This is a genomic window from Pseudomonas sp. PME37.24/025 (assembly GCF_055556615.1).
Window position 1 is genome coordinate 57,672 of sequence record NZ_JBVHNK010000005.1, and the last position, 115,343, is coordinate 173,014.

General features: G+C 58.9%; 94 protein-coding genes and 4 pseudogenes (2 of these 98 cut by a window edge). 63 read left to right on the plus strand and 35 right to left on the minus strand.

Annotated features, from left to right (window positions below; genetic code table 11):
- The 10 genes from ACZ3HH_RS10710 to ACZ3HH_RS10755 all read left to right on the plus strand — a co-directional run.
- Positions 1–793, plus strand: the 3' portion of a protein-coding gene (locus tag ACZ3HH_RS10710) for an ABC transporter substrate-binding protein (RefSeq protein ID WP_465804424.1). 518 nt of this gene lie to the left of the window's left edge; 793 of the gene's 1,311 nt are visible here — the last part of the coding sequence; its start codon lies beyond the left edge, outside the window; the stop codon is at positions 791–793.
- 205 nt (positions 794–998) lie between these two features.
- Complete coding sequence (locus tag ACZ3HH_RS10715) at positions 999–1,898, plus strand: carbohydrate ABC transporter permease (RefSeq protein WP_465804823.1); 900 nt, start codon at positions 999–1,001, stop codon at positions 1,896–1,898.
- A gap of 10 nt (positions 1,899–1,908) precedes the next feature.
- Positions 1,909–2,739: a carbohydrate ABC transporter permease gene (locus ACZ3HH_RS10720; RefSeq protein ID WP_465804425.1), complete on the plus strand. Its 831-nt coding sequence runs from the start codon at positions 1,909–1,911 to the stop codon at positions 2,737–2,739.
- A 168-nt stretch (positions 2,740–2,907) separates the two neighbouring features.
- The gene (locus ACZ3HH_RS10725) at positions 2,908–4,011 is read left to right on the plus strand and encodes an ABC transporter ATP-binding protein (RefSeq protein WP_465804427.1); all 1,104 of its coding nucleotides are present in this window, start codon (positions 2,908–2,910) and stop codon (positions 4,009–4,011) included.
- 14 nt (positions 4,012–4,025) lie between these two features.
- Positions 4,026–5,498: a mannitol dehydrogenase family protein gene (locus ACZ3HH_RS10730; protein ID WP_465804429.1), complete on the plus strand. Its 1,473-nt coding sequence runs from the start codon at positions 4,026–4,028 to the stop codon at positions 5,496–5,498.
- A gap of 184 nt (positions 5,499–5,682) precedes the next feature.
- A complete protein-coding gene (gene xylB, locus ACZ3HH_RS10735; protein ID WP_465804430.1) occupies positions 5,683–7,179 on the plus strand; it encodes a xylulokinase in 1,497 nt (498 codons plus the stop codon).
- A gap of 13 nt (positions 7,180–7,192) precedes the next feature.
- Positions 7,193–8,131: a carbohydrate kinase family protein gene (locus ACZ3HH_RS10740; protein WP_465804432.1), complete on the plus strand. Its 939-nt coding sequence runs from the start codon at positions 7,193–7,195 to the stop codon at positions 8,129–8,131.
- A gap of 535 nt (positions 8,132–8,666) precedes the next feature.
- Positions 8,667–9,398 (plus strand): hypothetical protein, encoded by a 732-nt coding sequence (locus ACZ3HH_RS10745; RefSeq protein WP_465804433.1) that lies wholly within the window; start codon positions 8,667–8,669, stop codon positions 9,396–9,398.
- 339 nt (positions 9,399–9,737) lie between these two features.
- Complete coding sequence (locus ACZ3HH_RS10750) at positions 9,738–10,004, plus strand: DUF2790 domain-containing protein (RefSeq protein WP_465804434.1); 267 nt, start codon at positions 9,738–9,740, stop codon at positions 10,002–10,004.
- A gap of 90 nt (positions 10,005–10,094) precedes the next feature.
- Entirely contained in the window at positions 10,095–10,493 is a 399-nt protein-coding gene (locus ACZ3HH_RS10755) for a hypothetical protein (protein ID WP_465804436.1), read from the plus strand.
- On the opposite strand, the gene ACZ3HH_RS10760 is transcribed toward ACZ3HH_RS10755, so the two are convergent.
- Complete coding sequence (locus ACZ3HH_RS10760) at positions 10,490–10,759, minus strand: DUF1652 domain-containing protein (RefSeq protein ID WP_048393539.1); 270 nt, start codon at positions 10,757–10,759, stop codon at positions 10,490–10,492. The two genes, ACZ3HH_RS10755 and ACZ3HH_RS10760, sit on opposite strands and share 4 nt — an antisense overlap.
- A gap of 391 nt (positions 10,760–11,150) precedes the next feature.
- Here ACZ3HH_RS10760 and eco point away from each other — a divergent pair, with 391 nt between their 5' ends.
- Positions 11,151–11,633 (plus strand): serine protease inhibitor ecotin, encoded by a 483-nt coding sequence (gene eco, locus ACZ3HH_RS10765; protein WP_465804438.1) that lies wholly within the window; start codon positions 11,151–11,153, stop codon positions 11,631–11,633.
- A 30-nt stretch (positions 11,634–11,663) separates the two neighbouring features.
- Positions 11,664–11,969 (plus strand): NIPSNAP family protein, encoded by a 306-nt coding sequence (locus tag ACZ3HH_RS10770; protein ID WP_367371632.1) that lies wholly within the window; start codon positions 11,664–11,666, stop codon positions 11,967–11,969.
- 37 nt (positions 11,970–12,006) lie between these two features.
- On the opposite strand, the pseudogene ilvA reads toward ACZ3HH_RS10770, so the two are convergent.
- Positions 12,007–13,002: pseudogene (gene ilvA, locus ACZ3HH_RS10775) on the minus strand (threonine ammonia-lyase, biosynthetic); the annotation flags it as partial.
- A gap of 247 nt (positions 13,003–13,249) precedes the next feature.
- On the opposite strand from ilvA, the gene ACZ3HH_RS10780 reads away from it, so the two are divergent.
- Entirely contained in the window at positions 13,250–13,585 is a 336-nt protein-coding gene (locus ACZ3HH_RS10780; protein ID WP_465804440.1) for a DUF2834 domain-containing protein, read from the plus strand.
- A gap of 164 nt (positions 13,586–13,749) precedes the next feature.
- Here the strand turns inward: ACZ3HH_RS10780 and ACZ3HH_RS10785 are convergent, their stop codons facing one another.
- Positions 13,750–14,901, minus strand: a complete 1,152-nt coding sequence (locus tag ACZ3HH_RS10785; protein ID WP_465804441.1) for a PQQ-dependent sugar dehydrogenase — start codon at positions 14,899–14,901, stop codon at positions 13,750–13,752.
- Between the two features lie 51 nt (positions 14,902–14,952).
- On the minus strand, positions 14,953–15,312 hold the full coding sequence (locus ACZ3HH_RS10790; protein ID WP_465804443.1) for a hypothetical protein: 360 nt from the start codon (positions 15,310–15,312) through the stop codon (positions 14,953–14,955).
- Positions 15,313–15,522: 210 nt separating this feature from the next.
- Between ACZ3HH_RS10790 and ku the strand changes: the two genes are divergently transcribed.
- Positions 15,523–16,383, plus strand: a complete 861-nt coding sequence (gene ku, locus ACZ3HH_RS10795) for a non-homologous end joining protein Ku (RefSeq protein WP_465804445.1) — start codon at positions 15,523–15,525, stop codon at positions 16,381–16,383.
- Positions 16,384–16,544: 161 nt separating this feature from the next.
- On the opposite strand, the gene lpxO is transcribed toward ku, so the two are convergent.
- Positions 16,545–17,444, minus strand: a complete 900-nt coding sequence (lpxO, locus tag ACZ3HH_RS10800) for a lipid A hydroxylase LpxO (protein WP_465804446.1) — start codon at positions 17,442–17,444, stop codon at positions 16,545–16,547.
- Positions 17,445–17,816: 372 nt separating this feature from the next.
- Between lpxO and ACZ3HH_RS10805 the strand changes: the two genes are divergently transcribed.
- Positions 17,817–18,020, plus strand: coding sequence for a hypothetical protein (locus ACZ3HH_RS10805; protein WP_465804448.1), 204 nt, complete (start codon positions 17,817–17,819; stop codon positions 18,018–18,020).
- Between the two features lie 428 nt (positions 18,021–18,448).
- Here ACZ3HH_RS10805 and ACZ3HH_RS10810 read toward each other — a convergent pair whose 3' ends face one another.
- On the minus strand, positions 18,449–18,742 hold the full coding sequence (locus ACZ3HH_RS10810; RefSeq protein ID WP_465804450.1) for an excalibur calcium-binding domain-containing protein: 294 nt from the start codon (positions 18,740–18,742) through the stop codon (positions 18,449–18,451).
- A gap of 766 nt (positions 18,743–19,508) precedes the next feature.
- Between ACZ3HH_RS10810 and ACZ3HH_RS10815 the strand changes: the two genes are divergently transcribed.
- Complete coding sequence (locus ACZ3HH_RS10815; RefSeq protein WP_081501323.1) at positions 19,509–21,098, plus strand: ABC-F family ATPase; 1,590 nt, start codon at positions 19,509–19,511, stop codon at positions 21,096–21,098.
- Here ACZ3HH_RS10815 and ACZ3HH_RS10820 read toward each other — a convergent pair.
- Positions 21,080–21,322 carry a hypothetical protein gene (locus ACZ3HH_RS10820; protein WP_465804452.1) on the minus strand — a complete coding sequence of 81 codons (243 nt, stop codon included), beginning with the start codon at positions 21,320–21,322 and terminating at the stop codon, positions 21,080–21,082. The genes ACZ3HH_RS10815 and ACZ3HH_RS10820 overlap by 19 nt on opposite strands.
- A gap of 75 nt (positions 21,323–21,397) precedes the next feature.
- Here ACZ3HH_RS10820 and ACZ3HH_RS10825 point away from each other — a divergent pair, with 75 nt between their 5' ends.
- The gene (locus ACZ3HH_RS10825; protein ID WP_465804454.1) at positions 21,398–22,585 is read left to right on the plus strand and encodes an MFS transporter; all 1,188 of its coding nucleotides are present in this window, start codon (positions 21,398–21,400) and stop codon (positions 22,583–22,585) included.
- Positions 22,586–22,610: 25 nt separating this feature from the next.
- Here ACZ3HH_RS10825 and ACZ3HH_RS10830 read toward each other — a convergent pair whose 3' ends face one another.
- Both ACZ3HH_RS10830 and ACZ3HH_RS10835 read right to left on the minus strand, forming a co-directional pair.
- Positions 22,611–23,648 carry an alpha/beta hydrolase family protein gene (locus ACZ3HH_RS10830; protein WP_465804456.1) on the minus strand — a complete coding sequence of 346 codons (1,038 nt, stop codon included), beginning with the start codon at positions 23,646–23,648 and terminating at the stop codon, positions 22,611–22,613.
- Positions 23,649–23,817: 169 nt separating this feature from the next.
- On the minus strand, positions 23,818–24,429 hold the full coding sequence (locus tag ACZ3HH_RS10835) for an FMN-dependent NADH-azoreductase (RefSeq protein ID WP_367371643.1): 612 nt from the start codon (positions 24,427–24,429) through the stop codon (positions 23,818–23,820).
- Positions 24,430–24,559: 130 nt separating this feature from the next.
- Here ACZ3HH_RS10835 and ACZ3HH_RS10840 point away from each other — a divergent pair, with 130 nt between their 5' ends.
- Together ACZ3HH_RS10840 and ACZ3HH_RS10845 are read left to right on the plus strand one after the other, a co-directional pair.
- The gene (locus ACZ3HH_RS10840; RefSeq protein ID WP_465804458.1) at positions 24,560–25,468 is read left to right on the plus strand and encodes a LysR substrate-binding domain-containing protein; all 909 of its coding nucleotides are present in this window, start codon (positions 24,560–24,562) and stop codon (positions 25,466–25,468) included.
- Positions 25,465–25,824 (plus strand): MmcQ/YjbR family DNA-binding protein, encoded by a 360-nt coding sequence (locus ACZ3HH_RS10845; protein ID WP_465804460.1) that lies wholly within the window; start codon positions 25,465–25,467, stop codon positions 25,822–25,824. The genes ACZ3HH_RS10840 and ACZ3HH_RS10845 overlap by 4 nt, the downstream gene beginning before the upstream one ends.
- A gap of 6 nt (positions 25,825–25,830) precedes the next feature.
- Here ACZ3HH_RS10845 and ACZ3HH_RS10850 read toward each other — a convergent pair whose 3' ends face one another.
- A complete protein-coding gene (locus ACZ3HH_RS10850; RefSeq protein WP_465804462.1) occupies positions 25,831–26,262 on the minus strand; it encodes a DUF1294 domain-containing protein in 432 nt (143 codons plus the stop codon).
- Complete coding sequence (locus ACZ3HH_RS10855) at positions 26,259–27,089, minus strand: undecaprenyl-diphosphate phosphatase (protein ID WP_123359582.1); 831 nt, start codon at positions 27,087–27,089, stop codon at positions 26,259–26,261. Before ACZ3HH_RS10855 ends, ACZ3HH_RS10850 begins: the two co-directional genes overlap by 4 nt.
- A 383-nt stretch (positions 27,090–27,472) precedes the next feature.
- On the opposite strand from ACZ3HH_RS10855, the pseudogene ACZ3HH_RS10860 reads away from it, so the two are divergent.
- The 10 genes and pseudogenes from ACZ3HH_RS10860 to ACZ3HH_RS10905 all read left to right on the plus strand — a co-directional run.
- Positions 27,473–28,111 (plus strand): annotated as a pseudogene (locus ACZ3HH_RS10860) (cache domain-containing protein); the annotation flags it as partial.
- Positions 28,112–28,441: 330 nt separating this feature from the next.
- Positions 28,442–29,017: pseudogene (locus ACZ3HH_RS10865) on the plus strand (methyl-accepting chemotaxis protein); the annotation flags it as partial.
- A 212-nt stretch (positions 29,018–29,229) separates the two neighbouring features.
- Entirely contained in the window at positions 29,230–29,793 is a 564-nt protein-coding gene (pnuC, locus tag ACZ3HH_RS10870; protein ID WP_465804464.1) for a nicotinamide riboside transporter PnuC, read from the plus strand.
- On the plus strand, positions 29,790–30,314 hold the full coding sequence (locus tag ACZ3HH_RS10875; protein ID WP_465804825.1) for an AAA family ATPase: 525 nt from the start codon (positions 29,790–29,792) through the stop codon (positions 30,312–30,314). The genes pnuC and ACZ3HH_RS10875 overlap by 4 nt, the downstream gene beginning before the upstream one ends.
- Before the next feature lie 432 nt (positions 30,315–30,746).
- Positions 30,747–31,193, plus strand: coding sequence for a hypothetical protein (locus ACZ3HH_RS10880; protein ID WP_465804466.1), 447 nt, complete (start codon positions 30,747–30,749; stop codon positions 31,191–31,193).
- A 1-nt stretch (position 31,194) separates the two neighbouring features.
- On the plus strand, positions 31,195–31,785 hold the full coding sequence (locus tag ACZ3HH_RS10885; protein ID WP_465804468.1) for an adhesin: 591 nt from the start codon (positions 31,195–31,197) through the stop codon (positions 31,783–31,785).
- A 64-nt stretch (positions 31,786–31,849) separates the two neighbouring features.
- Positions 31,850–32,809: a heme utilization protein gene (locus tag ACZ3HH_RS10890; protein ID WP_465804469.1), complete on the plus strand. Its 960-nt coding sequence runs from the start codon at positions 31,850–31,852 to the stop codon at positions 32,807–32,809.
- A 67-nt stretch (positions 32,810–32,876) separates the two neighbouring features.
- Positions 32,877–33,557: a C39 family peptidase gene (locus tag ACZ3HH_RS10895; RefSeq protein WP_465804471.1), complete on the plus strand. Its 681-nt coding sequence runs from the start codon at positions 32,877–32,879 to the stop codon at positions 33,555–33,557.
- A gap of 46 nt (positions 33,558–33,603) precedes the next feature.
- Complete coding sequence (locus ACZ3HH_RS10900; protein WP_465804473.1) at positions 33,604–34,350, plus strand: hypothetical protein; 747 nt, start codon at positions 33,604–33,606, stop codon at positions 34,348–34,350.
- A 45-nt stretch (positions 34,351–34,395) separates the two neighbouring features.
- Positions 34,396–35,703 carry a hypothetical protein gene (locus tag ACZ3HH_RS10905; RefSeq protein ID WP_465804475.1) on the plus strand — a complete coding sequence of 436 codons (1,308 nt, stop codon included), beginning with the start codon at positions 34,396–34,398 and terminating at the stop codon, positions 35,701–35,703.
- A gap of 199 nt (positions 35,704–35,902) precedes the next feature.
- Here ACZ3HH_RS10905 and ACZ3HH_RS10910 read toward each other — a convergent pair whose 3' ends face one another.
- On the minus strand, positions 35,903–37,228 hold the full coding sequence (locus tag ACZ3HH_RS10910; RefSeq protein WP_465804477.1) for a sigma-54 dependent transcriptional regulator: 1,326 nt from the start codon (positions 37,226–37,228) through the stop codon (positions 35,903–35,905).
- Between the two features lie 342 nt (positions 37,229–37,570).
- Between ACZ3HH_RS10910 and ACZ3HH_RS10915 the strand changes: the two genes are divergently transcribed.
- From ACZ3HH_RS10915 to nhaB, 3 genes are all read left to right on the plus strand, one after another.
- On the plus strand, positions 37,571–37,837 hold the full coding sequence (locus ACZ3HH_RS10915; RefSeq protein ID WP_465804479.1) for a hypothetical protein: 267 nt from the start codon (positions 37,571–37,573) through the stop codon (positions 37,835–37,837).
- Between the two features lie 283 nt (positions 37,838–38,120).
- Positions 38,121–39,410 (plus strand): NHL repeat-containing protein, encoded by a 1,290-nt coding sequence (locus ACZ3HH_RS10920; protein WP_465804481.1) that lies wholly within the window; start codon positions 38,121–38,123, stop codon positions 39,408–39,410.
- Between the two features lie 78 nt (positions 39,411–39,488).
- Positions 39,489–40,991, plus strand: coding sequence for a sodium/proton antiporter NhaB (nhaB, locus tag ACZ3HH_RS10925; protein WP_465804482.1), 1,503 nt, complete (start codon positions 39,489–39,491; stop codon positions 40,989–40,991).
- Positions 40,992–41,108: 117 nt separating this feature from the next.
- Here the strand turns inward: nhaB and ACZ3HH_RS10930 are convergent, their stop codons facing one another.
- From ACZ3HH_RS10930 to gnd, 3 genes are read right to left on the minus strand one after another with little or no spacing between them, the layout of a single operon-like run.
- Complete coding sequence (locus ACZ3HH_RS10930) at positions 41,109–41,930, minus strand: HAD family hydrolase (RefSeq protein WP_465804484.1); 822 nt, start codon at positions 41,928–41,930, stop codon at positions 41,109–41,111.
- A complete protein-coding gene (zwf, locus tag ACZ3HH_RS10935; RefSeq protein ID WP_465804485.1) occupies positions 41,923–43,449 on the minus strand; it encodes a glucose-6-phosphate dehydrogenase in 1,527 nt (508 codons plus the stop codon). The genes ACZ3HH_RS10930 and zwf overlap by 8 nt, the downstream gene beginning before the upstream one ends.
- A complete protein-coding gene (gnd, locus tag ACZ3HH_RS10940) occupies positions 43,446–44,426 on the minus strand; it encodes a phosphogluconate dehydrogenase (NAD(+)-dependent, decarboxylating) (protein WP_465804487.1) in 981 nt (326 codons plus the stop codon). Before gnd ends, zwf begins: the two co-directional genes overlap by 4 nt.
- A 272-nt stretch (positions 44,427–44,698) precedes the next feature.
- Between gnd and ACZ3HH_RS10945 the strand changes: the two genes are divergently transcribed.
- Both ACZ3HH_RS10945 and ACZ3HH_RS10950 read left to right on the plus strand, forming a co-directional pair.
- Positions 44,699–44,881 carry a DUF6026 family protein gene (locus ACZ3HH_RS10945; protein WP_123359599.1) on the plus strand — a complete coding sequence of 61 codons (183 nt, stop codon included), beginning with the start codon at positions 44,699–44,701 and terminating at the stop codon, positions 44,879–44,881.
- A 198-nt stretch (positions 44,882–45,079) separates the two neighbouring features.
- Positions 45,080–46,825: a phosphoethanolamine transferase CptA gene (locus tag ACZ3HH_RS10950; protein ID WP_465804489.1), complete on the plus strand. Its 1,746-nt coding sequence runs from the start codon at positions 45,080–45,082 to the stop codon at positions 46,823–46,825.
- Between the two features lie 182 nt (positions 46,826–47,007).
- Here ACZ3HH_RS10950 and ACZ3HH_RS10955 read toward each other — a convergent pair whose 3' ends face one another.
- The 5 genes from ACZ3HH_RS10955 to ACZ3HH_RS10975 all read right to left on the minus strand — a co-directional run bounded on the left by ACZ3HH_RS10955 (position 47,008) and on the right by ACZ3HH_RS10975 (position 50,685).
- Positions 47,008–47,499, minus strand: a complete 492-nt coding sequence (locus ACZ3HH_RS10955; protein WP_454186222.1) for a GNAT family N-acetyltransferase — start codon at positions 47,497–47,499, stop codon at positions 47,008–47,010.
- A gap of 116 nt (positions 47,500–47,615) precedes the next feature.
- Complete coding sequence (locus ACZ3HH_RS10960) at positions 47,616–48,197, minus strand: DinB family protein (protein ID WP_465804491.1); 582 nt, start codon at positions 48,195–48,197, stop codon at positions 47,616–47,618.
- Between the two features lie 18 nt (positions 48,198–48,215).
- A complete protein-coding gene (gene zapE, locus ACZ3HH_RS10965) occupies positions 48,216–49,334 on the minus strand; it encodes a cell division protein ZapE (protein WP_465804493.1) in 1,119 nt (372 codons plus the stop codon).
- A 240-nt stretch (positions 49,335–49,574) separates the two neighbouring features.
- Positions 49,575–49,916: a nuclear transport factor 2 family protein gene (locus ACZ3HH_RS10970; protein ID WP_030130317.1), complete on the minus strand. Its 342-nt coding sequence runs from the start codon at positions 49,914–49,916 to the stop codon at positions 49,575–49,577.
- Between the two features lie 52 nt (positions 49,917–49,968).
- Complete coding sequence (locus tag ACZ3HH_RS10975; protein ID WP_465804495.1) at positions 49,969–50,685, minus strand: helix-turn-helix transcriptional regulator; 717 nt, start codon at positions 50,683–50,685, stop codon at positions 49,969–49,971.
- A 233-nt stretch (positions 50,686–50,918) separates the two neighbouring features.
- Between ACZ3HH_RS10975 and ACZ3HH_RS10980 the strand changes: the two genes are divergently transcribed.
- Entirely contained in the window at positions 50,919–51,392 is a 474-nt protein-coding gene (locus tag ACZ3HH_RS10980) for an LEA/WHy family protein (protein WP_465804497.1), read from the plus strand.
- Between the two features lie 3 nt (positions 51,393–51,395).
- Here ACZ3HH_RS10980 and ACZ3HH_RS10985 read toward each other — a convergent pair whose 3' ends face one another.
- Positions 51,396–52,973 (minus strand): alkaline phosphatase D family protein, encoded by a 1,578-nt coding sequence (locus ACZ3HH_RS10985; protein ID WP_465804498.1) that lies wholly within the window; start codon positions 52,971–52,973, stop codon positions 51,396–51,398.
- 104 nt (positions 52,974–53,077) lie between these two features.
- Here ACZ3HH_RS10985 and ACZ3HH_RS10990 point away from each other — a divergent pair, with 104 nt between their 5' ends.
- Positions 53,078–53,623, plus strand: coding sequence for a GNAT family N-acetyltransferase (locus tag ACZ3HH_RS10990; protein WP_465804500.1), 546 nt, complete (start codon positions 53,078–53,080; stop codon positions 53,621–53,623).
- Positions 53,624–53,636: 13 nt separating this feature from the next.
- On the opposite strand, the gene ACZ3HH_RS10995 is transcribed toward ACZ3HH_RS10990, so the two are convergent.
- On the minus strand, positions 53,637–54,560 hold the full coding sequence (locus tag ACZ3HH_RS10995) for a carbon-nitrogen hydrolase family protein (protein ID WP_465804502.1): 924 nt from the start codon (positions 54,558–54,560) through the stop codon (positions 53,637–53,639).
- A gap of 85 nt (positions 54,561–54,645) precedes the next feature.
- Between ACZ3HH_RS10995 and ACZ3HH_RS11000 the strand changes: the two genes are divergently transcribed.
- A complete protein-coding gene (locus ACZ3HH_RS11000; protein WP_465804504.1) occupies positions 54,646–55,560 on the plus strand; it encodes a LysR family transcriptional regulator in 915 nt (304 codons plus the stop codon).
- Between the two features lie 54 nt (positions 55,561–55,614).
- Here ACZ3HH_RS11000 and ACZ3HH_RS11005 read toward each other — a convergent pair whose 3' ends face one another.
- Entirely contained in the window at positions 55,615–55,866 is a 252-nt protein-coding gene (locus ACZ3HH_RS11005) for a hypothetical protein (protein WP_007897387.1), read from the minus strand.
- Positions 55,867–56,031: 165 nt separating this feature from the next.
- Between ACZ3HH_RS11005 and ACZ3HH_RS11010 the strand changes: the two genes are divergently transcribed.
- A complete protein-coding gene (locus tag ACZ3HH_RS11010; RefSeq protein WP_465804506.1) occupies positions 56,032–56,349 on the plus strand; it encodes an ElaB/YgaM/YqjD family protein in 318 nt (105 codons plus the stop codon).
- A 188-nt stretch (positions 56,350–56,537) separates the two neighbouring features.
- Here ACZ3HH_RS11010 and ACZ3HH_RS11015 read toward each other — a convergent pair whose 3' ends face one another.
- Positions 56,538–57,578 carry an Ldh family oxidoreductase gene (locus ACZ3HH_RS11015; RefSeq protein WP_465804508.1) on the minus strand — a complete coding sequence of 347 codons (1,041 nt, stop codon included), beginning with the start codon at positions 57,576–57,578 and terminating at the stop codon, positions 56,538–56,540.
- A 261-nt stretch (positions 57,579–57,839) separates the two neighbouring features.
- Between ACZ3HH_RS11015 and ACZ3HH_RS11020 the strand changes: the two are divergent.
- Positions 57,840–62,666 (plus strand): annotated as a pseudogene (locus tag ACZ3HH_RS11020) (dermonecrotic toxin domain-containing protein).
- Between the two features lie 221 nt (positions 62,667–62,887).
- Positions 62,888–63,889 carry a FecR family protein gene (locus ACZ3HH_RS11025; protein WP_465804509.1) on the plus strand — a complete coding sequence of 334 codons (1,002 nt, stop codon included), beginning with the start codon at positions 62,888–62,890 and terminating at the stop codon, positions 63,887–63,889.
- A gap of 55 nt (positions 63,890–63,944) precedes the next feature.
- Here ACZ3HH_RS11025 and pvdQ read toward each other — a convergent pair whose 3' ends face one another.
- Positions 63,945–66,290, minus strand: a complete 2,346-nt coding sequence (gene pvdQ / locus ACZ3HH_RS11030) for a bifunctional acylase PvdQ (RefSeq protein ID WP_465804511.1) — start codon at positions 66,288–66,290, stop codon at positions 63,945–63,947.
- Positions 66,291–66,514: 224 nt separating this feature from the next.
- On the opposite strand from pvdQ, the gene ACZ3HH_RS11035 reads away from it, so the two are divergent.
- On the plus strand, positions 66,515–66,916 hold the full coding sequence (locus ACZ3HH_RS11035; RefSeq protein ID WP_465804513.1) for a fe2+ zn2+ uptake regulation protein: 402 nt from the start codon (positions 66,515–66,517) through the stop codon (positions 66,914–66,916).
- Here ACZ3HH_RS11035 and ACZ3HH_RS11040 read toward each other — a convergent pair.
- Complete coding sequence (locus ACZ3HH_RS11040; RefSeq protein ID WP_007901365.1) at positions 66,906–67,094, minus strand: hypothetical protein; 189 nt, start codon at positions 67,092–67,094, stop codon at positions 66,906–66,908. The genes ACZ3HH_RS11035 and ACZ3HH_RS11040 overlap by 11 nt on opposite strands.
- A 589-nt stretch (positions 67,095–67,683) precedes the next feature.
- On the opposite strand from ACZ3HH_RS11040, the gene ACZ3HH_RS11045 reads away from it, so the two are divergent.
- The 5 genes from ACZ3HH_RS11045 (at position 67,684) to ACZ3HH_RS11065 (ending at position 74,773) form a co-directional block, all read left to right on the plus strand.
- Complete coding sequence (locus ACZ3HH_RS11045; RefSeq protein ID WP_465804514.1) at positions 67,684–68,925, plus strand: MFS transporter; 1,242 nt, start codon at positions 67,684–67,686, stop codon at positions 68,923–68,925.
- A gap of 22 nt (positions 68,926–68,947) precedes the next feature.
- Positions 68,948–70,078: a LuxE/PaaK family acyltransferase gene (locus ACZ3HH_RS11050; protein ID WP_465804516.1), complete on the plus strand. Its 1,131-nt coding sequence runs from the start codon at positions 68,948–68,950 to the stop codon at positions 70,076–70,078.
- A 1-nt stretch (position 70,079) separates the two neighbouring features.
- Positions 70,080–72,482: an acyl-CoA reductase gene (locus tag ACZ3HH_RS11055; protein WP_465804518.1), complete on the plus strand. Its 2,403-nt coding sequence runs from the start codon at positions 70,080–70,082 to the stop codon at positions 72,480–72,482.
- 66 nt (positions 72,483–72,548) lie between these two features.
- A complete protein-coding gene (locus ACZ3HH_RS11060; RefSeq protein ID WP_465804520.1) occupies positions 72,549–73,838 on the plus strand; it encodes a phenylacetate--CoA ligase family protein in 1,290 nt (429 codons plus the stop codon).
- Positions 73,838–74,773, plus strand: a complete 936-nt coding sequence (locus tag ACZ3HH_RS11065) for a GNAT family N-acetyltransferase (protein WP_465804522.1) — start codon at positions 73,838–73,840, stop codon at positions 74,771–74,773. Before ACZ3HH_RS11060 ends, ACZ3HH_RS11065 begins: the two co-directional genes overlap by 1 nt.
- On the opposite strand, the gene ACZ3HH_RS11070 is transcribed toward ACZ3HH_RS11065, so the two are convergent.
- Entirely contained in the window at positions 74,762–75,688 is a 927-nt protein-coding gene (locus ACZ3HH_RS11070; protein WP_465804523.1) for a LysR family transcriptional regulator, read from the minus strand. The genes ACZ3HH_RS11065 and ACZ3HH_RS11070 overlap by 12 nt on opposite strands.
- 119 nt (positions 75,689–75,807) lie before the next feature.
- Between ACZ3HH_RS11070 and ACZ3HH_RS11075 the strand changes: the two genes are divergently transcribed.
- From ACZ3HH_RS11075 to ACZ3HH_RS11140, 14 genes are all read left to right on the plus strand, one after another.
- A complete protein-coding gene (locus ACZ3HH_RS11075) occupies positions 75,808–76,803 on the plus strand; it encodes an aldo/keto reductase (protein ID WP_465804525.1) in 996 nt (331 codons plus the stop codon).
- A gap of 165 nt (positions 76,804–76,968) precedes the next feature.
- Entirely contained in the window at positions 76,969–77,415 is a 447-nt protein-coding gene (locus tag ACZ3HH_RS11080) for a DUF411 domain-containing protein (RefSeq protein ID WP_465804527.1), read from the plus strand.
- The gene (locus ACZ3HH_RS11085) at positions 77,415–77,849 is read left to right on the plus strand and encodes a YqaA family protein (protein ID WP_465804528.1); all 435 of its coding nucleotides are present in this window, start codon (positions 77,415–77,417) and stop codon (positions 77,847–77,849) included. The genes ACZ3HH_RS11080 and ACZ3HH_RS11085 overlap by 1 nt, the downstream gene beginning before the upstream one ends.
- A 147-nt stretch (positions 77,850–77,996) precedes the next feature.
- Positions 77,997–79,049 (plus strand): alpha/beta fold hydrolase, encoded by a 1,053-nt coding sequence (locus ACZ3HH_RS11090; protein WP_465804530.1) that lies wholly within the window; start codon positions 77,997–77,999, stop codon positions 79,047–79,049.
- 10 nt (positions 79,050–79,059) lie between these two features.
- Positions 79,060–80,007, plus strand: a complete 948-nt coding sequence (locus tag ACZ3HH_RS11095) for a D-2-hydroxyacid dehydrogenase family protein (RefSeq protein WP_465804531.1) — start codon at positions 79,060–79,062, stop codon at positions 80,005–80,007.
- 596 nt (positions 80,008–80,603) lie between these two features.
- Positions 80,604–82,190 carry a glycogen synthase GlgA gene (glgA, locus tag ACZ3HH_RS11100; RefSeq protein ID WP_465804533.1) on the plus strand — a complete coding sequence of 529 codons (1,587 nt, stop codon included), beginning with the start codon at positions 80,604–80,606 and terminating at the stop codon, positions 82,188–82,190.
- A gap of 13 nt (positions 82,191–82,203) precedes the next feature.
- Positions 82,204–84,000, plus strand: a complete 1,797-nt coding sequence (gene treZ / locus ACZ3HH_RS11105) for a malto-oligosyltrehalose trehalohydrolase (RefSeq protein ID WP_465804535.1) — start codon at positions 82,204–82,206, stop codon at positions 83,998–84,000.
- The gene (gene malQ, locus ACZ3HH_RS11110) at positions 83,997–86,075 is read left to right on the plus strand and encodes a 4-alpha-glucanotransferase (RefSeq protein ID WP_465804537.1); all 2,079 of its coding nucleotides are present in this window, start codon (positions 83,997–83,999) and stop codon (positions 86,073–86,075) included. The genes treZ and malQ overlap by 4 nt, the downstream gene beginning before the upstream one ends.
- Positions 86,072–88,870, plus strand: a complete 2,799-nt coding sequence (locus ACZ3HH_RS11115) for a malto-oligosyltrehalose synthase (RefSeq protein WP_465804539.1) — start codon at positions 86,072–86,074, stop codon at positions 88,868–88,870. The genes malQ and ACZ3HH_RS11115 overlap by 4 nt, the downstream gene beginning before the upstream one ends.
- A gap of 21 nt (positions 88,871–88,891) precedes the next feature.
- Complete coding sequence (locus ACZ3HH_RS11120; protein ID WP_367371691.1) at positions 88,892–89,242, plus strand: DUF2934 domain-containing protein; 351 nt, start codon at positions 88,892–88,894, stop codon at positions 89,240–89,242.
- A 177-nt stretch (positions 89,243–89,419) separates the two neighbouring features.
- Positions 89,420–91,579, plus strand: coding sequence for a glycogen debranching protein GlgX (gene glgX / locus ACZ3HH_RS11125; RefSeq protein WP_465804541.1), 2,160 nt, complete (start codon positions 89,420–89,422; stop codon positions 91,577–91,579).
- A 496-nt stretch (positions 91,580–92,075) separates the two neighbouring features.
- Positions 92,076–92,834 carry a PIG-L deacetylase family protein gene (locus ACZ3HH_RS11130; RefSeq protein ID WP_465804543.1) on the plus strand — a complete coding sequence of 253 codons (759 nt, stop codon included), beginning with the start codon at positions 92,076–92,078 and terminating at the stop codon, positions 92,832–92,834.
- Between the two features lie 234 nt (positions 92,835–93,068).
- The gene (locus tag ACZ3HH_RS11135; protein ID WP_465804545.1) at positions 93,069–93,908 is read left to right on the plus strand and encodes an endonuclease/exonuclease/phosphatase family protein; all 840 of its coding nucleotides are present in this window, start codon (positions 93,069–93,071) and stop codon (positions 93,906–93,908) included.
- Positions 93,909–94,296: 388 nt separating this feature from the next.
- Positions 94,297–95,364: an autotransporter domain-containing protein gene (locus ACZ3HH_RS11140; protein ID WP_465804547.1), complete on the plus strand. Its 1,068-nt coding sequence runs from the start codon at positions 94,297–94,299 to the stop codon at positions 95,362–95,364.
- Positions 95,365–95,495: 131 nt separating this feature from the next.
- Here ACZ3HH_RS11140 and glgB read toward each other — a convergent pair whose 3' ends face one another.
- The 3 genes from glgB to ACZ3HH_RS11155 all read right to left on the minus strand — a co-directional run bounded on the left by glgB (position 95,496) and on the right by ACZ3HH_RS11155 (position 103,278).
- On the minus strand, positions 95,496–97,727 hold the full coding sequence (gene glgB / locus ACZ3HH_RS11145; RefSeq protein ID WP_465804549.1) for a 1,4-alpha-glucan branching protein GlgB: 2,232 nt from the start codon (positions 97,725–97,727) through the stop codon (positions 95,496–95,498).
- 2 nt (positions 97,728–97,729) lie between these two features.
- Positions 97,730–101,071 carry a maltose alpha-D-glucosyltransferase gene (gene treS, locus ACZ3HH_RS11150; protein WP_465804551.1) on the minus strand — a complete coding sequence of 1,114 codons (3,342 nt, stop codon included), beginning with the start codon at positions 101,069–101,071 and terminating at the stop codon, positions 97,730–97,732.
- A 209-nt stretch (positions 101,072–101,280) separates the two neighbouring features.
- A complete protein-coding gene (locus ACZ3HH_RS11155; protein WP_465804553.1) occupies positions 101,281–103,278 on the minus strand; it encodes an alpha-1,4-glucan--maltose-1-phosphate maltosyltransferase in 1,998 nt (665 codons plus the stop codon).
- Positions 103,279–103,554: 276 nt separating this feature from the next.
- Here ACZ3HH_RS11155 and ACZ3HH_RS11160 point away from each other — a divergent pair, with 276 nt between their 5' ends.
- The 3 genes from ACZ3HH_RS11160 (at position 103,555) to mapR (ending at position 107,010) form a co-directional block, all read left to right on the plus strand.
- Positions 103,555–103,788 carry a DUF3203 family protein gene (locus ACZ3HH_RS11160; RefSeq protein ID WP_465804555.1) on the plus strand — a complete coding sequence of 78 codons (234 nt, stop codon included), beginning with the start codon at positions 103,555–103,557 and terminating at the stop codon, positions 103,786–103,788.
- Positions 103,789–103,983: 195 nt separating this feature from the next.
- Positions 103,984–105,414 carry a cytochrome c oxidase accessory protein CcoG gene (ccoG, locus tag ACZ3HH_RS11165; protein WP_465804557.1) on the plus strand — a complete coding sequence of 477 codons (1,431 nt, stop codon included), beginning with the start codon at positions 103,984–103,986 and terminating at the stop codon, positions 105,412–105,414.
- 186 nt (positions 105,415–105,600) lie between these two features.
- Positions 105,601–107,010 carry a GntR family transcriptional regulator MpaR gene (gene mapR / locus ACZ3HH_RS11170; protein WP_465804559.1) on the plus strand — a complete coding sequence of 470 codons (1,410 nt, stop codon included), beginning with the start codon at positions 105,601–105,603 and terminating at the stop codon, positions 107,008–107,010.
- Positions 107,011–107,159: 149 nt separating this feature from the next.
- Here mapR and ACZ3HH_RS11175 read toward each other — a convergent pair whose 3' ends face one another.
- The 5 genes from ACZ3HH_RS11175 to ACZ3HH_RS11195 all read right to left on the minus strand — a co-directional run.
- The gene (locus ACZ3HH_RS11175) at positions 107,160–107,906 is read right to left on the minus strand and encodes an SDR family oxidoreductase (protein WP_008069154.1); all 747 of its coding nucleotides are present in this window, start codon (positions 107,904–107,906) and stop codon (positions 107,160–107,162) included.
- Positions 107,907–108,145: 239 nt separating this feature from the next.
- Positions 108,146–110,227, minus strand: coding sequence for a putative bifunctional diguanylate cyclase/phosphodiesterase (locus tag ACZ3HH_RS11180; protein WP_465804561.1), 2,082 nt, complete (start codon positions 110,225–110,227; stop codon positions 108,146–108,148).
- 367 nt (positions 110,228–110,594) lie between these two features.
- Complete coding sequence (locus tag ACZ3HH_RS11185) at positions 110,595–112,076, minus strand: efflux transporter outer membrane subunit (protein WP_465804563.1); 1,482 nt, start codon at positions 112,074–112,076, stop codon at positions 110,595–110,597.
- Positions 112,073–115,180, minus strand: coding sequence for an efflux RND transporter permease subunit (locus ACZ3HH_RS11190; RefSeq protein WP_465804565.1), 3,108 nt, complete (start codon positions 115,178–115,180; stop codon positions 112,073–112,075). The genes ACZ3HH_RS11185 and ACZ3HH_RS11190 overlap by 4 nt, the downstream gene beginning before the upstream one ends.
- On the minus strand, positions 115,177–115,343 hold the 3' portion of the coding sequence (locus ACZ3HH_RS11195) for an MdtB/MuxB family multidrug efflux RND transporter permease subunit (protein ID WP_465804567.1). The gene runs 2,938 nt beyond the window's last position; 167 of the gene's 3,105 nt are visible here — the last part of the coding sequence; the start codon falls outside the window, past its right edge; it ends in the stop codon at positions 115,177–115,179. The genes ACZ3HH_RS11190 and ACZ3HH_RS11195 overlap by 4 nt, the downstream gene beginning before the upstream one ends.

The following is a 115,343-nucleotide window of genomic DNA, read 5'->3' on the forward strand; positions in this document are numbered from 1 at the left end:
AGATAAAGAACAGTACGGTATCTGCCTGCGTGGCAAGGCTGGCTGGGGCGAGAACATGGCCCTGATCACCACCGTCGCCAATGCTTACGGCGCACGCTGGTTCGATGAGAAATGGCAGCCAGAATTCACCGGGGCCGAGTGGAAGAATGCGCTGAACTTCTACGTCGACACCATGAAGAAGTCCGGCCCTCCGGGCGCGTCGAGCAACGGTTTCAACGAAAACCTGGCGCTGTTCAACAGCGGCAAGTGTGCGATCTGGGTCGATGCCAGCGTCGCCGGCTCGTTCGTCACCGACAAGACCCAAAGCAAGGTCAGTGATCACGTCGGCTTCACCTACGCACCGCATGAAACCACCGACAAAGGTTCGGCCTGGTTGTATTCCTGGGCACTGGCAATCCCGACCAGTTCCAAGGCCAAGGACGCGGCGAAAACGTTCAGCGCCTGGGCCACCTCCAAGGAATACGGTGCGCTGGTCGCGGAAAAAGACGGCATCGCCAACGTGCCGCCAGGCACTCGCGCCTCGACCTACACCGAGGAGTACATGAATGCTGCGCCGTTCGCCAAGGTGACGCTGGAATCGCTGAAAGCGGCGGACCCGAGTAAACCGTCCGTCAAGCCCGTGCCCTACATCGGCATCCAGTTGGTGACCATTCCTGAATTCCAGGCCGTGGGCACCCAGGTCGGCAAGCTGTTTTCGGCAGCGCTGATCGGCCAGACCACGGTCGACCAGGCCCTGACCGCTGCCCAGTCAACCACCGAACGTGAGATGAAGCGCGCCGGTTATCCCAAATAACCCCGGCCCCTGTAGGAGCGAGGCTTGTGTGGCGAGGGAGCTTGCTCCCGCTCGACTGCGCAGCAGTCGCAAAGCTTTTGGGGCCGCTTCGCGACCCAGCGGGAGCAAGCTCCCTCGCCACATAAGCTTGCTCCCACATTTGATCTTCATTTGCCTGTTCCCAATCGGTTCTATCGCCATGAATATTTCAACTGTCAAAGCTCACATGGACATCCCCCAACCGGTGCGTAAAAGCCGGTTGAGCAACCCCGGCTGGTTTCTGGTCAGCCCCTCGGTGGCGTTGTTGCTGCTGTGGATGATCGTGCCGCTGGGCATGACCGTTTACTTTTCAGTGATTCGCTACAACCTGCTCTACCCCGGTGAAAACCAGTTCGTGGGGCTGGAGAACTTCAGCTACTTTCTGAGCGACTCGGGCTTCCTGCCCGGCGCCACCAACACCCTGTTGCTGGTGGGCAGCGTGTTGCTGATCAGCGTGGTGTTCGGCGTGTTGATCAGCGCGTTGCTGGAGGCCAGTGAGTTTCTCGGTCGCGGTATCGTGCGGGTGATGTTGATCTCGCCGTTCTTCATCATGCCCACCGTCGGTGCGCTGATCTGGAAAAACCTGATTTTCCATCCGGTCTCGGGGATTCTCGCCTACCTCTGGAAGCTGTTCGGCGCGCAGCCGGTGGACTGGCTGGCGCACTACCCGCTGCTGTCGATCATCATCATTGTCTCGTGGCAGTGGCTGCCCTTCGCGATCCTGATCCTGATGACTGCCATGCAGTCCCTCGATCAGGAACAGAAAGAAGCCGCGCGCCTGGACGGTGCCGGTCCCGTCGCGATTTTCTGGCACCTGACCCTGCCGCACCTGGCCCGACCAATCGCGGTGGTGGTGATGATTGAAACCATCTTCCTGCTGTCGGTGTTCGCCGAAATCTTCACCACCACCAACGGTGGCCCCGGCTACGCCTCGACCAACCTCGCCTACCTGATCTACAACCAGGCGCTGGTGCAGTTCGACGTCGGCATGGCGTCCGCCGGTGGTTTGATCGCGGTGTTGATTGCCAACGTCGCGGCCATCGTGCTGGTGCGAATGATCGGCAAAAACCTGACAGACAAAGCCTGAGGCCTGCGCCATGACTCTTCAACAATCCCGCCGCCTGCAAAGCCTGCTGCTCGGCACTCTGGCCTGGGCCATCGCGATCCTGATTTTCTTCCCGATCTTCTGGATGGTGCTGACCAGTTTCAAAACCGAAATCGACGCGTTCGCCACGCCGCCGCAATTCATCTTCACGCCGACGCTTGCGAACTACCTGCACATCAACGAGCGCAGCGACTACTTCAGCTTTGCCTGGAACTCAGTGGTAATTTCCTTCAGCGCCACGGCCCTGTGCCTGCTGATCGCAGTTCCGGCGGCCTACTCCATGGCCTTCTACGAAACCCAGCGCACCAAAGGCACGCTGCTGTGGATGCTCTCGACCAAGATGCTGCCGCCGGTGGGCGTGCTGATGCCGATCTACCTGCTGGCCAAGAGTTTCGGCCTGCTGGACACCCGAATCGCGCTGATCGTGATCTACACGCTGATCAACCTGCCGATCGTGGTCTGGATGATTTACACCTACTTCAAAGACATCCCCAAAGACATCCTCGAAGCCGCACGCCTGGACGGCGCCACGTTGTGGCAGGAAATGGTCCGGGTGCTGCTGCCCATCGCCAAGGGCGGCCTGGCTTCCACGGTTTTACTGTCGCTGATCCTGTGCTGGAACGAGGCGTTCTGGTCGCTGAACCTGACCTCGTCGCAGGCCGCGCCACTGACCGCGTTGATCGCCTCGTACTCGAGCCCTGAAGGTCTGTTCTGGGCCAAGTTGTCGGCAGTGTCGACCCTGGCCTGTGCACCGATCCTGATCTTCGGCTGGATCAGCCAGAAACAATTGGTCCGCGGCCTGTCGTTTGGTGCCGTGAAATGAATGTCCCCGGATCCCTGATCTGACACAAAACCCTGTGGGAGCGGGCTCGCCCGCGATGACGTCGGCAAATTCAACCTGGATGTCGGCTGCTAAATCGCCATCGCGGGCAAGCCCGCTCCCACAAAAAGCTCACCAGGCGCAATTGAATTAACTCAAGCGGAGGCCCCCATGGCCAACCTGAAAATCAAAAATCTGCAAAAAGGCTTCGAAGGTTTTTCCATCATCAAAGGCATCGACCTCGAAGTGAATGACAAAGAATTCGTGGTGTTCGTCGGCCCGTCGGGCTGCGGCAAATCCACCCTGCTGCGGCTGATCGCCGGCCTGGAAGAAGTCAGCGGCGGTACCATCGAACTGGATGGCCGCGACATCACCGAAGTCAGCCCGGCCAAGCGCGACCTGGCGATGGTGTTCCAGACTTACGCCCTGTACCCGCACATGAGCGTGCGCAAAAACATGTCGTTTGCCCTGGACCTGGCCGGTGTAGCAAAAGCCGAAGTCGAGAAGAAGGTCGGCGAAGCGGCGCGCATCCTTGAACTCGGGCCGATGCTGGAGCGCAAGCCGAAGCAACTGTCCGGTGGTCAGCGTCAACGCGTGGCCATCGGCCGGGCAATCGTGCGCAACCCGAAAATCTTCCTGTTCGACGAGCCGCTGTCCAACCTCGACGCCGCCCTGCGGGTGCAGATGCGCCTGGAACTGTTGCGCCTGCACAAAGAACTGCAAGCCACGATGATCTACGTGACCCACGACCAGGTCGAAGCCATGACCATGGCCGACAAAGTCGTCGTCCTCAATGGCGGCAAGATCGAGCAAGTCGGTTCGCCACTGGACCTGTATCACCAGCCGGCCAATCTGTTTGTCGCAGGCTTCCTCGGCACGCCGAAAATGGGCTTCCTCAAGGGCAAGGTCACTCGCGTTAACGGCCAAAGCTGCGAAGTGCTGCTGGACGCCGGCACCCGCATTACTCTGCCGCTCAGTGGCGCGAACCTGAGTGTCGGCGGTGCCGTGACCTTAGGGATTCGCCCGGAACATCTTGAACTGGCGCAACCCGGCGACTGCACCCTGCAAGTCACTGCCGACGTCAGCGAACGTTTGGGCAGCGACACTTTCTGCCACGTCCTGACGTCTTCCGGCGAAGCGCTGACCATGCGCGTTCGCGGCGATCTGGCCAGCCGTTATGGTGAAACCCTGAGCCTGCATCTGGATGCCGAACACTGCCATTTATTCAATGCCGACGGCGTGGCGCTGACCCGTCCACTGCGCGCCGCAGCCTGATCCGAGAGCATGCGATGAAACTGAATAGACAGAACCTCAACCGCCTCGCCCCCGAGGTGGCCCTGCCCGCCTACAGCCTGAACGACACCCGCCAAGGCATCGCGCACATTGGCGTCGGCGGTTTCCACCGCGCGCATCAGGCGTACTACACCGATGCCTTGATGAATACCGGCGAAGCACTGGACTGGGCCATTTGCGGGGTCGGCCTGCGCGCCGAGGACCGCCGCGCCCGGGACGATCTCAAAGAACAGGATTATCTGTTTACCCTGTTCGAACTCGGCGACACCGATGACGCCGAAGTGCGGGTCATCGGGGCCATCCGTGACATGCTGCTGGCCGAAGACAGCGCTGAGGCGCTGATCGACAAACTCGCCGATCCAGACATCCGCATCGTCTCGCTGACCATCACCGAAGGCGGCTATTGCATCGACGACAGCAACGGCGAGTTCATGGCGTACCTGCCACAAATCCAGCATGATCTGGCTCACCCGAACGCACCGAAAACCGTGTTCGGTTTCCTCTGCGCCGCACTGGCCAAACGGCGTGCAGCCGGTACGCCCGCGTTCACGCTGATGTCCTGCGATAACCTGCCGCACAACGGCGCCGTGACCCGTAAAGCACTGCTGGCATTCGCCGCCCTGCGCGATGCCGATCTGCACGACTGGATTGAGCACCACGTCAGCTTTCCCAACGCCATGGTCGACCGCATCACGCCGATGACCAGCACCGAGCATCGTCTGCAACTGGCCGACAAACATGCGGTCGATGACGCTTGGCCGGTGGTCTGCGAACCGTTTGTGCAATGGGTGCTGGAAGACAAATTCGTCAACGGTCGCCCGGCCTGGGAAAAGGTCGGCGTGCAGTTCACCGACGACGTCACGCCTTACGAAGAGATGAAGATCAAACTGCTCAACGGCAGCCATTTGGCCCTGACCTATCTGGGCTTCTTGAAGGGTTACCGCTTCGTTCACGAAACCATGAACGACCCGCTGTTCGTGCGCTACATGCGCGCCTACATGGACCTGGACGTGACGCCGCAACTGGCGCCGGTGCCGGGGATCGATTTGACCGAGTACAAAAACACCCTGGTGGCGCGTTTCTCCAATCAGGCGATTGCCGATCAGTTGGAGCGGGTGTGTTCGGATGGCTCGTCGAAGTTTCCGAAATTCACCGTGCCGACCATCAACCGCTTGATTGCCGATGGGCAGGAGACCAAGCGTGCGGCGCTGGTGGTGGCGGCGTGGGCGCTGTACCTCAAAGGCGTGGATGAGAATGGCCAGACCTATGCAATTGCGGATCCACGGGCGGCGTTCTGTCAGGCGCTGGTGGCCGATGATGTGTTGATCACTCAGCGGTTGCTGGAAGTTGAGGAGATTTTCGGGACGGCGATTCCGCGTTCACCAGAGTTCGTGGCAGCGTTCGAGTGGTGCTGTAACAGCTTGCGCGATGTTGGGGTGACGCGGACGCTGGAGCGGGTGCTGGCGTAAGCACTGCAGTGAAATTGCTGCCGCCATCGCGGGCAAGCCCGCTCCCACAGGGATCGAGGTTGCTCACAGATCTGTGTTCCATCCCAGACTACTGTGGGAGCGGGCTTGCCCGCGATGGCTGACTGACAAACAACATAAATGTTGAATGGGCATTGATATCGACCTGACGATCCAAGGATCTTCCATGGCAAACCAACAACTTTTCCTCGGCATCGACTGCGGCACCCAAGGCACCAAAGCCGTTGTCCTCGACACGCACAGCGGCCAGGTCCTCGGTCAGGGCGCCGCTGCCCACAGCCTGATCAGCGGCGCCAATGGTCGGCGCGAGCAAGACACCGCCCAATGGCTGGAAGCCTTTACCCTGGCCACCCGCCGCGCGCTGCTCGCAGCGAATATAGACGGTCAGGCAATCCTCGGCATCGGCGTTTCCGGCCAGCAGCATGGCCTGGTGCTGCTCGACGATCGCGGCCAAGTGCTGCGCCCGGCCAAGCTCTGGTGCGACACCGAGTCCACGCCGGAGAACGACCGCCTGCTCGCCCATCTGGGCGGCGAAAAAGGCTCACTGGAACGCCTCGGCGTAGTCATCGCTCCGGGCTACACCGTGTCGAAACTGCTCTGGACCAAAGAACAGCACCCGGAAGTGTTCGCCCGGATCGCCCGCATCCTGCTGCCCCATGACTACCTCAACTACTGGCTCACCGGCCGCAGTTGCAGCGAGTATGGCGATGCCTCGGGGACCGGCTATTTCAACGTGCGCACCCGCCAGTGGGACTTGCAACTGCTGCGCGACATCGACCCCACCGGGCGCCTGCAAGCCGCGCTCCCGGAGTTGATCGATGCCCACCAACCGGTCGGCACGATCCTTCCGAGTATGGCCGAGCACCTCGGCATCAACCCCAAGGCGCTGGTCTCCAGCGGTGGCGGCGACAACATGATGGGCGCCATCGGCACCGGCAATATAAAGCCCGGCGCGATCACCATGAGCCTCGGCTCCTCGGGGACGGTCTACGCCTATGCCGAGCAAGCGAACGTCAGCCCGGATGCCTCAGTCGCGACGTTCTGCTCCTCCAGCGGCGGCTGGCTGCCATTGATCTGCACGATGAACCTGACCAACGCGACCGGCGCGATTCGCGAGTTGTTCGAATTGGATATCGAGTCGTTCAACGCCTTGGTCGCGCAAGCGCCGATCGGTGCCGAAGGCGTGTGCATGCTGCCCTTCCTCAATGGCGAACGCGTCCCCGCCCTGCCCCATGCCAACGGCAGCCTGCTGGGGCTGACCATGACCAACCTGACCCGGGCCAACCTGTGCCGCGCCGTGGTGGAAGGCACTACCTTCGGTTTGCGTTACGGGCTAGACCTGCTGCGCCAGAATGGCTTACAAAGCCGCAGCATCTGCCTGATCGGTGGCGGCTCAAAGAGCCCGGTGTGGCAACAGATCGTCGCCGACATCATGAATACACCAGTGATTTGTACCGAACAAAGCGAGGCCGCGGCCCTGGGCGCAGCGATTCAGGCGGCGTGGTGCAAGTCCTGGGCAAACGGTCACGAAGACAGCCTGGCGGATTTGTGCGAGCGCTGCGTAAAGCTCGATCTGGCCAGAGAAACCTTACCGATTACAGAAAATGTGGCGGCCTGTCAGCAGGCCTACGAACGCTATCAACAGCATGTCGCAACCCTTTAAAGAGTGAACAATTATGTATCTGGTGTGTGGCGAAGCGCTGTTCGATTTCTTCAGCGAAGACGATGCCAGCGGTCTGGCATCCAAAGTGAATTTCAAGGCAATTGCCGGCGGCTCGCCGTTCAACGTGGCCGTAGGTTTGCGCCGTTTGGGCGTGGACGCCGCGCTGTTTGGCGGGCTGTCGACCGATTACCTCGGCCGACGTTTGCAGCAGGTGCTGCAGGATGAAGGTGTGCGCCCGAACTACCTCGTGGACTTTGCCGCGCCGACCACCCTGGCAATGGTCGCCGTCGGTGCCAATGGCTCGCCCCATTACAGCTTTCGTGGCGAAGGCTGCGCTGATCGGCAGTTGAGCCTGGCGCATCTGCCAGAGTTGGGGCCTGAAGTGCGCGGCTTGCATGTCGGCTCGTTCTCGCTGGTGGTGCAACCGATTGCCGATACGTTATTGGCATTGGTGCAACGGGAAAGCGGCAAACGCCTGATCAGCCTCGACCCGAACGTACGCCTGAATCCCGAGCCGAACATCGAGTTGTGGCGTTCGCGGATTGCCACTCTGGTGGAGCTGGCGGATCTGATCAAGGTCAGCGACGAAGACCTGAGCCTGTTGTATCCCGAGCAGGATCCTCAACGCGTGATCGAGGGCTGGCTGGAGCATCGCTGTCAGTTGGTGTTCCTGACCCGTGGCGGCGAAGGCGCAATGGTGTTCAGCCGCGCCCACGGTTCGTGGTCGGTGCCGGCCTGTTCGGTAAAAATTGCCGACACCGTGGGGGCTGGCGATACGTTTCAAGCGGCGCTGATTACCTGGTTGACCGAGCAGCAGCTGGATTCGGTTGAAGGTTTGCAACAGCTGAGCCGCGAGCAAATTGACGCGATGCTCAGGTTTGCAGTGAGCGCTGCGGCGTTGACTTGCAGCAAGACCGGGCCGGATTTGCCCTATCGACGGCAGTTGGGCTGATATCGACACACCCTATCTGCTCCCATCGCAGGTCCTGATTTCAGAGCCTGCCGATGGACCTGAACAAGCCTTTTATATTTTTTTGATATATTTTTATTGCGATTTAAAGTTGTAATAGCCCTATCAAAAGACAAGCGGCTATTGACAGACTTACACCATTCACCCAAACAAGAATAGTTATAGCAATTTACGCTCGCAGTTAGTTCAAAACAAAATAGCCACACAAAATTGACGACACCAACGACATATTTATCTTGTAAGTTTTTTACCTCTATATCTGTCGGACAGCACTGTATCTACTCGCATACAACGCCTCTATCCTATTGAATCGAATAAATAAAACAGACAACCACTGTATATTTATGTCAACAGAATCCAGCCACCGCTGAAGTTGATATTTATTTAATTTAAAACAGTCAGCCCGTTACTTGACCGCTACAGACCTTCAACTAATATCTTTTCCACGCACAGCGCAGGTAAGGATATTGCTGTGCGTCAATCCTTATACCCACACAACAGGAAAAGGAACTCCAACATGGAAAGTGTCGCTATCTCAGCTGCCCAAATTAACTGGAACGGCGGACAACGTATTACGCTCACCGCAGGTGATACAGCCACCTGTACCGCGCTTAGCCCCGGCCAGCTTTATGGGATTTTTATCTACAACTCTGCTCAAAATGACAACAATTCCACGGTCTCCGTTAACTGGAGCAATAGCCAGCCGCCCGTACCGATCACGGTGCCTGGCACCACGGCCAATGCAGGCCTGGCATCATTGGGGTTTGTCTCGGGCACCGATACTCAAACCGTTTCGGTTTCACTGCCCAGCAATGCCGGTAAGTCACAGGTCGAAATCTGGCTGGGAAGTGTCGGCATGCCGACTAATACGTCGGGGCTCAGTAATTATCCGCTGCAGGCCGATGGTGAGCAGCATCCGTTCAACAAGTACACCCGTTACTATGCGGTACCCCCCTCGAAATGGATGAACCTGACGATCACCAGCACCATTACACAGTTCCTCTCCTGCCAGTTCCGTGAGGCGCAAGCGACCGTATTTGTCGTCAATGAGACTTCAAACGGCCTCCTTGCCAATCAGGTCACCAACATTGGGCCTACTGCCAGTGCGGCTGGGAACGTCAAAATCGTTTACTCGCAGATTCAGAGCATCACCAATAATCTGCAAGGCGACGGTACGCAGTGGGTGTGGATGGACGCTGACAGCCCGCAAGACTCTCAGAGTGCGACCATTTCCTTGCAATCGCTTTGAATTTCCTGGCTGAGTAATAAGGAAGGCCCCACCTGTGGGGCTTTCTTTTTTATCTGCCGTAGCGGCCAATCGCCTCTAACCATGCCTGTATTCATTGCGCAAAATCTCGGCTATAGGGGAAAGCCTGCAAGTGCTCAACTTCGTCGATCGGAAAGCCAAACGAATTCGCCCCGGCGACCCGCGCCCCACGACAGGCGGCATGCAACCCGGTTAACCATCGCTTAACCCCACGGTCCAAAACTTTACTGGACCGCACTCCCTCAACTCCCTCCGACGCCCGGTGCGGCAGGTTCGACGTTCTTCAGTCGAACTGACTTCCCTCTGCACTGGAGACCCACCATGAACATGCGAACACTACTGATGACCACCGCCCTCGCCTGCACCGCGTTCGCAGGTCTTGCTCAGGCCAACGAGACGTCGTCGTCCCAGGCCGTGCCCTATCACTACGGCATGCCGCTTCATGTGGGCAAAGTCGTTTCCCTGACTGAGCCGCAGACGCTGGAATGCCTAGTGGTGACGGCCGACATGAAGTACATCGACAAGTCGGGCAAGCCCGCGGAAATTACGTACCGAAAACTTTCTGACGCGTGCAGTTATCAGAACTGACAGAAGATTCTGATTCGGTATTTGGCGGTAGGCCTGTGAGGATTCTGACGCTATGCTCTGGCGTCTTCCTCACTGCCGAAAGGATTCGCCATGCAGTTCTCGTTTCGCACGCTGTCGACGTTCACCGCCGCGCTTTGTTTTCTGCTGGCGCTGGTCTGGGGTTTGGTGCCGCAATCGTTGCTGGCGATCTGGAGCATCGAGTATTCGTCCGCGGCGGGTTTTGTCGCCAGGCGCAGTGCGGTGCTGTTCGGCGCGTTGGGGGTGATGTTTTATCTCGTGCGGCAGGCACCGCCCTCGGCGGCGCGAAGCGCGATGTGCAGCGGCTTTATGGTGGGGTGTTTCGGTTTGGCGGCGCTGGGCTTCGGCGAATGGCTCAATGGTCATGCCGGGCCGGGTATTTTGCTGGCGATTGTGGTGGAGTTAGCACTGGGCCTGGGGTTTATCCAGACCCGGCGTGTGTCGCTCGAACTCGGTGAAACGGCCGGTTAATGGGCTTTTGACGTCGGGTGCAACAGCTGGCTATGCCTGTTGTGCTCAAGGTCGGTGCGTAACTCGGCGATCAGATTGTTGATCTCCCGGCAGCCATTGAGGCGTTGAGCATCTATGCCGGTGACGCATAGGTCGAGATGATCTGTCTCGACATCCGAATACACCTTGACGGTCATCGACAGGTCCGGCGACAGCGTGCATTGGCAGCGTTTCGGGAGAAAACTGCTTTCAACGATATTGCGTAGTTCCAAGGCAGAAAGAAACATGGCCACCCTCTCGGTTTGTGAGATTGCCAATCAAAAATCAATGTCGGTCGGAGCTCAAATCGCCCCGTTGCTTTTTCTTCCGTGGAGGGCCTCATTGTTCCGGTGTCCGATCGCTTTCTTGTTTCAGCGCTGACTCAGCAGGAATCGTGGCCAGCTCAAGACAGCTACAGCATAAAACATGCCCAGAATTTCGCTCTGCACCTCGTCGGCAAATCAAGGATTCAGGAGAGTTGGCAACACATCATGTCATGCAAAATGCAAGAAAGGCCTGTTTCGAGACCTGTATTTTGCAAACACCCCGATGGCGGATTTGCATTGGGTGAGGACGGCAGTGAGAATGCGGCCCATCCATTCAGTATCCGCTGACCCCGCATACACGCAAGGAGGCATCATGGGTGCTTTGCCGCTTAACACGACCGTCGGGCTGATAATTGCCGTTTTGTCGTCCGTAGCCCACGCCGCAACCCTCGAAGACGTCGCGCCGTATCCCAAGCCCGAGAGCGGTTTTACCCGCCAGGTCATTCACCTTGCCCCGCAACAACAGGAAGACGGTTATCAAATCGAGATTCTGGCCGGCAAGACCCTGACCGTCGACTGCAACCGTCAGCGCCTGGGTGGCAGGCTTGAGGAAAAGAATCTCGAGGGCTGGGGCTACCCGTTTTACCGGCTGGAAAAAGTCATCGGCCCAATGAGCACGCTGATGGCCTGCCCGGATGGCAAGAGCAAAAAGGACTTCGTGCCGGTGGTCGGTGACGGCTTCAAGCTGCGTTACAACAGCAAGCTGCCGATCGTGCTCTACGTGCCCAAAGACGTCGAAGTGCGCTACCGGATCTGGTCGGCGTCGAGCCATGTCGAAAAAGCCGTTCAGGAATAACCGCTCCATCACGCCACAGGAGTGCCCATCTTGATTACCTGTCACGTCAAATATGTGATCGACCCCTATCAACTGACCGAATTCGAAGCCTACGCCAAAGCCTGGCTCGGCATCGTCGAACGTTTGGGCGGTACTCACCACGGGTACTTCCTGCCTTCCGAGGGCGCGAGCAATATCGCCTACTGCCTGTTCAGTTTCCCGTCACTGGCGGACTACGAAAGCTACCGACATATTGCGATGACCGACCCAGAAAGCACGGAACTGGTGGCTTCGTTAGTCGAGAAGAAGTTCATTGTGAGCTACGAGCGGACCTTTTTGCGTCCGCTGCTGGCCTGAGCCTGACGTCTGCGCCTCCTCACGCCGACACGCTGCTCAATGCGGCGCGCTCGGCCACATGCCGCAAACTGTCGAAATTGATGTTCGCTCCGGAATCAATGGCCACCAAGGTCTGCCCCCGTGCACCGGTTTGCGCCACGTGCTGCTTGATCCCGGCCACGGCCAGGGCGCCGGAAGGTTCGGTGATCGAGCGGGTATCGTCGTAGATGTTCTTGATGGCGGCGCAGAGCTCGTCGTTGCTGACGGTCATTACCTCATCGACGCAAAACCGGCAGACCTCAAAACCATGGGCGCCGATCTCAGCGACGGCCACGCCATCGGCGAAGGTACCGACAGTTGGCAGCACAACCCGTTCGCCGGCCTGTAATGCAGCCTGCAAGCAGGCGGAATGTTCCGACTCAACACCGATGATGCGGACTTCCGGACGTAGGTATTTGACGTACGCGGCAATCCCGGCGATCAAGCCACCTCCACCCACCGGAACGAAGATCGCGTCCAGCGGCCCTTGGTGTTGGCGCAGGATTTCCATGGCGACGGTGCCCTGCCCGGCGATCACGTCAGGATCGTCGAAAGGCGAGACAAAGGTGCGACCGGTTTGCCGTGCCAGGCTCAGCGCGTACTCCAGGGCAAACGGAAAACTCTCGCCATGCAGCACCGCATCCGCTCCTCGGCTGCGAACCCCATGCACCTTCAATTCCGGTGTCGTGCAGGGCATGACAATGGTGGCGGCAATCCCCAATTCGCGGGCCGCCAACGCTACACCTTGGGCATGATTGCCCGCCGAGGCCGTGATCACGCCACGGGCTTTCTGTTCATCGCTCAGGTGCACCAGTTTGTTGTAGGCGCCGCGGATCTTGAAGGAAAAAGTCGGTTGCAAGTCTTCGCGCTTGAGCAGGATCTGATTGCCCAACGCCTCGGATAAGGCGGGTGCCGCTTGCAACGGCGTGCGCACGGCGAGTTCGTAAACCGGCGCGGCGAGGATCTTTTTTACGTAGTGCTCAAGCAAGCTCTGCTGGGCGGGGGTGCTGCTCATGGTCGTCTCCTGACTTTGATCGAAGCCCAGAGACAGAAAGTAAAAACCCGCCTCTAGGGCGGGTTGGGTGCTGCAGTCGTGAGCTAGCCCGCCAAATAAGGAATGGCGGTAATAATGCTTGGCTGGCAGCGCAATACGGTGGAAGTCATGGCTGGAAATTAGCCGGACGCTGATGGCAAGTCAATGGCCAATTTTCAAGGGCCGCTGTAGGCTGGCGATTCTGCTCATTGTCCCAAGGAAGGAAACCATGAAGTCTGTCGCCCTGCCCCTCATTGCCTTGTTCGCTTTCGCCGGCTACACCGTTTCGGTGATGCTGCAGGCCGAGCAGTCGTTGCTCGACTTCGGCATCAGCCTGATGTCGCGGCCAGATACCGCGCAGGTGGTGATCGATTTGTACCTGTTGGCGACGCTTGCCGGTATCTGGATGTACAAGGATGCGCGCAAGCGTGGGCAGTCGGGGTTGTCGGTGGTTCCCTATCTGTTGGTGACGGCGATTTTTGTGTCTGTCGGGCCGTTGTTGTATCTGGTGGTGCGGGGTCTTCAGGGGCGGAAAAACGCCGTGAGCGCGACTCAAGAGGTCTGATCCGGGATTTGTGGAGTTAAGGTGATTGCCATCGCGAGCAGGCTCGCTCCCACAGGGAAGGTTGCGCCGGCCCCGAAAGTCAGGGGCAGCCGCGACCAAAATGTGGGAGCGAGCCTGCTCGCGATGGCGATCTGTCAGTTGTTACAAGGTTTGGGCAAGCCCGTTTACTTCAACCCAACCTTGTACAACACACCATCGTCCTCATCTGTCAGCAAATACAGATAACCATCCGGCCCCTGCCGTACATCGCGAATCCGTTTGTTGAGCTCACCAAGCAGCCGCTCTTCGTGAACGACTTTGTCGCCTTCGAACTGCAGGCGAATCAGCTCCTGACTCACCAGCGCCCCGATAAATACGTTGTGCTGCCAGGCCTTGAAGCGATCGCCATCGTAGAAGGCCATGCCGCTGAGGCCCGGGGATTTTTCCCAGACATGGTGCGGGCCCACGGTGCCTTCGGCGGTTTCGCCCTTGGCTTCCGGGATCGGCAGGCCGGAATAGTTGATGCCATGGGTTGCCAGCGGCCAGCCGTAGTTCTTGCCACGTTCGATGATGTTGATCTCGTCGCCCCCCCGGGGGCCGTGCTCGTTTTCCCAGAGCGTGCCACTCCAGGGGTTGAGTGCCGCGCCTTGCGGATTGCGATGGCCGTAGGACCAGATTTCCGGGCGAACGCCTTTTTGCCCGACAAAAGGGTTGTCCTTCGGCACCTTGCCGTCTGGATAGATCCGCACGATCTTGCCTTGCAGCTTGTCGAGATCCTGCGCCGTGGACCGGTCGTTATTCTCGCCCAGGGTGATGAACAGATAACCGTCGCGGTCGAACACCAGTCGCGAGCCGAAGTGATTGCCGACCGAGAGCTTGGGCTCCTGACGGAAGATCACCCTGAAATCCTTGATGGCTGCCAGGTCCTCGGACAACCGTCCGCGACCGACCGCGGTGCCGGCCTTGCCACCCTCACCGCCTCCTTCGGCATAAGACAGATAGACCATACGGTCTTGCTTGAAGTCGGGCGACAACACCACATCGAGCAATCCGCCCTGCCCCTTGGCCCAGACCTGAGGTACGCCGCTGAGCGGGCCCGAGAGTTTGCCGTCGGCGCTGACCAGCCTCAGGTTGCCGGGCCGCTCGGTCACCAGCATCCCTTGGCGATCGGGCAGAAACGCCAGCGCCCAGGGATGTTCCAGGCCTTTAACGATTGGCGTGAGCTCAAGGGTGTCCTGCTCGCTTTTTATATCCTGTGTCGGCGCCGCGAAAACGGGAGCAGTGACTGTAAACAACGCGCTGGCACAGAAAGTGGCCAAGAGGGTTTTACGCAACATGCACGATTCCTTTTGTCGTCAAAATGGCTGGCAAGACCTCTGTCCTGCCGTTCAACGGTAGTTGCGGTCCGAGTCCCGAGGTGGTGGATTGGGAATGAATTTCGGCTGGCTGGTGGGAGCCGGTCGATCTTGCGGATAGCGGTTGCCGATACCGCCGTTATCCAGCGTTGGCGGTCGTGGCACAGGCACCGTGCCTGGCCCGCGAATCACCGGGATGCTTGGCTGGGTGCCTTGCATGCTATTGGGATTGGCCCGGCGAATCGGGTTGTTGTAGGGATTGTTGTTGCTGCTGCCCGGCAGGTTCTGCGCCAGCAGCGAGGGCGAGGACGGCGATGTGGCGTCTGCCAGAGCCAATGGGCTTAGCACGCCACTCAATGCCATCGCGATGACGCCGAGCACACATCGGTTCATGAGGACCTCTCTAAATGAGCGTGCCACGCTTCATGGATGAATAAAGCCACGCTACGCCCAGGGTTCGAATTTGTTAACTAAAACCTCCTCCACAAGATGTAACACGAGTTAACCGCACCGCCGATCCGCCCGCAGGACCGGGCCGCCGCCGACTGAAACTTTTGCCCTTGGCCACAGGTCACCAGAACATCAACCGACGAGATCACGACGATGGCACGGGCAATCTGGAAAGGCGCAATCAGTTTCGGTCTGGTGCACATCCCCGTGGCGCTGGTTTCGGCGACGTCTTCGCGCGGGATCGATTTCAACTGGCTCGACAGCCGCAGCATGGACCCGGTCGGCTACAAGCGCATCAACAAGGTCACCGGCAAGGAAGTCACCCAAGAGCACATCGTTAAAGGGATCGAGTACGAAAAGGGACGTTACGTGGTGCTCAGCGAGGAGGAGATTCGCTCGGCTCATCCACTGTCGACCCAAACCATCGACATTTTTGCCTTTGTCGGCAGCGAGCAGATCCCCCTGCAAAACATCGACACGCCCTACTACCTGGCGCCGGACAAACGCGGCGGCAAGGTCTATGCGCTGTTGCGCGAAACCCTCAGCAAAACCGACAAGGTCGCCCTTGCCCGAGTGGTGTTGCATTCGCGCCAGCACTTGGCGGCCCTCATGCCGCTGGAATCAGCCATGGTGCTGGTGATGCTGCGCTGGCCCGCCGAAGTGCGCAGCCTTGATCAATTGGAGTTGGGCAGTGAAGTAACCAAACCGGATCTGGCCAAAGGCGAGCTGGAGATGGCCAAACGGCTGGTGGAGGACATGAGTGCCGACTGGACGCCCGAGGAGTACCGCGACAGCTTCGAAGACAAGATCATGGCGCTGGTCGAGAAGAAGGCGAATGAAGGCAAGATCGAAGATGTCGAAACAGTGACGGGTGAAGAGGTACGTAAAACCGCCGATGTTATCGATCTGACCGAACTGCTCAAACGCAGTCTTGGTGGCAAGGGGGGCGGTAAAACGACAGCAAAAGCCAAAACGACTACAGACAAAAAAGCCACGAAGCATTCTCGTGGCTGACCGGTCACAGTAGCATTCATAAATCATGCGGTGAAAATACCGGCCTCTTCGCGGGCAAGCCCGCTCCCACAGGTTCGGCGGCGTTCGCAGAATTTGTATTCGACGCGGATACTGTGGGAGCGGGCTTGCCCGCGATGGCGTCATGCGCCACAACGCAAAACTCAGATCAAAACAAAAATCGCCAGCAACCCACCAAAAATCGCCCACTTCTCCAGGTAGTAGCGAGTGCGGTTACGTTTCTTGAGCGCTTTGCCGCGCAGGCGAATCTTGTAGATTCTGGCGAACAAGCGGTTGATGCCACCGACCTTGTCGCCGGCATCGTTCGGCGCACCCGCCGCCGCCATCACTGTACGGCTGAACCAGCGGTTGAACGCAGTCGCCCAGCGATACTTCATTGGCCGTTCAACGTCACAGAACAGGATGATGCGATTCTGCGCGGTGGTGTTTTCGGCGTAGTGAATGAAGGTCTCATCGAACATCACCGCCTCGCCGTCGCGCCAATGGTAGCTCTCACCGTCGACGTTGATGTAGCAACCGGCATCGTTCGGCGTTTCCAGCCCCAAATGATAACGGTATGAACCGGCATACGGATCGCGGTGACGGACCAGTTTCGAACCCGGCGGCAGTTCGGCGAACATCGCGGCCTTGATCGAGCCGATGCTTTGCACCAATTCAGTCGTGCGCGGGCAGAGTTTTGCGGCAGACGGGTGACTGTCGCCGTACCACTTAAGGTAGAAACGCTTCCAGCCACTTTTGAAAAACGAATTGAAACCAACGTCGTCGTATTGATTCGAACGCTTGATCTCCCCGGCCTTGAGCAGATTCTGGCCTTCGACGCGAATCTCTTCCCAATGAGCCTGCAAAGGGCTCAAGTCAGGAAAATCTGCCGGATTGAGATAAGGCTTACTGGGCGTTTTCGAGAACAGATAAAGGAAGCAATTGATCGGTGCCAGAAACGTCGAGTGGTCACTCAGTTGACGACCTAATTTGTGGCGCACCTTTCCGCGCAAGTGAACATACGCGATGGAGATGACATAAATAGCGGCAATGATAAGTTTCACGAAAATCGTCACACGTCAGAAATGAACAAATTGCGTCCCGATGGCGCGTTCTTGAGCCATGCCGACGGTCGGCACAGGGCCGAAAAATGGCATTTTAGCCAAACTCTGTAACTAATAGTTAACCTTCAACTGTGAAAATGTGTCTACGTTATTAGAGTACGGTTCGCGAACCGCTCTCTCGATAGTAGCCTCATGCCATACCACCATTCGTCGCGCATGTAAATATAGCGCCCAATATATGACGGCAACTGGCTCAGGCTTTGCAGAGCTGGATGCAGCAGCCCCAGAACGACGTAATTCTGACGCGGCGGCAATTAAATTAACGCTTAAGGACTCCAGCGATACGCTTGGTCAGTCACCGGGAGATGTAACGTGTCAACTCTCAATGAAATCGCAGCGAACCACGCGAGAATGGCTAAGGCAAAAGAAGAAGAGTCGACCGGACTGCATGAGCGACACGTTCAAATAATGGGAAGCTTCGAAATCCCATCCCTTGATGAACAACCGCACATGCCACTGCACCTCATCACCGGAGGGCAGGACAACCACCTCGGACAAGCCACTGGCTACTTGTGAGTCTCGGCCTGTTCAGGCACCGACTTGTCGCACGCTGTTCAATGTGCGGCAAAGCCAGGCTTTCAATTGCTGCCCGCGAGTCGTTTACAGCGGGCAGATAGCGACAACTTCATAGTCACTTTCCCTTGGTTGGGAGGAAGGAATACTAATTCATCAGCCGGTCAGTAGTTTTGACAGCAACCCTCTTCCCCTCCAACAACGCCCGCATGCATTGATACCGTCAAGCTCGTTTATTCCCCTTTGCCCAGCCGACCACCATTAAACCCAGGCCGGGAATCCATAGACCAGGCGCAGTGATAGCGAGACCGCAAATAGCCATTGGCAGCCCAGTCAGAAAAATCGGGTTTCGAAACGCCTTATCCATAGCACTCTCTCCTTTAGGAATTTCTCTCATTAAACCACTAAGCCTGTCGCTGAGCAGCAGATAGTCATTGGCACCACTGCGACTCACAGGGGATTGCGTCGTTGTCGCCGTCCATCTTCATTCCTGGGCAATTTTGCAGAAAGTTCTTGGCCTCTGCGCATGAGGTCATCTGCGAACAATATTTGCGTCCATCACATTTGAATGGCGCTGAAACAGGCTTCGGCGCAGTCACGACGATAGAGACCTCTTTAGAGATTTCTTTGGGATTCGATAGTTGAGCCGCAGCCCAGGACTGTAGTTCAGGGGAAAGCTTCCAGGCCAATAGACCAACAATAAGCATCACCAAAATCAGTTTCATTTTGATCCCACCCATGATGAGAGACCGTTTGCATTCTCACGTTGCCTGCTTTCCAGCGTAAACCATTAATCCACTCACAGCCTGCCGGGGGAATGGCGAGCGAGGAGCGCGTCTTGGGTGAGAAACCAGAGAGAATATTTGCGAGTCGCTACCGATCAGATGATCTGCGGTGATGACAACGAAGCGCCAGCGCGCCCGGAAACCCCGAGCCCTGACGAAGAAGAATAGACCCCTCCCCACCTTCTGCTGTCACGAGAGGTAAGGAGAGACGAATCTGAATAGGTGCCCACCCTGACCAAGGTGCTGGCCATTCAGCAATCCATCTGAAACACACCAGGCCGGGCAAGCAGTGCTGACTTTACCCAGAGCCACGCCAAGTGTCCCGAACACAACACCGAACAAAAATAACATTGAGGTGCGAACAAAAGGAGCGCCCCTACGTTTGCCCGCCCCCTGGATGAGCCATCCCATCAGACAGACCCCGATTCTGCACAAACCGGGACCGAACCCTGAAGAAGCTGGCGACACGTTATCGCCCACCGTACAACTGCCGTCACACTTATGCGACAATATGCGCAATGTCTGGCATGAATCCCGCCTTTATTGCCCAACAGCTTGGACACAGTGTCCAGATGCTGCACTCGACTTATGCGCGCTGGTTGAACACTAGCGGTGACTGGGAAGAGATGGAGAGAAACTCCAGAATGTCCCAGGAATGGCCCAAGCGCCAAATGCGCAGCTCGCAACCCATTGATAGGTAAAGTAATTGATCTCCACAGCTAACATCACGATGCAGTTCGGCGCCAAGCCGCTATTCGAAAACGTTTCGGTCAAATTCGGCGCCGGTAACCGCTACGGCCTGATCGGCGCTAACGGTTGCGGCAAGTCGACTTTCATGAAAATCCTCGGTAGCGACCTCGAACCGTCCGGCGGCCAGGTCATGCTCGAGCCGAACGTGCGTCTGGGTAAATTGCGCCAGGACCAGTTCGCCTACGAAGAGTTTACCGTGATCGACACCGTGATCATGGGTCACGAAGAGCTGTGGAAGGTCAAGGCCGAGCGCGACCGCATCTACTCGCTGCCGGAAATGACCGAAGAAGACGGCATGGCCGTGGCCGAGCTGGAAACCGAATTCGCCGAAATGGATGGCTACACCGCCGAATCCCGTGCCGGTGAATTGCTGTTGGGCCTGGGTATCGGCATCGAGCAGCACTTCGGCCCGATGAGCGAAGTGTCTCCGGGCTGGAAACTGCGCGTATTGCTGGCGCAGGCGCTGTTCTCCGATCCTGAAGTGCTGTTGCTCGACGAACCGACCAACCACCTGGACATCAACACCATCCGCTGGCTGGAAAACATTCTGACCCAGCGCTCCAGCTTGATGATCATCATCTCCCACGACCGTCACTTCCTGAACAGCGTGTGCACCCACATGGCTGACCTGGACTACGGCGAGCTGCGCCTGTTCCCGGGCAACTACGACGAGTACATGACCGTGGCGACCCAGTCCCGCGAGCAACTGCTGTCGGACAACGCCAAGAAGAAAGCGCAAATCTCGGAACTGCAATCGTTCGTCAGCCGCTTCTCGGCCAACGCTTCGAAAGCCAAGCAAGCGACCTCCCGCGCCAAGGCGATCGACAAGATCCAACTGGCCGAAGTCAAGCCTTCGAGCCGTGTGAGCCCGTTCATCCGTTTCGAACAAACCAAGAAGCTGCACCGTCAGGCGGTCATCGTCGAGCGCATGGCCAAAGGCTTCGACGGCAAGACACTGTTCAAGGACTTCAGCTTCCAGGTTGAAGCCGGCGAGCGCGTAGCGATCATCGGCCCGAACGGTATCGGTAAAACCACCCTGCTGCGCACCCTGGTCAACGAATTGACTCCGGATGCCGGTACCGTGAAGTGGACCGACGCTGCAGAACTGGGCTACTACGCCCAGGACCACGCTCACGACTTCGAAGACGACTGCAACCTGTTCGACTGGATGGGCCAGTGGACCCAGGGCGGCGAGCAAATCGTTCGCGGCACCCTCGGTCGCATGCTGTTCTCCAACGACGAGATCCTCAAGTCGGTCAAGGTCATCTCCGGTGGTGAGCAAGGTCGCATGCTGTTCGGCAAGCTGATCCTGCAAAAGCCAAACGTGCTGATCATGGACGAACCGACCAACCACTTGGACATGGAATCCATCGAGGCGCTGAACCTGGCGCTGGAGAACTATCCGGGCACGCTGATTTTCGTCAGCCACGACCGTGAGTTCGTATCGTCCCTGGCCACCCGCATCATCGAGCTGAGCGCCGACGGCGTGATCGACTTCAGCGGCACCTATGACGACTACCTGCGTAGTCAGGGTGTTTTGATGTAAGACGGCTTCTGGTTACAAGCTGCAAGTGAAAAGCCCTGTCCTGGTGACGGGGCTTTTTGCATTTCAGGGCCAAGAGATGATTGGGTGCTGATACCTTCGCGGGCAAGCCTCGCTCCTACAGGTCCCGAGTTGTTCACATTACGCTTGAACGACACAAAACCGTAGGAGCGAGGCTTGCCCTCGAAGAGGCCCTCGATCACGCTGCAAAATTCAAAGGCTAACATAGTTAGCCTGCTTCCTTTTGTTTCCCTCTCACGCCATGATGCAGTTCTCCTGCCGCCACCCGCGAACGAGCTCTCATGTCTGTGCAGCAATTGCCCCCACAAAGCTCCATGGCGATCACCCTGCAGATCGTTTCCATCGTTTTCTATAGCTTTATTGCCTTCCTCTGCATCGGCCTACCGATTGCCGTGTTGCCAGGGTATGTGCATGAACAGTTGGGTTTCAGCGCCATCGTGGCGGGGTTGACCATCGGATCTCAATACTTGGCCACCCTGTTCACCCGTCCCATGGCCGGGCGCCTGTCGGACAGTGTTGGCACCAAGCAGGCAATTGTTTACGGGTTGTCGGGGATTGTGTTGAGCCGCGTACTGACGCTGATATCGACCCTGCTGCAAGGTTTCCCTTTGCTGAGTCTGATCATCCTGATCGCCGGCCGGTTGTTGCTGGGGATCGCCCAAGGTTTGATCGCGGTCGGCACCGTCAGTTGGTGCTTGGGCCAGGTCGGTGCCGAACACGCAGCGCAGTCGATCTCCTGGAACGGGATTGCCTCGTATGGCGCCATCGCTATAGGCGCACCGCTGGGCGTGGTGATGGTCGCTGAGCTGGGGTTCGCCAGCCTCGGGATCGCGCTGTCGTTACTGGCCTTGATGGCGCTGCTGTTGATCCGCAACAAACCTTCGGTGCCGGTGATTCGCGGCGAGCGCTTGCCGTTCTGGGCAGTGTTCGGGCGTATTGCGCCCTTCGGCGCGAGCCTGAGCCTGGCGTCCATCGGTTATGGCACGCTCACCACTTTTATTACCCTGTATTACGTCAGCCTTGGCTGGACCGGCGCGGCTTATTGCCTGACGGTATTCGGGGTCTGTTTCATTCTGGCGCGACTGTTGTTCATCTCCAGCATCAGCCGTTTCGGCGGCTTCACCTCCGCCATTGCCTGCATGACCATTGAAACCGTCGGGCTGGTCCTGCTGTGGCTGGCGCCCTCGACGGGTTATGCCTTGATCGGCGCTGGGCTGACCGGGTTCGGCCTGTCGCTGGTGTATCCGGCTTTGGGGGTGGAAGCGATCAAGCAAGTGCCCAACTCCAGTCGAGGAGCGGGTTTGAGTGCCTATGCAGTGTTTTTCGATCTGGCGCTGGCGATTGCCGGGCCGCTGATGGGCGCGGTGGCATTGAACCTGGGGTATTCGTGGATTTTCTTTAGTGCGGCGTTGTTGTCGATAACCGGACTCGGTTTGACCTTATCACTGAAACACCGCGCAATGGCCTGACTTCACGTCATTGGCCAGTTTTGATTTATTGATCCGCGGTCTGCATCCCCGCACGGGTGGGTTTGCCCAGGGCATGGGAGAAGAACCGTCCGGCTTCGGAAATCATGTTGCGGTGAATATCCTTGCGGTCGACGCCGTCGGCATCGGTGCACAGTGCCGGCATGGCGGCGATCTGTTCTTCGTTGCACGGCGCCAGGAACACGAAGTGCCCTGCCCCGGCCAGCAATTTGAAGTCCGGTGCGGTCGGCAGTTTACGCGCAAGTGCTGCGGCGTTTTTGTCGAACGCCACCAGTTTGTCGCCATCACCGCTGTATAGCAGCACCGGCACATGCACGTCGGCCAGGGTATGACGGCCGAACTTCAAGCTCAGCGGCGCCATCAGCAGCAAGGCATGCACACGCGGGTCTGCCACTGGCTGCAAGTCATCGCGGTCGACGATCAGTTCGCCTTGAGTGTTGCAGGCATCGTGATCATCCGGGCGCTCCTGGCAATAACGGCGCAGACGATTCAGATCCGGGGTGGCACCGGACAGGATCAACGCGGTCTCACCGCCCGCCGAATAGCCAATCACCCCAACCTGCTCGGCATTGACGAAGGGCGCAAGCATCCGGTCGCTGAGTGTCGCGGTAATGGCTTCGGAAATCTGGATCGGCCGCCCATAAAGGTTGCTCAAGGTGCCGAGGCGGCTGTGGTCTTTGGAGTTGTCGCCGGGATGGATCACCGCCACTACCACAAAACCCTTGCGTGCCAATGAGGTGGCGAGGTCGTGCAAGGCCAGCGGGGTTCCGGTGTTGCCATGGGACAGCATCAGCATCGGGAAACGCCCGATGGCGACTTTGGTGTCTTCACCGGCTTCGACCGAGTAGCCCTCGAGCGTACTGGAATGTTCCTTTTCACTGGACGGGTAAAAGGCGATGGCGCGCATCGGTTGCAAGTCCAGCGGATCGAGGAAGGTCATCTCATGGAAACCGACGCTCCAGTGAGGATGCGGCGCAGGCATGGCGTGCACTGAATTCAGGCTGCCCAGCAGACAAATCAGTAGCGTTGCACAAAGACGCACCATGGGATGCCCCACCTTATTACTTGACCGCAGATGTTAACCCTCGACTGCATAACCTGGGCCAGAGACTGATAACCGCCAGAAACAAAAAACTCCGTACCTGGCCATCACGATGACCAGAATACAGAGTTTCAGGGGTATTGCCCGAGCTGTTTACGACTTTACGCAAGCCTTACGCGGCAGCGAACAATTGCTCGCTGATGTGCGCCTGAGCGTCGCTCATGGCTTTGCTGCGCACTTCATCACCGTAGGCCAGGCCATGGGCGCGGACGAACTCGATGTCGGTGATGCCGAGGAAGCCGAACAGCACTTTCAGATAATCTTCGTGCGCAACACCGGTCGCTTGACCGGCATGCAGACCACCGGCAGTCGACACGATCACGACTTTCTTGCCGCCGCACAGGCCTTCAGGGCCGGCTTCGGTGTAGCGGAAAGTCTGACCGGCCACGGCGATGCGGTCGATCCAGGCCTTGAGTTGGGTCGGGATGGTGAAGTTGTACATCGGCGCGGCAATCACGACAGCATCGGCAGCGATAAATTCGGCCAGGGCCTGCGCGCTCAGATCGGCTTCGTGCTGTTGCGCGGCGTTGCGCAGTTCAGCGGCGGTGCCGGCGGCAACCAGGGTGGTGGCGGAGAAATGGCTGATGGCATCGGCAGCCAGGTCGCGGTAAGTCACCACAACGCCAGGCTCGGCGGCTTGCCAGGTTTTGACGACTTCGCCACTCAGCTGACGGGAAGCCGAGTTGTCACCCAGAATGCTCGAATCAATATGCAGTAATTTCATGTGGGATCTCCAAAGTGAGGATCGCCACCGGGCGATCTGATGGAGACAATCCTACCGACGAAACTAATAGATGATTAGTCGGCAACAATGCGATAGTTTGTCCCACTGATAGAACAGTCGAGCTTAAACCATGCAAGATCTCAACGACCTCTACTACTTCGCCAAGGTGGTCGAAGCCGGTGGTTTCGCGGCGGCCGGGCGTTTGCTGGGGATTCCCAAGTCGCGGTTGTCGCGACGCATTGCCGAGCTGGAAGAACGCCTGGGCGCGCGCCTGCTGCAACGCACCACCCGACAACTCAACCTGACCGCCGTGGGCGAGCGTTACTTGCGTCATTGTCAGGCGATGCTGCTGGAGGCCGAGATGGCCGACGAAGCGGTGGCCAGCATGTCCAGCGAACCCCGAGGGCGCCTACGAGTGTCCTGTCCCGTCGGATTGGCCCACGAAATTCTGCCAGGAGTGATCAGTAACTTCCTGGAGAAATTCCCTCAGGTTCAACTGGAGGTCATGCTGCTCAACCGTCGGGTTGACCTGATCAACGAGGGCGTCGACGTCGCCTTGAGAGTGCGGGACTTGGGTGATGAAGATCCATTGCTGGTCACCCGCCGCCTGCGACAGGCCCAAATGGCGATGGTTGCCAGCCCCGCATTTTTGCTCGGCCGTGAAATCAATCATCCTGAAGACCTGAAAAACCTGCCCGTGCTCGGTGCGCTGGAAGCCGACCGCATGGTGCATATCCGCCTGCTTGATCAAACAGGTAAAAGCTATGATCTGAGCCTGGAAGCGCGATTGGGGATCGACGATTTCATCGTGCGCAAAGCCTGCACCCTCAGCGGCCAGGGTTTTACCATGCTGCCCATGATGCATTGCGAGCAGGAGCTGAAAAACGGCGAGCTGGTGCAACTGTTGCCCGACTGGTCATTGCCGGGCGGCTGGCTGCAAGCCGTGTACCCTCATCGACGCGGGGTGATGCCGGCCGTGCGCGCCTGGATCGACCATCTGATCGAATCATTCAATGCTTGTGGGGACAGACTGTTATGAAAGCGGGACTAATGAGCGAAGAGGACGTCGCGCAATACTGCCTGGCACTGCCCGGTGCGCGGGAGGACTACAAATGGGGGGGCGTGCGGGTGTTTTCGATTGCCGGGAACAAGATGTTCGCCTTGCAGAACCTGCGGGGACAGTCCCTGGCGTTCAAGGTCGACAAGGACCTGTTCCTGGGCCATTGCGACCGACCGGGCATTCACCCGGCGCCGTATCTGGCCCGGGCCCAGTGGATCATCATGGAAACGCCCTACCCGCTGGGCACCGAAGAGCTACAAGGCTTGCTGCAACGTTCCCACCAACTAGTGGTGAGCAAGTTGCCCAAGCGCACGCAGGTCGGCTTGCTGCTTTAAAGTGCTTTAAAGCAATGCAAACAGGTTAGCGCCCAGAAACAGCTGGTCGATCCAGAACACCTGATGCATCAGCACGATGAGCCAGAACACCAACTGAAACGAGACTTTGCGGGTCTTGTGCCGAAACGCTTGCTGAGCCAGCAAGGCGCCCGGCCAACCGCCCGCCAACTCCACCGCGTGCAAGACGTTCTCCGGCGTGCGCCAGCTGTCGGCGCGGGCCTTGTGCTTGTCGCTCCAGTACAGGAAAAACGCCAGCACGCTGACGATGCCGTAGGCCGCCAGGGGAATCACCGACACCCCGCGCAGCCACAGCGACACCGAGCCAAACAACGGCACTGCGCACAGCGCACCGAATACCAGCAGTTTCAGCCGCAGGTTCTGAATGGCGCCCCCGGACTTGCGTCCGGGGTTGTTGTTGTGCGCACTGGAATCGCTCATGGCTTGACTGCTGTCCAGTCGACCCAGCCGAATTGCCAGGTGGCCAGGATTACCAGACCGAACGCAATGCGATACCAGGCGAACGCCGCGTAACTGTGGCTGGCGATAAATTTGAGCAAGCCCCGAACGGCGATCATCGCAAAGATAAACGCAGTGACGAAGCCAATGGCGAACACCGGAAAATCAGCGGGCACAAACAGGTTGCGATATTTGTAGCCCGAGTACACTGCCGCGCCGACCATGGTTGGCATGGCGAGGAAGAACGAGAACTCGGTGGCTGTCTTGCGCGACAACCCGAACAGCAAACCGCCAATGATCGTCGAGCCGGAACGCGAGGTCCCGGGGATCATCGCCAGACACTGGGCGAAGCCGACTTTCAGGGCATCTTTCCAGGTGATGTCGTCGACACTTTCAGCATGCACTTCATGTTGACGGCGTTCAGCCCACAACATGACGATCCCGCCTACGACCAATGCGGTGGCCACGGTAATCGGGTTGAATAGATACTCGTGAATCAAGTCGGCGAAAATCACCCCCAATACCACGGCCGGCAGGAAGGCAATCAACAGGTTCGCGGTAAAGCGTCGAGCGCTGGGCTGCGTCGGCAAACCGATGACCACGTCGAAGATCTTGCGGCGAAACTCCCAGACCACCGCCAGGATTGCCCCGAGCTGAATGATGATATTGAAGGCCATGGCCCGCTCGCCGCCGAAATTGAGCAAGTCCGCCACAATAATCTGGTGCCCGGTACTGGAAATGGGCAAAAACTCCGTCAGCCCTTCTACAACGCCTAAAATCAATGCCTGAAAGGCCGTCCAAAGATCCATCAATCCCCCAAGAAGCAATGCCCCCAGGCATGCCCCGTTAATATTTTTAAGCATTCAATTGCGATCAGCGTAGCTGACATCCCGCGCGCACAAAGATCCCCACAAAACCGTAAAAATTCCGTGAAAAACAAACTGGAACTCAGGTTTTTTCGCGCGGGGCCGAAATCCTATCAGACACGCCCTGTTTTCGCTGCCGCGTAATAGGACCTGAGTCGAATAGGCCCCATCGGCAAAGTGTGGTTGGATGCTGGCGATCATTTATTACAAGAACAAGAAACCGGAGTAACAGCGTTATGAACAGCTTGCGCAGTGTATCGATCAGCCGACGCTTGTGGCTCATCTTGATCGTGGCCGTGGTGATGCTATTGACGTTGGGCGTGCTGATGCTCAAGCAAATTCACGACGACCTTTATCATGCCAAGGCTCAGAAAACCCAGCATGTGGTGCAGACCGCCAGTGGCATCCTCACCTACTACCACAGCCTGGAAACCGCCAGCACCCTCACCCGCGACGCCGCGCAAAAGCAGGCACTGACCGCCATCCGCGGTTTGCGCTATGACCAAAATGACTATTTCTGGATCAATGATCTGACGCCCGTCATGGTCATGCACCCGACCAATCCGAAACTCGAAGGCCAGAACCTCTCGACGATCCGCGACCCGGACGGTTTCGCGCTGTTCAACGAGATGGTCGCCATCGCCAAGGCCAAGGGTGCCGGCATGGTCGATTATCGCTGGCCGAAACCGGGCGCCAGCGCGCCGGTGGAAAAAACCTCCTACGTCAAACTGTTCGAGCCATGGGGTTGGGTGATTGGTTCGGGCGTATACATCGATGACATGCAGGCCGAGTTCAATGCGCAGGTCTGGAAGGCCTCTTTCGTCGGTCTGGTGATTGCCCTGATCATGGCGTTGCTGGTGATCATGATTGCCCGCAGCATCGTGCGCCCGTTGCAGGAAACCGTGAACGCCATGGCCAATATCGCCAGTGGTGAAAGCGACCTGACCCGCAGCCTCGATACCCACGGCCAGGACGAAGTCACGCAACTGGCCCGGCACTTCAACGCCTTTACCGCCAAACTGCGCCTGGTGATCAGTCAGCTGCAAACCTCCGCCAGCGCGCTGGGTCAGTCTTCCAGCGAACTGGGCAACGATGCCGCGCAAGCTCAGCAACGCAGTCAGCAGCAGTCGCAGCAGATGGAACTGGTGGCGACCGCGATCAACGAAGTGACCTATGGCGTGCAGGATGTGGCCAAGAACGCCGAGCACGCCGCCAGCGAAATGCGCAATGCCGAGTATCAGGCGCAACAGGGGCAAGTCAATATCGACGGCAGCCTGCAGCAGATCGACAAGCTCTCTTCGACCATCGATCAAGCCGTCGAAGTGATTCGTACGCTGGCCGACGAAAGCACGCAAATCGGCAGTGTTCTGGAAGTAATCCGCTCCATCGCCGAGCAAACCAACCTGTTGGCCCTCAACGCCGCCATCGAAGCCGCCCGGGCCGGCGAGCAAGGTCGCGGGTTTGCGGTGGTTGCCGATGAAGTGCGCCTGCTGGCCCAGCGCACTCAGAAGTCGACGGCGGAAATCCAGTCGATGATCGAACGCCTGCAAAGCCATTCCGAAGCGGCGGTCAAGGTGATTGGCGACAGCAGCCGTGCGTCACAACTGACCATCGAGCAGGCCGGCCTGGCGGGCTCCAGCCTGACTGCCATCGGCCAGGCTTTGCGTAACCTCAACGGGTTGAACGCTTCGATTGCCAGTGCAACCTTGCAGCAGGCCCACGTGGTGGAAGACATCAATCAGAACGTCACCCAGGCAGCCGGGTTGTCCCACAGCACGGCACTGGCGGCCGAACAGTCGAGCGTGGCCAGCGTTCACCTCAAGGAACTGAGCGAGCAGTTGAACGGGTTGCTGAAGCAGTTCAGGGTTTAAATCTTCTCCGTACCCGGCGCGGTCCTCTGCGGGAGCGGGCTCGCTCGCGAAGGCGGTGTGTCAGGCGACATCAATATTGACTGTGCCGCCGCCATCGCGGGCAAGCCCGCTCCCACAGGGATTTGCGCCTGACCGACTGGCATTGGCAAGCCCATCTCCCACAATCCGGGTACAATTCGCCCCCCTCTTTTTTACGACACCAAGGAACCTCCATGTCCGGGCTTGAACTGTTTGCTGCCGCCCTCGGCGTGATTGCCGTCTGGCTGACGGTCAAACAGAACCCTTGGTGCTGGCCGATCGGCCTGGTGATGGTGCTGCTGTATAGCTGGATTTTTTTTGAGGTGAAGCTGTATTCGGACATGCTGCTGCAAGTGATCTACGCCGCGTTGCAGCTCTACGGCTGGTGGCAGTGGACACAGGGGACCGCGACTCATGGCAAGCGGCAGGTCAGCCTGCTCGATGGAAAATCCATCGCGCTCGGTCTGGCCGTGGGCGCGGTCGGCAGTTTGCTGCTGGGCGCCGCGATGGCCCACTGGACAGATGCCGCCCAGCCTTGGCTCGATGCGGCGTTGACCGGTTTCAGCCTGGTGGCGCAGTTATGGATGGCGCAAAAACGTCTGCAATGCTGGCCGCTGTGGATCGCGCTGGACATCATCTTTGTTGGTCTCTTCATCTATAAAGCGCTGTACCTGACAGCTGCCCTCTATGGGGTATTCACACTGCTGGCGGTGCATGGCTGGCGGACATGGCGCACCGATCCGGCGTTGCGCACATGAAAGTGCTGGTGCTCACGGGGCCTGAATCCAGCGGCAAGAGCTGGTTGGCCGCCGAACTGCAACAGCAATTCGGCGGTGTTCTGGTGGGCGAATACGTGCGCTGGTTCATTGAGCAGGAGGCACGAGACACCTGCCCGGCCGATATTCCCGAAATCGCTCGCGGTCAGCTGCAGTGGGAGGACGACGCCCGCGCCCTCGGGCCGCCGTTGCTGATTCTCGACACTCACTTGCTGAGTAACATGCTCTGGAGCCAGACCCTGTTCGGCGATTGCCCGGCCTGGCTCGAGCAAGCGCTGCTGGCTCGGCACTATGACTTGCACTTGCTGCTGTCGCCCGAACAGGTCGAGTGGACCGATGACGGTCAGCGTTGTCAGCCCGAGCTGGATGAACGTCGGTTTTTTTTCAACGCGACTCAGGCATGGCTGGAGCAACATCGGCAGCCTGTTCAAGTGCTTCAGGGCGATTGGGCTGAACGCCGGCTTCAGGCATTGCAAGCCGTCACGTTACTGCTCGAACACTGATCTTATTGGGGCCAGCCCCCAATCCCTGTGGGAGCTCGCGAGCAAGCCCGCTCCCACAATGATTGCGTTGATCTGACGGGCACTGGCCAAATACCCCAATATTTGTTGCAGAATTTTTGCAAATGCGTCCGTTTCTGAAACACGCGCTCCCTCTTGAACAGCCCGTTTCAACGCTGGTCATCGTCTTGTCATGCGATGTGTTAAAGCGCTGATACATCACCACACAAAGCTTGGATCCAGAGTGTTTGCGATCCTTTATCACTTTGTCGCCCCGGTGGCTGTCTCAGACCTGAAACAGCTCCCTCCATCGACTCACTAGCCTTGATCGATAACCCTCTGAATCAAAACAATAATAAAAAACCGGCACAGCTTTCGCTCTCTCCTTCACAACGCTGACTAGGGCCAGCCCATAACAAAGAAGGAATTGCCGCCGTGGGGACTCTTTATAGAGGCTTGACGCGCCTCCTGCTGTTCGGATGCGTCGTACTCAGTTTTAACGTTCAGGCTGAAGGCAATGGCGTCATCGTACTCACTCGTGATGTACAGCCCCATGCCGTTGGCAGGCCGGCCTTTCAGAAAGACCCCTACCCGACCACGGTCAACGCCAACCCTTCGGCACGCGTCAACTCGACACTCAGCAACACCGAGTTGAGCGACGGTGAGTTCGCCAGCGTGGCCAGCGGTTCGTCCATCCGTAACACCATCAATCAGAACGGTGCAAGCGTACCCGGCAGCCTCAATGTCGTGACCAACCCCAACGGCATGCCCGGTATGAGTGCCGGCCACGGGGGCGGCAGCGGTGGCGCGATTTCGGGAACCATCAACCGTGCCATGGGTTCCGGCCTCGCGCCGCTGGGCAGACTGGCGGGAGGTCAATGACATGAGTCGTTCACTGATCCTGCTCGCCCTGCTCGTCAGTGCCGGTGTAAGTGCAAGCGCCATGGCCGACTCCAGCGTTCCGGTGGTCAACACCGCCAACATCCTCGATTCCGGCGCCCGGTACAAAGGCAACTTCAACGTCAACCAGGCGGCCGGCGATCAACAGCAACAGACCAACACTCGCGCCATCGCCATCGGCACCCATGCCTCGGCGACCACCCGCGTGATCCAGAAACTCGACACGCCCGCCAACCCGTCGATGAATGCGACGGCCACCATCGGCGGCACCTCTTTCAGTCATGGCAACGGAGCACTGGGCGTCAACCAGGGCGCCGGGGCCAACAACCAGATGGCCAACGCAATGCGCATCAGCATCAGTGCTGCGCCGCAAAGCGTCGACGATAGCGCCCTTTCTCAACAGAACGTGGCGTTGCTACCAAGCTCAGGGGCAACTGACGCTTCAAAAGGCAGTCGCCAGGTCGTGACAAGCGACCAGGCCTTCACCGGCAGCCGAGGAGTGATTCAGGTGAACCAGAGTGCCGGGGTGGGGAACCGAATGGCTAACACCCTGAGCATCCGGGTCGCTGACTGACCCGAACGCAGTGCGATTAGAAAGTAACCAACACTTAACCAACTAATAAGCACGGAGAAACACCATGAAACCCACAATGGCTCTCAAGCCACTAGTCTTCGCCCTGGCAGCCGTCATGGCGATGGCAGCACAAGCCGGTGATAACGATCGCGGACGCGGTCACGGCCACCACCATCACGGCCCCAAAGGTCCAACCTGGGAACAGCAACTGTCAATCGACTCCGCCGCCAACGCCTATGTAGGGGACACACAGGACAGCAGCGGCAACTCGGTACTCAACCAGGGCACCGAAAACACTGCCAATGCCGACGACTCGCTCAACGGCTCCAATGGCAATATGGGCGCCAACGTTGCTGGCGGTGACGGCAACCAACAAGACAACGCCGCCGCGCTGGCGACCGCTGATGAAAGTTTCATCTTCGGTTCTGCCACTGCAACGTCCTACGCGTATCAGTACAACACCGACAACTACGTCAAAAACCGCTCTACCCAAAATAACGCCACGCTCAACAATGCTGGCAACAACGGCTCCGGCAACATTGGCATGAACGTGACTGCCGGTAACTTCAACCAACAGAAAAACAACCTGGCGATTGCTGTGTCCGGCGGACGCGTAGCAACAGCCTCGGCTGACGCTTATCAGGAAACCACCGGTCTGGATGTGGACAACAAAGCTGACCGGACCCACGTCGTCACCACCCTCACCGACACCACCACCTCCACAGGCACCTTCAAGGCCAAAGGTAGCGGTACGATTGAAGACGACGGTGGCTGGGATAGCAGACGTCGCCACGATGACGACAAGTTCAAATTCACAGCAGTGGGCACCTTCGATCTGTCTAGCGTCACCACCCATCAAGTGCTGACTCCAGACGGCTGGAAAAACCCTGTGGTGAACAACGCCAGCATGACCGGCTCGATGAACGGCTTCTCCGGCAACGGCGGCGCCAACGTATCGGCGGGTGTGGGCAACCAACAAAGCAACTCGCTGTCCATCGCTGCTGGCTGCAGAGCCTGCCTGTAATCGCGAGCGAAATGAAAGCCCCGGCAACGGGGCTTTTTTTCCACGGTTCCGCAAAGGCGTATCGATCATGCGTACGACAGCCTTTTTCACCCTGCTATGCCTGTGTGGCCTGACTCAGGCGGCACAGATGCCGGTCGCCGCTTTGCCTGGCGGTATGCTGGTTTACAAGCAAGTGCAAAGCGTGCGTGAGCGCAAGTTCAGCGACATCGTCGAACAGAAAACCGATTTCAGCTGCGGCGCTGCCGCACTGGCCACGGTGTTGCGCCAGGCTTACTGGCTCGATGTCGATGAGGAACACATCATCAAAGGCATGCTGGTCAACGCTGACCAGAACCTTGTTCGTACTCAAGGTTTCTCCATGCTGGACATGAAGCGCTACATAGAAGCAATCGGCATGCGCGCTCGTGGCTACCGGATACCGTCCGAGAAACTCGAAGCGGTGACCATTCCGGTAGTGGTACTGATGGAAATTCGCGGCTACAAGCATTTCGTGGTGTTGCAGCGGGCGGATAAGGACTGGGTCTATATCGGTGACCCGGTGCTTGGGCACAAACGCTATCCCCATGATGACTTTGTCAAAGGCTGGAACGGCATTGTCTTCGCGATCGTGGGTCCCGGTTACGACAAAACCAATGCATTGCGCAGTCCACCGGAACCGCTGACGGCCAAGAACAAGCTGGATACTTTCAACCCGGTCAAAGATGCTGAATTGATGGACTTTGGCTTCATACAGAGCGATTTCTTCTAACTCGCCCACTGATGATAGTGAGGGCTGGACGCCCCGGGAGCTGCAAATGAAAACCTCATACTGGCTGGCCGCCGCTTGCCTGGCAGCAAGCGCATCGGGTTACGCCAATGCAGGATTCAAACCCATCGAACTCAAGGACCAGGAGCTCGCCGAGCTACGCGGTCGTTATGTCATGCCGGGGCGGATCATCAGCTTCGGTATTATCATGAGCAGTACCTGGCGCAATGCCAGTGGCGACCTGATCGGGGCGACGACGTCCATGCAGATCCAGGCCTCTACCGTAAAACCCCAGTTTTACGTGTCTACCCTCCGAGAAACCGGTAACGGCAGCACGCCGCCATCGGGCACCGGGAATGTGATCGGTGGCGCGGGACTGACCACCACACAGGGCGTCACCCAAAGTGTGCGCGCCGCCGGCGACGGAAATACCGCTTACAACAATGTCGCCATCAACGTCAAAGAAGCCAGCCAGGCACCGGCGATGGACCCCGTCCAGGGGCAGGTGCTGACGAGTGGGCAAACCATTACCGACAGCAATGCCGCCGGCAATGTCGCGGTGTCGGCCACCGGTGGCGGCGTGCAAATGGCCGTCCAGGCCAACAACAACCAAGGCACGGCCATGCAGCAGGTGGCTCAGGGTGGTCTGGTGCAGAACACCCGGCTTCTGGGCAACAGCAACAGGGTCAATAACCTGACGCGGCTTAACGTGGTGCTTAACAACAATGGCCGAAATGCCGGAGCAGTCAACTGCAACCTGAACCAACTCAAGGCACTACGCAGCCTGGGATATTGAACTACGCTGATGCTCGATCATTGGGCTTCATGGGGGCGGCTTATCATGTATCGGTCAGTATCACTGTGCGCGGTCGTTTGTCTGAGCACTCTGTTCCCTTCGGCGCTGCTGCAAGCAGCGCCCGATGCGGATGTAGCGGCGCTGAAGCAGGAACTTCTGGAACTCAAGCAACGATACGAAGTACAACAAAAAGCGCTGGCGATACTCGAACAACGGGTCCGCCAAGTGGAAGAGCAACCGGCGGCGGCACCGCCTAAACGTCTGGCCAAGTCGCCAGCCGACATGAAAGGCAATCAGCAAGTGGCCACCGGCACCGGAGCGGCGGCTGCTTCAGGAGGCGCCGCGGGAGGCAGCGGCAGTTCCTACGGGCAATCGCTGGCTGATGACTCTCAACCGGCACAGAGTGTTTCCAACCTGTATGACGAGGCCAGCGGATTCTTCGGCGGCGGCAAGTTCAGCCTCGAAACCGGGCTGACCTATTCACGCTATGACTCCCGCCAACTGATCCTCAACGGTTTCCTCGCACTGGACTCGATCTTCCTGGGTAACATCAACCTGGACCGGATCAAGGCCGACACCTGGACGCTGGACCTCACCGGTCGCTACAACTTCGACAATCGCTGGCAGTTCGACCTGAACGTGCCGGTGGTGTACCGCGAATCGACTTATCAGTCCGGCGGCGCCAACGAAGGTGCGGCGGGTGTGACCAGCGAAGAAACGGTCACCCGGGATCCGACGCTGGGCGACGTCAACTTCGGGATCGCCTACAAGTTCCTGGACGAATCGGAAAACACCCCGGACGCCGTGCTGACCTTGCGCGTCAAGGCACCGACCGGCAAAGACCCGTTCGGAATCAAGCTGCGCCAGTCCAACGCCAATACCAATCTGTTCGTGCCTGACACCCTGCCGACCGGCAACGGCGTGTGGGCGATCAGCCCCGGCATCTCGCTGGTCAAGACCTACGATCCGGCGGTTCTGTTCGGCAGCCTGTCCTATACCCACAATTTCGAAGAGTCCTTCGACGACATCAGCGCCACCGTCAATCAGAAAGTACCGGGCAAGGTACGGATCGGCGACAGCTTCCAGATCGGCGCGGGTATCGCCTTCGCCCTGAACGAAAAAATGAGTATGTCGTTCTCGGTGTCTGACCTGGTGCAACGTAAAAGCAAGCTCAAGCAGGATGGCGGGGACTGGGAGTCCGTGGTGTCCAGCGATGCGAATGCCGGGTACTTCAACATCGGCATGACCATTGCCGCCAATGAGAGCCTGACCATCGTCCCCAACCTGTCGATCGGCATAACGGACGATGCCCCGGACTTCTCCTTCAGCCTGAAATTCCCGTACTACTTTTAAGCACACATTTTCTGAGCTCAGCGCAAATACCTGTGGGAGTGGGCTTGCCCGCGATGACGGCGGCAGATCCGACATTGATGTAACAGACATATCGCTATCGCGGGCAAGCCCGCTCCCACAAGGAGTCTGTAGTGCCTGGCTAAAATGGAAAAGGCCCGCTGCGATGGATGTCGCCGCGGGCCTTTTTTGTTACACCGCCCTAGCGGATCTGGTGCTTGTGCAGCAATCGGTAAAAAGTCGGCCGCGACACACCCAGGACTCTGGCAGCGACGCTCAGGTTGTCGCTGTGCCGGTTCAACACATCGCACAGCGCCTGACGCTCGGCGCGGGTCTTGTAGTCTTCAAGGGTGCCCATTGGCGTAGCGGTGGCGTGTTGACTGATCAAGCCCAAGTCTCGCGCCTCGATCTGCCGCCCTTCGGCCAGAACCAGCCCGCGCCGTACCCGGTTGGCTAACTCGCGGACATTGCCCGGCCAGTCGTGCTTGCCCATGGCGATCAGCGCGTCCTCGCTGAAGCTGCGAGGACGACGGCCGGTTTCATGGCTGTAGAAGTGGGAAAAGTGGTTGGCCAGCATCAAAAGATCGCCGTGGCGTTCGCGCAGCGGCACAGTGACGACTTGCAGCACGTTCAAACGGTAATACAGATCCTCGCGAAAGCGTTTCTTCTCGATAGCCGCTTCAAGGTCGACGTGAGTTGCCGCCAGTACCCGCACATCCACCGGAATAGGCTGGTGCCCCCCTACACGCTCAATGTGTTTTTCCTGCAGGAAGCGCAGCAGACTGGCTTGCAGTTCCAGGGGTAGATCACCGATTTCATCGAGAAACAGCGTCCCACCGTTGGCCACCTCGATCCGTCCGACCTTGCGCTGATGAGCCCCGGTAAAGGCGCCCTTCTCGTGGCCAAACAGTTCGGACTGGATCAAGTGTTCGGGAATCGCGCCGCAGTTGATCGCCACGAACGGTTTGCTGTGACGCTGGGATTGTCGATGCAGGGTGCGAGCGACCAATTCCTTGCCGGTCCCGCTTTCGCCGCGGATCAGCACTGGAGATTCGGTGGGTGCCAGCTTGCTGAGCAATTTGCGCAGTTCGCGAATCGGTTTGCTGTCGCCGAGCAGTTCGTGTTCAGGCTGATCGATATGAACCGTGCCTTGGCCGCGCAGGCGCGCCATGCCAAACGCGCGGCCCAGGGTGACCCGAACCCGTGAGACATCGAACGGCAGCGTATGGTAGTCAAAAAACCATTCGCAGACGAAGTCCCCGACATTTTGCAATCGCAGGACTTCTTGATTCAGCACGGCAATCCACTCAGTACCGCTATGGGTGATCAATTCCTTGACGGCTTCCGGGCGCTCCAGATGAAAGGGCTGCAATCGGAACAGACCGACATCGCAGGTTCGTTCGGTAGCGTTTTCCAGGGTACAACTGTCAACATCCCACCCCGCGGCGCGTAAACCCGGCAATAAACGGTGGCAGTCATCGCAAGGATCCACTACTAACAGACGTCGCAAGGCAGGCGCTTCGATCATGACTGTTCCTTGACGCCAAATTTAGGAAATATTAGTAAAAACAGTCATTTGGCGGGCTTCGTTGTAACACTAGCAAGAATTTGACGCGAGCTTGTATCGATTGCTTATAGGGCTGTTTGCTTATTAGTTATAAGAAGTCACTTGGTTAGTCGCCTAACGAGTTGAACCTTTCATTCAGCTTTCAGAAACCGCCTGAATATCAAATCAATGAACGAAAGTTGAAATTTCTTTTGATTGTGTGTGACCCAACCCCCACTTGCGGGCATCAGTACAAGTAACCAGCCGAACGGTAAGCCCAACCGACGGCACATCACTTGATTGGGCATACAGAGAGAAGACCCCATGAACGCCCCGCTCCGTTTCAACGAAGCACTTTTGATTGCTAAGCACGCATTTAAACCCTTTCAATGCGTGGCCTGGGCACCACAAGACGGTAATGGCGAGCTCAGCCTGACCGTCATCGATCGCACTAACACTCGCATCAGCCGCAAACAAATCCTCAGCAGCGCCTATTCCGATCCAGAGCAACTCGAAAACTTGCTGAAACAAGCCCGTACCGAGTTGAGCGACGAAGGTTACACGTTGCAATCGTGGTCCATGCCGCACTAAGTATTTTCGCGGATTGCCTCCCGGCAATCCGCCCCCCACTTCCTCTTAGTTGACGATTTCCTACAGTCAACTGCGCGACACCACTCACCTGTTTTAACTTCTAACCCGCCAGATTACTTGGCAGGCTTGGCAATGGTTCGAAAAGACATTGTTCTGGCACAAAACGCGCCTCCTCCGGCTCATGAAAACAGTTGTGCGCCGAGTCATTCAGGGATTGAATGTTTTGCTCAGGCAGTCGCCATCCGGGAACCGGATCAAGGACGGCTGGCAAGGAGATGCATGCATGTCACCCCAGACTGCTTTTGCCTTACCTGCAACCGTGAATGGTGCCCAACGGCTCGATACGAATTTCGCTGGCACCGGCAAGACTCAAGTGTATTTCGCCGGCAGTCTCTCCAGCATGACCAATGGGGTTGCGATTGACCACGTCGGCCGGTTGTTGGTGGCGGCAAAGGTCGGTACGCCGGGCGGCCAACGCTTTGGCCTGGCCCGCCTGCTTGCAGATGGTTCGGCGGATCTGGCATTCGGCAAAAAAGGCAGCATCAGCGGCCAGTTCGCTCTCGGCTTCGAGGCCATGGCTGGCAAGGTACGGGCATTGCCCAACGGGCACATTCTGGTGGCCGGCCTGCACTACGAAAATGCTCACCGTACGCTGCCCGCCCTGGCGATGTTTGATCAGCAAGGCTGCCCGGTCCAGGGTTTTGGCGACAATGGACGTTGCGTGGTGCGCCTTCCGGGTAATCTTTCCCGGGGTGCTCGCGACGCCTGGTTACCGCCCGGCGTGTCGAGCGCCGAAGCCTGTGATGTCTGTGTGCAGGACGACGGTCGAATCCTGCTGCTGGCCAATCATTACTTCGAACCGACCGATCACGTCGGCATGCTGATACGACTCAACGCCGACGGCTCCCTGGACGACAGCTTCAACGGTCGCGGCTTCGTCATGGTTCGGCACTTGTTGATGAACACCTGGCTCAGCAGCCTGATGGTGCAACGCGATGGTCGGATCCTGGTGAGCGGCTCAATCAATTTTCCCGAGGAAGGTCTGCTGGCGCGCTATCACCCGGATGGCCGACTGGACGAGCGCTTCGCCGTGGATGGTTTCATGACCTTCAAGGCACGGGAGCACAGCGCTCAGATCAACCAGATCGTCCAGCATGAAAATGGTGACTTGCATTGTTTTGGCAGCAGTCGCGACCCGATGCTCTGCCTGTCTCTGAAAGTTCACAGTAATGGCCGACCCGATATTCATTGCAACGGTGGTCAGCCAAAGCTATTAGGCGTCGGCCGCAGCAGTTGCCGCTGGACCGCCGCCGAGACTCAACCGGATGGACGTGTGCTGACAGTTGGATCGACGGTCGGCGGGATCGAAGCCGATTTCATTTTTGCCCGATATTTACCCAGTGGGCAGCTCGATCGCAGTTTTGCCAAGGGCATCGGCTGGTTTCGCACACGCCTGGGTCGCGGTTCGCCTACCGCTACTTCATTGGCCATTCAGGCCGACGGCTGCATTGTCATAGGCGGCTATTCACGGGACGGAAACTGTCGCGCGGTCGTCATGCGTTATCAGTATTAGACTGCCGTCGTTTTCATCCACTTGATCTTCTGTTCCTCTTACGGCAAGTTGCGCGCTTCTTAATACAAGGAGTAGCCGATGTCCGGCTCTATGGCCCAGGCCTTCGCGCATAACTTTCTCGGGCACTCACCTCGTTGGTACAAGGCAAGCATCATCGGCTTCCTGATTCTCAATGCCCTGGTGTTGTGGACGGTCGGTCCGGTGGCGGCCGGCTGGCTGTTGGTGCTGGAGTTCATCTTCACCCTGGCCATGGCGCTCAAGTGTTACCCGCTGATGCCTGGCGGCTTGCTGTTGATCGAGGCATTACTGCTGAAAATGACCACGCCCCAGGCGCTTTATGACGAGCTGGTGCACAACTTCCCGGTGATCCTGTTGCTGATGTTCATGGTAGCGGGCATCTATTTCATGAAAGACCTGCTGCTGTTTCTTTTCTCGCGTCTGCTATTGGGGGTTCGCTCCAAGGCGCTATTGGCCTTGATGTTCTGTTTCCTGTCCGCGTTTCTGTCGGCGTTTCTCGATGCGTTGACCGTGACGGCAGTAATCATCAGTGCCTCCGTGGGGTTTTATTCGGTGTATCACCGTGTCGCCTCAGGCCACGATCCGCGCGAGAATGCCGAATTCAGCGACGACCGGCATTTACCCAGCCTTCATCATGCCGACCTCGAACAGTTCCGCGCCTTCCTGCGCAGCCTGCTGATGCACGGTGCTGTCGGCACCGCGCTGGGTGGTGTGTGCACGCTGGTTGGCGAGCCGCAGAACCTGCTGATCGGCCATGAGATGGGGTGGCACTTCGCCGAGTTCTTTCTGAAGATCGCCCCGGTGTCGTTACCAGTATTGGCAGCCGGTCTGGTGACCTGCGTGCTGCTGGAAAAATTGCGCTGGTTCGGCTATGGCACGCTGCTGCCGGACAACGTGCGTGCGGTGCTGGCCAACTACGCCGCCGAAGACAACGCCCAACGCACTTCCCGTCAACGCGCTGCGTTGCTGGTACAAGGGATGGCGGCGCTGATTCTGATTGCAGGGCTGGCGTTTCACATCGCCGAAGTGGGCCTGATCGGTTTGATGGTAATCGTGCTGATCACCGCATTCACCGGCATTACCGACGAACACCGCATCGGCAACGCATTCAAGGATGCAATGCCGTTCACGGCACTGCTGGTGGTGTTTTTCGCAGTGGTGGCCGTGATTCACGATCAGCAATTGTTCACGCCGCTGATCCAGTGGGTGCTGGCGCTGCCGGCAGATCAACAGCCGGGCATGTTGTTTATTGCCAATGGCTTGCTGTCGGCCATCAGCGACAACGTATTCGTGGCAACCATTTACATCACCGAAGTGAAACAGGCGTTCATCTCCGGCCACATGAGCCGCGAGCACTTTGAAACCCTGGCGATTGCGATCAATACCGGTACGAATCTGCCAAGCGTGGCAACACCCAATGGCCAGGCGGCGTTTCTGTTCCTGCTGACCTCGGCGATTGCTCCGCTGATTCGCCTGTCGTACGGGCGGATGGTGTGGATGGCACTGCCTTACACCGTGGTGATGGGCGTGTTGGGCTGGTATGCGGTGAGCTACTGGCTGTAACACTGAACAAAAATGTGGGAGCGAGCCTGCTCGCGATAGCGGTTTTTCATTCAACATCGATGTTGAATGAAATGGCCTCATCGCGAGCAGGCTCGCTCCCACATTGGTTTCGTGTCGTCATCGAGGAAGGATGTATTGCTCAATCGCCTGGGCCGCGCCGTCTTCGGTATTGGCCCCGGTCACCACGTCGGCCTGACGCTTCACCGCCTCCTCCGCCTGCCCCATGGCGATCGATAACCCGGCTCGATGAAACATCGCCGGGTCATTGCCGCCGTCACCGAGGGCGGCGGTCTGTTCCAGCGGTACACCGAGAAACTCGGCCAGCGTCACCAATGCCTCGCCCTTGTTGGCTTTCATCGCGGTCACGTCCAGATAGATCGGTTGTGAACGCGAGACCTGCGCCTGCCCTTCGACCTTGGGCAGCAACTGCGCTTCCAGTTCGATCAACAGTTCGGCGTTGTTGCTGGCGGCGACGATTTTGTCGATACGCGCCATGCAAGGCTCAAAACTCTCGACCACCACCGGCGGATACCCCAAACCATGCTGCTCTCGCGGGACCATCGGGCCATATGGATCCTTCAACAGCCAGTCGCCGCCACTGAACACCCAGACTTCAATGTCCGGCTGATCGGCAAACAGCGCCAAAGCCGTCAGCGCCGCCGTTGCCGGCAAATAATGCGCAACCAGCAAACTGCCGTCCGGGTTTACGATTGTGCCGCCATTGAAGGCCGCCGTCGGCAGATCGACACCCAGGGCTTCGATCTGCTGCAACATGGCTTTGGGCGGACGCCCGGTGGCCAGGCTGAACAGCACGCCGGCCTCGCGCAAGGCGCGGACTGCTTCGATCGTGCGCTGACTGAGGCTGTGATCAGGGAGCAGTAAAGTGCCGTCCATGTCACTGAGCAGAAAACGGATGGATTGTTGCGTGACGTCACTCACCGACATTGTGCCAAACGCGGCCGTCGCGGCTCAGCAGCTCGTCAGCGGTCTGAGGTCCGTCTTCGCCGGCCGCATAGTTCTCCATCGTTGCGTCCTGCTCCCAGGCGTCCAGGAATGGCTGCACGGCGCGCCAGCCATTCTCGATGTTGTCGGCACGCTGGAACAACGTCTGATCGCCAGTCAGGCAGTCGTAGATCAGCGTTTCATAGCCCGTCGACGGCTGCATCTCGAAGAAATCCTTATAAGCAAAACCCAGCTCGATATTGGCCATGTTCAACGCCTGCCCGGGCCGTTTGGCCAGCAGGTCGAACCACATGCCTTCGTTGGGTTGAATCTGGATCCGCAGGTAGGTCGGCTGCAACTCATCGACCTCGGTGTCGCGGAACTGCGCATACGGTGCCGGCTTGAAGCAAATGACAATCTCGGTGTCGCGCGCGCTCATGCGCTTGCCGGTGCGCAGGTAGAACGGCACGCCGACCCAGCGCCAGTTGTCGATCATGACTTTGAGCGCAACATAGGTTTCGGTCGTGCTGTCAGGCGCCACGTTGGCTTCCTGGCGATAACCGGGCAGCGGCTCGCCATCGATCTGGCCGGAGGTGTATTGGCCGCGCACCGAGTTGGCTCGCGCCTCCTCGGTCGACCAGGGGCGGATCGCGCCGACGACTTTGGCTTTTTCGCCGCGTACCGCATCGGCGCCAAAAGCGGCCGGTGGCTCCATGGCCACCATCGCCAATAATTGGAACAGGTGATTGGGCACCATGTCCCGCAGGGCGCCGGTGACCTCATAAAAACTGCCACGGGTTTCCACGCCGACGGTTTCGGCGGCGGTGATTTGCACGTGGTCGATGTAATGGTTGTTCCAGAAGGCTTCGAACAGGCTGTTGGAGAACCGGCTGACCAGAATGTTCTGCACGGTTTCCTTGCCCAGATAGTGATCGATCCGGTAGATCTGCTTTTCCGTCATCACTTTGAGCAAGCACGCGTTCAAGGCTTCGGCGGTGTGCAAGTCGGAGCCGAAAGGTTTTTCGATCACCACCCTTCTGAACGCTTCGGGGGTTTCTTGCAGCAATCCGGCGGCACCGAGACGCTGCACCACTTCACTGAAAAAGCGCGGCGCGGTGGCCAGGTAGAAAATCGCATTGCCGGTGCCGCTGGCGGCGATTTTCGCCGCCAGCGCTTCGTAGGTGCGTTCGTCAAGGAAATCGCCCTGGACGTAGCTGATATGGTTGGCCAGTTTGGCCCACAAGGCCGGATCAAGGGCTTGATCGCCCTTGCCGACCTTGGCCGCCACTTCCGCCCGAATGAAATCTTCGAGTTTTTTGGCGAAGGCTTCGTCACTGATGGCGTTGTGATCAACGCCGATGATCCGCAGTCCATTCCCCAGCAAACCGTCGCGACTCAGGTTGTACAGCGCCGGCATCAGCAGGCGCTTGACCAGATCACCATGGGCACCGAACAAAAACAGCGTGGTAGGCGGTGCGGGTTCTGCCTTGGATTTCCTGCGGATCACATGGGTCATTTTTTCGGGGTCTCCACATGGCCGCCGAAGCCGAAGCGCTGGGCCGAGAGAATCTTGTCGCCAAAGGTGCCTTGCCCGCGCGAACGGTAGCGCGAGAACAGCGAGTTCGACAGCACCGGTACAGGCACCGATTGCTCCATCGCGGCCTCGATGGTCCAGCGACCTTCACCGCTGTCAGCCACCGAGCCTGAGTAACCGTCGAGTTTCGGGTCGCTGGCCAGGGCATCGGCGGTCAGGTCGAGCAGCCAGGACGACACCACGCTGCCACGCCGCCAGACTTCGGCGATGTCGGCAACGTTCAGGTCAAAGCGCTGATCTTCCGGCAGGTTGGTGCTGGCCTTGGTCTTGAGGATGTCGAAGCCTTCGGCGAAGGCCTGCATCATTCCGTATTCGATGCCGTTGTGGATCATCTTGACGAAGTGCCCGGCCCCGGCGGGTCCTGCGTGGATGTAACCACGCTCGGCGCGATCGTCATCGGACTTACGGTCCTTGGTGCGCGGGATGTCGCCCAGGCCCGGGGCCAGGCTTTCGAACAGCGGGTCAAGACGCTTAACGGTCTCGGCATCGCCGCCGATCATCATGCAATAACCACGCTCCAGGCCCCAGACGCCGCCGGAGGTGCCGACGTCGATGTAGTGCAGGCCTTTTTCCGACAGGGTTTTGGCCCGGCGGATGTCGTCTTTATAGAAGGTGTTGCCGCCGTCGATGATGGTATCGCCCGCGTCGAGCAAGGTGCTCAGGGTGTCGATGGTGTCTTCGGTCGGTGCGCCGGCGGGCAGCATGACCCACACCGCGCGAGGTTTGGCCAGGCCAGCGACCAGGGCTGGCAAGTCGGCAACACCGGTGGCGCCTGCTTCAACCAGGGTGTCGACAAAGGCGGTATTGCGGTCGTAAACAACGGTGGTATGTCCGTTGAGCATCAGGCGCCGCGAAATATTGCCGCCCATGCGGCCCAGTCCAATAATCCCGAGTTGCATGTACTGATGCTCCCTACTACAAATAAAGTGTGTCAAAGGTTATAGCCCAACGCGACTAATGAGGGTTAGTCCAGAGCGGCGCAATGAAGTTTCCGGGCATTGTGCCCGATCCAGACTGATAACGTCGGGAATCGTACCGAAGACACAACGACCATGAAAAATAAAAAAGTTCCCTTCAAGGGCAAAAGAAATCAAAATTGGCGCCGATAGTAAGAGAGCACCTGATCCAGGGAGCGAACTTACAGTTGAGACAGCCATTTGCGAGGTGAGCAATGGGCACCGTACACACAGCACTGCCAGCACAAACCCTTTACGTCACGATCCGTCGCGATGAACTGCGCCAGTTGAAAGACGAGCGTGACCAATTGAAGCGGGAAGTCGCGCAATTGCGCCTGCTGACCCAAGGCAATGAGGTTCAGCCCTGGCCTGTCACCCAACGTGCCCCCCACGCCTGACCCCCTCGTTTGACTCGGAAGCAGCCACCGCTGTTTCCGACTCGCTGTAACTCTGCCAGCTCCAGCAACTCACAAAGTTTTCACACCTTCTTGTCGATACTCCGGTTCATTGTGGCCGCTCGGTATTCGCGCGGCGTACGCTCGTCTGTGACAAGGAGAGTGCCGACGGCCGAAGAAATTATCAGGCTGGAGTGCTGAATGGCTTTGTTTAAACGCAGCAAAACGTCTGCGAATGGTTTTGATTGGGCAGGATTTCTCTGGTTATTCCTGTTCTTCTGGTATTTTTCCGGCATCACCCAACTGCTGATTCAACTGTCGGGCACTTCCGGGTTTACCGGGTTCCGCCAGGCCTTTGTTATGAGTGCCATCTGGCTCGCGCCGATGCTGTTGTTCCCTAGGCAAACACGCGTGATGGCCGCGCTGATCGGCGTGGTGCTGTGGGCCTGTTCGATGGCCAGCCTAGGTTATTTTTTCATCTATCAGCAGGAATTTTCCCAGAGCGTCATCTTCATCATGTTCGAATCGAACGTGTCTGAAGCCGGCGAGTACATGACCCAGTATTTTGCCTGGTGGATGGTACTGGCGTTCCTCGCCCACACCGCGTTCGCGTATTTCCTCTGGACCCGCCTGCGTCCGGTGTACCTGCCTCGTGGCCAGGCGTTGATCGCAGCGATGGCGATTCTGCTGGCAGTAGTCGGTTACCCGCTGATCAAGCAGACCGCGCACACCGGCAGCCTGGCGGGCGGCTTCGAGAAATTCGAGACTCGCATCGAACCCGCGGTGCCGTGGCAGATGGCCGTGGCCTATCACCGTTACCTCAATACCCTGGCCGGCATGCAAGCCATGCTCGACAGCGCCAGCAAGATTGCACCGCTCAAGAACCTCACCGATGCGATGGCCAATCAGCCCGCGACTCTGGTGCTGGTGATCGGCGAATCCACCAACCGTCAGCGCATGAGCCTGTACGGTTACCCACGGGAAACCACGCCGGAACTGGACAAACTCAAGGACCAACTGGCGGTTTTCGATAACGTTATTACCCCACGCCCCTACACCATTGAGGCGTTGCAGCAGGTACTGACATTCGCCGACGAAGAAAACCCGGACCTTTACCTGTCGACGCCGTCGCTGGTCAGCATGATGAAACAGGCGGGTTACAAGACCTTCTGGATCACCAACCAGCAGACCATGACCAAGCGCAACACCATGCTCACGACGTTCTCCCAGCAGGCCGATGAGCAGGTGTACCTGAACAATAACCGTAACCAAAATGCCGCCCAGTACGATGGCGACGTGATCGAACCGTTCAACAAGGCGCTGGCCGATGCGGCGCCGCGCAAGCTGATCGTTGTGCATTTGCTCGGCACGCACATGAGCTACCAGTACCGTTACCCGTCGACGTTCAACAAGTTCACCGACCGCAAAGGTGTTCCGGACGGCGTGCGTGACGATCAGGTGCCGACGTACAACAGCTATGACAACGCAGTGCTGTACAACGACTTCGTGGTGTCGAGCCTGATCAAGGACTACGCCAAGACTGATCCCAACGGCTTCCTGCTGTACCTCTCCGACCACGGCGAAGACGTTTTCGACTCCGCCGGCCACAATACCCTGGGCCGCAACGAGAGCAAGCCGACGGCACCGATGTACACCATTCCATTCATGGCTTGGGCTTCGCCGAAATGGCGCGAAACCCATGACTGGAATTTTGCCGGTGATCTCGGACGGCCGTACAGCAGTTCTCAGCTGATTCACACCTGGGCGGATCTGGCAGGTCTGAGTTTCGATGAACTGGACCGCAGCAAAAGCCTGGTCAGCGACAGCTTCAAATCACGACCGTTGATGATCGGCGATCCTTATGAGCGCCAGCAGCGGCCGTTGATCGACTTCAGCCTGATAAAACCCAAGGGCACGCCTGTCACTCCGGCAGTTGTTCAGCAGTAATTGCACCCATGTGTGGGGGGGCTTATGTGGCGAGGGAGCTTGCTCCCGCTCGGCTGCGAAGCAGTCGTAAACCCTTTACATGCGGTTTAATTTTGAAATGCCGGGGTCGCTGCGCGACCCAACGGGAGCAAGCTCCCTCGCCACAAAAGCCCGCTCCCACAGGTTCCGCACCTTCCAGCGAATTAAAGCGCCTTGGTCCAGAACAGCATCCGCCCGTGCGCCGGGTCGAACATGCCTGGCGAAAAGCCGAATTTGCCGTAGGCCCCCTGAGCCACCGCATTGCCTTCCAGTACTTCCAGGGTGATTTTGCAGCAGCCGCGCTGGCGTGCGATGTCCTCGACTTTGTGCAGCATCTTCTGACTCAGCCCCAACCCGCGAAACTTCGACACCACTGCCACGTCATGCACGTTGACCAGCGGCCGGCAGGCGAAGGTCGAAAAACCTTCAAAGCAGTTCACCAGCCCTGCCGGCTCGCCGCCGACAAACGCCAGTACGCTGAAGGCATGGGGACGTTTGGCCAGTTCCCCCGGCAGTTGTTGCAACCTGTCGGCGGGTAATGGGTGACCGCCGCCCATCGGGTCTTCGGCGTAATGGTTCAACACCAGGCCAATCGCCTCGGCATGCACCGGGTTGGTGTAGCTGGCCTGAAGCACAAGAATTTCTGCGGATTCCATTTCCACCCTCAATCACACAAGTTGCCCCAGTTCGCCTCTTGCGCACTGAAAGGTCCAGCGACCTTATCGCGAGTGCCGGGGTGCCGACAACTGGATCCTGTTGTGATCGTTCTCTCTCAAACGCCCCAGATCAATGCCTCGGTCCATCCCAACTCGGCAAAGTCCTCAGCCCTCAACTCTGCCTCACCGGCACAGAAAAACTCGTCCAGTTGCGGTGGCTTGACCGAGGTGCCACTGAGCATCGCGTGAACCTGCCCGCGATGATGAATCTGATGCTCGAACAAATGGGACAGCATGCGCAAACGGCTGTCATGTTGCGGAGTGTCGCGCGCGATGGTCACGATCCGTCCGAGGCCTGTGTCGCGCAATTGCTCGCAATAGGCGATCAATCGACGGTCCACCAGGGCTTGCTCGCGCTTGAGATCGGCGCCGTGGGTGAACGGCTCGTCTTCGTTGAAAAATACGTAGCAGTCGGGATGCGGTTCGTCACCGCGCAACTCCCGCTCCAGGGCATCCACATAGAACCAGTCACAGGTCAGGATGTGATTAAGGGTCGCGCCGAGGCTTGGAAAAAAACTGACTCGCGGCGCCGCCAGCTCGGCCGGGCTTAGCTGAAGCCAGGCCTTGGCCAGTCGGTGATTGGCCCACGCGTTTTGATAGGCCATGGTCAGCAAATGGTGAGACAAGGGCTGATTCATGTTCGCTCCTTCCGGGTATCAAGCCTCGGCGAAACGTTTTAGCTGCATTTCCTGCAGACGACTGAGGGTGCGGCGAAACGGAAATTCCAGATAGCCCTCGGTGTACAACGCCTCCATCGGCACCTGAGCTTCGAGGTACAGCGGCACCTTGCGGTCGTAGCATTCGTCCACCAGGGCGATGAACCGGCGCACGCCGTCGTCGTGTACCGACAACTGCGGCAACTCGCGATCACCCGCCACTACCCGCTCGACACCGTCTTCAGTGCCGCGAGCGATGCGCCCTTCGCGCTTTTGTGCGCTGAGGTTGGGCACGTCGCTCAACAGAATAGCGCTGAAGGTGTCGCACAGGGCCATGAAGTCCATGGCGGCAAACGCCTGCTCGCAGAGCGAGGCGTAACGGCACCAGAGCACGGTTTGACTGGCCTGCATGACATTGACCGAACGGTAGCCGATCTTGACCGGATCGCTGGACAGCGACTGGCCGATGGTCAAGGCTTTGAACACCTCGCTCAACGCGCCGGGTTGACCCGGTACGTTCACCCAATAACGCTGCAGACCGGTGCCAGGGTGCAGACGATGATCTTCCCCGCCATCCACCGCAATGACCTGCATGTGTTGCTTGATGGCGGTAATGGCCGGCACGAACCGCTCACGGTTGAAGCCATCCGCGTACAGCTGATCCGGCGGCTGATTGGAGGTGCAGACCACCACCACGCCCTGCTCGAACATCACCTGAAACAAACGCCCGAGAATGATCGCGTCACCGATGTCGTTGACGAACAGTTCATCGAAACACAGTACGCGCACTTCCTGGCTCAACTCGCGGGCCAGCGCTTTCAATGGGTCGGCGGTACCGGTCAATTGAAAGGAACGCTGATGCACCCAGCCCATGAAATGATGAAAGTGTTGACGCCGGGACGGGACGCGCAGGTTTTGGTAGAACTGATCCATCAACCAGGTCTTGCCCCGCCCGACCGGGCCCCAGAGGTACACGCCGGTGATCGGCGTGTGGTTTTCATGCAAGGCTTCGTGGCATTTTTGCAACGCCCACACGGCATGTTCCTGAGCTTCGTCCTGGACGAAGCCCTTCTGTTCGATGGCGTGTTGCCAGGCGCTTAAGGGAGAGTCGACATTCATGCGCGGCAGTATACGTCTCTGGGGCTGCTGGCGAAGCCTGATGCTAGTAGGTCAAGCACAACCCCTGTGGGAGCGGGCTTTTGTGGCGAGGGGGCTTGCCCCCGTTGGGGTGCGAAGCGCCCCCGGCATTTCAAAGTTAAATCGCATGTACAGGGTTTACGCCTGCTTCGCAGCCGAACGGGGCGATGCGGCGTTCCGACAAGCCCCCTCGCCACACAAGCTCCCACAGGTTTCGCGTCGTTACAGCGAGATATCCAGCCGGGCAATCTTGCCCTGCTCATTGAGGCGGAACATGTAGCGCAGTTCCAGTGGGCTGCCGGGGAAGGTGCCGGAGATCAGGTTATGCACCAGCACTTTGCCGGTGCGCAGCTGAACGTCGAGCACCTCGACCCGGGGCTGATAACGTTGTGCGGTGTCTTGCATCCATTGGGCGATGGCTTGCGTGCCGACCTGATGCTGCCCTTCATCGAACACGTTGGCATCCTCAGCGAAAAAACTGGCAACCCTCGACGTGTCGCGAGCATTGGCAGCGGCAATATAGGCGGCGATGGCGGGGGCCAGTGAAGAGGCTGGACTGGACATGTTTACGGCTCCTTGTGAGTTGATTCTGGTGCCATGCTAAAACAAGTCTGTGTCAGTTCTTGTCAGGAGTGAAACGCCCTGCGTCGTCCAGTTGCATCTGCTTGCGCCAGGTGCGCAAGAGGTCGCTGCGCCGCCCCGGATAGCGTTCGCCCTGCTCGCTGGCGGCCGAGATCCGGTCGGTGCGAAAGGTGCGAAAGGCACTGCGCAATTCACACCAGGCAACGATGATCCGCACTTCGTTGAGAAAACCCAGGGCCAGGGGCCAGATCAGCCGCTGACTCGGCACCTGGTTGGCGTCTGCGTAATCAATGTGCAGTTTGGCCTGATCGCGGATGGCTTGGCGAAACACGTTCAAGGGCACGGCATTTTGCGGATAGCCATAACCCGGTGGGCCCGGTAGCACCGTCGGGTTGCGCAAGGCCTCCTGGGCCGCCGGGTCGAGTACCGCGGCGATTTTCGCCAGGGCATCGGCCGCGGCTTTGCCCAAGACCTCATCGCCACGCTGATCCACGTAGCGCAACCCGAGCACGATGGCTTCGGTTTCATCGGCATTGAGCATCAGGGGCGGCAGAAACAGACCGCTGCGCAACACATAGCCGATCCCCGCCTCGCCAAAAATCGGCGCGCCGAGCGCGGTGAGCTCCGCGATGTCGCGGTACAGCGTGCGTTCGGAAATCTCCAGTTCGCTGGCCAATGTCGCCGCAGTCACTGGACGACTTTTGCCCCGAAGCACTTGTAACAAAGTCAGTAAACGGCTGGTTCGCGACACGGTCGGCAGGCTCTTTGCTGAAAAGTCGTCGGAGCTTAGCAGAGGCTGCTGTCAGAAACTGGCAGGAGCGATTGGCCGCCTGAAAAGCGTCGCGGGCAAGTCGGATCGCCACACCGCTGCGGCGATCCGACTTGCCCGCGAAGGTGTCATAACAGGCTGCGAAATATCTTCGAATCACTGTCAGCGCGTTGTGCGCTATCGTGCTGAATAACTTCCTGTTCGAGAGCCTGTCCATGCGCAGATTGTTCGCCCTGTCTCTGTCCCTCCTGCTGCTCTCCCTCAGCGCCTGCGCCCTGTTCCCTCATCGCGACCCGCTGAACATCAACGTGGTCGGTATCGAGCCGCTGCCAAGCCAGGAACTGGAAGTGCGTTTTGCGGTAAAGCTGCGCGTGCAAAACCCCAATGAAACGGCAATCGATTACAACGGTGTAGCCCTGGATCTGGAGGTGAACGGTCAATCACTCGCCTCCGGTGTCAGCGACCAGTCGGGCTCGATTCCGCGCTTTTCCGAGGCGGTCATCGTGGTGCCGGTGAGCGTTTCGGCCTTCTCGGTGCTGCGTCAGACCCTCGGGCTGGGACAGACGCAGACACTGAACAATCTGCCGTACGTGCTTCGGGGCAAACTGGCCAGCGGCGTGTTCGGCACGATGCGTTTCGTTGATCGCGGCAAACTCAGCCTGCCGGGGCCGACTACCGACACCTGGTAACGCTCACGGCTCGGCCCGCGGCTTAACCGGATCGATCACCTGAGTCACACAATGTTTGAGGCCTTCTACGTGCCAGTGGGCCCACAGCCGACTTTTGCCGGTGCTTTCTTCATCCGGCTCTATCGCCAGCCAGTTTCGAGCGGCGATCAGGTAACGCCCCCGTGCACCGATGGGCAACAGGGTTCCGGTAATGGCGTAGTCGATCTGTTCCTGGTGCTTGCCAATGGACTCCAGAAACTGCACCGCCAACACCGGTGGTGCAGGATGCACAACCCCGGTCGAAATCAATTGGTAGATCAATCCTGAACCATCGTTGCGATGCCGGGACAACGTCGATTCGATCACGCAGGCCCCCGCCACATGAACATCACCGGACACCAGCGTGACCTTGCATGACTCGGCATGGGCGAAATCCAGCAACCGCATGATCAGCCGCTTGCGTTCGTCTCGATGGGGCAGGCTTCGCCAATGGTCGCGCAAGTCGTCCTCGAGTTCCTGTTGCCCCGATATCAGGTCCAGTGCCTTTTCGGCCGCCTGCAAATCCAGGTAGCCCACGGGAATACTCGACATCAGCAGCAAGTGCTTATGCCCCTTGACCTTGCCCAGCCAGGCATAAATCGCATCCCAACTGACGGGGGAAATGACTCGGGTTTGTTGAGCCCGTGGGGTCGTCAAATCCGGCGCACGTTCGCTGCGTAAATCAGGAACCAGCAATGCCAATTCGCCCAGGCCGGTAAACCCCAGGTGAAAGCCGTCGGCGGTGTCGGGAATCGCACAGGGATGAACATCAGCGGACGGCTTGAGATGAGGATGAGTCTGGATCAGTTGCTGCTGGAAAATCCTGAAATAGCGTTTGGCCGTGGCAAACAGCCCCTGGAACACCGGGCTTGAATGCAGAATCTCATCGTAGGAACCCCAGCCATCGATGATGTCATGGTCATCCCACATCATCACCGTCGGAACGGCGCTGAGCAGCTTCGCGACCTCAGGCTGTTTCCAGCGCTCCAGGTAGAGCCTGGCGAAGAACTTGTCCAGATCGGCTTCGATCACCTTGCTGTAGGCGGCCTTCTGACGGTCGGCGAAGGGTTTGGCGAACCAGATCTTCATGGACGTCACGCTGCTGCGCATTTCGTCGCTGTATACCTGATCGCCCCCCATCAACAACAGGTGATAGGGCTTGCTTTGATGAGTCCCCCACATGTGCTCCCAGCGCTCGTTGTTCCGGTCCACCTTCTCCATGCCCTTGGGGTCCGAAAAGCCGTTGCACGACACATAGGCCATGCGCGGCGACTGGCCCTCGGCCGGAACGACGAAGTTTGCCTCCGCGCCCTCTATCTTGACCGTGTAAGTGCTGGCAACAGCCTGCTCTTGCAGCGCTTTTAAATCGATGCGCCAGACGCGGTACTGAGGATTGAGCAACGGGATATCGGCGATGGCCAACGGTTTACCGGCACTGACACCGCCAGGCAACTTTACGCTGGGTGATGACGCGCCCAAAGGTAAAACCACTAGAGCGGACACGTTATAGACATTACTGTTGATGCCACGAAACTGCAGAATCGGGCCGAGTAACAAACTCATGGACAGTCCATCCGTTGACAGGGGTGTGAACGCCTAGAGACTAGACGGACAATCGACGCTGCGCATGATGCGCAGCGCCCGTCCCTACAAGGAGGTCATCCACGATGCACACTGCTCCAACGCTCTACACCGAACGATTGATTTTGCGCCCGCTGGAACTGGCCGATGCCGAAGCCATCCAGCAACATTTCCCTCACTGGGACGTGGTGCGTTATCTGAATGTCCTGGTGCCGTGGCCTTATCCCGCCGATGGCGCGTTGACTTATCTGCGTGATATTGCCTTGCCGGCGATGGCCCGTGGCGAAGAATGGCACTGGTCGATCCGCTTGAAGTCGGCCCCCGATCAACTGATCGGCAATGTCAGCCTGATGAATGAACAGGATAACAACCGCGGCTTTTGGCTGGCCCCGCAATGGCAAGGCCAGGGGTTGATGGGTGAAGCCAGTGCGGCGGTGACCGAGTACTGGTTCGAAACACTCGGTCGGCCGTTGCTGCGCGTGCCGAAAGCGGCCCCGAATATCGGCTCGCGCAAACTCTCGGAACGTACCGGCATGCGCTTGATACACACCGAAGAAGGCGACTTTGTCAGCGGGCGATTCCCGAAGGAGCTCTGGGAGATCACCCGCGAAGAGTGGCTTCAACTGCGCTGAAGATCCACATTAGTTATGCGTTGAACCGCACGCCCGGTTTGGCCCGCTCATCCACCGTCAACTCAAACACGTCCGGGCGCGCGTAGTGCCCGACCACGTCGTAGTCGTAACGGGCGCGGATCAGGTCGTCGGTGTCGATTTCGGCAGTGAGCAAACCCGCCTCGTCACGCAGCGGCCCGGCGAGAATGTCGCCCATCGGCCCGACAATCACGCTGCCACCGGCAATCAACGGGCGCTGCGCCGGCCAGTTGGCGATTTCCACGCCCAAGGCTTGCGGCGACGCCTGCACCTGACAGGCGCTGACCACAAAGCAGCGTCCTTCATGGGCGATGTGGCGCATGCTGACCTGCCACATTTCCCGCTCGTCCACCGTCGGCGCGCACCAGACCTCCACGCCTTTGGCGTACATCGCGGTGCGCAGCAGCGGCATCATGTTTTCCCAGCACACCACGGCGCCGATTCGCCCGACCTGGCTGTCGATCACCGGCAAGGTCGAGCCATCGCCCTTGCCCCAGATCAGTCGCTCGGTGCCGGTGGGCATCAGTTTGCGGTGCTTGGCGACCATCCCGGCCTGCGGATCGAAATACAACGCGGTGCAATATAAGGTGCTGCCCGCGCGCTCGATCACGCCGATCACCAGATTGGCGCCAGTGCGTGAGGACAATCCGGCCAAGGCTTCAGTCTCGGCACCGGGCACGTCGATGGCGTTGTCGAAATACCGCGCAAACGCTTCCCTCCCCTCCGGCAACCGATAACCGAGTTGTGTGCCAAAACCCTCGCCTTTTGGGTAGCCGCCGAGTAACGCCTCCGGCATGACCACCAGTGCGGCACCGGATTCGATAATGGCGGTTTCCCAAGAGAGGATTTGATCGAGGGTATCGGCCTTGCCGCCGGGCAAGGCGCCGATTTGCAGGGCAGCAACGATGGACTTGGGCATCGCGGTGACTCCGTCAGTAATGAGGTGTTGCTCATTCTCCGGCGCCACAGGATCATGAATAAAGCCCGACTCACTGCTGAATGATATGAACCAAATGAATATCGCAACCGTCGACCTCAACTTGCTCAAAGTCTTCGAAGCCCTGCATGAAGAATCCAGCGCCAGCCGTGCCGCGCTGCGTCTGGGCGTGACGCAATCGGCGGTCAGCGCGGCGTTGCGCCGATTGCGAGAGGTGTATGGCGATCAGTTGTTCGTGCGCACGGGTCGAGGTCTTGCGCCGACGCTCAAGGCCAACCAGTTGAAACCGGTGGTGAGCGATGCGCTGAACAAATGCCGCCAGAGCCTGGTGATGGTCGATCCGGCGGCGAATCATTACGACGGACGCTCGGTGACGGTGGGTTTGTCGGATGATTTCGAAATCGCCTACGGGCGACCATTGATTGAAGAGATCGCTGATCGCGCGCCGAAACTGCGGCTGATCTTTCGCCAGACCCATAGCCAGATCGTCGCCCGGGCCTTGATGGAACGCAGCATCGACCTGGCGATCACGGCAGGCGGGTTTGCCGAGCGTTTGCTCAGTCGTCAGGTGCTGGGTGAAGGCGATTATCTGTGCCTGGTGGACCCTCTCAGTCTGACCGAGGGACAGGAAACTCTCAGCCTTGAAGAGTTCGTCGCCCGCGAACACATCCTGGTGTCATCGGGCGGTTTTATCGGGATCACCGATGAAGGCCTGGCGGCGTTGGGCCTGAGTCGGCGGGTATGCGCGTCGACCACGCACTTTGCCGCGTTGCCGCATCTGCTCAAGGGCAGTCAGGCGGTGGCGACTATTCCAGCCCATGCGGCTCGAAGTATCGCCGCGCTTAGCGGACTGGCGTTGCTGCCCTGCCCTTTGGCGCTGCCACGCTACCCGATCGAGTTGGGTTGGCGTACCAGCACACAGCTCGATCCGGTGGTGCTGAAAGTGCGCGAGGCGATTATCGCGACTTTTTCCCACCCGTAGGAGCTGGCACAGGTTGCGATCTTCGGCAATTTCGAAACTGTCAGTGCTGGAAGCTTATTTAGCGGCCATCAGGCGATTGACTTCACTGCGCACCATGTTCGCGAATTCCGGCGGCGACATGCCGTCGAGTTCGGCGCGGACCCACTCGGCCCATTTGCCTTTGCGCTTGGCACGCTCACCGAACAACCGTGCGGCTTCGCCCTTGGATTTACCCAGGTTGTTTTGCCAGAGCTCGAACAGACGAGATTTCTCATCTTCAAGCGCCGCGCGCTCGGCAAGGGGTTTGTCGGCCAGATTGAAGCTCATGGAAGATACCTGCTGCGTAAAATAGGCGACATCTTACACTGTAGGAGGAAATGTCCTGCCCTGGATTTTTCTTCAGGGTGGAGTCGCCACGCAAAATGGCTGCAACTTTTGCCATCGCGCCAGACTCCATTGTTCACTGCCCATTTACCTGCAAGGAGTACTCCAATGGCCCGCAAAATCATCGATCAAGTCGCTGAGGATCAAATCAAGGATCAGGTCTTCAGCGAACTTCAGGCCCTGATCGAAGAGTCGGAAAAACTGCTCAAGAGCAGTGCTTCACTGGTCGGTGAAGAAGCGGACACCCTTCGTGGGCAAATCGCCCAGAAACTCCAGCAGGCCCGGGGTTCAGTCTCCAGTATGCGTGACCGGACCAGGCCCGCAGTCGAGGCCAGCGAAAACTACATCGGTGGTCATCCCTGGCAAACCGTGGCCATCTCCGCCGGATTCGGTTTGGTGGTCGGGCTGTTGTTGGGCCGGCGTTAAGTCATTGTGGTGAGGGGCTTTTGTGGCGAGGGGGCTTGCCCCCGTTGGGTCGCGAAGCGGCCCCAAAACTGTTTCCGCGGTGAATCAGCTAGAGCGGGTGTGCAGGTTTCACGACTGCTTCGCAGCCGAACGGGGGCAAGCCCCCTCGCCACAGAAGCCCGCTCCCACATTAGAGATTGCGCTTGACCTCAAAGCCCGGCCAGTTCTCGCAGATTTGCCAGCGTTTGAGCATCGAGTGCGATGCCTTCGACCTTGGCTTTGGCACGCTGCCGGTGACGCCGATCACCCGGTAACCGCTTGAGCCCTACACCGTGCATCTGCCGAACCAGTTCCTGACTGCGCTCGGCAAAATTCTGCCCCGCCGACTTGCTCGGATCGATCACGATCAGCAGTTGACCCGTCCAGGGTGTTTTCGCCCCCGGATGGTTCGACCAGTCGAACTCGAAAGAAAAATTGCCCCCGGTCAACGCCGCCGCCAACAACTCCACCATCATCGACAGCGCCGAACCCTTGTGTCCGCCAAACGGCAGCAAGGCGCCGCCCTCAAGGATCGCTTTCGGATCCTGGGTTGGCTGGCCGAGGCTGTCCACACCCATGCCCGCCGGCAAACGCTCGCCTTTACGAGCAGCAATCTGTACGTCGCCATGGGCGATGGCGCTGGTCGCCAGGTCGAAAACGATCGGGTCACCGTTGGCCCGAGGAGCGGCGAAGGCAATCGGGTTGGTCCCGAACAGCGGCCGATCGGCACCGTGCGGCACCACGCAGGTCATGCTGTTGACCACGCTCAGTGCCACCAGCCCTTCATCGGCAAACGGCTCGACGTCTGGCCACAAGGCGGCGAAATGGTGGGAATTGCGGATGGCCAGCACCGCAATGCCGGCACTGCGGGCCTTCTCGACCAACAAGGACCGCGCCGCCGCGAGGGCCGGTTGGGCAAAACCATTACCGGCATCAACCCGGACAAATCCCGAGGCTACATCCTCGACCACCGGCACTGCCTGACCATTGACCCAGCCGCTCTGCAGCGTCGACACATAACCGGGAATGCGGAATACACCATGACTGTGAGCCCCGTCGCGCTCGGCGCCGGCGCAGTTGAGGGCCAGGGTTTTGGCGACATCGGCTGAGGTGCCGTGACGCAGGAAGATCTGCTCGAGCAACGCCGTCAGCGCTTCGAAGGACAGGTTTGGCGAAACCGCAGTAGACACATGATCGCGTGGCGCAGACATCTGAAGCTCCAGAGTAATTATTGGAGGGGGCAACAGCGTATGAAAACCAGCCGATTAACAACGCACGATGAGCGAGCTGTCAACTTTTCGGTTGATCACCTGCAGGCCATACCAGCACGGGCTCTGCTTTCTTCTCAAGTTTGCACGACCAACCGGCAGGCTGTGCGGTAACTATTTACCACCTTGCAGGCGCCACTGACTTTTAGTCTCGAGGCTCAATCCATCGGCGCATTTCAATCGCGCCCTGAACGAGACTCGACGATGCCTACACCTGCCACTCCATTGTTTTTCCCTCAGGCCCTGAAGTCTCCCGGCCTTTGGAGGAAACTTGGCCAAATCCACGGGCTGACGCAAAAGGACTTCGAATGGTTCAGTCACCTGCAACTAGCCAACCACACGCTACGCGATGAACAGAAACCGCCCATGCTCGCCGAAAAAATCCTGCTCAAGACCAACGACCTGGAACCCGTGCCTCTGGCCGGCAGCTTCGTGCTGAGCGCCACACCGGATGACAACGGCGTAATTCTCTACACCCCGTATGCCGGCATAAAGAAGTACGACAGCCGCTCAGCCTTGACCGAACAGCTTAAGCGTCAGTTGAACAGCGCGACCGAGGACGACGACCTGTTGGCTTTCATGTCGTTGTCTCAACGCAGAACGCTGGCAGATGCCGCCAATATCGAGGTGACCTTTCAAACCATCGAAGGCGAGGTGTTCGAAGATCAGAGCAGCACCATCACCGCACACCAGCAAATGAACGATCAGGCCATGCTCGAGGAGTTGAAAGCGTTGCCGACACTGACTTCGCTGTTGGGTGCGGTGCTGAATGAACTGCTGAAATCAGCCTTCCCCGGCCTGGATCAGCGCCAGACCCAGGTCAGTTTCTATTCCGCGGCAACTGCCGATGAACACGATAAGGAAAGCACTCCGGCACGGCGCTGGATCAACGCCATATCCTTGAGTGATGCCGTGCTGCTGTATTACCGCAATCAACGTTGGCCGTCGGGGCAATCACATGAGTTTTCCCACCCGAAAAAACACCCGGCCAGCGCTGACCAGCAATACTGGGAAACCGTTGTAGCCACTGCCTCCCGAAAACTGATCAGCCTGCTTTCCGAGCAAATGAATAGCTACTGGGACGCAGTGAGTGTCGATGGCGCATCACGTCGCGAATTTTTCAGCAAGGCCATCGCGCAGAAGGCGCGAGCGGAGCTCCTGCTCAAGCGCGAAGCCGAGATCATCACGCCTGAACAAAGCCAGGACTTGCATTCGCTGATCGAGCCGACCAGCAGAACGTACGCGACACTGACCGTCGAAACCGTGCGTCTCTGGGAATATGAGGCCAGCTATGTGGAGCTGGCAGGCTCGCTGATGATCAATGGCGGCAATGCGTTTCTCTACACCCCCACTCAAGGGTTGCAGGTACTCAAAGACTATCAGGACCTCAAAGACACCTTGTTGAGCAAATTCAGCGCGGTCGGTCACGAGGATGAGTTCTACGGCCTCCTGAGTCTGGAGGAACGTCAGCGCTTCATCGGTTTTGAACGGCCGAATGTCTCTGGGGAAGCGATTTCCGGTTCTATCTTCAAAAAGCTGTTCGAAGCAATCATCACCAAACAACAGCAGAACATCGAGTATGCCCTGCAGGTTTTCCGTCACAGCGACGGCATCGTGGACATCAACGCCTTGTTCGACAAGACGCTGGACATCCGCTCGATGATCAGCGAGCAACTGCTGACGCAGGATACCCAGGGACGCTGGAGTACGCGGCCGGTATTGTCGGGCAATCAACAGCCCTCCATGGTGCTGGCAGACAGGGCCGCGGCGTTCGTGAAAACTTTCAGCGATATCGAAACGCTGATCAGTGCAGACTTTGCCGCTCAACCCGTCACCTCGCCGGGACTGCAGCAAGTCCATCTGGAGAACATGAAGTCCCGACTGGCTCATGCCTTTTCCATAGGCATATGCGGCGAAGCCAGCCTTCGGGTACTGGGTGCCACTTGGGACAACCCCGATCGGGCCATGGTCGATACGGTGCTCAATCCGGATCACTCGGATCGTAAAAGCCGTCTGTCACTCAAGGGATTCCGGCCTGACGCCTATTCATTGACCCTTGAGCACTCCGGCCAAACGAATCTCTTGCCCTTGGCCAACTGTTTGCTGTTGACCGAGCGTGGCGGGCTCGACCCTCGGCATTCGGGCCGAACAGTTCTATGGACACCTGCGCAGGGCCTGGAAGTCTTTGACACCGTCAGTCATGCAAAGCAGGAACTGGAGCAACGCCTGCTTGATCCGCACAAACGTCTGGCGCTGTTGGAAAACCTCTCCCCGGTCCAACGCACCTTCCACCAGCGCTATTCACTCGGCGCGTTGCGACTGATTGAAGGTCATGTCTTGCAGCGGTTATCACAATCATCGATTGACCACTTCCTGGGACGCTGCGAACACCTGCGCGCCCTGAAGCTGGACGATGCAAAACAGACCAAAGCCCTTGAAACCCTGACCAAAACAGTGATCGACACCAATTTGCACAGAGCCACCTCGATCGCGCAGGCGATTACCCGACAGCAGTCCTTGCCCGCCTGGTTTGCAATGGCGCCCGTCGAAGAACAGCAGCTGCACATCGAATTGCTGGAGCAATACTGCAACAGCGTCGACGATGATAAAGATTACCTGCACGGCATAAAAACGCTGAGGTCCTATGTGCATGACACGTTGGTGTCACTGCTCGGTAGCCGCTTCTCCGGGACACCGCCAGACCCCGACGACATCGAAATCATCCCCAACCTGACCCTGGCCGGCCCCGCTCGATCCCTGACCGAGTTTGCCTTGAACCATGCCAACATTGCCCAGGGCACAGGGTTCAAGATCGCTTCGAAAACCACTCAATCCCTTCCGCAAGGCCTGAACCAGTCCGCTGTCAGGCAACTCCTGCTGTCACTGAACATTCAGCAAACCTACGCAAAACTGGTCATAGACAGCTTGTCCAACAAAAGCGCCGATGCAGACATTCGAAGGCTGCGCTTCATTCGGCAATTGCCCTGGCAATTGATGCAACACGCCCATGAACAGAAGCTGCAACAGCGTCTTTCCGACAGCGGCTTCGACTTGATTCGACAGGTGATGGACATGCCGGACGCTATCGCCCGGGCTGCTGTCAACGGCGCCCACGCGATTGTCCGTCCGTTGGAGCTGATCAAGACTGTCGGCACTGCAGCCGTCAAAACACTGGGCTTGTACCTGATCGGTCCCGGCGCCGGTCAGAAAGGTCCGCAAGTCCTGTATGCCCCCTACCATGCAGACTCGCCATTCACCGAATTCGATAATGAGACAAGCGTTATCTCGGCGATCAATACGCCGGGACCATTACAGGAGCTGCTGATACGTCGCCTTCCAGCAAGTGCGCAATCCGGGGTTCGCAATCTATTGAAGTCCACCGTCGGACAAGCGAGCGAAATCACCCTCGCCTCTAACCCCATCGGCGGCAACTTGCTGACCCGGTTGTTCAGCGACAACACAAGCCTGCTGTGGCAAATGCTCGGCGCTCAGTCCGAAGCCGGCGGCCAGTCAGACTGGGAGGCAGCCAAAAACCTGTTCAGCTCCGGCATCCACAGGCTCGCGGGCCTTTTACCCGGCAAACTCGCTTATGGGCTGTTTCTATGGCAAGCCTACAAAGACTTCAAGAACTCGGCCGAAGCGCTGCAGGACCACCACTGGAAACCGGCAGTGCTCGATTTTATTGCTGGTGCGGTGCAGATGGTGTCACTGGGCAGGTTATCGCTGGAAGAATCGATCGGCGCGCAGGCAACGACCGATACCGTTGCCGAACCGGCGGCCATTCCTGTGGCCGCACCGCACTGGTCGCAAGTGAAAACCACTGCACCGACGCGCACGTCACTGTAGCCTTTCGAAACCACCGCCGTCGAGCTGAAGGATTTAAAGAAGAACAGTGCAGATGGCACTTACCTGGAAATGACCAGCAGACAAACCTATGCCCCCATCGCGGGCAAGGTGTACCGCGTGACCAGACCCGGGGCGATCTGGCGAATGATCAAAGACAAGGAAGAAGGCCCTGCGCTACTGACCACGCCTGACAAGCAACTGGTGCTCGATCCGGACATCCATACTGTCCACTATGGAAAAGCCCTGTCGAAAATGCACAATCAATATGTCAGTGCTAAATATGCCAGAGAGGTTCTGAATATCGAAGCACGGGGAATGAAAGACATTCGGGCAAAACACCCGGAAAAAGCACGCATGATCGTGCAGGCAATAGACCTGGCTCGCTATTACGCTTTTAACAGTCTGCATAACCTGGCACAGCTCAGACAGCTGAATTCGGGAACGCGGCTGGATACCTTTCTCAGAGCCTTTTTTGACGCTGACCAAATCGACGCCAACCTTCTGGACAAAATCAAAAAAGTCATCGTTCCCATTTGCACAGCGCTGGTGGACCCCAACGTGGATTTCATGAACACCGAACGTTTTGTGGTCGGATCAAACAAATACGAAATCGGCAACACGATTGCTTTTGTTATAGATAATGACGCACAGAATCGTGTGCATTTCACGGAGAGGTTCTTTGACCAGCAACTCGATTGGTACCAGTCCTGTCTGACTGAGCCTTTCGACGTCGACGACCATGCCCGGGCCGCTACCCTGATTCATGAGTTCTCTCATCTTTTTTCAAAGACCGTGGATATTGCACAGGTTGAGGCAAGGCGTCCGTTCGCCGACCTCATTGCCACCGTCACCCGTTATGGTGCGACAGTCAAACAAACGCAGCAGGATTTCCAGCGACAAGCACTGTCCCTGGACACCCCGAAGGAAGAACTGTTTGCGCGCTGGAACAGCACATTACAGTCATGGATCAGTCTGGACTCGATTGTGGGGTTGGAGCATGTGGGCAAGGACATCCTCAAAACGACGGGCGGCATAACAATGGATGAAGCTCGCAACATCTTCCTGAACCCACGGAATGTGCACCAGCGAACCGACATCATTTTGCGCAACGCTGACTCGATCGCTTACTTGATAAGCGAAATGGGCCGACAACTGGATCCGGTGCTGACCGACGACTTGATCTGAACCTCATGATAAAAGCATGCGCGAATCACCCGATCTGCACATGCTTGTTCGTGCGGAGGTCTTGACCCTTTTTTCACTCGATTTATGGATACTGCCTGGCGATGCCCGGTGTTCAGGGCGTCCAGGTAAAAAATAAGTCGTACTTTGATGGGCAATTGCCATGACGGTTGTTCTCGCAGACTTCCCCTCAAGGTTAGAATGCAGGAAATCAGGATGAGTCAATGACCGACAATTCTCTCTCGCAAGCTCAATACGACGCGATCACCGATGCCGCTGCGCACTGGTGCATGCGCCTGCACGCCATCGACTGCACCGCCGAAGAACGCCTGGCGTTCGAGCAATGGCGTAATGCTCATCCGCTGCATGCCTTTGAGTACGAAGCCATGCTGGAGATCTGGGATGTGGCTGGGGATTTGCCTCGTCCCGAATCCGTCGTGCCAGCCGTTCGCGTCAGACCAGCAACGCCATGGCGCACCTTCAGCATTGCCGCCACCGTCTGCGCCCTTGCGCTGCCGCTGGCGGCCTATACCGGATGGAACCTGGGTTGGCTGCCCAATGCCTATCAGCATTTCGAGGCGACCGACAATGTTCGCCAAGTCACGCTGAGCGACGGCAGTCAGGTGGAGCTGAACCTGGGCAGTGAACTGACGTTCAGCAATTACAAGGACCAGCGTCGCGTCACGCTGAAAAAAGGCGAAGCCTTCTTCAGCGTCAGTCATGACCTGCAGCATCCGTTCATTGTCAGGGCAGCCGATGGCAGGATTCGCGTCACCGGAACCCGATTCAACGTCTGGATGTATGAGGACCAGGTTCGCGTAAACCTGATCGAAGGTTCCGTGCTGGTGACCAGCAACGGCGCCCTGCCCGGCGAGGGCCTGCGTCTCGAACCTGCCATGCAGGCACGTTACCGACACGGCGACTTCACGCCGCAAATCAGCCAGACCTCTGCCAATGACCATTCACTGGCGTGGCGCAGCGGCAAACTGGTGCTCGATGATCTGACGCTGACCGATGCCCTGCCCTTGATCAATCGTTATTTGAACAAGCCAGTCATGATCGCCGACCACAGTACCGGCTCGATTCGCCTCGGTGGTGTCTACAACATCAAAGAGCTCCACAGCCTGGTGGCTTCGTTGCCCAAGGTGCTGCCGGTCTATCTGACCCGCAACAAGGACGGCAATCCGGTCCTCAATTCGATCCCGCAACAAGCCCCAAAAAGCTGAAGGCCGCCACCCTTGCGGGGTGCGGCCTTCACTTTTGCTTCAATCGCTATCTCGACTACTGCGCGGCGATCTTCCCTGCTTTTTCATCCTGCTCGCGGATCGTCTGAGCCTGGTACTGCGGATCGGACGTGATCTGCTGCTCGGTAAACGGCAACACACTCAACTGCTTTTTCGAAAAGGCCAGTGTCTGGTCCCGAGAGTACTTCGACGCCGGGTCACTGGACAACGAGAATGCCAGTAAGCCCCGAGCCTGCGGCCCCTTGTCATCGAAAGTCACCACCTGCAAATAGCTGGTGCCACTGACGACTTCGCGCTTGCCGTCGGTTCTCGGCACGCTCTGGATCGCGTTATACACACCCAGCGTGCCCGGTCCGCCGTGGATCGGCGTTTGCTGCCCGCCACTGCTGACCACCTGGATATCGCCCCAGCGGCTATCGGCCTTCAGGCCAAGGGTTTTTACCTTTTCGACCGAAGCCAGCATCGCCGCCCGAATCGCTTTGGCGACGTCTGGCCGTTCAATTGCCAGGCCACGTGGTGTGTGTTGCGGATCCTTCGGGTCGAACGCCACACGCCAGATGTCAGGGATTTGCTGTAACGGCACCATAACATTCTGAAAATGCACAAAGCCCAGCCCACTGTCCAGATTCACCCGGCGATCCCACGCCTTGAGGCTGGCACACAGCGGCGTAAGCGTCGGCGCATCGGCGCCGAGATCCGCGGTGCAGAACTGCAGCAAGTCCGGCATCACTTGGGCCGCCTGATACACCTGATCGTCCATCACCATGTGTTGCAGATCTGCCGCAGCGACAGGGCCGGCCTTGCTCAACGTGCCCAGACGCTCCAGTGCGAAACGCGAACGCAGCCCCAACGGCTGATTGTCCTGGCTGATTAACGGCGAGAAACCGGTGAGCGGTTGTGCCGGGTTAGCCATCCAGGCCGAATCATTGGAATGCTGCACAAAGTCTTTGCGCAGCAGTTGCGGCAACTTGTCTGCTGCATAAATGCCTTTTTGCGCAGCGCGCGGGTCGATGTCCCAGGCACAGGCGCTGTTGGAACCGTCGAGCAGGATCATCTGTAATCCGGCCCGCGGATCGCTGCACTTGGCCAGCTTGTCGGCATTGACGTTCGGCACCACCGACAAGTTCATGTAAAGCGTCTGCCCCTGATCGTCCACCGCCAGGGTATTGACCCACGGAATCCCCTGAATCTTGTGCACCGATGCCTGCAAATCCTTGAGGCTGGCGGCACGGTTCATCGCATACCACTGCTGCAAGACGCGGTCGTTTTCCAGGTTGGCATCGCGCAGGCTGTAGGCAAACTGGTTGTTCCAATCCAGCTTGCCGGGCCATTGCACAATCGGGCCGAATTGCGAGCTGTAGACCACATGGGAAATCTGCCGGGTCTGGCCATCGGCTTGCTTCACGTTCACCGCCAGCGTCTGCTTTTTCATCGGCAAAGACTTGCCATCCAGCAGGTAACGGGTCGGATCCTTGGGATCGAGTTGCAGGCGGTACAGCGTGAAGTGCTTGGACGAATCCACCGTGTGGGTCCACGCCAGGTGCTGGTTGAAACCAATATTGATCATGGGCAGGCCGGGCAACGCGGCGCCCATGACATCCAGTTTGCCGGGAATGGTCAGGTGCATCTGATAGAAACGCATCCCACCGACCCAAGGAAAGTGCGGATTGGCCAGCAACATCCCGCGACCGTTGAACGAACGCTCGCTGCCGACCGCCACGGCGTTACTGCCGCGATCCAGAGCGAAGCGTTGCATGCGCGAAGCCGCCAGTTGGAACGACGCCGGCTCGCCCGCCAGACGGGCAACGGTTTTCGGCGGGGTAGCGCCGGCCAATGCTTCGGCAAACTGCCCCACGCCGCCTTCGACCATTAGACGTCGGGTCAACTTGACCAGGTCCTGCGCGGTAATCGCGCGCACCCATTCACCCTGGCATTGCTGCGGCAAACCCTGCGCTCGACGCTCTGTCAGCGAACGGTTGTAACCCGCCACGTAACCCTCGATGAGCTCGCGGACTTCCGGTGTTTGCGCCTGCCAGAAAGCGGCGACAGCCTGGGGGGTATTCAGCCAGTTGAAGAACAGATCGCTGGCCAGGTTCCCGCGCTCTTCGACCGTAGACTGGTCCGGGCCGAAATACCGTGAGCGCTCGCCATTGACGGTGACAATCTCATTGGCCAGCAAGCACAGATTGTCCTGAGCGTAGGCATAGCCAATGCCATAGCCGAGCCCGCGCTCGTTGTCGGCACGAATATGCGGCACGCCGAAACTGGTTCGACGAATCTCGGCCGTCGCCTGCTCTGGCTGGCTGCGCGCGCTTGCCGCAAGACTCAGCCCCAGAAACACACCCGCAAGGCTCAACCTGGTTAACTGCCTGGAAATAATCACGCTCGCTCCTGATCGAAAAGACGTATGACACGCAATGCGCCTCCCCTTAAAACGAAGCAACCAGCAAAAATTTAGGACGTCCGCACGCCCGACTCACGGGCCGCTGACGTAACGGCGACAAATTTTCTACATGTGGGCCTTCATTATTTGCCTGGCTCATTCGTCTTATTGATTGAGAGCACCCATCACTTTTTCCTGATCAGGCTCTGAAAAGGAGTTTTTGCATGTACAACCCGCAACTGCCAACGGACGGTAGCCATGCGCCAAAGGCCAGCACCCTGGGCTCCGGCGTTTTCAATCAACAAGCCGAACGCCACGGCAACGAACGGATCAGGTTTCTGCTCAAGAGTTTTGGCCTGCGTACCAGCCTGATTCGCCTCAAAGTCATCGACGCGTTGCTGACCGCCGCCGAAAACGACCGCCGCCTGGGAGTGCGTGGCGTACACAGCCACTTGCTGGACCTGGACATCCCCCTGTCCTTTCTCAGTGTCCGTGAAGTGTTGAAACGTTTGTGCGCAGAAGGCGTGGTCACCCTCAATCCGGACAAAAGCTACAGCCTGCACCCACAGGCCGCCGCCGTCCTTTACAGCGAGCAATCCGGCCAGGGGGCAGCGCTCAAGGCTTGACCTTGCGACGCATCACGCCATTGATCACCACCACGAGCACCGCCACGCCAATGGCGATGTACTGGAACAGCTGCTCGGTGATGATCCCTGCATTTTGCAGCCAGGAAAGGCCGAACATGATCCCCAGTACCACCAGGGAAATCAGAATCGAGTATTTCAAACGTTGCGACTGGGTCATTGCGGGTTCCTGAACCAAAAATGTATCCGGTTTGTATCCGTCTGCATGCCAAGCCACTACCGCTCTGCGGGAATGAGGGGCTGCAAACGAGGCCTTATGTTACAGCCGATGTCGAGTTTTGACTTCATTGCGCGATAACCCATGAGGATTTTGAAATGTTTCGTCGAATCACACAGCTGATTCCCTTGCTTGCTCTTGTCCCTGAGTGGCTGCATCGTTTTCCCCTACGGTGGCTGGCATGGCGATCACCATTACGACCATAGCGCAGCGGGTTATTATCAGCATCGATAACATTAAATTGTTTTCTTGGCCGGATAAACAACCGACTTATTCACCCACAACACGAAGAACTTATCCTACAAGCCTCGTATAAACGCCTACTTGATAGCGGGCATGTTTCGTGCAGAACAATTCTTATTTGGCGAGATTTTATTTACAAGCTCCCAGTCTCCCCCCCCAAAATACCAATCCGACACACAACGAAAAATATTGAAGCTTTTTGCCCCAAATAAGCACATGAAATTCTTCATGACCTCTGGCTATTCTTGTTCTGCCGCCTCATCAAACTTCCGGCACCAACAGGAACATCATGCGCAATTCTTTAATAGATATAAGTTCGCCTCGACTACTTGGGTTTTGCCTTGCAATCACTCTTTTCGAACTTCTGACTTATATGGCCAGCGACATGATCATGCCGGCCATGTTGACCGTAACCCATCAACTGAATGCCAGTGCGAGTCATGTTCCTTACGCCTTCAATCTTTATTTGGCAGGGGGCATTCTTTTGCAATGGCTTATCGGTCCGCTGTCCGATCATTTCGGTCGTCGCAGGATGCTACTCATCGGTTGTGCGGTATTCACTCTAGCCTGTGTCGCGGCGTTTTACGTGCAGAGCATCTTTGTCTTCAATGGTTTGCGCCTGATTCAAGGCATGGGATTGGGATTTGTCATCGCGGTCAGTTATCCAGCCCTGCAAGAAGTCTTCTGTGAAGCCGACGCAGTAAAAATCATGGCATTGCTGGGCAACGTGGCGTTGCTCTCCCCGCTGCTGGGCCCCTTGCTCGGCAGCCTGATGCTGGAATGGCTCTCCTGGCGGGAGCTGTTTTTTCTGTTAGGTGTCGGCGGCGCAATAGTCTGGCTGGGCCTTTACTGGTACATGCCGGAAACTGTGGGCACCTTGCGTCAGGACGGTCAACGACTGGCGGCCGTGTCCTTTGAATGGGGCGGCACGATGCGCCGCTACGCCGCGGTACTCACCAATACGCAATTTTTGCGCGCAACTGTTGCCTTGGGATTGATGAGCCTGCCGTTGATTGCCTGGATCGGGTTGGCGCCACTCTTGCTGATCCAGAACCAGGGACTCTCCCCCTTGCACTACGGCCTGTGGCAGATCCCGGTATTTGCAGCCGTGATTCTCGGCAATCTGATACTCAACCGATTGATTGCCAACACTGAACTGCCCCAACTGATTCGATACGCGCTCTGGCCGTTTTGCGGCGGCCTCATCGCATTAGTCGTTATCGCTTTCACCGGTGTTTCGACACTTTTGTTGGTCAGTTGCCTATCGCTCTACGCCATCGGTCTTGGCATGAGCAACGCCGCGCTGTACCGGCTTGCGCTGTTTTCCAGCGATGACAGTAAAGGGCTGGTTTCAGCCGCGATAGGCATGATCTCTATCGCTGTCATGGGTGGTGGGGGCTCGATTATCGCTGCGCTGGGTGGCGGTAAAAGCCTTGAGGCCTTTGCCCTGATGGCAGCTCTCGCGGGGCTCTTGTGTCTGCTGCCCTTGCGACTGTTTCTGCGGCGCCCCCATACCGCCCTTGCCATATGACACTCACAGCATAGGATTTTTGATGATCCATCTACCCCATACCGATGCGCTTTGTGCGTTAGCGCAACCCTATTGCCTGGATTCCGTGCCGGACGGCCTGTTCGACCGGGCCATGGGCGAAATCAGCCTGTTTCATTGTCATCACACGCCCGGATACGAACGCTGGTTGAACGCCAATGATCTTGACGCCAGCGCCCTGGAGACACTGGATGACTGGTCAAGGCTGCCGCCGATTTTCGCCAACTACTTCAAACGTCATTTGGTGTTCGGTCCCACAGGCGAAGGCGCGCTGGAGCTGACATCATCCGGCACCAGCGGCCAGAAGAGTCGCATGCGCTATGACCATCGCAGCATGGCCGCGGCACAAGGCATGGTGAGCCACATTTTCCGGCACTACGGCTGGGATACACCGGACAGTCCCTGCAATTATCTGCTCCTGAGCTATGAGCCCGAGGCGGCCATCACCTTGGGCACTGCCTATACCGATCAGTTTCTTTGCAGCTATGCCCCCGTCAACCGTGTCGTTTATGGATTGCGCTTGACCGGAAAAGGTCACGAGTTCGACCTTTTCGGTGTGATTCGAGCCTTGCAGGAGTTTGCCGAAGAAGGATTGCCCGTTCGCATTCTCGGTTTTCCGGCGTTCCTTGCGCATACCCTTCAATGCATGGAAGACACCCGCGTGTCCGATTTGCAGTTGCCTGCCCAGTCATTGGTGTTTCTGGGGGGCGGCTGGAAAACCCAGGCGGCACAGGAGATTCCCCTGAATCAGTTGTATGCCCGAATCAATCGGCAATTGGGTATCGACCTGCGCCGTTGTCGGGACGGCTATGGCGCCGTAGAGCATGCAGTGCCTTATATCCAGTGTGCCCACCATCATTTTCATGTGCCGATCTATTCGAAGGTTCTCGTGCGTAACCCATCCGATTTCACTGTCCAGCCATACGGCCAGCGCGGCTTGCTGGAATTCGTCTCGCCGTACATTTCGTCGAGCCCCGCCCATGCCGTGGTCATGGGCGATCTGGCGACATTGCACGCCGGCGCCAGTTGCGGATGCGGTCTGCCAACCGATTGGTTCGAACTGCATGGCCGTGCCGGCACCTCCGCCAGTCGCAGCTGTGCCATGGCCGCTTCCGAATTGATCGGAGGCGCATGATATGTACCTGATCAATGGCCAGTTGCGTGATGACGTTACCCCGGAAAGCGCCCTCGAACTCCTTCAGAAACCATTGCCTCGGTTGCTTTCTTCACCGATCGATAGTGAGACCGTTATCGAGTCTGCTGCCCGCTTTGCCACGAAGTTGCAATCTCGTAAATTGGATCTGTCCCTCAACTATGAGCAATATCAGGGGCTGATAGATTTCTGCCAGCGCAGCAACCTGGACACAAAACTCGAGCGAGAGCTGGGCCTGCAACCGCGCTCGCTGCGACGTATCGACTATCGACAGCCATGTTTCGAAAGCTGGCATCCATTAGGGTTGGTGGTGCATATCACCCCAGGCAATGCGCCATTACTGGCGTTCTGCGCAATACTCGAAAGCCTGCTGGCCGGCAATATCAACTGGTTGCGCCCCAGTGCCAGCGATGAAGGTTTGACTGCTCGGTTGCTGGCCGCCCTTGTGCAATGCGACAGCAGCGGCAGACTGGCCGAGTTCGTTGCGGTTATGCCGGTTGACACCCCACGGATAGCTCAACTTTGCGCCACGGCAGACGGGGTATCGGCCTGGGGTGGTGAAACAGCGCTCAAGGCGATCCGTCAGCAGATCCCTGCGGGATGTCGCTGGATCGATTGGGGGCACAAAATCAGCTTCGCCTACCTGTCACCTGAAGTGGCGAGCTCTTCAACCCTCGATGCGTTGGCGGATGAAATCTGTCGACTGGATCAACAGGCGTGCTCCAGCCCTCAATGGGTGCTGGTGAACAGCAACGATCCGACAGTCCTGCGAGACCTGGGGGAGCGTCTCGCCGAAGCGTTCAGACGTCGCGCCAGCCACTGGCCGGCGCTGCTGCCGACGGATCAGGAAGCATCGGAAATCACCACCCGTACAGCCATGGCGCGATTGGACCATTGCTTTACCGATCAGACCGGTCAGGTGTGGGATGGCGCCGGATGGCGTGTCATCTGGGAGCATCATCAGGCACTCACGCCGTCGCCGCTGTTTCGCACAGTGCTGCTCAAGCCTGTCCCGCAGCATTTGCTCGCCGAATCACTGTTGCCGTGGCGAACCGTCCTGCAAAGCTGCGCGCTGTTAGCCTCCCCGGCAGAAACGCCCGCGCTCGTTCGAACATTGGTCAACTCCGGTGTCAGCCGCATTGCGCCCTGCGAGTCGATTCATGACGGCTATGCCGGCGAGCCCCACGATGGTGTTTATGCACTGTCGCGTCTGAGTCGCCGCCTCTCAGTGAGCCTGGTATCTGAGGTCTCGACTGGCCGCTCAACGCTTGACCCGGTGCCGCCAGCCACTGACACAGCCCGTGGCCCGATCATGGACAAAGACACCTTCATGTCTCAACCGATCAGCCCCGCAGCACAGCTGTACTTCCGCTCCGGGGGCAGCAGCGGCACCCCGGCCCTGGCCGGTTTCAGCTATCGCGACTTCCAGCGACAGATGCGAGCCGCGGCTGATGGCCTGTTCTGTGTCGGGCTCGATCCATCACAAGACCGGGTGATGAACCTGTTCTATGGCGGCAACCTGTACGGTGGCTTTTTCAGTTTTTCGACCATCCTTGAACAGATGGGCGTTGTGCATTTACCCATGGGCGCGCCCCAGGACGACGACTTCAGCGAAATCGCCCGACTGATCGTGGAGCGGCGTGTCAACGTGCTGATCGGCATGCCCAGCACGCTGCATCGCCTGTTTTTCAATGAACAGACCCGACTTCGTGCCTATGCCGGTATCAGCAAAATATTCCTTGGCGGCGAGCATCCGGGAGAGGCCAGTCGACGCCTGATGGAAAGTTGCGGAGTGTCGACGATTCGCTCTGCTCTCTATGGTTCCGTTGATGCTGGCCCTCTGGGGCATGCCTGCCGGGCAACGGGGGACGGCATTTTTCACTTGATGTGCGAAACCCAGCATCTGGAAATTGTTCAGCTCGAACAGGATGTCCCGGTACAGGCCAATGAGATCGGCCGTTTGCTATTTACGTCCCGCGCCCGACAAGGACAGCGCGTGCACCGATATGACATCGGCGACACCGGCCGCTGGTTACCCGGAGCTTGCCCTTGCGGACTGGAAACGCCGCGATTCGAACTGCTGCAGCGACATGGCAAGTTAGTGCGGATTGCCACGGAGTTCATTTCGCCATCGGTGCTGGAACGCATCGCGGGAGTCCCCATTCAAATTGTCCTGGACTACACCACCACCGGGGTCGAACGAATGCAAATTCGGGCGAATGCGGAGGCGGCCTGGATACGCGAAAAACTGCTGACCCATGAAGCATTGGCAAATGCGATGAACGCGGCGCTTTTAATTGTAGAAATTATAGCGTGCGTCGAACATGAGTTCATACGAAACAAACACAGCGGAAAAATTCCACTGATTATCGATCGAAGAATATAAAAATAGAACATTTCAACAACCGTGTTCTTTAAACCAAGATGCCTGATTTAAAATAAAGAGAATCCAGTGAAATCTACTTATTCGCTCGAACAACTCGTGTCTTTTGTACGACAACATTCAAACTACTATGGCGAGCATCTGAAACACCTACCCACAGTAGGCATTACTTTAAAAAATCTACCGTTAACTGATGTGGTCGACTATTGGGCCGGCAGCAACGATTTGAGTCATTGGTCGGTTCTGACCGGAAACGTCGATGATGCTCTGGTGTTCAAGACCGGAGGCTCGACCGGTCAGGGCAAGCTTGCGATTTACGCCTACGAGGAATGGCAAATACTGGTCAGTACCTTCGGAAACAGTCTCTCGTCTCAACTGAACAATGGCGACCGGGTCGCCAACCTGTTCTTTTCAGGGGATCTCTACGCCAGTTTTCTGTTTATCCACGACTCTCTGGCCCATGTCGAACGATCCATCTGTGAATTTCCGTTTACCGGAGAAGTCGAGCTGGACGTCTTGGCAGATGCCATCGCGCAGCATCGAATCAACGTTCTGGCCGGAGTACCGGCACAACTACTGCGATTCGCGGCCTACCTGGCGCAGCATCGGCGTGTGTTGTGGGGGGTCGAAACACTCTTGTATGGCGGCGAAAGCCTGTTTGCCCCGCAGTTGGCAATCCTCGGCGAAGTGTTCCCCAACGCCCGTATTGCCTCTATCGGCTATGCCAGCGTAGACGCCGGGCTCATAGGTGCGAGCAATCGTGACTGTGCATTGGGCGAACATCGGATGTTCGAACAAAAAACCTTACTGGAGATCACCGATGAACACACCGGCGAGGTGATTGAAGAATGCGATCGTATCGGGATGCTAGTGGTGACCAATCTGACACGTCGGCTCATGCCACTGCTACGTTACCCGGTAGGAGACCGTGCTTGTTGGCGCGAACCCGCCGCAACCCCGATGCGTAAATTTGCCCTCAAGGGGCGCAGCGCCCACAGTCAACGAATACGAGTGGGTGTACTGTCGCTGTTTACCGAAGAAATACACGGGATCGTTCAACGTGCAGCACGCAGCGAGCAATGGCAACTGGTGATCGAACAGGTCGGCCACAAGGATCTGTTGAGCGTGAAGTGGGTGCCCGAACCTCAGTTACAAACCGTCGAGCCGGCGCGCCGCGCATTGCGTGAAGCGCTACTTGCCCATTACCCCGCCATCGACGACCTGAGCCGTGAGGGTCTGCTGGAGTTGCAGGTGCTGGCCTGCGCAACCACAGGACTGAAGCTTCACCCTCGTTCAGGCAAACAACTGCGGGTGCTGGATTTGCGCGTGTATGACGCTCTCCCGCAGGAGCCCGTGTGATGAACCGGTTGATTTTTCGACCCTACCGGTCTTCCGACGCACCTGCCGTGAGCCAGCTGTTTCGAGAGATCTACGGCGATTATTACGTTCAGCCGGATGTCTACCTGCCGAACATGATCAATCAGCACAACGCCGAAGGCCGTTGGCAATCAATGCTGGCCGTGGATAACGATCAGGTACTCGGGCATGCCGCATTATGCCGCGACATGCCTTCGAATACCGCGGAACTGGCCCTCAGCGTGGTGCACCCCGCCGCCCAGGGACAGAGTCTCGCGACTCGTCTGAGCCAGGAGTTACTGTTGCAATCTGGCTCTCTGGGGCTCAAGAGCGTCTTGATCAAGCAAGTGACCCATCATCCCTATACGCAACGCATGGCCGAAAAAATCGGCTTCCACAGTACTGGACTGCTGCCCGATTATGTTCCTTCACCATTCGCTGATCCGCTACCAGAAACCATTGTGATGGGCTGCCACATGACCGACGGACACAGGCGCCCGCTCCCCGACATCCCCTGGCCCGAAAGCTGCCGGGCGTTTATGCAGCACCTGTGCTCGATGTTCGGAACCCGCCAGCACAAGACATCACGCCCCGCGATACCCTTGCGAATCAAGCAACACCAACATCGGTTCGACATTGTCATTCAGCGTTTGAACAGCGCCTTGCTTGAGCAGCTCCGGCAATTGCCCAGGCACTGGTTGATCTCGGCCAGAATCGAGCTGTCCCCGCACTTCGCCCAGAACCTGCGCAACCTATCAACTCTGGGCTTCGTCTTCACTGGCCTGATGCCCACGCCAAGTGACAATGGCTGGTTTGCATTGTTTCATCGAGGCGCGCAGGTTCGATCCCTCAATCTGCACTGCGCGCACATGCAACGGCTGCATGACGACTTACAGCAAAATGCCAACGCCCCTATGGGTAACCGCTCAGCCGCGTGAGTCATTTCTATAGAAACCATTCGCCGACTGCGCACAAAGCTCCACCATCCAGTCGACGAACACCCGCACCCGTCGGGACAACTGACGATGAGGAGGATAGAGCGCCGTCAGCGGCATACCCGGTGGCGGCACATCCCTCAGGACCTCGATCAAACGCCCTTCCTTCAGTTGGCGGGCAACGTGATAATACGGGGTCTGGACCAAGCCATATCCCGCCTCACACGCCGCCAGATAGCCATCGGCGCTATTGACCGAAACGTGCTTGGGCAGATCGATCAACCGCAGCTGGTCATCGACTGCAAATTCCAGTCCGTAGCGTTTGCCGGTTCTATTGGAAAAGTATTCCACCATCTGATGACCTTTCAGATCCTCCAGGCACAGCGGAGTCCCACGACGCTGCAAGTATTCCGGGCTGGCACAGGTGACCTGGTCCAGCATGCACAGCGGCCGCGCCACCAGTGATTCATCCAGGGCCGAGCCACCGCGCAACACGCAATCGACACCTTCGCGGATCAAATCCACAGGCCGGTCATTCAAACCGATTTCCAGTTCGATCAATGGATACCGGGCAGTGAATTGCGGCAATGCCGGAATCACAATCAAACCTCCCACTCCCGCCGGCATATCCACTCGCAACAGACCTTTGGGGTTTTGGCGAGCAGCGGAAAACACGGCTTCGGTTTCCTCCAGATCCGCCAACAGCCGCACGCAACGCGGATAATAGGCGGCGCCATCAAGCGTCAAGCTGATCTGCCGGGTGGTGCGCTGCAGCAGTTGCACCCCCAGATGAGCCTCGAGTTGCTTGATCAGAATGGTCACCGAAGCCCGGGGCAATTGCAGGCTGTCCGCCGCTTTGGCAAAGCCGCCCAGTTCGACGATTCGGGTGAATACGCGCATGGCATTGAAACGGTCCATTGCTTTGGCTTACCGGCTGATTATTTAGAAATTACAAATAGTGATAGCATTTTTAGCCGGTTTATCTTGTTTATGTCGAGGTCAACAATAGGATTTCAATTCACAAGGGAGCTGATTTCATGCAAACACGACAATTGGGCAAAAACGGTCCGCAGGTGAGCGCGATCGGTCTGGGCTGCATGGGCATGACCGACTTCTACACCACCGGCGTGGACACCCGCGAAGCCACGGCCACTTTGCACCGCGCGCTGGAACTGGGGATCAACCTGCTCGACACGGCAGACATGTACGGCCCGCATACCAATGAAGAGCTGATCGGCAAAGCCATTGTCGGCAAGCGTGAGCAAGTGTTTCTGGCCAGTAAGTTCGGCATTGTTCGTGACCCATCCAACCCCAGTGCACGGGGCGTCAACGGGCGACCGGAATACATTCGTGACGCTATCGACGGCACCCTCAAGCGCCTTGGTGTGGAAACCCTGGATTTGTATTACCAGCACCGCATCGATCCGCAGGTGGCTATCGAGGAAACCGTCGGCGCCATGGCGGAACTGGTGAAGGCCGGCAAGGTGCGTTACCTGGGATTGAGTGAAGCATCGGTCGCCACGCTGGAGCGAGCGAACAAGGTTCATCCGATCAGCGCACTGCAAAGTGAGTATTCGCTGTGGAGCCGCGATCAGGAGGAGAACGGTTGCCTGGCCGCCTGCCAGCGCCTGGGTGTTGCCTTTGTGCCTTACAGTCCGTTGGGCCGGGGCTTTTTGACCGGCGCTCTGAGAAGTCCGGATGATTTCGCCGCTGATGATTACCGTCGCTTCAGCCCACGTTTTCAAGGGGAAAACTTCGCAAAAAACTTGTTGCTGGTGCAGCAGGTGCAGGCCTTGGCCGCAGACAAGGGTGTGACGGCGGGCCAACTGGCGTTGGCATGGGTCTTGGCCCAAGGGAACTACCTGATCCCGATTCCAGGCACCAAACAGCGTAAATACCTGGAAGAAAATGTGGCCGCGCTGAACGTGAAACTGAGCCGTGAAGAATTACAGGCCATGGAAGCGATATTCCCGGCCAATGCCACGGCCGGTCTGCGCTATCCGGAAGAAGTCATGAAGTTGCTTGACCGATAACAGGTGCCCGGCCCGTTCGCGCAGACATGATCACAACAGGCTGGCATGGCCCCCTCGCCACAATGTTTACCCAACGCTGTATTACTTCGAAACAATCCGTCGCCTCTTCGCGAGAGAAAATGGTCAAAATGCATCTTTTTGGCCACAACCCGAAACGAGATTCCCATGCGAACCCACCTGCGTCTGGCCGCCCTGAGCGCTCTCTTCATCTCTTCTCTGGCTCAGGCTGCCGACCTGATTCCCATCGAAGTTCACCGCGACGCCAACTGCGGCTGCTGCAAAAAATGGGTCAGCCATCTGGAAGCCAACGGTTTCAAGGTCGAAGACCATGTTGAAGCCGATATGAGCCAATTCAAGCAACAACACGGCGTGCCACCTCGCCTCGCCTCGTGTCACACCGGCCTTATCAACGGCAAATTCGTCGAAGGCCATGTGCCGGCCGATCAAGTACTGGCCATGAGCAAGCGCGACGATCTGTTGGGGGTGGCTGCCCCTGGCATGCCCATGGGCTCGCCCGGCATGGAAATGGACGGCATGAGCGATGCCTACCAAGTGATCGGTCTGAAAAAGGACGGCACTGACGTAGTGGTGGCGGACTACCCCGCCCATTGATGTTCGGCGCCTACATCGGGCTGTTTCTCGCGGCATTCGGTGCCGCGACGTTGCTGCCCTTGCAATCTGAAGCCGTGCTGGTGGGGCTGTTGCTCAGCGACCAGTATTGGCTTTGGTCGCTGCTGACCATCGCAACGCTGGGCAACGTGCTGGGGTCGCTGCTGAACTGGTGGCTGGGGCGCAGCATCGAGCGGTTTCACGAACGGCGCTGGTTTCCGGTCAGCCCTCGCCATCTCGAGCAAGCCCAAAAGCATTATCAACGCTACGGTCATTGGTCATTGTTGCTCAGTTGGGTGCCCATCATCGGCGACCCTCTGACGCTGGTGGCCGGCGTCATGCGCGAACCGTTGGGGCGTTTCCTGATGATCGTGACGCTCGCCAAGGGCGCCCGCTATGGTGTATTGGCCCTTGCTACGCTGGGGTGGATGGGTTGAACGATTATGCGCGGCATGGCCTGTATTTTGTGCCGAGGTGGCTTGCCCCGTCAGGCAGCGAAGCGGCCCCAAAATCGGACACTGCGGCCTTAATGTCACCCTAATCATGCCGATCCAGCATCGGCGGATTTCCTGTGGAGTTCACCCATGTCGCCCACTTTTTCCCGCTGGTTATCGGGCCTGCTGCTGACGGCTGCACTGCCCGCTCTCGTTTATGCCCAGAACCAGGCCCAACCCCAAGTCGAAACGCCGGAATACGGCCCGGAACTTCAGGGCTTCGAGTACCCCTACACGGTCAAACACTTCGCTTTTGAATCCCAGGGCAAATCCCTGCAAATGGGCTACATGGACATCGCCGCCCATGGCAAGGCCAACGGGCGCAGTGTAGTGCTGATGCATGGAAAAAATTTCTGCGGCGCCACTTGGGACAGCTCGATCAAGGCGCTGAGCGAGGCCGGTTACCGGGTCATCGCTCCGGACCAGATCGGCTTCTGCACCTCAAGCAAACCGGACCACTATCAATACAGTTTCCAGCAACTGGCGACCAACACCCAGCAACTGCTCAAGGCCTTGGGTATCCAGAAAGCCACCCTGCTCGGCCACTCTACCGGCGGCATGCTCGCCACGCGCTATGCGCTGCAATACCCCGATCAAGTCGAACAACTGGCACTGGTCAATCCCATCGGCCTGGAAGACTGGAAAGCCCTCGGCGTGCCCTATCGCACGGTTGATCAATGGTACGAGCGCGAGCTGAAGGTCACCGCACAGGGCATCCGTGACTACCAACGCAGCACCTATTATGACGGCCGCTGGAAACCCGAGTTTGACCGCTGGGTGGACATGTACGCAGGCTTGGCCAAAGGCCCGGGCAAAACTGCGGTGGCGTGGAACTCGGCGCTGATCTACGACATGATCTTCAGCCAACCGGTGTACTACGAGTTCAAGGACCTGACAGTTCCGACGTTGTTGCTGATCGGCACCGCCGATACCACGGCTATCAGCAAAGAAATTGCGCCGCCCGAGGTCAAGGCGAAAATCGGTCATTACGACGTACTCGGCAAGCAAGTGGCGAAACTGATTCCCCGGTCGACGCTGATCGAATTTCCCGGGATGGGCCACGCGCCGCAGATGGAGGAACCGGCGAAATTTCATCAGGCGTTGCTCGGCTGGCTGAACCAAACCAATACCGTTCCTAGATGAGGTAAGGCTAATGCAGATTGCGGTGATCGATGACTGGCAGGACGTGGCTCGCGGCGTGGTGGACTGGTCGGTGCTGGACAGCATCGGGCAGGTGAGTTTTATCCATGACTACCCTGCCGACAACGAAACCCTGGCCAAACGGCTCGGCGCATTCGAGGTGATCTGCGTGATGCGCGAGCGCACCCGGTTTGACGAAGACCTGCTGCGCCGCTTGCCCGCACTCAAACTGTTGGTTACTGGCGGCATGCGCAATGCCGCCCTGGACTTGAAAGCCGCCGCCGCGCTAGGCATTCAAGTCTGCGGCACCGACAGCTACAAACATGCCGCCCCCGAACTGACCTGGGCGCTGATCATGGCCGCGACCCGCAACCTGGTGGCCGAAGCCAATGCCTTGCGCGCAGGCCAATGGCAACAAGGGCTGGGCGGCGACCTGCAGGGCAAGACCTTGGCGATCCTCGGGCTGGGCAGCATCGGTCAACGGGTCGCCCGGTTCGGTCAGGTGTTCGGTATGCGGGTCATCGCGTGGAGCGAAAACCTGACCGCCGAACGGGCTGCTGAGGTCGACGTCACCTATGTCAGCAAACAGGAATTGTTCGAGCAGGCCGATGTGTTGTCGGTCCATCTGGTGCTCAGCGAGCGCAGCCGAGGGCTGGTGGACGCGCAGGCACTGGACTGGATGAAACCCACGGCATGGCTGATCAATACCGCCCGTGGACCGATTGTCGATGAGTCGGCGTTGATCAAGGCGCTTCAGAAACAACGCCTGGCGGGTGCGGCGCTGGACGTGTTCGAGCACGAGCCCTTGCCTCGCCATCATCCCTTCAGGACGCTGGACAATGTACTGGCCACGCCTCATGTCGGGTATGTCAGCCGGCACAATTACCAATTGTTCTTTTCGCAAATGATCGAAGACATACAGGCTTGGGCGGCTGGGGAGCCGGTTCGGGTTCTGGGCTGAAACCGAGTTATCGTTCATCGCGGGCAAGCCTCGCTCCCACAGGATTTGTGTCGGTCACGGTATTACGGTCGACACAAATCCTGTGGGAGCGAGGCTTGCCCGCGAAGAGGCCCTAAAACTCACCACACCTCCCCAAATTTTGCGCACCACAATGGCGCACACGACCTCCCATTGCGCCCGATTATTGTGACTTGCCGGTCCCGATTTGACCCACGCCAGAAAATAAACCTGCCCTTCGTCGGTGCATCTCCCCGCAAAACCCCATGCCTGTACCCTCTTTTGACCGATTGTCGAACAATTTCACCCGATGGCCGACCCCGCTCTAAGTTCTGGCCTAGACTGATTTTCGCGGAGTAAAACCGGCTGGTCATTCGGTGAAAATAATCGAAACTTTTGGTGCTGGCCTCGTGTCAGGTTAAAGGTAGGGCCGCAGCGACTGGTGCATTCCTTGCAACAGCCACTTCACCCATTCTGCTTCAGCGCATGGGCAGCACTTGCTCACCGATGCGTAGCGCGTTTGCGCCCGGCCACAGGATTTGGCCACGAACACCGTTTGTGCCAGGCCTAGAATTAGATCAACAACACGGGAGATTCATATGATCAGTGCGGCTTTAGATATTCAGGGAGAACGTGCTCATCAGCAGGTCGGGGAAACGAGCACCGTCGGTGTCCTCAATGCCAAATCGGTCAAAGCGCCGGTCCCCAAGACGCTGGCACCAGTAGCCAGTCAGAATCCCAATAAAAAGAAAGTCCTGTTCGTCACCTCGGAGATTGCCGACCTGGTAAAGACCGGAGGTCTTGGCGACGTTTCCGCCGCACTGCCGCGAGCCATGGCGCATCTGCACGATGTCCGTGTGCTGATCCCCGGTTATCCGCAAGTGATGAACAGCGAAAACCCGATTCATATCATCGGTGAGCTGGGCGGGCACGCAGCGTTGCCGCCCTGCAAGATCGGGCGCATGGACATGCCCGACGGCCTGGTCATTTACGTGTTGATCTGCCCTGAATTGTACGAGCGCGAAGGTTCACCCTACGGCGCCAACAACGGCCGCGACTGGCCGGACAACCATATTCGTTTCGCCCGACTAGGCCTCGCGGCAGCCGATATCGCCGCCAACCTCGCACAAATTCACTGGTGCCCGGACCTGGTGCATGCCCACGACTGGCCCGCCGGGCTGGCACCGGCCTATATGCACTGGCGTGGCCAACGCACCCCGACCTTGTTCACCATCCATAACCTGGCGTACCAGGGCGTCACCAGCCTTGGCTCGTGCCCGGAACTCGGGATCCCCATGCATGCCTTGCAACAGGAAGGCATGGAGTTTTACGGCAAGATGTCGTTCCTCAAGGCCGGCATGGCCTACTCGAGCCACATCACCACCGTCAGCGCCACCTATGCCCAGGAAATCACCACGCCGGCCTTCGGCTGCGGCCTCGACGGTTTTCTCGCGTCCAAGACCCAGCAAGGTCTGCTCAGCGGAATTCCCAATGGCATCGATGAGAGCTGGGATGCAGCGACCGATCCGCACCTGTTCCACCCATTCGGCATCGGCGATTGGGACGGTAAAGCTGTCAATGCCATGCACGTTCGCAGGCTGTTCGACCTCGAAGATTCCGAAGGTCCGCTGTTCGCCGTGGTTTCGCGGCTGGTCTACCAGAAAGGCCTGGACCTGACCGAAGCAGTGGCCGAATACATTGTCGACAACGGCGGGCAAATCGCGATCATCGGCCGTGGCGAACCGGAAGAAGAACAAGCCATGCGTGAACTGGCGTTGCGCTTCCCCGGGCAAGTCGGCGTACACATCGGCTTCAATGAAACCGACGCCCGACGGATGTTCGCCGGCAGCGATTTCCTGCTGATGCCTTCGCGTTACGAACCCTGCGGCCTGAGCCAGATGTACGCCCAGCGCTTCGGTTCATTACCAGTGGCGCGCAATACCGGTGGCTTGGCCGACACCATTGAAAACGGTGTGACCGGTTTCCTCTTCGACGAATCCACGGTGGAGAGTTATCGCGAAGCCCTGAGCCGCGCGTTCAAGGTGTTCGCGTTCCCGGGTCTGCTCAACGCGATGCGTTGCCGAGCCATGGCGGCGCCTTTCAACTGGTGCCAGGCAGTCGAACCCTACGCCGAACTCTACGAACAACTGGTGGCTAAAGCGCTGGGAAAATCGGGCAAACAGTAAGAGGCTTTCAACGATGCCGTTACGGACCCTTGAGACCTGGCCCCACGGCGCAATCATGCTGGACGCAGAACACACGCGTTTTGCCTTGTGGGCGCCAGATGCGTTTTTCGTCAGTCTCGAACTGGAAGATGGACAATCCCTGCCGCTATTGCCCCAGGCCGATGGCTGGTTTGTGATCAAGACCCGCTGCCCCGCGGGTACCCGCTACCGCTACAACATCGATGGCGAGCTTACGGTGCCGGACCCGGCCTCCCGCGCCCAGGCGGGCGACATCGACAGCCACAGCGTGGTGGTCGATCCCCTCGCCTATCGGTGGCAACACAGCGCCTGGCAGGGTCGACCGTGGAATGAGGCGGTGATCTACGAACTGCACGTCGGTGCACTCGGCGGTTTCAGCCAGGTTGAGCGGCATCTGGAACACCTGGTCGAGCTGGGTATTACCGCCATCGAACTGATGCCGCTGGCGCAGTTCCCCGGCGAACGCAACTGGGGCTATGACGGGGTTTTGCTTTACGCGCCTCAAGCTTCCTATGGCTCGCCCGAACAACTCAAACACTTGATCGACACGGCCCACGGCCATGGTTTGGCGGTGATTCTCGACGTGGTCTACAACCACTTCGGCCCGGATGGCAATTACCTGCATCGCTATGCCAAAGGCTTTTTCCGCGAAGACAAACACACCCCGTGGGGCGCGGCGATCGACTTCCGGCGGCGCGAGGTGCGCGACTTCTTTATCGACAACGCGCTGATGTGGTTGCTGGAGTACCGCTTCGACGGCCTGCGTCTGGACGCGGTGCATGCCATCGAAGACCCGGACTTTCTTCAAGAGCTGGCGCAACGGGTACGGCGACAAACCGATCCGGCGCGGCACGTGTGGCTCATGGCGGAAAACGAGCACAACCAGGCCAGCCTGCTGGAGCAAGGTTTCGACGCGCAGTGGAACGACGACGGCCATAACGCCCTGCACGTTCTGCTCACCGGCGAAACCGACGCCTATTACGCCGACTATGCCAAGCAACCCACCGAACAGCTCGCCCGCTGCCTGAGCCAGGGCTTCGTGTTTCAAGGCCACATCACCCGCCACGGTACGCCGCGAGGTGAGCCGAGCGGTCACTTGCCGCCCACGGCCTTCGTGCTTTTTCTGCAAAACCACGACCAGATCGGCAACCGCGCCTTTGGCGAGCGTCTGCATCAACTGGCCCATCCTGATGCCCTTTACGCCGCCACCGCGTTACTGCTGTTGTCGCCGATGATCCCGCTGATGTTCATGGGCGACGAATTCGCCGCCGAGCAACCGTTCCTGTTTTTCACCAGCCACCACGGTGAATTGGCGGAACGGGTGCGCGAAGGTCGACGCAATGAGTTCGCGGCGTTCAGCGCCTTTGCCGACCCGCACAAACGCGAGCAGATTCCTGACCCGAACGCGACGCAAACCTTCGAAGCTTCACGGCCGACACTGACCGCCAGCCGCCAATCGCCGATTTACCACCTGTATCGCCAACTGCTGCAGATCCGCCACCGACACATCATCCCGCACCTGCCCGGCGCCCAGGCGCTGGGCGCGCAGGTACTGGCCGAGGGCGCGGTGACGGCGCGCTGGCGGCTGGGCGATGGCAGTCAGTTGCGTATTGATCTGAACCTGCGCGATGCGCCCGTGGTCCACACCCCACAGGCCGACGCGACATTGCTGTTCGAACACCCGCCACAATCGGCCGGTCTGTTGAATCAGGGCATGCTTGCCCCGTATTGCGCGCTAGTCAGCCTCACGGCCGCAGCCCCTTTGCTACCCCCGGATGGAGAGCGCCCATGAGCAATGCGCAACTGGAAATACTGGCCAGCCGAGCAGGCTTGGCCGTCGACTGGGTCGACGCCAATGGTCGCCCACAGAAAGTGACCCCGGCGGTGTTGCGCTCGGTGCTCAGCGGACTTGGCCATCCCGCCAATACCGCTCAGGAAATCGACGCCAGCCTGCTGCAATTGCAGCAGGTGCAACAAACCCGGCACCTGCCACCGCTGTTGACCTGCGACGTGGGCATCGGCCTTGACCTGGCCCACTACTTCGAACCGCAAACCCCGTGTGAGATCCATCTCGAAGACGGCTCACGGATTAACTTGAAGCTCGATGACAACGCTGTGTTGCCCGGGCTGGTGCCGGTGGGTTATCAGCACGTCAGCATCGACGATCAATCCTTCACCCTGGCGGTGGCACCCCAGCGCTGCTATAGCGTCGGCGACGCCGTAGACAGTGAACACCCGCGTGTCTGGGGCCTGAGCGTGCAGTTGTACTCGCTGCGCCGTCCCGGCGATGGCGGTTTCGGCGATACCCAAGCCCTCGAAGATCTGGCCCGGGTGGCCGGCGAACGGGGCGCCGAAGCGTTGGCGATCAGCCCACTGCATGCGATGTTCAGCGGCGACACCCAGCGTTACAGCCCTTACTCGCCGTCCAGCCGTTTGTTCCTCAATAGCCTGTATGCGGCGCCCGGTGCGATTCTCGGTGAGCGCGCCCTGCGCACCGCGATCGACGCCACCGGCCTTGGTGCTGAGCTCAAGCACCTGGAAAAACTTCCGCTGATCGACTGGCCTACCGCCGCCGACGCCAAGCACCGCTTGCTCGAAGCCTTGTATGAAGGATTCACCCACGGCGAACACCCCTTGCACCCAGACTTCAGCAGTTTCCGCCATGCCGGTGGCGAAGCGCTGGAAAATCATTGCCGCTTCGAAGCGATCCAGGAAGCCCGTGCGCGACGCGGTGAAAGCCTCGACTGGCGCGAGTGGCCCGAACAATGGCGTGACCCGCGCAGTACCGCCCTGGCGCATTTTGCCGAAGAGAACTCGTCCCGCATCGGCTACTACGCGTTCTGCCAATGGCTGATTGCGCGCAGCCTGGAACGCGCCCAGGCCGCCGCCCGCGGTGCCGGCATGGGCATCGGCCTGATCGCCGACCTGGCGGTGGGTGCTGACGGTGGCGGCAGCCAGGCCTGGAGTCGTCAGGACGAATTGCTCGCCTCACTGACCGTGGGAGCGCCACCGGATATCCTCAACCGTTCCGGCCAAGGCTGGGGCATTTCCGCGTTCTCCCCCGAAGGTCTGGTGCGCAACGGCTTTCGCGCGTTCATCGAAATGCTGCGGGCCAACTTCGCCCATGCCGGCGGCCTGCGTATCGATCACGTCATGGGCCTGCAACGACTGTGGGTGATCCCCAACGACGCGCCGCCCAGCGACGGTGCCTACCTCTATTACCCGGTGGACGACCTGCTGCGCTTGCTGACCCTCGAATCCCATCGACATCAGGCCATCGTCCTCGGCGAAGACCTCGGCACCGTGCCCGAGGGTCTGCGCGAGAAACTCATCGCACGCTCGATTCTCGGCATGCGCGTGCTGCTGTTCGAACAGGACAATACTCACTTCAAGCCGATTCTCGACTGGCCGGACAACGCCCTGGCAACCACCAGCACCCATGACCTGCCGACGCTCAATGGCTGGTGGCATGGCCGCGATATCGACTGGAGCGCGCGCTTGAATCTGGTCGACGCCCCGGGTGAAATCGAATGGCGCCAACACCGTGAGCGCGAGCGCGAAGGTTTGCGCCGGGTGCTGAGCCAGGACCCGCAAAATTTCCGCGAAGAGTCCCACGAAACCGATCAGGTGCTCGATGCCGCGATCCGCTTCCTCGGTCATACCCGCGCGCCACTGGTATTGCTGCCCATGGAAGATGCCTTGGGTATCGAACAGCAGGCCAACCTGCCCGGTACCACCGACACCCATCCCAACTGGTCGCGCAGGCTGCCCGGCGACAGCGAAGCCCTGCTCGATGATCCGGACGCCGCCCGGCGCCTGGAACTGCTCGCCTGTGCGCGACTTCAGGCGGCCGAGCGTGATCAATGAATCAACCGTTCAACCAACTGCTGCGGGCGACCCTGCGGCTGCAATTTCATAAAGGTTTTACTCTGGATCAGGCGGTGCCGCTGGTGCCGTACTTCGCCAGTCTGGGCATCAGCCACGTCTATGCCTCGCCGCTGCTCGCCGCCCGCGCGGGGTCCATGCATGGCTACGACGTGGTGGACCCGACCACGGTCAACCCTGAACTGGGCGGCGAAGCTGCATTGCGCCGTTTGGTCGGTGCGTTGCGCGAACACAACATGGGACTGATCCTCGACATCGTCTCCAACCACATGGCCGTCGGCGGTGGCGACAACCCCTGGTGGCTCGACTTGCTCGAATGGGGGCGACTGAGCCCTTACGGCGAGTTCTTCGACATTCAATGGCACTCGCCCGACCCGTTGATGGAGGGCCAATTGCTGCTGCCTTTTTTGGGCAGCGATTACGGCATCGCCTTGCAGGACGGCACCCTGCCCTTGCGTTTCGATGCCCGGCGCGGCGCCTTTTATGTCGAGCACTACGAGCATCACTTCCCGATTTGCCCGTCGGACTACGGCGAACTGCTCAAGACCGATGACCGATTGAATGCCGAGCAAGCTGAACTGCTCAAATCCCTGGCAGACCGCTTCAGTACCTTGAGTTACCAGACCGACGCGCACAGCCTGGCGATTCCGCTAAAAACCGAGCTGTATGAACTGGCCAGCGATCCGGCGATTCTTCGCGCCATCCAGCACACCCTCGGCACTTACGACTCGCTCACCCCTGAGGGTTTCCAGCGCCTGCATAACCTGCTGGAGCGCCAGAGTTATCGCCTGGCCAGTTGGCGCACCGCGGCGGACGACATCAACTGGCGGCGTTTTTTCGATATCAATGAACTGGGCGGCCTGCGCGTTGAACGCCCGGCGGTGTTCGAGGCGACCCATGCAAAAATCTTCGAGCTGGTGGCCGAGGGTCTTGTCGATGGGCTGCGCATCGACCACATCGACGGCCTCGCCGACCCGCGTGGTTACTGCCGCAAATTGCGCCGCCGAGTCGATCGCCTGGCGCCGGAGCGGCACCTGCCGATCTACGTCGAGAAGATCCTCGGCGAAGGCGAAACCCTGCACCGCGACTGGTCTGTCGATGGCAGCACCGGTTATGAATTCATGAACCAGTTGTCGTTGCTGCAACACGACCCCGAAGGCGCGCAAATCTTGGGTGAACTCTGGAGCCGGCACAGCGAGCGGCCCGCCGATTTCCGTCTGGAAGCGCAACTGGCGCGCCAACAGATTCTCAACGGCTCCCTCGCCGGCGATTTCGAAAGTGTCGCCCACGCCTTGCTGCAAGTGGCCCGGGACGACCTGATGACACGGGACCTGACTCTCGGCGCAATCCGTCGGGCCTTGCAGGAACTGATCGTACACTTCCCGGTGTATCGCACTTACATCAGCCCGTTGGGCCGAAACTGCCCCCAGGACGAGGTGTTTTTCCAGCAGGCCATGGAGGGTGCAAGGCAAACCCTTGGCGAGGCCGACTGGCCCGTGCTCGATTGCCTGTCCGGCTGGCTCGGTGGCCAACCCTGGCGCAAACACCCGGTGGGCCGCCCACGCAAACTGCTCAAGCATGCGTGCGTGCGCTTCCAGCAACTGACCTCACCGGCGGCGGCCAAAGCGGTGGAAGACACCGCGCTGTATCGCTCGGCGGTGCTGTTGTCACGCAACGATGTCGGCTACAACACCGAGCAGTTCAGTGCGCCGGTTTCCGACTTCCATGCTGCCTGCGTCAATCGCCTCACCGAATTCCCCGACAACCTGCTGGCCACCGCGACCCACGACCACAAACGCGGCGAAGACACCCGCGCGCGGTTGGCGGTGTTGAGCGAGCGCAGCGCCTGGTATGCCGAACAAGTCGAACACTGGCGAACACTGGCCGATGAATTGCGCACGGAACCCGGCGCACCCTCGGCGGGCGACGAGCTAATTCTCTATCAAGCGATCCTCGGCAGTTGGCCGCTGGAGCTGCGCAGCGATGACCAGGTGGCGCTCGAGAACTACGCCAAACGCCTCTGGCAGTGGCAACAGAAAGCCCTGCGCGAAGCCAAGTTGCAAAGCAGCTGGAGCGCACCAAACGAGGGATATGAACAGGCGACCCATGGGTTTCTCGAACGCCTGCTGCTCAGCCCCGAAGGCGAGCGACTGCGCACGGCCATCGGTGCGGCGGCGCAGAACATCGCCGCCCCGGGTGCGTTGAATGGCTTGGCGCAAACCTTGCTGCGAATGACCGTGCCGGGGGTACCGGATCTCTATCAGGGCAACGAGTTCTGGGACTTCACGCTGGTCGATCCGGACAACCGCCGGCCGGTGGATTACGTCAGCCGTCAGCAGGCCATGCACCGACGATTGGACCTGGCGGATCTGTTGGTGAACTGGCGTGACGGGCGCATCAAGCAAACCCTGATCGCCCAGACGTTAAACCGGCGTGCCGAGCATGCCGGGCTGTTTCAAAAAGGGATTTATCAAGCCCTTGAAGTCCTCGGCAGCCAGGCTCACCGGGTACTGGCGTTTGCTCGCGAATGGCAGGGAAAACGGGCTATCGTGATCGTACCGATACGCTGTGCCGAACTGCTGGAAAACAGTGCCGAACCACAGATTGACGCGCCGCTCTGGGGCGATACACGGGTCAAATTGCCGTTCGCCGTCGCTGAAGAAAATATGAAGGGGCTTTTTACGAGCGTCACAGTCACAAAACACAGGGAGCTGATGGTCAGCGCCGCGCTGGGGGATTTCCCGGTCAATCTCTTTATCCAAACTACCCAAGCTTGAGTTCAGTTCAGGAGCATTGCGATGAGTACCGACGATAAACGCATCCGCGAATTTGCCTATCAAATCTGGGAGTCCGAAGGAAAACCCGTGGGCCAGGAAAAACGCCATTGGGAGATGGCCTGCAAACTGGCCGAAGCTGAAGCACTGGCTCCCGGCAAGTCATCGAAAGTGACCGGCAGCAAACGCGTCGGCACCAAGTCTGCACTCGGCAAGCCCGACGGCAAGTTGGTCAATGCCAAAGACATCGAACCCGCACTCAAAGCTAAAACCAAGCCCAAAGCCAAACCCGCCGCCGCTTCGACAGTGATCCCGCCGGGAGAAAAAACCACGGTAAAAAAGCCTCGCGCCGCGCGTAAACCGCCAACGACCTGACGTTTTATCGCCTTGCCCCGCTTGATTTGTGGCGAGGGCGCTTGCTCCCGTTTGACTGCGAAGCGGTCCCCCTCTTTTGGAGGATAGGGGGGCCGCTTCGCGGCCCAACGGGAGCAAGCTCCCTCGCCACAGCTGACCGGCATTAGCCCAGTACCGCCCCCCAATGCAGGAGCATCTATGAGTAGTCCAAAGAAAACCGCGCCCGAACCTCGTGCCGAGGCCTCGCGAATTCGTGAAGGCTTGCCCTTCCCGCTAGGCGCGACCTGGGATGGCCTGGGGGTCAATTTCGCGCTGTTTTCGGCTAACGCGACCAAGGTCGAACTGTGCATCTTCGACGATGCAGGCGAGGTGGAACTCGAGCGTATCGAGTTGCCGGAATACACCGACGAGATCTACCACGGCTACTTGCCCGACGCCCACCCGGGGTTGATCTACGGCTATCGCGTGTACGGCCCGTATGACCCGGCCAACGGTCATCGTTTCAACCCCAACAAGCTGCTGATCGATCCCTATGCCAAGCAATTGGTCGGTCGATTGAAATGGTCCGAAGCGTTGTTCGGCTACACCATCGGCCATCCTGACGCCGACCTCAGTTTCGATGAACGGGACAGCGCGCCCTTCGTGCCCAAATGCAAAGTGATCGACCCGGCTCACACCTGGGGTCATGACCATCGTGTCAGCGTGCCGTGGGACAAAACGATCATTTATGAAACACACGTACGCGGTTTCAGCATGCGTCACCCCTCCGTCCCCGAGAACCTGCGTGGCACCTTCGCCGGGTTGATGGTCGATGACGTGCTCGAACACATCCGCAAGCTCGGCGTGTCGACCGTGGAATTGCTGCCGATTCATGCCTTCGTCAATGACCAGCATCTGCTGCACAAAGGCATGACCAATTACTGGGGTTACAACAGCATCGCGTTCTTTGCCCCGGACCCACGCTACCTGGCCAGCGGCAAGATCGCCGAGTTCAAGGAGATGGTCGCGCACCTGCACGAGGCCAATCTGGAAGTGATCCTCGACGTGGTCTACAACCACACCGCCGAGGGCAACGAACAAGGCCCGACCCTGTCGATGCGCGGCATCGACAACGCCTCATACTACCGCTTGATGCCCGACGACAAACGCTACTACATCAACGATTCCGGGACCGGCAACACCCTGGACCTGAGTCACCCGTGCGTGCTGCAAATGGTCACCGACTCCCTGCGTTACTGGGCCACGGAAATGCATGTGGACGGTTTCCGTTTTGACCTGGCGACCATCCTCGGCCGCTACCACGACGGTTTCGACGAGCGTCACAGCTTTCTCGTGGCCTGCCGTCAGGACCCGGTGCTGCGCCAGGTGAAGATGATTGCAGAAGCCTGGGATTGCGGCCCCGGGGGCTATCAAGTCGGCAACTTTCCACCGGGTTGGGTTGAGTGGAATGACAAATTCCGCGACACCGTGCGCGCGTTCTGGAAAGGCGACGACGGCCAACTGGCGGACTTCGCCAGTCGCATGACCGCCTCCGGCGAGATGTTCAATCAGCGTGGCCGGCGGCCGTATGCCTCGGTGAACTTCGTCACCGCCCACGACGGTTTCACCCTGAACGACCTGGTGTCGTACAACGACAAACACAACGAAGCCAACGATGAGAACAATCAGGACGGCAGCAACAACAACCTGTCCTGGAACCACGGTGTCGAAGGCCCCACCGACGATCCCGAGATCAATGAGTTGCGCCAGCGCCAGATGCGCAACTTCTTCGCCACGTTGCTGCTGTCCCAGGGCACGCCGATGCTGGTGGCCGGCGATGAATTCGCCCGCACCCAGGAAGGTAATAACAATGCCTATTGCCAGGACAGCGAGATCGGTTGGGTCAACTGGGACCTGAGCGAAGACGGCAAGGCCCTGCTCAAGTTCGTCAAACGCCTGATCAAATTGCGCCTGGCCTATCCGATTTTGCGTCGCGGGCGCTTCCTGGTGGGCAATTACAACGAAGACATCGGCGTCAAGGACGTGACCTGGCTGGCCCCGGACGGCAGCGAAATGTCCATCGAACAATGGGAAGAAGGCCACGGTCGCTGCCTGGGCATGCTGCTCGATGGCCGCGCCCAGGAAACCGGCATTCGCCGCAAGGGTGCCGACGCAACCCTGCTGCTGGTGGTCAACGCCCACCATGACATCGTCAACTTCCTGCTGCCGGAAGTGCCTGACGGCGGTTTCTGGACCTGCATGATCGATACCAATCAACCCTCGATTCGTGGCCAGGAACGCTTCGAGTTCGGTCACGAATATTCAGTCACCGGCCGTTCGCTGCTGCTGTTCGAATTGCAGCGCGAAGAAGACGAGTAAAAAAGCCCCCTGTAGGAGCGTAATGCTGTTCATTTAGGCGAGACTCTTCAGTCATGCCTGCCTTTGTGGCGAGCGAGCTTGCTAGCGCTGGGCTGCGTAGCGGCCCCAAAAATCTGACAACCATTGCCGATTTTTGTGAGTGCTGCGCACTCAAGCGGGAGCGAGCTCCCTCGCCACAGGCTACTCACTGACTCAAGATTCACCGGTCGGATCGCCGCACCGTTCGCTCCTACAGGCAATTCCCGCGCCCGACTGGATAGCCGATAAGGTTTTGCTGACTATTTGCGATACCCGACACAGCCCGGATCAAAAAAAACGCATCAGACCAAAGGCTGAGGCGACGAATAGCATTCCATGAGCAATACTCTGCCCGCGGCAATCCAGGGTTCGGAGCGCTGCAATTGCTATTTACCCCCGCCTTCACGGGTCTGCCAGGCTTGCGTGCTGCAAGTAATACGCATGACTGAGGGCACGACAGAACAAGGAAGTAGCGCCTATGAAATTGGTTTCCATCAGTGAAAACAGTTTGTCCACGCAGATCTGGAACAGCGCCCCGCAACTGGACAACATCCCTGTCATCAACACCGAAACACTGGTCCCGGCCGGCGCTCGCGCGGTAGTCATCGCACCGCATCCCGGCGATGAAGTGGTGACCTGCGGTGGTCTGCTGCAGTTGCTGTGCTCCCTTGGTCATCCCCTGCAATTGATCTCGATCACCGACGGTAGCGCCAGCCATCCGGGATCGCGACAGTGGTCGGAAAAACGCCTGAGCGTGTTCCGGCCCCAGGAAAGCGTCGAAGCCTTGCGCCGACTCGGGTTGCCGATGCACAGCCTGAAGTGGATTCGCGGCGGCTTCACTGACAACGGTCTTGCCGAGCGGGAGTCCGAATTGACCCAATTCATCGCCCGTTATCTGCGCCCCGGCGATGTGGTATTCAGCACGTGGTGCGAAGACGGTAACGTCGACCATGACGCCGTCGGCCGTGCTAGCGCCAGAGCTGCGGCCCTGGTCGGGGCAACGCTCAACGAAGTACCAGTCTGGGCCTGGCACTGGCCGACACGCGACCACGGGTTGATCCCCTGGCATCGCGCGCGCAAGGTACGCCTCGACACCTGGACCGTCGCGCGCAAAAGCCACGCCACCTACGCCTACGCCAGCCAACTCGATGGCGAGCCGGCAATCGGCATCGCCCCAATGCTGCCCCCGGTGATTCTGGAGCGCATGCGATTGCCGTATGAAATTGTGTTTGTCTGAATCATTCGAGGAATGTCTTGGGCGAGGGAGCTACTGTGGCGAGGGGGCTTGCCCCCGTTCGGCTGCGAAGCAGTCGCAAAACTTTTGGGGCCGCTTCGCGACCCAGCGGGAGCAAGCTCCCTCGCCACAAGCAAGCTCCCTCGCCACAAAAGCTCCTTTGCTATTAATCACGCTGAACTGCTCGCCCCTGTATCAGTCGCATGGAAACAGCAGCCTTGATTCAGAGGAGTGAACGTGACCAGTGATGCCGAACGACAGGCCGTCGAATCAATGCCATCGAACACCCCTGTGGCGATTCATCGTCTGAGAGTGCTGACGGTCAACACCCACAAAGGCTTCACCGCCCTCAACCGGCGTTTCATCCTCCCGGAGCTGCGTGAAGCGGTACGTAGCACGTCGGCAGACCTGGTGTTTCTGCAGGAAGTGGTCGGCGAGCACGACCGGCATTCTTCCCGTTACAACGACTGGCCACAGACCTCGCAGTACGAGTTCCTGGCGGACAGCATGTGGAGCGATTTCGCTTACGGCCGTAACGCGGTCTATCCCGACGGTCATCACGGCAATGCCCTGCTGTCGAAATACCCGATCCGTGAGTTTCGCAACCTCGACGTCTCGATCACCGGCCCCGAACGGCGCGGGCTGTTGCACTGTGTTCTGGATGTGCCGGGGCATGCCGAAGTGCATGCCATTTGCGTGCACCTGAGCCTGTTGGAAAGCCATCGACAACTCCAGCTGCAGTTGCTCTGCCTGTTGCTCGAATCGTTGCCCGATGATGCCCCGGTGATCATTGCCGGCGACTTCAACGACTGGCAGTTGCAAGGCAACGCCGCCCTCGCCCGGCGCGACTACCTGCATGAAGCCTTCGAACGCCATCATGGCCAACTGGCGAAAACTTACCCGGCGCGTTTTCCCCTGCTGCGCCTGGACCGGATCTACCTGCGTAATGCCAGCAGTCATGAACCGCGAATACTCGGCCACAAACCCTGGACGCATCTATCGGACCATTTACCACTGGCGGTGGAGGTGCGCCTGCAATACCGTCAAACGACAGTCGCCAAAGACTGCCAACTCTGACGGAAAAAATGACAGCAATGGCGCACCGACGCCATTTGTTTATCCTGCGCTGGATGACCCGTCAAACAACCGATGGCCCCTACCCAGCGCGTCTGGACCGCACCTTTCTGGATGATTTTTTGCATAAACAACAACTTATATACACGCCAAAAATCAGTCACTTACAAGGTCTAAAATAGCCATACCGCTTATCGGCCACTTTCTTGACGCGGCGTCAGCAGTCTTCTTAGCTAGTCCTTACTACCCCCGGAAATCCATCAGGGGCAAGTCTCCAGACTCCTGTAAAAACGGGCGGGTCTGACCTTGCCTCAATCCATTCGGTCGCCCCTCATTCGGGGTAGGAGAGACGCCAAAGCGAGATAGGCATGCGATTGCAAGGTAGACCCCCATGAGAACTTCATTCACCTCACAAGAGATCAAAATCACTTTTTGCACTGTTACGGGTTCACTCCTGTTGTGCTCATCCATGGAGGTGCAGGCCTCGTCTGCCGAGGACGAAACAACCCTCTGGTACAACCAGGAACTGCCGACCCTTACCTTGCCCGCCGGCTCCGCCACGTATCCCGGCCGTTTACGCGTCAATCCCGACGTACGAAGCTCACGCCTGACGGTCGAAGACGCCGCGCCTTCGGCCTGGGACCACGTCTATGGAAAAACCTCACGGCAGGCTCAAACCGATTATCTGGCCCAGGGGTCTTCTATCCCTGGCTCCAGTGAATTCAAAGGCCCGGCACTGCTGACCGTACAAAGCAACAGCGGCCATACACAACGGGTCGGACTGATCGGCGGCACCACTCAATTCCAGGGCAATGACAACGGCCTGCTGACCAGTCGCGCCCTAGCCGACCCCGGCCACGACACGCTCAACCTTCAAGGCCAAAGTCTCGGCGCCTACTGGAGCCTGACCGGTCCGCAAGGCTGGCACGTAGACTTGACGGCCAGCGGTGGCCGGGTCAACGGCTACAGCCGCAATGACCAGGGCGCGCGACAAGCCACCGAAGGCAGCGCGGTGACGTTCTCGGTGGAAGGTGGTTTCCCGATTGGTCTGGGTAATAACTGGGTGGTCGAACCCCAGGCGCAGTTGATCAATCAACGCATTACGCTGGATACGCCGTATGCCGGTTCTGGTAATGCGTCATCCAGCGACTTGACGTCCTGGAGCGGTCGGGTCGGTGCACGCTTGAAAGGCAGTTACGATATTAACGGTCTGCCGGTCGAACCGTATGTGCACACCAACGTGTGGCACACGGTGTACACCGGCAATACCGTGAGCCTGGATCAGGTCGACAAAATCAGCAGCAGCCGAAATTCATCGACGGTGGATGTGGGTCTGGGTTTGGTGGCCAGAGTGACGCCTTTGGTCAGCCTGTATGTCAGCGCCGATTACAGCAGTGACGTGGATGACAATGATCTGAACGGGTTGATTGGCAGCCTTGGGGTGCGGATGCGGTGGTAACGAGGACTCAAGGGATGTGTTGTGAATTCTGACGCCATCGCGAGCAGGCTCGCTCCCACATTGGTTTTGTATACGATGACAATCCAATGTGGGAGCGAGCCTGCTCGCGATAGAAGCGACGCGGTTTTAGATCAACCCTGCGGACGCAAAATCAACACCGCCAATGGCGGCAGGTTCAACTCCAGTGAGAGGGCCTGGCCATGGCTCGGTTCTTCGTCGGTGAACACCCCGCCGCCGTTGCCGTAATTGGACCCGGCATAAGTATCGGCATCGCTGTTGATCAACTCGACCCAACGCCCGGCAAACGGTACGCCGACGCGGTAGGCCTGTCGCGGCACCGGGGTGAAATTGGCCACCACCAACACCGGCCGCCCGTCCTTGCTCCAGCGCAGCCAGGCGTAGACGCTGTTGACCGCATCGTCGCCAATCAACCACTGGAAGCCTTGCGGGGCGTCGTCCTGATCGTGCAGCGCCGGTTCTTCGCGATACAACCGATTCAGGTCACCGACCAGTTTGCGCACCCCTTGGTGTTCCGGGTATTGCAGCAAATACCAGTCCAGTTGCTGATCGTGATTCCACTCGCGCCACTGGCCGAATTCGCAGCCCATGAACAGCAGTTTCTTGCCGGGATGCGTCCACATGAAACTCAGATAAGCCCGCAGGTTGGCAAACTTCTGCCAGCGATCGCCGGGCATCTTGTCGATCAGAGAATGCTTGCCATGCACCACTTCATCGTGGGAAATCGGCAGGATGAAGCGCTCGGACCACGCATACACCAGACCGAAACTCAGCTCATTGTGATGATGGGCGCGGTACACCGGATCCTGCTGAATGTAATGCAGCGAGTCGTGCATCCAGCCCATGTTCCACTTATAGGCAAAACCCAACCCACCCTGTTGCGTGCTCTGGCTGACACCCGGCCACGCGGTGGATTCTTCGGCAATCACCAACGCGCCCGGCGTTTCCAGGGCTACCACATCGTTGAGATGGCGGACGAAATCGATGGCCTCCAGGTTCTCCCGACCGCCGTGACGGTTGGGCACCCATTCGCCGGCCTTGCGCGAATAATCGCGATACAGCATCGACGCCACGGCATCCACGCGCAGGCCATCGACGTGGAAATGCCTGAGCCAGTGCAGCGCCGATGCCAGCATGTAGCCGTGCACCTCGGTGCGGCCCAGGTTGTAGATCAGCGTGTCCCAGTCCTGGTGAAAACCTTCCTGCGGGTTGCCGTACTCATACAACGCGGTGCCGTCGAACTGCGCCAGGCCGTGGGTATCGGTGGGGAAATGCGCCGGCACCCAATCGAGGATCACGCCGATCTCGGCCTGGTGACAGGCATTGACGAACGCGGCGAAGTCATCCGGCGTGCCGTAACGGGCGCTTGGGGCGAATTGCGACAGCAATTGATAACCCCAGGAGCCACCGAATGGATGCTCCATGATCGGCATCAGTTCGATGTGGGTGAAACCCAGCTCCTTCACGTAAGGAATCAGCCGCTCGGCCAACTCGGGCCAAGTGTACTGACGGGCGACCTCGCCCAGGTCATCCAGCTCGCATTGCCAGGAACCGGCGTGCAGTTCGTAGATCGACAGCGGTGCACTGGTTCGCTGACGCTCGCCCCGGGACTGCATCCAGGCGTGGTCTTGCCAGTCGATTTTCAGCGGCGAGGCGACTTTTGATGCGGTGTCCGGCGGCAGTGCGGTGGCGAGGGCCATCGGGTCGGCCTTGAGCGGCAAAATGCCGTGGGCACCGAGGATTTCGTATTTGTAGGCCTCCCCTGCCTGTAGGCGCGGGATGAACAATTCCCAGACACCCGTAGGGTGGCGCAGGCGCATGGGATGGCGGCGACCGTCCCAGACGTTGAAGTCGCCGACCACCGACACCCGTTTGGCATTCGGTGCCCACACAGCGAAGCGCACGCCGTCGACGCCATCGACCGTCTTCAGTTGCGCGCCGAGGCAACTGCTCAAGTCCCGGTGATTGCCCTCGGCGAACAGGTACAAATCCATCTCGCCGAGTAACGGGCCAAAGCTGTAAGGGTCCTCGGCGAGTTGCTCGCCACCGGCCCACCGGGTTCGCAACTGATAGGGTCGGGCCCGCTCGAAGTGCCCGACGAACAGCCCCGGGGTTTGGGTGGTCTCAAGGCTGCCGAGCTCTTCCCCGGATTCCTTGTCCACCACCTGCACGCTCAAGGCGTCCGGCAGATAGGCTCGAATGAATTGCCCGCCAGCGCCATCGCCGTGCGGGCCGAGAATTGCAAAGGGGTCCCGATGCTCGGCGCGTACCAACGCATCGATATCCCGCGCCCTGGGTAGCAGCGCCTGCTCCACATGCCCCTGTTCCTTGTTCGAGATACTCATGACTACTCTCCACCAAGATCGGAAAAGGGTTTGAGCCCACTCAATAACCCGTACAGACCGTGCAACGGCACGGGCAGCCAGGTGGGGCGATTTTCAGCCTCATAGGCCACTTCATAAGCCGCCTTCTCCAGCCCGAACAACGCCAGCGCGGCGTCCTCGCCTTCAGGATCTTGCCATGCATGAGCAAGACTAGCTGCCGCCAGCCGATAAGCGTCGACAAATGCTTGCCGCGCCTCTTTCAGATAACGATCGGCGACCCGTTGACGCGCCGCCTGGGCATCGGCGGTGTTATCGACGTTATGCACGTTGATCGCCATCGCCGCAGCGTAATCGAAGGAGCGCAACACGCCGCTGACATCTTTATAAGGGCTGTGTTTGCCTCGACGCTCATGCAACGGTCGCGCCGGTTCACCTTCGAAATCGATCAAGTAGGCATCGCCCTTGATCACCAGCACCTGCCCCAGGTGCAAGTCGCCATGGACGCGAATGCGCAAGCCCCCAGCAGCCTTTTTACCCAGGTCCTGGACATGGCTGAGGATGGCTTTTTTGTTGTCCAGCAATCGACTGACCAAGGCCTGATCCGCGGCGCTCAGTTCAGTTTGATGCTGCTTGAGTAACTTCAAGGCATGTTCCAGTTGCGCCGCCACGTCCTTGGCCGAGGCCAGGGCATCTTTCTGGGTGGTGACCTGCGGGGCGAAGTCCGGGTTGGTGCTCGGGGCCGCCAACACCTGATGCATTTCCCCCAGACGCTGGCCGAGCATGCCGGCGAAATCTCTCAGCTCGCCGAGGGCGTTGTAGTGCTGCTCCTGTTCGGACATAGCATCAGCGAGTTCGTCGCGAAGCGCCCGCTCGAGGTTGTTCTGGGTCCATTCCCACGCATCGCCCTGATTGCTCAAGTAGCCTTGGGCGATCATCAACAGCGTGTCCTCGCCCGCCGCATCGCGACGAATTACTGCCCCAAGCAGCGGCGAAATATTCTGGAAACCGGCATGGGTCAGGTACGCACTCATTTCCAGTTCCGGGTGCACGCCTGATGCGACCTTGCGGATCAGTTTCAGCACCAGGCTGCTGCCGATCACCACCGAACTGTTGGATTGCTCGGCAGACAGGTACCGCACCTCCGACTCGGCGGTAAGCCCGAGTTTGGCCAGTTCGTCGGTAGGCTCGAAGCGGATTTCGCCGCCGTCCGACGGCAACACCATGCCGGCCTGCATGCTCTGCAACACCGCATGAACAAAGCTGTCGAGGCTGAAGGCGTCGGTGATCAAACCGACCTGACGCCCGCGCCGGACCCTGGCCAGCGCCAATTGCTGCGGCAACGCCGCGCCGACCTGCTCCTCGGAGATAAAACCGAATGGCAACTGATAACGGCTGGTCTGACCGCCGCTGGTGACGTCGATTTCACTCAACAGCACTGGATGCTGCGGGTCGCCAAAGCGCACGCCGTAAGCGAGGTTGACGTTGTCGATGATGCCGTCCTTGCCGGCGTACCAGCGGCGGTTCTGCAACCAGCTCGGCAGGATGCCCTGCTCCAGGGTGTGGCGGGACGGCGCTTCGAGCAGCTCTTCCATGCGTTTCTTCAGCACCAGGGTGGTGAAGTCCGGCAGGCTTTGCGCCGGTTCCACGTGCCAGCTCGGCATTTGGTTTTCCGCTGCCAGCCCGAACCAATAGAAGCCATAAGGCGCCAGCGTCAGCAGGAAATTCAACTGGCCGATGGGCGGGAACGCATTGCCGCCGAGCATCTCCACCGGAACCATGCCGACGTAAGCCGACAGATCCAGTTCCGCCGCTTGCGCGCTGCGGGACACGTTGGCCACGCACAAAATAATCTCGTGCTTGCCGTCCGGGCCGGTGAATTCGCGGGTATACGCCAGAATCCGTCGATTGCTCGGCGAGAGCATCTTCAGCGTCCCTCGACCGAAGGCCTTGGACTGCTTGCGCACCGCGAGCAGGCGCCGGTTCCAGTTCAACAACGAATGAGGGTCACCGGCCTGGGTTTCGACATTGACCGACAGGTAGCCGTATTGCGGATCCATGATCGGCGGCAATACCAGGCTCGCCGGGTCAGCGCGGGAGAAGCCGCCGTTACGGTCGATCGACCACTGCATCGGCGTGCGCACACCGTCGCGGTCGCCGAGGTAGATGTTGTCGCCCATGCCGATTTCATCGCCGTAATACAGAGTCGGCGTGCCGGGCATCGACAGCAGCAGGCTGTTGAGCAGTTCCACGCGGCGACGATCACGCTCCATCAACGGCGCCAGACGCCGGCGAATCCCCAGGTTGATCCGCGCCCGACGGTCGGCCGCGTAGTAATTCCACAGGTAATCGCGCTCCCGGTCGGTAACCATTTCCAGGGTCAGCTCATCGTGGTTGCGCAGGAAAATCGCCCACTGGCAGTTGGCCGGAATTTCCGGGGTCTGCCGCAGGATATCGGTGATCGGGAAACGGTCCTCCTGAGCCAGTGCCATGTACATGCGCGGCATCAACGGGAAGTGAAAGGCCATGTGGCATTCGTCGCCGTTCAGGCCCTTTTTGTCGGTGTCACCGAAGTACAGCTGCGTGTCTTCCGGCCATTGATTGGCCTCGGCCAGCAGCATGCGATCCGGGTAATTGGCGTCGATTTCGGCACGGATCTGCTTGAGGACGTCGTGGGTCTCGGGCAGGTTTTCGTTGTTGGTGCCGTCGCGCTCGATCAGGTACGGGATCGCGTCCAGCCGCAAACCGTCGATACCCATGTCGAGCCAGTAACGCATCACCGACAGCACCGCTTTCATGACCTGCGGGTTGTCGAAGTTCAGGTCCGGTTGATGCGAATAGAAGCGGTGCCAGAAGTACTGACCGGCCACCGGGTCCCAGGTCCAGTTGGACTTTTCGGTGTCGAGAAAGATGATGCGAGTGCCATCGTATTTCTGGTCGTCATCGGACCAGACATAGAAGTCCCGGGCCGCAGAACCGGGCTTGGCCTTGCGCGCGCGCTGGAACCAGGCGTGCTGGTCCGAGGTGTGGTTGATGACCAGTTCGGTAATCACCCGCAGCCCGCGTTTATGGGCCTCGGCAATGAAGCGCTTGGCATCGGCCATGGTGCCGTAGTCAGGGTGCACGCCACGGTATTCGGCGATGTCATAGCCATCGTCACGTCGTGGCGAGGGGTAGAACGGCAACAGCCAGATGGTGTTGACGCCCAAGTCGGCAATGTAATCGAGTTTGGCGATAAGGCCGGGAAAGTCGCCGATCCCGTCATTGTTGGAGTCGAAAAAAGACTTAACGTGAACCTGGTAGATCACCGCATCCTTGTACCAGAGCGGGTCCTTGATAAAGGTGGCTGACCTGGGTTTCTTCGCCATTTGTAACTCCTGTTGAATTCAATAAAGCCACTAAGGCGAAACACTCACTCATGCTGCCGAGGGTGGCTCTTTGTGGCGAGGGAGCTTGCTCCCGCTGGGTTGCGCAGCATCCCCATTGCAGTTCATCAGTTGCACCGTATTCACCGGGTTTGCGACTGCTTCGCAGCCGAGCGGGAGCAAGCTCCCTCGCCACAGGAAGCGCGGTGTATTCAAGAGGCGGATATCCTCCAAATCCCGAACGGTTGATGCCACGGTTCGATCCGCATGAACTGGTACTTGCCGTGCCAGGTCCAGCGGTGACCGTTCATCAAGTCTTCGCCGTGGGTGCTGGCATCGTCGGGCAGGCCCATTTCCCATAGCGGCAATTCGAAGTTCGCCTCTTGGGCGTGATGCGGATCGAGGCTGACCGCCACCAGAATGAAATTGCTGCCGTCGACGCTGCGTTTGCCGAAGTACAGAATGTTGTCGTTCCAGGCGTTGTAGACCTTCAGGCCCAGGTGCGTGTGCAACGCCGGGTTCTGGCGGCGGATGCGGTTGAGCTGGGCGATTTCGGCAATGATGTTGCCCGGCGCATTGAAGTCCCGGGGGCGGATCTCGTACTTCTCGGAATTGAGGTATTCCTCCCGGCCCGGCACCGGTGCCGCTTCACACAATTCAAAACCCGAATACATGCCCCACAGCCCGGAGCCCATGGTCGCCAGCGCGGCACGAATCAGAAAACCGGCGCGCCCGGATTCATGCAGGAACGCCGGGTTGATGTCCGGCGTGTTGACGAAAAAATTCGGCCGGTAGCATTCACGCCACGGCGATTCATTGAGTTCGGTTAAGTAGGTCGCCAGCTCGGTCTTGGTGTTGCGCCAGGTGAAATAGGTGTAGCTCTGGGAGTAACCGACCTTGCCCAGGCGCGCCATCATCGCCGGCGTGGTAAAGGCTTCGGCCAGGAAGATCACCTCGGGGTACAGCGCCCGCACATCGGCGATCATCCACTGCCAGAACGGCAACGGTTTGGTGTGAGGGTTATCGACGCGAAACAGCTTCACGCCCTCCTTGACCCAGCCCACGACGATATCGCGCAACTCGATCCACAGGCTGGGAATCGCGTCCACGGCATAGAAATCGACGTTGACGATGTCCTGGTATTTCTTCGGCGGGTTCTCGGCGTATTTGATCGTGCCGTCCGGCCGCCAGTTGAACCAGCCCGGGTGCTGTTTGAGCCACGGGTGATCCTGAGAACACTGAATCGCAAAGTCGAGAGCGATTTCCAGCCCATGCTCGGCAGCGGCCGCAACGAGCCGGCGAAAGTCCTCGCGAGTGCCCAGCTCCGAGTGAATCGCTTCATGCCCGCCCTCTTCGCTGCCGATGGCGTAAGGGCTGCCCGGATCGTCGGGGCCGGCGATCAACGAGTTGTTCGGGCCTTTGCGGTAGCGGCGGCCGATCGGGTGGATCGGCGTGAAATACAGCACGTCGAAGCCCATGTCCTGGATCATCGGCAGCCGCGAATGCACGTCGTTGAAGGTGCCGTGGCGGGCCGGGTCATCGGTGATCGAGCGCGGAAACAGTTCATACCAACTGGCGAACTGCGCCAGCGCTCGTTCTACGTCCACCGGGTATTCAGGGCTCAGGCTCAGGAAGGGGCGATGGTCGGCCTGGGCCATCAAGTCCGCGCTACGCTGGTGCAGAAACAAAGCGACCTGCTCGGTTTCGAGCAGACCGGACAATTCATGGTGCAACGCCGCCAGTTGTTCACTGAGCTGGCCTTCGGAACGTTCGGCGGCCTGCTGAACGTGAGCGCGCCCTTCCTGCAGCTCCAGGCTGACCGAGACGCCAGCGACGTGCTTTTTCTCCAGCTCATAACAAAAGCTGGCGAACTGATCGATCCAGGCTTCGAGGCAGAACACATAGCGACCCTGCTTCTCTACACGGAACTGGCCCTGCCAGCCGTTATTGCCCAGCTCGGCCATCACCTCGCTCTGCCAGGTTTCGTCGCCGTCGGCACGCCAGCGGATGCGCACAGCCAGTTTGTCGTGACCGTCGGCAAACACTTTGCTAGTCACCACCACGTCTTGATCAATCACGGCTTTAACGGCGAATTGCCCGCCATCGAGGATCGGCATGGTGTTTTCAATCACGATCCGCGGCAGCAGTAACGCCTGCGACAGCGGTATATGAGGGTTGTAGCTCAACTCTGTGGGTTTCTCAGCGGTCATCGAGCATCTCTCCTTACGCCCCAAGGACGCTCTTGTGCCTGGTCGTCGTTCACCCGAAGCGTGTCTGCCCCGAGATGAACTCACTTAAGTTCCGAACAGCAGGCGCCGGTAAAAGTTCAGAGGGATTTGCCAAGTCTTTCGGGGAATCAAATTCCCTGTGTACGGGTCAATCCACTTAAGCACGACTCGCGCCATCTGCCACTGATCGGTTGCACAGAACGATGACCGGAGGATGCGTCCTAACACTTCAGAACCCGCCGAAAAAAGGACGCCTCCATGACCGTGCGCATCGAAAACCAGGCTTGCTTCTTCATCACCCAAAACGGCGAAGAAATCCGTCTTTGCCCCGACGTGACCATCATCACCGACGGGGAAAAATCCATGTCGGCGGTCGACCTCGACGACCAGCGCATCTACATCACCGAAGCCGAAGCCGATGCATTGACCGTAGCAGGCGCAGTGGATGGGCGTCGGCATTTGAAGGCCACGGACAGTGATTCGGTGATTTGACTGACCCGCATCAACACACGCCGAAAACACCTGGCATGGGCGTTTGCGGCCAGCTGTTGCGGGTGCATCAGTTTGTCGCAGGCAGGCGCCAGAAACTCACCTGATCTGCTTTTTATTGATTTAGCTGAGTCTGTTATGCAAACAGATCGCTGGTCATAGTGCTCAGGCCTGATGGAGGCTGATGAGCGAAAGACCATGAGCGATAGAATCCCCGTCCGAACCGTTGAAAATGCCTCATTTATAAAAAGCAATGAGCCTTTGCGTCCAAAGATAAAGGCCAAATCCAGCGACAACCTGATCCACACCCGCAGCTTCACGGGCGTGTTCCGCACCCTGCGCATGAGTGGCGCGGGGGTTCTGTTTCTGCTGTTCTTCGGCACGGTGTGGCTGAACTGGGGTGGCCGCCAGGCGGTGCTCTGGGACCTTTCCGAAAGCAAATTCCACATCTTCGGCGCGACCTTCTGGCCACAGGACTTCATTCTGCTTTCGGCGCTGCTGATCATTGCCGCGTTCGGCCTGTTTGCGATCACCGTATTCGCAGGCCGTGTCTGGTGCGGTTACACCTGCCCGCAGAGTTCCTGGACCTGGATCTTCATGTGGTGCGAGAAGCTCACCGAAGGCGAGCGCAACCAGCGGATCAAGCTGCAAGCCGCGCCCTGGGGCCTGAACAAACTGATCCGCCGCTCGGCCAAACACACCCTGTGGCTCTCGATCAGCCTGCTCACTGGCCTGACCTTTGTCGGCTACTTCACACCGATCCGGCCACTGGCCGAAGAGCTGCTGACCTTGCAAATCGGCGGTGTCAGCCTGTTCTGGGTACTGTTCTTCACCGGGGCCACTTACATCAATGCCGGTTGGCTGCGCGAAGCGGTGTGCATGCACATGTGCCCGTATGCGCGATTCCAGAGCGTGATGTTCGACAAGGACACCCTGACCATTTCCTATGATGTGGCCCGCGGCGAAAACCGTGGCCCGCGCAAACGTGACGTCAAACCCACCGAGGTCGGACTGGGTGATTGCATCGATTGCCAATTGTGCGTGCAGGTCTGCCCGACCGGCATCGACATTCGCGACGGCTTGCAGATGGAATGCATCGGTTGCGCCGCGTGCATCGACGCCTGTGATTCGATCATGGACAAAATGGGCTACGCCCGTGGGCTGATCAGCTACACCTCGGAGCATGAATTGCAGGGTGGCAAGACCCACCTGCTGCGCCCTCGCTTGATCGGCTACAGCGCGGTGCTGCTGGTGATGATCGGCGCCCTCGTCCTGGCGCTGGTGGAGCGGCCGATGGTGTCGCTGGACGTGAGCAAGGACCGTGGCCTGTTCCGCGAGAACAGTGAAGGTCAGATCGAAAACATCTACAGCCTGAAGGTCATCAACAAGACCCAGCAACGTCAGGATTATCGATTGACGCTGGTCGACGGCGACGGCTTCCAGCTGCAAGGCAAGAGCGAACTGAGCCTGGCCCCCGGTGAGATCGTCGACGTGCCGGTGTCGGTGGCCATGACCACGGATCGCCCGAGCAGCAGCTCGCAGACCATCAGTTTCAAGGTTGTCGATAATGATGAACCGGACATCTACAGCGTGGCCAAGAGCCGGTTTGTTGCACCGATGAACCGTTGACCCTTTAAGATGCACTTCTCTGTCAGATGCAGTCCTCTGTCAGATGCTGTCTCTGTGGCGAGGGAGCTTGCTCCCGCTGGGGTGCGAAGCGCCCCCAAAAAATTTACGACTGCTGCGCAGCCGAGCGGGAGCAAGCTCCCTCGCCACAAAAGAGCACCCCATGAATAACTTCAAACCAGGCACTTGATGAAACGCTACGAAAAATTCGCCGACGACATCGCTGAACTGATCCGCTCCGGCGTCCTCGGTCCCGGCCAGCGGGTGCCATCGGTGCGCTACGCCAGCCAGACCTACGGCGTCAGCCCGTCCACCGTGTTCCAGGCCTATTACCTGCTCGAACGCCGCGGCCTGATCCGCGCCCGGCCGCGTTCCGGTTACTTCGTCAATGCGCATGCACCGAGCCCGTTCTCGGAGCCGGTGATCAGCAGCCAGGTCAACGAGTCCACCAAAGTCGACGTCAGTGAACTGGTGTTCTCGGTGCTGGACTCGATCAAGGATCCGAACACCGTGCCCTTCGGCTCGGCTTTCCCCAGCCCCACGCTGTTCCCGCTGCAACGGTTGTCCCGCTCGCTGATCAGTGCCGCCCGGGAAATGGAACCGAGCATGGTCGTCACTGACATGTCGCCAGGTAACCCGCAACTGCGTCGCCAAATCGCCCTGCGCTACATGGTCGGCGGGCTGATGTTGCCTATGGAAGAATTGCTGATCACCAGCGGCGCCCTCGAAGCGCTGAACCTGTGCCTGCAAGCAGTCACCGAACCCGGTGATCTGGTGGCCATCGAAGCCCCGGCGTTTTACGCCAGCCTGCAAGTGCTGGAACGCCTGAAGCTCAAAGCGGTGGAAATTCCCGTCCACCCGCGAGACGGCATCGACCTCGGCGTGCTCGCCCAGACCCTGGAACGGCATCCGATCAAGGCTTGCTGGTGCATGACCAGTTTCCAGAACCCGATGGGCGCGACCATGCCCGAAGCGAAAAAGCAGGAGTTGGTGGAGCTGTTGCGCAGCCATCAGGTGCCGCTGATCGAGGATGACGTCTACGCCGAGCTTTATTACGGCCAACAGGCGCCAAAACCGGCCAAGGCTTTCGATACTGAGGGTCTGGTGATGCATTGCGGCTCGTTCGCCAAGAGCCTGGCCCCCGGTTATCGCATCGGCTGGGTCGCCGCTGGGCGGTATGCGCAGAAAGTCGAACGCCTGAAGCTCATGACCTCACTCTGCGCTTCGATGCCCGCCCAGGCCGCCATCGCCGATTACCTGCAACACGGCGGCTACGACCGGCACCTGCGCAAACTGCGCTACGCCCTGGAAGAACAGCAAAGCGCCATGCTCGCCGCCATCGCCCGCTACTTCCCGGCCGAGACTCGCGTCAGCCAACCAGCCGGCGGCTATTTCCTGTGGCTGGAATTGCCGCCGCAGATGGATTCGTTGAAGTTGTTTCAGATGGCATTGGCGCAAGGGATCAGCATTGCACCGGGGCCGATCTTTTCACCGACCCAGCGGTTCAGGAATTGTATTCGACTGAATTATGGAAGCCCTTGGACCGAGGATTCGGAGAAGGCGATGGAAACGTTGGGGCGGATCGTGCGGTCGTTCTGAAGGTTTGATGTTGTCTGGGCTATCGCCTTCGCGGGCAAGCCCGCTCCCACAGTGGTCGGGGTGAACACAAAATTCATGAACACCAGCGATCCCTGTGGGAACGGGCTTGCCCGCGAAGAGGCCGGTACAGACACCGCAAGTTTTGAGGATTAACGCCCACCACCAAGATCAACAAACGTCCCCGTCGCATAAGAAGCCTTATCCGACAACAACCAGACAATCGCCTCCGCCACTTCATCCGGCCGGCCCCCCCGGGCCATGGGAATCGCCGATTCCAGCTTGCTGACCCGATCCGGATCGCCGCTCAATGCATGGAAATCGGTGTAGATGTAACCCGGTCGCACGGCGTTGACGCGAATTCCCTCACCCGCCACTTCCTTGGACAGACCGATGGTGAAGGTGTCCAGCGCGCCTTTGGACGCAGCGTAGTCGACATATTCGCTGGGGGCGCCCAAGCGGGCAGCGACCGACGACACATTGACGATGCTGCCGCCCTGCCCGCCATGCTTGGGCGACATGCGCAGGATCGCGTGTTTGGCGCAGAGGATCGGCGCCAGAACGTTGGTCTTGAGGATTTTCAGAATACGGAATTCGGACATTTCGTCGATCCGCGACTTTTGCCCGACAGTCCCCGCGTTATTCACCAGCGCCGTGACCCGACCGAGCTCGGTGTCTACGCGGTGGAACAGGCCAATCACTTCGTCTTCGATGCTGACATCGGCGCGCACGGCAATGGCCTGGGCGCCAAGTGCGCGTACTTGTTCCAGCACACTGTGCGCCGCCTGTTCGTCGGACTGATAGTTGATACAGATCCGATAGCCTTGTTCTGCGGCCAACAGGGCCGTGGCGGCGCCGATTCCGCGGCTGCCTCCGGTGATGACGATGACTTTGTCCATGCTGGCTTTCCCCCGTTTCAAGCGTAAGCAGTCGGGGCCAAGAATAACCGCCATTGCGCGGTTTTGCATGAACCTGCATCAATTCCAATGACACAAACCTGTGGCGAGGGAGCTTGCTCCCGCTGGAGTGCGCAGCGCTCCCAATCCAGGCCGCTGCGGTACATCAGGTAAATCGAGGTGTCTGATTTACGACTGCTACGCAGCCGAGCGGGAGCAAGCTCCCTCGCCACAGGGATCCATCAGCCAGTAGCCAATCGCTCCCCACGATGAATATCAGCCATGAAACGATCGGCAGGCAGCGGGTGCCCCAGCAGGTAACCCTGCAACGAATCGCAACCGAGTTGGGTCAGGAAGTCTTGCTGGACACCGGTTTCCACCCCTTCGGCCACAATCCGCAAGCCCAGCGCCTGGCCAAGGGCGACGATGGCCGAGACGATGGCTGCGTCATCGCTGTCGTGCTCCAGATCGCGGACGAAACCCCGATCAATCTTCAGTTCGTTGGCCGGCAGGCGCTTGAGGTACATCAAGCTCGAATAGCCGGTACCAAAGTCGTCGATGGACAGGTCAACGCCCATTTCCGAGAGTTCCTGCAGCACCGTCATGCTCGCATCGGCGTCGCTCATGGCGGTGGTTTCGGTGATTTCCAGGGTCAGGCTATTGGCCGGCAAATGGTGAGTGGCCAAGGCCTTGGCGACGCTCTGGACCAACCCGGCGTGGCAGAACTGCAAGGCCGAGAGGTTCACCGCGATGCGCCAGTCGGTGTAACCGAGCACGTACCACTCGCGCATCTGACGGCAAGCTTCGTTGAGTACCCACTCGCCGATCGGGATGATCAGCCCGGTCCTCTCCGCGAGGTCGATGAAACTGTCCGGCAACAGCATGCCTTGGGTCGGGTGTTCCCAGCGCAGCAGCGCCTCGGCACCTAGCGGTCGGCCATTGCCGGCATCAAACTTGGGTTGGTAATAGAGACTGAACTGCTGCTGATCGACGGCATTGCGCAGGTCTTGCAGCAATTGCAGCTGTTTGCGCGCGTTGCTGTTCATCGAGGCGTCGAAGAAGCGGTGGCCGTTTTTCCCGGCACCCTTGGCGTGGTACATCGCGGCGTCGGCGTTCATCAGCAACTCCTCGGCAGTGTGACCGTTGCCCGGATAGAGCGAGATGCCGACGCTGGCGGAAATCTGCAAGTCATGTTCCGCGACCCGGAACGAGCGCCCGATCAGCCCCACCTGTCGCGCCGCCAGGTTCAGCGCGTCATTCGGCTCGGTGAGTTGCACCAGCAGCACAAATTCATCGCCGCCGATCCGCGCCAGGGTGTCCTGGCTGCGCAAATCCTCGCGCAGGCGCAGGCCGACTTCACGCAGCAACTGGTCGCCCATGTGGTGCCCAAAAGCATCGTTAACCGGTTTGAAGCCGTCCAGATCAATGAACATCAACGCAAAACAGCCGCCCTGCTCCTGCACCCTCGACATTGCCTGATCGATACGATCGGCCAGTAACACTCGGTTCGGCAAACCGGTCAGGGTGTCGTGTAGCGCCAGTTGGGTGAGTTCGCGGTTGGCCTCGGTCAGTGATTGGGCGAGTTCCGCGGTGCGGGCCTCCAGACGGGCATCGAGGATCGAGGTCAGCAAGGCAATGCTCAACACCGCCAGGGTGGTGATCAGAACAAGATTGTCCAGGCCCTTGCCGTTCAGACCATCGACCGCCGCACCGCAGAAACTGCCGTCGGCAAAGCGCGCCGCAGCCATGCCGGTGTAGTGCATGCCGACGATGGCGATGCCCATGATCACCGCTGCACCGCCGCGAATCAGACGAACATACGGCGCGTGCTGGCGCAGGCGGAACGCGATCCATAACGCCGCGCCCGATGCACCGACGGCGATCAGCAGCGATGCGCTAAACAGTGCGGGGTCGTAATCAATGCCCGGCTGCATGCGCATGGCGGCCATGCCGGTGTAATGCATCGCACTGATGCCAGCGCCCATGACCAAGGCGCCGAACGCCAGTTGCCAGGCCGGCAGTTGTGGCTGGCTGACCAGCCACAGGGCAAAGCCGCAGGACAGGACTGCAATCAATAGGGACAGCGCCGTGAGGCTAACGTCGTAGCCCAGATCGATCGGCAATGTGAACGCGAGCATGCCGATGAAATGCATCGACCACACGCCGATCCCCATCGCAAAAGCGCCACCCGCCGTCCACAGATGCACCGCCCGGCCCTTGGCCGTGGTGATGCGACCAGTGAGGTCGAGCGCAGTATAAGAGGCAAGTATCGCCACACAGAGCGATATGAAAACCAGGGTAAGGGAATAACTACCGATGAGCATGGGACTTCTCGCGAACGCCCCCGCCGTGCTGTGTTAGTTCTCGGGGAGCAAAGCCGGCGATTGTACTGATTCCGCGGACGAACGCACTCACTAAGTAATCAAAAGGCCATCAAGATGATGAAACGTTTGTGTGGTCATTGCTCATGACTCGATCGCCAACAAATCATTGTGGCGAGGGAGCTTGCTCCCGCTCGGCTGCGCAGCAGTCGCAAACCGGCTGACGCGTTTTGTCTGAATGCACGCGTCAGCGTCTTTGGGACGGCTTCGCCGTCCAGCGGGAGCAAGCTCCCTCGCCACAACAACCCTCTCACCACAAAAGCCCTCGCCACAGTTCCCCACAGCAAGCCCCATCACCACAGGGGTTGCGCTACTCCTTGTCGCTCACCTGAAGCTGCCCGTCCCACCCGCCGCCCAGTGCGGCAATCAACTGGACGCTGGCGATCAAGCGGCTCTGCAACAAGCTCAGCACGTTGCGCTCGTTGCTCAACGCCGTGGCCTGAACCACCACCACATCCAGATAAGCAATGACCCCGGCCTTGTATTGATTCTGGGTCAACCGCAGGGATTCGCGGGCCGCGTCCAGGGCTTCCTGGCGCACCTTGGCTTCGTCTTCCAGCACCTTGAGCTGCACCAGATAGTTTTCCACTTCACGCAAGCCATCGAGCACGGTCTGGCGGTACTTGGCGACGGTCTCGTCATAGGCCGCTTCGCTGCGATCGACTTCCGCCGAGCGCTGCCCACCGTCGAACAGGGTCATGGCCAGTTGCGGGCCGACCGACCAGAAGCGGTTCGGCACGCTGATCCAGTTGTTAGAGGTGCTGCTGCTATAACCGCCGTTCAGGCTCAGGGTCAGGTCCGGGTAGTAGGCCGCTTTGGCCACGCCGATGTTGGCGTTGGCGGCCATTACCGAGCGCTCGGCGGAGGCGATATCCGGGCGGCGTTCCAGCAATTGCGAAGGCAGGCTCAGCGGTACCTGCGGCAATGCCGGGATGTCTTGGGTTTCAGCCAGGCTGAACTCGGCCGGCGGCAGACCAATCAGTACAGCGATGGCGTTCTCGAACTGCGCGCGCTGCCAGATCAGGTCGACCATTTCTGCCTGGGTGGTTTTGAGCTGAGTGGTGGCCTGGGCCACCGCGTCCTTGCCGGAGACACCGGCTCGGTACTGGTTTTCGGTCATTTTCAGCGAGCGCTGATAGGCCTCGACTGTCGCCTCCAAAAGACGTTTCTGTTCGTCGATCACGCGAAGTTGCAGATAGTTCTGCACCAACTCCGATTGCTGGCTCAGGCGCATCGCCGCCAGATCGGCAAAACTCGCCTCGGCGTTGGCCGTGTCGGCTTCCAGGCCTCGGCGCAATTTGCCCCAGACGTCCGCTTCCCAACTGACACCGGCCTGCGCGGTGTACGTGTCGCGAATACCGCTGGAGGAACTGCTCAGGCTCGAACTGCTGCTACCGGTGCCTTGGCTGGAACGGGTTTTCCCGACGGTCAGGTCCACCGTCGGGAAAAACGCACCCCGGGCACTGCGCACCAAGGCCTGAGCCTGGCGGTACTGGGCTTCGGACTGGGCGACGGTCTGGTTGGCGCTGTTGAGTTTTTCGATCAGTCCATTGAGTTGCTGATCGCCATACAGCTCCCACCAGGCACCACGCGCCAGAGAGTCGCTGGGGTTGGCCTGACGCCAGCCAGCCGCTTCTTTGTACTGTGCCGGCGCGGCGGCTTGCGGGCGCTGATAATCCGGGCCGATGGCGCAAGCGCTGAGCATTGCCACGCACAGCGCCAGGCTCAGCAAACGCGAGCCTCGGACCGTGATCAGCGGTGCAACCAGGTTGATAAGCGAACGGTCAGTCATAGCGGAGTTTCCAGAGCAGCATCGGTACGCACCCCACGCCAGTGATTGAAGCGATGGCGCAGTTTGTCGAGATAGAGGTAAACCACCGGGGTGGTGTAAAGAGTCAGCACCTGGCTGAAGACCAGCCCACCGATGATGGTCAGGCCCAGCGGCTGACGCATTTCAGCACCCTCGGCACGACTCAGCAGCAACGGCAAGGCGCCTAGAATCGCCGCCAGGGTGGTCATCAAAATCGGTCGCAAACGTTGCAGACAGGCGCTGCGGATCGACTCCAGCGGTTCCATGCCTTGATGCCGTTCCAGTTGCAGCGCCAGGTCGATCATCAGAATGGCGTTTTTCTTCACCACGCCGATCAGCAGGAACAGCCCAAGCAAGGAGATCAGGCTGAACTCACCGCCCAGCACATAGATCGACAGCAGCGCCCCGACCCCGGCCGACGGCAAGGTCGAGAGAATGGTCAGCGGATGGATATAGCTCTCATACAACACGCCCAGCACCAGATACACCGCCACCAGCGCGCCGAGAATCATCCACGGCTGGCTCTTCTGAGCGGCGGCAAACGCATCGGCGGTACCGGCCATTTTCGCGATGACGTCTTCCGGCAAACCGACCTTGGCAATCGCCCGCTCGATGGCCGCCGAGCCCTGCTCCACCGTCACGCCTTCGGCCATGTCGAAAGCGATGCTTTCCGACGCGAACTGGCCTTCGTGGCTGACCCGGTCGTCTTCCAGGCTGTTTTCATAGTGAGCGATGGTCGACAGCGGAATCCGCGCCCCGTCAGCAGTGATCACTTTGACCTGATTCAGGGTGATCGGGTCCTGGGCGTATTTCGGGTTGACCTCCATCACCACCTGATATTGGTTGAGGCTGTCGTAGATCGTTGAAATCTGCCGCTGGCTGTAGGCGTTGTTCAACACCGCGGTGACCATGTCCATGTCGACGCCCAGACGCTTGGCCTGATCGCGATCGACGATCAGGGTCACTTGCTGGGCGCCACGGCCTTCGCGCGCATCAATCGCCGTCAGTTCCGGCAGCGCCTTGAGCGCGGTGACGACTTTCGGATACCACTCACGCAACGCGCCGAGATCGCCGCTTTGCAGGATGTAGGAATATTGCGAGGAGGTCTGCTCGCGGCCACCGCCAAATTGCAGGTCCTGATCGGCCATCAGCATCAATTGCGCACCGGGCACCTTGGGCATTTCCTTGCGCAGGCGTTCGATGACTTTCTGCGCAGACAGGTTGCGTTCCTTGATCGGCTTCAGCCGCACCAGCATGAAGGCGTTGTTGGTGCCGTTGTTGCCCCCGATGAACCCGGCGACGCTTTGTACCGCCTCGTCCTTGAGCACGGCGCGGCGGAAGATTTCCATCTTCGGCTGCATCACGCTGAACGACAGGCCGTCGTCACCACGCACAAAACCGATCAATTGACCAGTGTCCTGCTGGGGTAAAAATGTTTTAGGAACAACGACATACAGCGCAATATTCACGCCAATCGTCACGAACAGACTGAGCAAAGTCAGCCGACGGTGGCGCAACACCCAGTCGAGGCTGGTGGCGTATTTACCGACCATCCACTCGTTGGTCCGCTGGCTCCAGCGCTGCAGGCGGTTTTCCTGCCCCGGCGTATGCGGCTTGAGCCAGCGGGCGCAGAGCATCGGCGTCAGTGTCAGCGACACCAGCAACGACACCACAATGGCGGCCGCCAGGGTGATCGAAAACTCGCGGAACAGGCTTTCGATGATCCCGCCCATGAACAGGATCGACAGGAACACCGCCACCAGCGAAACGTTCATCGACAGCAGCGTGAAACCGACTTCCTGGGCCCCAAGGTACGCAGCCTTCATCGGCGGCACGCCCTTGTCGATGTGTCGGGAAATGTTCTCCAGCACCACGATGGCGTCGTCCACCACCAGCCCGGTGGCCAGGATCAGCGCCATCAGCGACAGGTTGTTCAGGGAGAACCCGTAGAGGTACATGACCGCAAACGTGCCCACCAGCGACACCGGCACCGCCAGGGTTGGAATCAGCGAGGCACGGAAGTTACCGAGGAACAGGAACACCACCAGAATCACCAATGCCACGGCAACCAGCAAAGTCATTTCCGCTTCGTGCAGAGTGGCCTTGATCACCGGCGAACGGTCCATCGCCAGGTTCAGTTTGACGCTGGCCGGCAACACGGCTTGCAACGCCGGCAGTTGCGCCTTGATCTCGTTGACCGTCTCGATGATGTTGGCGCCGGCCTGGCGGTTGATCACCAGCAACACCGCCGCATCGTCGTTGAAGAACCCGCTGTTGTAACGGTCCTCGACGCCGTCGCTGACCTTGGCCACATCCTTCAGGCGCAGGGCCGCGCCGTCCGCGTAGTGAATGATCAGCGACTCGTAATCCTTGGCCTTTTCCAGTTGATCGTTGGCCTGCACCTGCCACAGCCGCTGGCCGTCTTCGACCGAGCCCTTGGGCCGGCGCACGTTGGCATTGGCGATGGTGTTGCGCACGTCGTCCAGCGCCACGCCGTATTGGTTGAGCGCTTGGGGTTCGAGTTCGATGCGCACCGCTGGCAACGAGCTGCCACCGATCTGCACTTCACCCACGCCCTGCACCTGCGACAGGCTCTGGGACAAAATGGTCGAGGCCAAGTCATAGAGCTGGCCTTTTTCCAGCACATCCGAGGTCAGCGACAACACCATGATCGGCGCCTGGGACGGGTTGACCTTCTTGTAGGTGGGCATGCTGCGCATGCCGCTCGGCAGCAAGTTGCGCGAGGCGTTGATCGCCGCCTGCACTTCCCGCGCCGCGCCGTTGATGTCGCGGTCCAGGTCGAACTGCAGAATCACCCGCGTCGAGCCTTGGCTGGAACGGCTACTCATGGTGTTGACCCCGGCGATGGCGCCGAAGGAACGCTCAAGCGGCGTGGCCACGGTCGAGGCCATGACCTCAGGGCTTGCGCCGGGCAAACTGGCCTGAACCACGATCACCGGGAAGTCCATCTGCGGCAGCGGCGATACCGGCAACAGGCCGAAGCTCACGCCGCCCAGCAGAATGATCGCCAGGCTCAACAACATCGTTGCGACCGGGCGCTTGATGAAAGGTCCGGACAGGTTCATGGCTGTTCTACCGGTTCCACGGACTCGGACTTACGGCCCCAGCGCCGCCCGAGGCGGTCGAAGTACAAGTAGATGACAGGCGTGGTAAACAGCGTCAGCACCTGACTCACCAGCAAGCCACCGACCATCACCAGACCCAAAGGCTGGCGCAATTCCGCGCCGG

Bases quoted from the DNA above. Each gene is read 5' to 3' on its own strand.
- ACZ3HH_RS10715 (WP_465804823.1), top strand. From the start codon at position 999: ATGGACATCCCCCAACCGGTGCGTAAAAGCCGGTTGAGCAACCCCGGC.
- ACZ3HH_RS10720 (WP_465804425.1), top strand. From the start codon at position 1,909: ATGACTCTTCAACAATCCCGCCGCCTGCAAAGCCTGCTGCTCGGCACT.
- ACZ3HH_RS10725 (WP_465804427.1), top strand. From the start codon at position 2,908: ATGGCCAACCTGAAAATCAAAAATCTGCAAAAAGGCTTCGAAGGTTTT.
- ACZ3HH_RS10730 (WP_465804429.1), top strand. From the start codon at position 4,026: ATGAAACTGAATAGACAGAACCTCAACCGCCTCGCCCCCGAGGTGGCC.
- xylB (WP_465804430.1), top strand. From the start codon at position 5,683: ATGGCAAACCAACAACTTTTCCTCGGCATCGACTGCGGCACCCAAGGC.
- ACZ3HH_RS10740 (WP_465804432.1), top strand. From the start codon at position 7,193: ATGTATCTGGTGTGTGGCGAAGCGCTGTTCGATTTCTTCAGCGAAGAC.
- ACZ3HH_RS10745 (WP_465804433.1), top strand. From the start codon at position 8,667: ATGGAAAGTGTCGCTATCTCAGCTGCCCAAATTAACTGGAACGGCGGA.
- ACZ3HH_RS10750 (WP_465804434.1), top strand. From the start codon at position 9,738: ATGAACATGCGAACACTACTGATGACCACCGCCCTCGCCTGCACCGCG.
- ACZ3HH_RS10755 (WP_465804436.1), top strand. From the start codon at position 10,095: ATGCAGTTCTCGTTTCGCACGCTGTCGACGTTCACCGCCGCGCTTTGT.
- ACZ3HH_RS10760 (WP_048393539.1), bottom strand. From the start codon at position 10,759: ATGTTTCTTTCTGCCTTGGAACTACGCAATATCGTTGAAAGCAGTTTT.
- eco (WP_465804438.1), top strand. From the start codon at position 11,151: ATGGGTGCTTTGCCGCTTAACACGACCGTCGGGCTGATAATTGCCGTT.
- ACZ3HH_RS10780 (WP_465804440.1), top strand. From the start codon at position 13,250: ATGAAGTCTGTCGCCCTGCCCCTCATTGCCTTGTTCGCTTTCGCCGGC.
- ACZ3HH_RS10785 (WP_465804441.1), bottom strand. From the start codon at position 14,901: ATGTTGCGTAAAACCCTCTTGGCCACTTTCTGTGCCAGCGCGTTGTTT.
- ACZ3HH_RS10790 (WP_465804443.1), bottom strand. From the start codon at position 15,312: ATGAACCGATGTGTGCTCGGCGTCATCGCGATGGCATTGAGTGGCGTG.
- ku (WP_465804445.1), top strand. From the start codon at position 15,523: ATGGCACGGGCAATCTGGAAAGGCGCAATCAGTTTCGGTCTGGTGCAC.
- ACZ3HH_RS10810 (WP_465804450.1), bottom strand. From the start codon at position 18,742: ATGAAACTGATTTTGGTGATGCTTATTGTTGGTCTATTGGCCTGGAAG.
- ACZ3HH_RS10820 (WP_465804452.1), bottom strand. From the start codon at position 21,322: ATGTTAGCCTTTGAATTTTGCAGCGTGATCGAGGGCCTCTTCGAGGGC.
- ACZ3HH_RS10825 (WP_465804454.1), top strand. From the start codon at position 21,398: ATGTCTGTGCAGCAATTGCCCCCACAAAGCTCCATGGCGATCACCCTG.
- ACZ3HH_RS10830 (WP_465804456.1), bottom strand. From the start codon at position 23,648: ATGGTGCGTCTTTGTGCAACGCTACTGATTTGTCTGCTGGGCAGCCTG.
- ACZ3HH_RS10835 (WP_367371643.1), bottom strand. From the start codon at position 24,429: ATGAAATTACTGCATATTGATTCGAGCATTCTGGGTGACAACTCGGCT.
- ACZ3HH_RS10840 (WP_465804458.1), top strand. From the start codon at position 24,560: ATGCAAGATCTCAACGACCTCTACTACTTCGCCAAGGTGGTCGAAGCC.
- ACZ3HH_RS10845 (WP_465804460.1), top strand. From the start codon at position 25,465: ATGAAAGCGGGACTAATGAGCGAAGAGGACGTCGCGCAATACTGCCTG.
- ACZ3HH_RS10850 (WP_465804462.1), bottom strand. From the start codon at position 26,262: ATGAGCGATTCCAGTGCGCACAACAACAACCCCGGACGCAAGTCCGGG.
- ACZ3HH_RS10855 (WP_123359582.1), bottom strand. From the start codon at position 27,089: ATGGATCTTTGGACGGCCTTTCAGGCATTGATTTTAGGCGTTGTAGAA.
- pnuC (WP_465804464.1), top strand. From the start codon at position 29,230: ATGTCCGGGCTTGAACTGTTTGCTGCCGCCCTCGGCGTGATTGCCGTC.
- ACZ3HH_RS10875 (WP_465804825.1), top strand. From the start codon at position 29,790: ATGAAAGTGCTGGTGCTCACGGGGCCTGAATCCAGCGGCAAGAGCTGG.
- ACZ3HH_RS10885 (WP_465804468.1), top strand. From the start codon at position 31,195: ATGAGTCGTTCACTGATCCTGCTCGCCCTGCTCGTCAGTGCCGGTGTA.
- ACZ3HH_RS10890 (WP_465804469.1), top strand. From the start codon at position 31,850: ATGAAACCCACAATGGCTCTCAAGCCACTAGTCTTCGCCCTGGCAGCC.
- ACZ3HH_RS10895 (WP_465804471.1), top strand. From the start codon at position 32,877: ATGCGTACGACAGCCTTTTTCACCCTGCTATGCCTGTGTGGCCTGACT.
- ACZ3HH_RS10900 (WP_465804473.1), top strand. From the start codon at position 33,604: ATGAAAACCTCATACTGGCTGGCCGCCGCTTGCCTGGCAGCAAGCGCA.
- ACZ3HH_RS10905 (WP_465804475.1), top strand. From the start codon at position 34,396: ATGTATCGGTCAGTATCACTGTGCGCGGTCGTTTGTCTGAGCACTCTG.
- ACZ3HH_RS10910 (WP_465804477.1), bottom strand. From the start codon at position 37,228: ATGATCGAAGCGCCTGCCTTGCGACGTCTGTTAGTAGTGGATCCTTGC.
- ACZ3HH_RS10915 (WP_465804479.1), top strand. From the start codon at position 37,571: ATGAACGCCCCGCTCCGTTTCAACGAAGCACTTTTGATTGCTAAGCAC.
- ACZ3HH_RS10920 (WP_465804481.1), top strand. From the start codon at position 38,121: ATGTCACCCCAGACTGCTTTTGCCTTACCTGCAACCGTGAATGGTGCC.
- nhaB (WP_465804482.1), top strand. From the start codon at position 39,489: ATGTCCGGCTCTATGGCCCAGGCCTTCGCGCATAACTTTCTCGGGCAC.
- zwf (WP_465804485.1), bottom strand. From the start codon at position 43,449: ATGACCCATGTGATCCGCAGGAAATCCAAGGCAGAACCCGCACCGCCT.
- gnd (WP_465804487.1), bottom strand. From the start codon at position 44,426: ATGCAACTCGGGATTATTGGACTGGGCCGCATGGGCGGCAATATTTCG.
- ACZ3HH_RS10945 (WP_123359599.1), top strand. From the start codon at position 44,699: ATGGGCACCGTACACACAGCACTGCCAGCACAAACCCTTTACGTCACG.
- ACZ3HH_RS10950 (WP_465804489.1), top strand. From the start codon at position 45,080: ATGGCTTTGTTTAAACGCAGCAAAACGTCTGCGAATGGTTTTGATTGG.
- ACZ3HH_RS10955 (WP_454186222.1), bottom strand. From the start codon at position 47,499: ATGGAATCCGCAGAAATTCTTGTGCTTCAGGCCAGCTACACCAACCCG.
- ACZ3HH_RS10960 (WP_465804491.1), bottom strand. From the start codon at position 48,197: ATGAATCAGCCCTTGTCTCACCATTTGCTGACCATGGCCTATCAAAAC.
- zapE (WP_465804493.1), bottom strand. From the start codon at position 49,334: ATGAATGTCGACTCTCCCTTAAGCGCCTGGCAACACGCCATCGAACAG.
- ACZ3HH_RS10970 (WP_030130317.1), bottom strand. From the start codon at position 49,916: ATGTCCAGTCCAGCCTCTTCACTGGCCCCCGCCATCGCCGCCTATATT.
- ACZ3HH_RS10980 (WP_465804497.1), top strand. From the start codon at position 50,919: ATGCGCAGATTGTTCGCCCTGTCTCTGTCCCTCCTGCTGCTCTCCCTC.
- ACZ3HH_RS10985 (WP_465804498.1), bottom strand. From the start codon at position 52,973: ATGAGTTTGTTACTCGGCCCGATTCTGCAGTTTCGTGGCATCAACAGT.
- ACZ3HH_RS10990 (WP_465804500.1), top strand. From the start codon at position 53,078: ATGCACACTGCTCCAACGCTCTACACCGAACGATTGATTTTGCGCCCG.
- ACZ3HH_RS10995 (WP_465804502.1), bottom strand. From the start codon at position 54,560: ATGCCCAAGTCCATCGTTGCTGCCCTGCAAATCGGCGCCTTGCCCGGC.
- ACZ3HH_RS11000 (WP_465804504.1), top strand. From the start codon at position 54,646: ATGAACCAAATGAATATCGCAACCGTCGACCTCAACTTGCTCAAAGTC.
- ACZ3HH_RS11005 (WP_007897387.1), bottom strand. From the start codon at position 55,866: ATGAGCTTCAATCTGGCCGACAAACCCCTTGCCGAGCGCGCGGCGCTT.
- ACZ3HH_RS11010 (WP_465804506.1), top strand. From the start codon at position 56,032: ATGGCCCGCAAAATCATCGATCAAGTCGCTGAGGATCAAATCAAGGAT.
- ACZ3HH_RS11015 (WP_465804508.1), bottom strand. From the start codon at position 57,578: ATGTCTGCGCCACGCGATCATGTGTCTACTGCGGTTTCGCCAAACCTG.
- ACZ3HH_RS11025 (WP_465804509.1), top strand. From the start codon at position 62,888: ATGACCGACAATTCTCTCTCGCAAGCTCAATACGACGCGATCACCGAT.
- ACZ3HH_RS11035 (WP_465804513.1), top strand. From the start codon at position 66,515: ATGTACAACCCGCAACTGCCAACGGACGGTAGCCATGCGCCAAAGGCC.
- ACZ3HH_RS11040 (WP_007901365.1), bottom strand. From the start codon at position 67,094: ATGACCCAGTCGCAACGTTTGAAATACTCGATTCTGATTTCCCTGGTG.
- ACZ3HH_RS11045 (WP_465804514.1), top strand. From the start codon at position 67,684: ATGCGCAATTCTTTAATAGATATAAGTTCGCCTCGACTACTTGGGTTT.
- ACZ3HH_RS11050 (WP_465804516.1), top strand. From the start codon at position 68,948: ATGATCCATCTACCCCATACCGATGCGCTTTGTGCGTTAGCGCAACCC.
- ACZ3HH_RS11055 (WP_465804518.1), top strand. From the start codon at position 70,080: ATGTACCTGATCAATGGCCAGTTGCGTGATGACGTTACCCCGGAAAGC.
- ACZ3HH_RS11065 (WP_465804522.1), top strand. From the start codon at position 73,838: ATGAACCGGTTGATTTTTCGACCCTACCGGTCTTCCGACGCACCTGCC.
- ACZ3HH_RS11070 (WP_465804523.1), bottom strand. From the start codon at position 75,688: ATGGACCGTTTCAATGCCATGCGCGTATTCACCCGAATCGTCGAACTG.
- ACZ3HH_RS11075 (WP_465804525.1), top strand. From the start codon at position 75,808: ATGCAAACACGACAATTGGGCAAAAACGGTCCGCAGGTGAGCGCGATC.
- ACZ3HH_RS11080 (WP_465804527.1), top strand. From the start codon at position 76,969: ATGCGAACCCACCTGCGTCTGGCCGCCCTGAGCGCTCTCTTCATCTCT.
- ACZ3HH_RS11085 (WP_465804528.1), top strand. From the start codon at position 77,415: ATGTTCGGCGCCTACATCGGGCTGTTTCTCGCGGCATTCGGTGCCGCG.
- ACZ3HH_RS11090 (WP_465804530.1), top strand. From the start codon at position 77,997: ATGTCGCCCACTTTTTCCCGCTGGTTATCGGGCCTGCTGCTGACGGCT.
- ACZ3HH_RS11095 (WP_465804531.1), top strand. From the start codon at position 79,060: ATGCAGATTGCGGTGATCGATGACTGGCAGGACGTGGCTCGCGGCGTG.
- glgA (WP_465804533.1), top strand. From the start codon at position 80,604: ATGATCAGTGCGGCTTTAGATATTCAGGGAGAACGTGCTCATCAGCAG.
- treZ (WP_465804535.1), top strand. From the start codon at position 82,204: ATGCCGTTACGGACCCTTGAGACCTGGCCCCACGGCGCAATCATGCTG.
- malQ (WP_465804537.1), top strand. From the start codon at position 83,997: ATGAGCAATGCGCAACTGGAAATACTGGCCAGCCGAGCAGGCTTGGCC.
- ACZ3HH_RS11115 (WP_465804539.1), top strand. From the start codon at position 86,072: ATGAATCAACCGTTCAACCAACTGCTGCGGGCGACCCTGCGGCTGCAA.
- ACZ3HH_RS11120 (WP_367371691.1), top strand. From the start codon at position 88,892: ATGAGTACCGACGATAAACGCATCCGCGAATTTGCCTATCAAATCTGG.
- glgX (WP_465804541.1), top strand. From the start codon at position 89,420: ATGAGTAGTCCAAAGAAAACCGCGCCCGAACCTCGTGCCGAGGCCTCG.
- ACZ3HH_RS11130 (WP_465804543.1), top strand. From the start codon at position 92,076: ATGAAATTGGTTTCCATCAGTGAAAACAGTTTGTCCACGCAGATCTGG.
- ACZ3HH_RS11140 (WP_465804547.1), top strand. From the start codon at position 94,297: ATGAGAACTTCATTCACCTCACAAGAGATCAAAATCACTTTTTGCACT.
- glgB (WP_465804549.1), bottom strand. From the start codon at position 97,727: ATGAGTATCTCGAACAAGGAACAGGGGCATGTGGAGCAGGCGCTGCTA.
- treS (WP_465804551.1), bottom strand. From the start codon at position 101,071: ATGGCGAAGAAACCCAGGTCAGCCACCTTTATCAAGGACCCGCTCTGG.
- ACZ3HH_RS11155 (WP_465804553.1), bottom strand. From the start codon at position 103,278: ATGACCGCTGAGAAACCCACAGAGTTGAGCTACAACCCTCATATACCG.
- ACZ3HH_RS11160 (WP_465804555.1), top strand. From the start codon at position 103,555: ATGACCGTGCGCATCGAAAACCAGGCTTGCTTCTTCATCACCCAAAAC.
- ccoG (WP_465804557.1), top strand. From the start codon at position 103,984: ATGAGCGATAGAATCCCCGTCCGAACCGTTGAAAATGCCTCATTTATA.
- mapR (WP_465804559.1), top strand. From the start codon at position 105,601: ATGAAACGCTACGAAAAATTCGCCGACGACATCGCTGAACTGATCCGC.
- ACZ3HH_RS11175 (WP_008069154.1), bottom strand. From the start codon at position 107,906: ATGGACAAAGTCATCGTCATCACCGGAGGCAGCCGCGGAATCGGCGCC.
- ACZ3HH_RS11180 (WP_465804561.1), bottom strand. From the start codon at position 110,227: ATGCTCATCGGTAGTTATTCCCTTACCCTGGTTTTCATATCGCTCTGT.
- ACZ3HH_RS11185 (WP_465804563.1), bottom strand. From the start codon at position 112,076: ATGACTGACCGTTCGCTTATCAACCTGGTTGCACCGCTGATCACGGTC.
- ACZ3HH_RS11190 (WP_465804565.1), bottom strand. From the start codon at position 115,180: ATGAACCTGTCCGGACCTTTCATCAAGCGCCCGGTCGCAACGATGTTG.